Raw genomic sequence first — 115,343 nt, 5'->3', positions numbered from 1 at the left:
AATAGCACACGGTAGTTCTTTAAACGATATTGCGACGCTTAAAGGGAGCCTCCAAGAAGAGGACATTGCCACTCATAGGAAGAGGGTGATTCTAGATGTAAATGGTAAGCCATTGCTTGCTTTGAACATTAAGCACCATCACCAAACACTGCCAGTTTTATTTGATCACTATTTAAAGCTTATTCTGTTTATGTTTTTTGCAATGTCATTATTAGGTTTTTATATTGTAAATCGTTATTTTATTGAACCGCTTATTAGTGGTGCGTCCGCTATTAATTCAATGTTGGTTAAAAACGATTTACAGCCTTTGAGGTTCACTAATCAATTTTTAGAAATGCGCGTTTTAATTAGCGGTTTTAATGCGTTAATTAAACAAGTAAAAGAGCAAAATTCTAAGCTCGAAAAGATAAGCAAAATTGATGGGTTAACCCAAATTTACAACAGGCGTGCCTTTGATGAAATTATAGCGGCTCAGTGGAAGCAGGCTCAACAGCAACAAAATGCCTTTGGAGTAATATTACTTGACGTAGATCACTTTAAAAATTATAACGATTTTTATGGTCACCAAGGCGGAGACAATGCTTTACAGCTCTTAGCTTGTAAATTACAACAAATTGCAAAGCAAAACACAGGAACAGTTGCGCGCTATGGCGGCGAAGAGTTCATATTATTCTTTAAAGAGCTTTCTTATGAAGAGTTTGTAAATATATCTCAGCAATTGCTTTTGGCGGTTCGGGAGTTAAATTTACCTCATGAAGCGTCGCCTGTACGTAAATATTTAACAATTAGTGCTGGGTGTGTATTTGCTACAAAAGAAACCTTAAGTGGTAATAATGTGTCTATCCAATCACTAATTAAAGAAGCCGACATAATGCTCTACGAAGCGAAAAACTCAGGTAGAGATAAAACATCAATCAAATCTATATAATTTAAGTCAATTATTAAAGATGCATCAGCTGTTTTTTATTATAAAACGCTTAAACCTCTTTCCCGCCATGGCTCTGTGCTAGGTCGTCAAGTTCGGCGCAAGTGTAATCAAAACCACTTTCGTCGTATTCGTATGTCACTTTTACACTATCGCCGCCATTAAAAAGTCGTGTTTTTACATCGTTAACCGGCCAGTCTTTGAGCTCGTGTAAAAATCGGTTAGCAACTTGTGAAGATTCAAAACAATAGCGAATTTCTGTTTTCATAAATAATAAAGCTCTGGCTGTTTACCCCAGCTGCTAGCGCATTATTAATGGGGCGTTCATGATTCGGTTACAAAAAATAAAGAGTTAAATTGTAAATTTTGTGTTTCAATAAATGCATTAAACTCGGTACACACTAACGTACTTTAATTAACAAATGATGACGACTTTACATGCATTATAAATTTGCTCTTATCGCAAGCTCGGTTTTTATACTAAGCGCTTGCGGTGGTTCAGGCTCCGATGATACGCCAACCTTTAACGGAAATAAAATCCCCATTTTGTCAGTCGCTGATATTCCTAGTGAATTAAGTAAAGGCCAAACAATTGAGCTAACAGCAACAGCCAGTGATAAAGACGGCACTATTACATCTGTTGTGTGGCAACAAACGCAAGGGCCTGAACTAATTAGTGGGCCTTTAGAGGCAACAACTACTTCAGTAACACTGCTAAATGCGCAAAGTTATAAGCCTGTTGATTACGCTTTTTCGGTCACAGCAACCGACAACGAAGGGGCAAGCAGTGTAAAAACGCTAAGCTTTACTGCACGTAATAATATGGATGATATTAGCGCCGCACGGTTACTACACCAAGCAACAATGGGACCTAAGCTTAGTGAAATACAAAACGCACAAGGTTTAAGCGAGCAGCAATGGCTTGATAAGCAAGTAGCGCTACCTATTAATTATCACCGTGATTATTTAGTAAAGTTAAATGACGATGACGACTTTAAATACATAAGCCGCATAGACGCATGGTGGAAGGCAGTAATGCAAAGTGACGATCAACTCCGTCAACGTGTTGCATTTGCGTTAAGTGAAATATTAGTAGTGTCGGATGAAAACAGTGCCTTAAGAGGCCAACCTGAGGGCATGATCACTTATTACGATTTGCTACTAAAGCATGCCTTTGGTAATTATCGTGACTTACTCGAAGATGTCACGCTTTCGCCTATTATGGGAACTTACTTAAGCCATTTGGGTAACGAAAAAGCAGACGATGCACTTAATATTCGCCCAGATGAAAATTACGCACGTGAAGTAATGCAGTTATTTACTATTGGCCTTGAAGAGCTAAACCTAGATGGCAGCGCTAAGCTTGATGCACAAGGTAATACTATTGCCACTTACGGACAGGTCGAAATAGAGGGTTTTGCACGCGTATTTACTGGTTGGACGTTTGCCGATAGTGAAACATTTAAGCGTAAAAGTCGTGACTATATTAAACCAATGGAAGCATTTGACGAGTACCATTCTAGTAAACAAAAAACCTTACTAAATGGCGAAGTTATACCACAAGGTTATGCAGCAGAAGAGTCATTGCAAATAGCGCTCGATAACTTATTTAGCCATCAAAATGTTGCGCCATTTATTAGCAAACAACTTATTCAGCGATTAATTACCTCAAACCCAACCCCCCAATATGTTGAGCGAGTAGCTAATGTATTTATTGACAATGGCGCCGGTGTACGCGGCGATTTAGCGGCTGTAGTAAAGGCTATTTATTTAGATGATGAAGCGCGGCATTTTGGTTCAGTGCTTAATTACCAAGGGAAAATTAAAGAGCCTATTTTAAAAACTGTACAGTTTTGGCGAAATCTCGATGCTAAATCTTTGGCTGGTTATTATAAAACGTGGAATTTAATAAATAGCTATGGGCAAGGGCCAATGCAGTCGGCTTCGGTATTTAACTTTTTTAGGCCTGATTATCAAACCGCAGCTTTACGAAATGAAGGTATTGTTGCGCCAGAATTACAAATAGCAAACGATACAACACTAATTGGCACCATGAACGCGCTTTACGCAAGTTTAGTGTGGAGTACCGCAGAAGCGCACAGTGATTTAAATTCAAATGGTATTTATGTTTATATTCAAGACGACATGAATGTTTTAGAGAAAAAAGGTGTTAGCGCGCTATTAACTCAGTACAACACGCTATATTTTGCAGGCGCAATGAGCAGTGACATACGCCAAGCATTACTTGATTTAGATGCCTACTTTAATGAAGAGCAATACCGTGAACGGGTTTCGTATTTATTATATATGATTGCTATTTCACCTGAATTCAACGTGCAGTATTAGGAGCGCATAATGAGCATTAATAGAAGAGAGTTTCTGTCGTTATGTGTAAAAGGCAGCGTATCGGCTGCCGCGTTAACGAGCCTGCAATTACAAGCATTAACTGGAGCGACTAATGCCGTTGAGCTAGGTGATTACAAAGCATTAGTGTGTGTGTATTTATACGGGGGGAATGATTCGTTAAATATGCTCGTTCCGCTTGAAGGCGAGCAACGGAGTTTGTACGAGCAAAGCAGGCAAAACCTAGCGGTACAGAGCCCTATTGAGCTAAGCATTAAAAGCCAGTTTGCAGGTGGCGTCGGTATTCACCCTTCACTTGAACCGATACAAAATGTGTTTGAATCTCAAAATTTAGCATTTATAGGCGGGGTAGGTACTTTACTCGCTCCCACAACATTGAGTGACTATAAAAATAAAACAATAGGTTTGCCTAAGCATTTGTTTTCGCATAACGATCAGCAAGCTGCATGGATGTATGGCCGAGAAAAACAATCGCTTAACAGTGGCTGGGGTGCACGACTTTTAGAACGCTTAGAATTACAGGATGAATTTGCGGCTAACATATCACTCGACGGTACTAATTTATGGCAAACGGGAAGTGCTACTAATGCATTTGCGCTTAACAAAAGCGGCATTAGTAATATTAACGCGTTTGGCGGGTACCAACCTCGTAGCGAGCACGTAACTTCTATTATGAACCGCTTACTAGGCAATACGAATCATCCGTTAAGTACAGCTTATGCCAATGGCTTAACAAGTGCGATAAATAACACTCAAGCAATGAACCGCGCGTTAGAAAGCGCGCCTGCACTTATTACCCCATTTAGCGATAATAGCCTCAGTGAGCAATTTGCAGCAGTCGCTAAAACAATTAGCGTACAGGCAAAGTTGAGTACTCAACGCCAAGTGTTTTTTGTTTCTATGGGGGGGTATGATACCCACGACAACCAATTAACAACGCACCCTGCTTTATTAAATACGTTAGCTCAAGGGTTAAGTGAATTTGATAGTGCGATGAAAGAGCTTGATATGGCTGATAAAGTGACTACGTTTACTATGTCTGATTTTGGTCGCACGTTGACCTCAAATGGCGATGGCACTGACCATGGTTGGGCAGGGAACCAAATAGTAATGGGCGGCGCAGTAAAAGGCGGCAATATATATGGCGAGCTATTAACTCAACATTTGGATGGCGCACAAGATACCGGTGGCGGGCGTTTAATTCCAAGTGTTGCTAATGAGCAGTACTTTGCCACACTGGCTCATTGGTTTGGTGTGCCAAGCTCTGAGCTTGTTGATATTTTTCCAAACTTGAGTAACTTTGATCACACAACATTGGACTTTTTTGTGTAATTAGTCGCTAATAGTAATCTAAAAGCACTTGTTAGTAGTATAAGCTACCGGTTGATAGTGCTTATCTGTTTTAATAATAAAAATCACACAATATAGGAATCATAAAATGAAAGTTTTAGTGAGCTTAGTTAGTCTAATCGCCTTTTTACTCGTCATACTGCCAGGGCCTTTGTATAAATATGGTATTGTAGAGCTAAAGGTTGCGTTTACGGGATTTAGATTTGGCGTTTACGCTGGTGGCGCTGCATTGGTGCTACTTATAATACAAGCGTTATTTATGCGTAAAACGTTAACGCTAAGCAGTGGTGTTATTGCGCTTGTGTTTTCGGTTGTGGCTATTGCTATGCCACTTAATATGATGAACAAAGCTAAAAGCGTACCGGCAATTCATGATATTTCAACAGATTTAGTTAACCCACCAAAATTTGTAGCAATTGCGTCACTGCGTGCTGAAGCACCAAACCCAGTAGAGTACGCGGGTGAAAAAACGGCAGTACAGCAACGCAAAGCATACCCAGAACTGGCAACGTTAAGCTTTGCACAGTCTAAAGCCGATTTGATGGCAGCAAGCGAACAAGCAGTAAAAAATCTTGGTTTTGCAGTAGTAAGTGCAAACACGGCTACAGGTATTGTAGAAGCTACTGATACAACCACATGGTTTGGTTTTAAAGACGATGTGGTAATTCGTATTAAAGATGAAGGCAGCCAGCGTTTTGTTGATATTCGTAGTAAATCGCGAGTAGGGCGTAGTGATTTAGGAAAAAATGCAGAGCGCATTCATTCAATTATTAATGAACTAAACAGCTTACTTGCAAAATAATTAAATTTAGCGCCCTAGTACTAACGATTGAGCCCAAACACTGTTTGGGCTTTTTTGTGCCTATTTTATATTGTCAGGTTCTATTCACGGGCTATGGACTATGCTGTTGATGATTTAAATTTTTAACCACTATGGAGTTATTATGAAAACAGTAGGATATGCAGCAAAAAGCCAAGGTTCTGAATTGACAGAGTTTTCTTTTGAGCGCCGCGATTTACGAAATAACGATGTAGAAATTGAAATTTTATACTGTGGTGTGTGCCATTCAGATTTACACGCCGTACGAAATGATTGGGGTGGCAGTGACTACCCATTAGTACCTGGGCACGAAATTGTTGGTAAAGTTGTTTCGGTAGGCAGCGACGTTAAAAAATATAAGCAAGGTGATACTGTTGGCGTGGGCTGCATGGTTGATTCATGCAAAAGTTGCGATCAATGTGATAACGACGAAGAACAATTTTGTCGAGAGGGTATGGTTGGCACTTATGCAGGTAAAGATAGAGAAACCGGCGAAATGACCCAAGGTGGGTATTCTAAACATGTTGTTGTACGAGAAGAGTTCGTACTTTCAATACCAGAGAGTTTAGAGCTTTCACGCGTTGCACCTCTATTATGTGCAGGTATTACTACGTATTCTCCACTTCATAAATGGGGCGTTAAAAAAGGCAGCCGTGTTGCAGTTGTTGGCCTCGGTGGGCTTGGCCACATGGCAGTTAAAAATGCCGTAGCGATGGGTGCAATTGTTACTGTTGTTGGGCGTAGTGAGTCGAAAAAAGAAGACGCCGTTAAATTGGGTGCCCAGCATTACTTAGTGTCATCTAATGATGACGAAATGAAAGACTCGCAGTCGGCTTTTGATGTAATTATTGATACAGTGCCTGTTAAGCATGACCTTTCAATCTACACGCCTTTATTAGACATAGACGGCGCACTAATCATCGTTGGACAGGTTGGCCCTGTAGAAGAGCTAAGCACGGTGCCGCTGTTAATGGGTCGCCGTCGTATTGCAGGGTCACTCATTGGTGGTATTGCAGAAACACAGCAAATGCTCGATTTTTGTGGTGAAAATAACGTGCTACCAGAGTGCGAAATGATCAACATTGACGAAATTAACACGGCATACGAGCGTATGGAAAAATCTGACGTACGATACCGCTTTGTTATTGATATGGCATCGTTAAACGCTTAATTTACTAGGTAAATTAAAAATAAAAGAGCCGCTAATTAGCGGCTCTTTTTATGTTTTAAATTAACCAGGACTCAGTTAATTAGTAGCTTGCGCTGTTGGTTGCTGTTTGTTTAGTTGTAAGTAACTTAATAGCCACATACCCAAACCACCTAAAAACAATGCAGCTGCTACGTAACCTGTTTGATTAGGTGCAGCACCTTGCGCTATTGCAATTCCGCCAACCCAAGGACCTATAGCATTGGCAGTATTAAATGCGCACTGTACTAAGGCACCAATCATAGCGTGGCCTTCGGGCGCAACGTCCATTAAAAGCGTTTGAATCAGCGTAGCCAAGCCCACACTGCAACCAATAAAGAAGATCACCGCGTAAAGAGCCCAAATATTATGGCTTGCCGTTACATATGCAAAGGCAAATACAATAGTACATACAAGCGCAAGGCCAGTCGTTTTAATTGCTGATTTATCGGCAGCTTTACCCAGTACATAGTTACCGAGTGTACAACCGATACCAAACATTACCATTGCGATAGAAATAGTATACGGAGCTGTTTTTGTTACCACTAATATGGTGTCGGCAATATAAGTATAAATACAAAACACTCCGCCAAAGCCAATAATTACAATACCCAAAATGGACCAAACCAGTTTATTTTTAAGTACGCCAAACTCGTTTAGTAAGTTAGAAGGCTTAGCGTTATCGATACTAGGCACTACTTTATAAACAAAAACAAAAGCAATAAAGGCCAGTACTGCAGCGCCAGCTAAACAATAACGCCAACTTAAATTTTGACCTACAAGTGTAACTATAGGCACGCCAACAATAGTAGCCACAGTTAAACCCATAAACACCTTAGACATAAAGCTTGCACGCTTACCTTTTGGGGCAATATCTGATGCTAATAAAATAGCAGCACCAAAATATGCACCATGAGGTAAGCCACTTAAAAATCTAAATATTACAAGCTGCTCAAGCGACGTTGCCATCGCGCTTAACCCGTTTGAGATAAACATTAAGCTTATAAAAATGAGCAATGCTTTGCGCTTTCTCATATTAGCAGTGGTAAGCATTAAAATAGGCGCACCCACTACAACACCAATGGCGTAAGCACTAATTGCGTAACCACTTTGTGAGGGCGTTGAGCCAAATGTTTCGCTAATTAGTGGCAGCATAGGCATCATCGAAAACTCAGATAATCCTAAAATAAATGTGCCAAGTGCTAATACGAGTAAAATAGCGGTTCTGTTAAGTTGACTAGATGCCGACGTTACATCTGATGTCATAGATGATCCCTTAAGATTTAATTTTAAAAGTGAAACAGCACAATAAATTCTGAATAGAAAATATTATATGTATGCTTAAATTTTGGTGTGAGAGGGTAGTCTGTGAAAGTGCTATTTTAAGTTAAAAAAAGTACAGAGTCATGCATAAATTAGTGTTTTTGTTAGGTTTTTAAAATGTTAATTAGAAGAAAATACTACTTAAAATTCATAAAATAAAAAAACTATTTATAAAGCATGCATCTATAAGGTGTTAAATATTCGCCGAAAGGTTATTTAGAGCTTATATTTACAGTACAGTTACATGTTGATATCACATTAATTTGCTAATGTTTTTACTAATTTACTCCTTAAGGTTTTTATATGTTTGGTATTTCTAAAAGAAACGCAAAAATTGAAGAAATGGAGCTTCAATTAATTCAAAAACAGTCTATCTTGTCGGCAATTAACAAGCATGTGGCTTATATAGAGTTTACACCTGAAGGAATAATATTAGACGCAAATCAGTTATTTCTAGCTACTGTAGGCTACAGCAAAGAGCAAATAATTGGCAAACATCATCGCATGTTTTGCGAACCTGAATATGCAAAGTCAGACGAATATAGCCAATTTTGGCAAGCATTAAAAACCGGAGATTCTAAATCAGGATCGTTTTTAAGATACAAAGCTAATGGCGATAAGCTTTGGCTTGAGGCAACTTACTTTCCTGTAGAAGAGCATGGCGTAGTCACTAAAGTGATTAAAATAGCCTCTGATATTACGACTAGTTATATACAACGAAAGGCACAAGAAGCGATAGCTACTGCACTCGATAAAGCATTGGCTACAATAGAGTTTACCCCACAAGGTAATATTTTAAGCGCAAATCAAAACTTTTTAGCAACAGTAGGCTACAGCTTAAAAGATATTGTAGGTAAACATCATAAAATGTTTTGTACTGAAGTGTTTTATGAGAAAAACCCACACTTTTGGAATGAATTAGCGCAGGGGCAGTTTAAGTCAGGAAAATTTAAACGTATTGCCGCCGACGGTTCAGAAATTTGGCTAGAAGCTACTTATAACCCAATATTAGATAGCAAAGGTAATGTAATTAAAATAATTAAGTTTGCATCAAATATTACTGATCGTATACACAATAATAATGCAGTGACTGAAGCCGCTGCAATCGCGTATGAATCGGCGGTAGCTACAGCGCAAACCGCTAAAAAAGGTTCTGAGATACTACAAAGTTCTGTTGCAAACTCAGATGCCATTGTAAGCCAAGTTCTTAAGTCAGTTGATTTAATTAAAAATCTTAATGAACAATCAGCTGTAATAGGCTCCATTGTTTCTACAATTAGCAGCATTGCTGATCAAACTAATTTACTTGCACTCAATGCTGCTATTGAAGCTGCACGTGCTGGTGAATACGGTCGAGGTTTTGCTGTAGTAGCTGACGAAGTAAGGCAACTTGCAGCCAGTACGAGTAGTTCAACTAATGAAATAGCGACCGTTGTTAAAAATAACCAAGAGCTCACTAATGATATATCAAGGCAAATTACGTCGGTTTCAGACTCTTCAGAGCAAGGCCGAGAGCTTATTGCGAATGTATCTGAAGTTATTAAAGAGATTGAGCGAGGGGCTGATATTGTTTCTCAAACAGTCGCTGAGTTAAATACTTAATTTATTATATGACCTTTTAGATTAAACACGCCTAACAACATTCAAAATTGATAAAGTGCGACAATATGTCGCGCTTTTGCTTTTGCAGTTCACACTATAATTACGCCAATTATTACAGTGGCATAAATTAACAATGGTTTATAAAAGCAAAACTCAAAAAACTTACTTACTTTCCCCTGTCGCACTTTTTATTAGCTGTGTGCTATCTACTTTTGCATTTGCCGACGATACGTCTTTAGAAGTAATTGAAGTACACGGACATGCTCAAAATAAGCATTTAGCACTTGGTTCGTCAGAATCGTTATTAAGTGATTTAGGTGTCGACTTTTCAGCTGCGGGCGGCGTATCTGACCTCCCTATTTTAAATGGTTTAATGGGCGACAGAGTTAAAGTGTTAATTGATGGCGCAGATGTAACCGCTGCATGCGCTAATCATATGAACCCGCCACTTTCGTATATCTCGGCTAATCAAATTACGTCTTATAATGTGGTTGCAGGCGTGTCGCCAGTGAGTGCGGGCGGCGATAATATTGCTGGCGTAATAAACGTTAATTCTATTTCACCACAGTATAGCGATAGCAATGAATTAGGTTGGCACTCAGGTTATGTGTCAGCAAAGTACAGTAGCGTTGATAACGGACGTAAACTTGGCGTTGGTGCACGTTTAGCAAGTGACACGCTTAGCCTTAATTATCAGGGTTCGTTTAGTGACGCAGATAGTTATGAAGACGGTAACGGCGATGTAGTATTAGATACATTGTATCGAGCACAAAATCATAGTTTAACCGCAGCTATGCGCGATGATAAACAGCAATTAGTTATAAAGCTAACGCATCAAAAAATCCCATATCAGGGATTTGCAAATCAGTATATGGATATGACCGATAACACCAGCTACGGTGCAATAGCTCAATACAAACGCTCCTTTGAAAACAGCGAGCTTGAAGGGCAAGTTAACTGGCATAGCGTAAAGCACGAAATGGGTTTTTTTAGCCAAGAAAAAACAGGCATGATGCCAATGAAAACCGATGCACAAGATATAACTACGCAGCTTAAATGGCGTATTGCGCTTAATAAAAACAGCAGTATTTTACTCGCTCAAGAATATTACAATTACAGCATTGATGATTGGTGGCCAGGTATTGAAGGCTCAACCATGATGGGACCAGACGATTACGTAAATATAAATAACGGTAAACGAGAGCGCATAGCGGCATTTGCTGAATTTGAGAGCCAAATAAATACCAAGTTATGGTTAAATGCAGGCGTACGTATTGAAAGTGTTAATACCCAAGTAGGTGAGGTTCAGCCTTACCACGACGGTATGAGCATGATGGATATGGGCGATATGAGCGACATGGGGGGTATGGAAATTATGACCATGAGCGATACGTCTACAGATAATAGCATTGCTGCACAGAACTTTAATGCTGGCGACAGAGATAAAACCGACACTGTAGTTGATGCTAACTTTTTAATTAACTACCAAATAACAAATTATGATGAGCTGCAATTTGGTCTTGCCCGTAAAAACCGCGCACCTAATTTATACGAGCGATACAGCTGGGGTATAAGTACCATGGCAACCACCATGATTGGTTGGTATGGCGATGGTAATGGCTATATTGGTAACCCTGATTTAGACGTTGAAACAGCGCATACTTTAAGTGCTACTTATATTAAGCAGGCTAAAGATGACCGTTGGCGATTAAGCACCAATGTTTGGTATACAGATGTGAATGATTATATTGATGCTGATATTGTAAGAAGCTTCAATAGTTATGACTTGGACAACACAGCGCGTAACATTTTGCAGTTTACTAATGTAGATGCCATTTTATATGGTGCAAAAATAGATTTAACAGCCAACATTTATGAATCTAAGCAATTAGGTAACTGGCAGTTACACGCTAATGTTACAAATACCAGAGGTAAGCGAGACGATACTAACCAACCGCTTTATCAAATTAAACCACTGCAAACCCAGCTAGGTATTAGCCAGCAAATGGGTCGATTTGAAAATGCGTTATCTTGGCAGTGGGTAGATACTAAAACCCGTGTAGATAATAATCGTTTTGAAAACCAAACAGACAGCTACAGCTTGGTTAATTTAAGCTCTAAAGCCACATGGGATTCATTAACGCTAAGCGCAGAAGTGAGTAACGTGTTTGATGAATATTACCAACTCCCACTAGGCGGCGTAAGTATTGCAGCACTTAAACAAGATAGCAGCAACGGGTTTGAACAACTTGCTGGGCAGGGTCGTTCATTTAATGTAAGCATTAGTTACGCGTTTTAACTAAATTAAATTTTAAAATAAAGTAAAAGCCATAACTGTGTTATGGCTTTTTTCATACGCTTTAATATGTAAGCCGTAAACTTATTTTTATGAAATATTTGTACGCAAAAAGCGTTCTATTAAGCACGCTTGTACTAATTTTACAGCGTTATTTTAAGGCAATGCAGTAAAAAGCAGTAACTTGTTCATCACCCAATGATTAGGAAATACAGTGTTTAAGCAATTTAAAAATAAAGTGATGGGTGCGCCAACAGCTATGGCTGGTTTAGCTTTGGGTATTGCCTGTATGGGGTGGACATGGGAAAACGTTTTTAATTTAAACTCCCAAGGGCAATTTTTGGGAGCTGTATTAGCTGGCGTATTAGTTTTACTTTTGGCTGCTAAGTTTTTACTACACCCTCATTTATTAAAAGCCGATTTAGCACACCCAGTTGCAGGAAGTGTGATCCCTACATTTGCAATGGCTAATCTTGTTATTTCAAACTCAATTGGGCAATTTCACTCATTAGCTGGCGACATTATGTGGGTTTTAGCTTTTGTGTTGCATCTCACATTTTTGGTGAGCTTTTTATACCAGCGAGTAAAAAAGTTTAACTTTGAGGATATGGCGCCCAGCTGGTTTGTGCCACCTGTGGGGATAATTATTGCAGATGTTACTTTTTCGGGAAATTCGACATTAGCGTGGTTAGCTCATAGTGCGTTAGTTATTGGTATATCAACGTACGCTATAATGCTGCCAATTATGTTTTATCGTTTTTTATTAGCATTAAAAAGTGACTACGAAATACAGCCAACACTCGCCATTTTAGCAGCGCCTGCCAGTTTAACATTAGCGGGGTATTTTCATATTGTAGCTAATCTGTCACTTATTATAGTGGGGGCATTATTTATATTATCGATAATAAAAACACTGATTGTTTACGTGTTATTTATAAAGTTATTAAGCAGACCTTTTACACCGAGCTACGCTGCTTTTACATTTCCAATGGTTATTGGGGCAACTGCATTATTTAAAATGGCTGATTGGATGCAAAGTATAAACCTCGCAATGCCATATGTAGATACAGTTAATTACTTAGCTACGTTTGAACTTATAGTTGCCACGGCAGTGGTATGTTATGTAAGTGGTCGGTACTTTTGCCACTTTAAATTATCAAAGCAACAGGTAACATAAAACTACTCTTGGATTACCTGTGGCTCATTACTTTCTTGTTCAGCTAGTTTTTCGCGCTCAGCTTTTGATACATAAGACGGTTTGTTGCTTTTATGCAATTTAGCGTTAGTGCGTTTATCTTTCTTTTGAAATTTAGTGACGATTTTTTTACGACGGTTCACAATTAAATACTCTCTTAATTTTAAGTCGCGCATTATACAGTCATCCTCATAAAAGCTGCTATATAAATATTTAACATGAACTCTGGGCAAGAGATTTACTTGGCCTATTGCAAGTAAGTTCAACGCAGTTAGCGCTGAAAATAGCTGCTTGAGATAGATTTATTATCCAGAGTTTCGGTTATTTACCTTAAGTTACCTATGTGCTGGCGTAAAGAGCTATAAGTAGGCACTTCATAGCGTTATAATTACCGCTCTTAGTTATTAATTAAATGGGAATTGTTTTGAAAAAGTTAGCTTTAGCCAGTATTGCTTTATTTGCATTTAGCGCACATGCGCAGTTAAATAAAAATATTGATAGCGTTGCCGATTACGCAGTAAATACCTACCAAAATGCTCAAATACACACACTAACTAACTTAGTGGCTTTTCCGACGGTTAATAAAAGCGACATTAGCACTCCTCAAAATCCCGATTTTATTGGCTTTAAAGCACTTTTAAAAATGAAAGCCGCAGAGCTTGGTTTTGACTATCAAGATTTAGGGTACACCGTATTAATTGGTATGGGCGAGCAAAGCGAAAAAGTAACGGTAGTAACCCACGGCGACGTGCAACCTGCTAATGCTAGCAAATGGAAACAAAGTCCTTTTATTATTGATACATCTGAACCGGGTAAATTAGTTGGTCGTGGTACGGAAGACGATAAAGGTGCAATAGCAACAGCGCTTTACGCCATGAAAGCAATTAAAGATAAAGGCATAGAGCTTGATAACCGCATAGAGCTTATGATTTACCTTGCAGAGGAGTCTGATTGGGGTCCGCTTACTCAATTTATGAAAACGTATGAGCAACCCAAATATGCAGTAACGATTGATGCATCATACCCTGTAGTGGTTGCCGAGAAAGGCTGGAGCTTAATTGCACCTACTTTTAATGCAACATCACCACAAACGGGTTTATATGTAAAGGATGTAACTGGCGGTGCGTTTAGAAGCCAAATTCCAGAAGATGCAAGCTTAGTTTTGCACAATGCAGACGCGGCACTTATTAATACATTAAAAGCAAAAGCTAAAACATTAAATAAAGTTGAATTTAACTTTAGTGAAAAAAGTAATGGCTTAGCAATAAGCGTTAAAGGTATGTCGGCGCATTCATCTGAGCCGGAGTCGGGTATAAATGCTATTGCTTATTTAGCTGAGTTATTTAAAGGTGTGGAGCTTGAAAATAACAGTGACGGCGAGCTAATCGACTTTGTGAATCAGTTAATTGGTTTAGACATTCACGGTAAACAATTTGGCGAAATAGCTTACAAGCACGACTTTATGGGCCCAATGACAGTGGCACCAACAGTTATTGAGCGCGATGGTAATGCGCTAACACTTGCTGTAAATGCACGTCGTCCAATGGGTAAAGACGAAGCCGTATTACAAAAGCAAATTGATGATGCACTCGCTAATTGGCAAGCTACTAACAATGTAACACTTGCTAACATAGAAACAATTATTGGCACACCTATGCTACTTGATGGCGCGCCACACGCGCAAAAGCTGCTTGATATTTTCAAGCATTTTACGGGCGACGAAAAAGCTGACTTTGTATCAATAGGTGGTGGCACTAACGCAAAGCTGTTTGATAATGCGGTATCGTTTGGCCCTTCAATGCCAGGTAAGCGCTATACAGGTCACTCCGAGCATGAATTTATGACCATTGAGCAACTTGAACTGAATTTACGTATGTACACAGCAATGATGATAGAGCTAGGTAATATGTAGTTTAAGCCTTACTTAAATTCAATAAGGTTTAATAATAGGTGTTGAGTACTAATCAGCACCTATGTCCTTAAAATTTACCTCAGGCAAGTTTTCAAAGCTTGGTTTGGCAAATAAATACCCTTGCATAAGCTCAACACCTGCGTTTTTAAGCCACTTATATTCTTCTACTGTTTCAATGCCTTCAGCTAGTGCGGTTATGTTTAAATCGCGAAACATATTTAAGCAATGAGTTACTATTAGTTGGCGTTTTTTGTCGTTGTTAATATCGCGTATGAGCGCCATATCAAGCTTGATAATATCTGTTTGAAAGTCAGCCAATAGATTTAAACCAGAATAACCTGCACCAAAGTCATCAGTGGCGGTTTTAAATCCAAGAGACTGATAGTAATCAACAATGCGTTTAATGTGTGCGGTGTCTTCAATTTTTTCAACTTCAGTAAATTCAAACATAATATTTTGAATTGGGAAGTTATACTTTTTTGCAGCTTCTAGTGTGGTGCGTATACATCGCTCTGGTTTATAAATAGCATTAGGTAAAAAGTTAATGCTTAGCATTGATGTTATGCCCAGCTTTGCGGCTAGTTGAATGGCTTTAATACGACAAAGCTGATCAAATGCATAGCGGTTGTCTTCATTCACTTTTGAAATAATTGAATAAGCAGACTCGCCATTTAAACCTCTAACCAATGCTTCATAGCCATAAATTAGGCGAGTTTTACAGTTTATAATCGGTTGAAAAGCCATAGAAAAATCAAATTCAAGATCGTTGGCGTCAGCACAATTACTACATGTCACTTTTTCACAATCTTTTGATTTTTCGATCACTTAGTTCATCCTCTTATGTTTATTTTTAAAGTTAGTTGAGGGTAGATCCTAACACAAGCAGATTAAAGTATTAGTTTATATTTTTTTTAACGTAATAAGTAATTATTTATATGTGAGTAGTATGATGACTAATGTCATGCTATTTAATGACATTTGGCAGGGGTTTGTATTTCTTTTTTATATAAAAATAGATTTATACATTAACAGGAGGATAAACATGAATACATCAACAACAATATTTCAAAGTTTTAAACAGTATGCAGTTGCTTTAGTGTTTTTAGGATTAATTAATTTAATTACATCACCAAACACCTTATGGGTGATTTGGCCCGCGCTTGGCATGGGGATCGCTTTATTATCTGAAGTCTTAGGTATAAGCAGCTCTAAAAAGGTATCTTGATGATTAGTAAGCCAAGTAATAATTTACTTGGCTTTAATTTAATGTGCTTTATTTACAGTAATCTAAACCTAAATATTTAAAATGCTGATTGAAGCGTCGCATCTAGTGATATTTCGGTATTTAAGAGTTTTGAAATAGGGCAGCTCTTTTTGGTTTGCTCACATAAGGCTTGAAACTGCTCGTTTTGAATATCATCAATACGCGCTTTTACCTCAAGGGCAATATGCGTCACCGAAAAACCGTCATCTACTTCATCAAGGCTTACAGTGGCTTTAGTATCAATTTTATCTGCGGTAAAGCCTGCATCACCTAATGCAAGTGAAAGCGCCATACTAAAACATGCACTGTGCGCTGCACCTACTAATTCTTCAGGGTTTGAGCCTGCCTTATCTTCAAAGCGGGTATTAAAACCATAAGGTTGTTTATTAAGCGCGCCACTTTGAGTTGATATGCTACCTTTGCCTGTTTTAATGTCGCCAGACCATGTTGAACTTGCCGTTTTTTTAATCGTCATCATCTTCTCCTTGCTAGAGTGTAAGCTTTTCAGGCTAGCTAAGCGTTATTTACAAAATAAACTTATATAAAGCCTCAAAAGCACTAATTACAGATGATGCTGCAAAATAGGCGCCAGTTAATTGTTATCCCTGTTTATTTCGCTTACAGCGCTCTGAGCAGTAAATAACGTTATCCCAGTCGCGCTGCCATTTTTTACGCCACGTAAAAGGTTTATTACAAATAGGACACATTTTTTGAGGTAAGTTTAGTTTTTTGTGCGCCATGCTTACTTAGCCTTACTGTTATTTTTAGTATCCGTTTTACTTTTTGTTCGAGTAACTTTTTGAGTACCCCCAACGTGTTTTTTAAGAATCCTCCCTATGGCGCGTTTAACATCAGCTCGCTCACGGTATTGCCATAAGCGCTCGCGTGCTTCTTTTGAGGCGGCTGTTAAATCAAGCATGGGTTCAGGGTAATCATCCCCTAACTTAAAGTCGTTAAAGAGAGCTTCCATTGGAGTTTGCTCCCAAGGCTGATGTAAATATTCAATAGGGAGTTTTTCAAGCTCGGGGCACCACTTTTTAATAAACGAACCTGTTGGGTCTTGATCCTCCGATTGTTTAATTGGGTTGTAGTGCCTAATGGTGTTAATGCCTGTTACCGAGGCTTGCATTTGAATTTGCGGATAATGAATCCCGGGCTCAAAATCTAAAAAGTAATTAGCGAGAGGAAAGCTTGCTTGCTGCCAGCTTATATTTAAATGATGCGTTACAAAGCTTACAAGCATGGCGCGCATTCTAAAGTTTATATAACCGGTGGCTTTTAAGCAGCGCATGCAAGCGTCAATAATTGGAATACCAGTTTGACCTTGCGCCCAGCGTTCAATATCGTTTTTCACACGTTCATCATCACGATACGGAAATACGTGGTAACCCGGATTTAGGGCTAAAAACTCCATGGAGCACTCGCTTTCAAACTTTTGCATAAAGTGGCAGTGCCAATGCAAGCGCGATACAAACGCTGCTAGTGGGCGTTTCCAACCTCTTTTGTCAGGGTGTTTTGAATGATATTCATCAATGGCCATTTGATACACTTGCCTAAGGCTAATGTTCCCCCATGCTAGGTAGGGCGAAAGCCGAGAGCAGTGGGTTTGGCTTAAACTTGGGCTCGATATTCCCTTTTGATAACCTTTACCGCGTTCGGCAAAAAAGCTCTGCATTACAGTTCGCGCATGCAGTGGGCCACCTTTTTGAAAGCTGTCATGATCTTGAGTGTAAGCGCTTGGCAGCTCAGGTGCTTGATAGTTATTGAGGGTAATTGTTTTTATGCTCTTCCAATTAGGAACAGCAATAGGTGCTTGCATTGTTTGCTGCCAGCGTTCGTTCCAATTATTACGATTTTTTTTGCCGCGAATTACCGCGCCTGTTTGCGACTCTTGCCAATTAATGTGGTTATGCTGGCACCATGCTTTTATTGCCTTATCGCGCTCAAAAGTGTTGTTTAAGCCGATTTCTTGATGGCTAAAAATATTAACTATTTCAAACTGCATCTTTAACGATTCAAGTAAGTCGTTCATATTTAAATTAAATATATAAACACAGGCGTTAAAACGCGCTAGCTGATTATTTAACTCAACTATTGATTGATACACAAAGCGCCAGTGCCGCTCATTGTAGTGTGCATCTTCGAGCAGTAATGGCTCAAAGTTATAAAGTAACAGGGTCGGTAAGCCATTACTAAATGCATTTTTTAATGGTTGATGATCGCTTAGACGTAAATCACGTTTAAACCACACGATGTTTATTTTTTCTTTCATACTGGCAATATTAAAACCGTGGCATTATAAATAATAAGACAAAACCAATACGTATTAAATGTAAAAGAAGACTAGTGTAAAAACGATTTTGATATAGGCAACTCATGTTAAGGTGATACTAAAATGAGTCGCCAATAAAAGAAGTATTATAAATAGGGAGAATTACCGTGATACTTAAGCAATTTTGGCACTTGCAGTCATGTGAGAGTACACCTATTAAAGCTTCACCAATTGCAACTACTTCCATTGTCTTTTCCTAAAACTTGCGGGGGTATCGCTTTGTATGACGATACCCTCAGTTAGGGTGAAATTAAAAACGCTTACCAATAGTAAAGCTAAAGACACGAGATAAGACAACGCGCGCATTAAATATAGTTGATTGATCTGCTACCGTTTCACCTGAGTGAAACTTCCCTCTGATAAGTTTCCTGAGTTATTTAGGTTTTTAACATCGACACGAAGATTTAAGGGTACTCGCCGAGATATCATGGAATGTAGGTAGGGCATCAAAGGCTCCAAACGTTGCTACTGTTTTGGCTCCGCACTTAGTAGCAAAGTCGATAGCCTTTGAAACGTTAGTAAAGTTACTTGCCCAGTCAGTAAATTCTGTTTTATTACTCACTAGCGAAGATATTTGATATAAAAAACCACCTACAAACGCATCGCCTGCAGCTGTGGTATCCACAACATATGCCTGAGGGCAAGGATAAGTACCACTAAATGAGCTAGATGAAAAAGTAATAGGCTCGCCACCATCGGTCATTAAAACTAAAGCTACGCCACTATCTACCCAACTTCTAATGGTGGTATCAATATGCTCTATTCCATAAAGCGAGATCAGCTCATCTTTACTCGCTTTAATAACATCAACTGTTTTAGCAACATCCTCAATAACAGATTTAGCTGTGAGTGGTTCATCCCAGAAGGCTGAACGAAAGTTAATGTCAAAGCATGTAACCGAGCCTGATTCTTTAAAGTGTTTTAGCGCATGTAAGGTTGTATTTAATACTAAAGGTTTTGCAAAAGAGCCTGAACAAAAACTCACAATTTTAGGTGTTGAAAATAAAGAGGGCTCTAAATCGGTTATTTGTAAATCGTAATGTGCAGCATCTTTATCGTAAAATTCAAATGTACGTTCACCGTTTTCATCAAACGATACGAACGCGAGTGCCGTCTTCCCTTTTTTTGAAAAGCCAACATAAGATGTGTTTACATTATACATTTTGAGTGCATTTATTAAAAAGCGACCAAATTTATCATTGCCTACTTTACCAAGCAAATAACTTGAACCACCAAGCTTTGCTACGGCTACAGCAACATTAGCGGGTGCGCCTCCGGCAAACTGTGTGAAGTCTAGTTCGCTATTTGATGCCTTATTGTGCATGCAGTCATGTGAGAGTATATCTATTAAAGCTTCACCAATTGCAACTACTTCCATTATATTTTCCTAAAAATTGCGAGGGTATCGCTTTGCATGACGATACCCTAGATTAGAGTAAAATTAAAAACGCTTACCAATAGTAAGGCTAAAGGTACGAGGTAAGACAACGCGCGCATTAAATGTAGTTGCTTGACCTGCTACCGTTTCACCTGCGCGAGGATCTCCCTCTGATAAGCCTTCTGAGTTATTAAGGTTTTTAACATCGGCACGAAGGTAATAACCGTCTTCGTTTTCAAGGGATAAACCAAGGTTTAACATGCCATACATAGGCAGTTCTGCTGTGTTGGCGTCGTCGGCATAACGTTTACCGCTCCAAGAGTAGCTACCATGAATAGCTGCCATACCCCACGAAAAATCTTCAAACTGATAGCTACTAGTTAATTGGCCAAAGTGCTTAGGCACACGTACAGGTAAGTTGCCGTTTATATCAATAGAGGCAGAGCTTCCATTAGCATCTAAGTATTGCGCCGCTGGTGTGTTTACAAATTCGGGTGATTGGTACGTTGCAGATACACCAATGCGCCAGTCTTGAGTGATTTGCAGGTTAAATTCGGCTTCTACACCTAAGGTTTCTGTGTTTCTAAAGGCTTGACGTTGCACTACTTGACCATTTTCAACAGTAGGTACATTAAAGAATAAATCATCCGCAGCGGCGAAGTAACCGGTTACAAATGCTGCGACATCACCTTCGTTATATTTAATGCCCACTTCGGCCATTACCGTTGAAGCTGGTTGTGTTTCGCGCCTCTCAGAGTTATTAAATTGATTAATTTCCTCTTGACTAGTTAGGTTGGTAATCGCCATGTATTTATCTACATCAGGCATACGAAAACCATCTGCATATCGAGTGAATACCGCTAAGTCGTCGTTAAATTTGTAGTTAGCTGCAACTGTCCATGCCATTTCGTTGTATTCAACATCAAAGTTTCGGTAAGTCCCATCACCAAAGGGCAGGGTAATATTCCCATTGACGGTATCAGTATCGCTGGCAAAACTGTCAATTGTGTAATTAGCTTGGTTTTGCGCTTCCCCATCTGCTTTGAGGGTTTCGTACCTTAGGCCCAGATTAAACGACACATCTTCAAGCTCGTATTCAAAGTCAGCAAAGGGCGCCAGGGTATTTTCACTATAAACAATATCGGCAAAACCATGTGATCCAGACTGAATACCTTTGTAAGTACCGCTGGCAATGTCAAGACCTTGTGCATCTGTAAATACAACATCTAAGCGCTGCGGCAGGGGCTCTACTGATTGCAGTGTATTAATTCGATAGTCGGTAACATGGCCATTAATATTAGAGAAGAATAAGCCAAAATTAGCATAAAGAGTCCCTTCGCCTACATCATCAAAGGTGTAGTTGAATCTGGTTTCGTTTTGAAAGTTATCGCCTTCAAAACGTCTATGCCAAAAGCCTGCGTTTATTCCGTATCCATTGGTGTTGTAGGTATTTACGTTGCTTGAATCAGCCAATACAAAGCCGCTTCCTGCATCGCGTATATCGTAACTTAGGTTACCATCAACCATGGCACCTGCAAGGACATCAGTATTTGCAGCATATATAGCTTGTGCTTTACTAGCTAACGATTCGGCGTTACCTACGTTAATGATGCCGGTAAAGGTTGTTAGCATATCGGTATAACGCATTTGATTTGAAAAGACTAAGTTTTCGTTGATTTCAATTTCGGTTGTATTGCCAAAGTAGGTCACATTAGCGTAGTTACCATCTGCAATATCCAAATCAATGTCGCCGCTTGGGGTGTTATTAAGAGTTAATAAACGCGCACCTGCTGAGTTACCGGTGGTGCCATCTCTGATATCCATCCCGCCTGGGATTGTTTTAGCATTGGTGGTTGAGCCTATTAATGGCTGAGGAATAAAAAAGAATGATCTATCGTTTTGTTTATTAAACTCAAAGCGGGTAAAGCCGCTGCCATCTTTAAAAAAGTGCTTAATATTGCCATTAAGCTCACCACCTTGGTTAGCTGTATACCCCGGATCGCGTGCGGAGTCATCCTTGCGATACCAAGCGCCAACAGCATAGGTTGTCTGATCGTCTATTGATCCGCTAACCCAACCTTGTCCACCTAGGCGGTTGTTGCTGTTGGTTTCAAAAAACACATCACCTTGGGTATCATCGGAGCCTTCACGAGAAATAAAATTAATAAACCCAGCTGGCGCGCTACCAACAAAGATTGACGAGGCACCACCACGAATAGCTTCAACGTTGCCAACAAAATTAGACAAACGGGTAAAGCGATCATTTTGAGTAAATAAAATATCTTGATTATAAAACACGGTCATACCATCACGAAGTAGTGCTGTAAACTCTGTTTGCGTTGATAACGGAAAGCCTCGTGGGGCTACGTTGTTACCGGTTTCTCCACCGGTGTCTTCGGCATGAAAACCAGGAATACTTCGCACTAATTCAGCAACACTGTGCGGAGCCAATTGCTCTAACTTTGCTTCGTTAAAGGTAGTTATTGCATTAGTTGATTCGATTTTCTCTTTTGGCCGAGATGTTCCCGTTACAATGATGCGCTCAAACCCTAAATCACTTTTTGCTTCTTGTTGCTCTTGTGACAAGACGCTAGGGGATATGGATAGACCTACAGCGACTGCAATTAGAGTCATTTTTGCTGATACTTTCATTTTTCTGTTCTCTCTTTGTTGTGTGTGTATACAAATTTGCGGTTTTATTAATCAAACATGTCAGTGTTATCAAATTTGTAAATAGAATGTAGAGAACTTAAAATAATAAATCAACTATTATTATTTATTATTTTTTGTACAGCTTTTTGATTGTTTAAGTGAATTTTTTACCTCTGATAAAAAATGAATAAGCAGCCAACGTTACCGATGGCTGCTTTTTAACTTTAAAGTATATTAGTGGTGTGAAAGGCTTGCGTGATCTTGAGAAAAGTTGATAAGTAACGGAAGGTTAGCGCAGCCTACTGATTGAGCCTTGGCGCCAATAGAGCCACTTTGTACTTCACAGCGATTAATACCGCGATGATCAGCCTGGCTCAATTTTAACTTTGTTGCCAAAACTATTTTTTCTCTGACATTGATAGGAATGGCGCCATCAATGACAATCGCCTCAAAATCAAAAATAGCTAAAGAACACAATGCCGCGTAGGCGAGACCATCTGCAACTTGGTCTATCCACTTATCGAGTACGGGGCCTAAGTCTCCCCAATACTCTTTTGAACTCCACAGTATGTCAGTATTGTAGCCATCACCTTTGAGCATTTTTTCGAGAATATACAGTGATGATTGCATAATAAGTTGTTGGGAGGTTAGTTGACCTTCACTATTAAGCATAGGCCTAGGTAATGAGCCTATAGCGCCGGCATTACCTTTTTTACCGGTAAATAAGGTTTCGTTTATAACAACTCCACCACCAATAAAAGTACCAATAAAAATATATAAAAAATCGCTAAAACGAGCAGGATTACCAAAGCTTAATTCAGCTGAACAAGCCGCGGTATCATCATTACATACATACACGGGAAGGTGTACAATTTGATTTATTTTTTCTTTAAAATCAAAAGACTTCCATTCATTCAATACTGCTTTTGGAGCGCCGGCTTCTTCTGTCCAGTTCCAAATTTCGTAAGGGGTTGCAACACCCACACCTAAGATACGCTTGGCTAATTCGTCACTTAAGCTCATTTTAAGTACGCTGATCCCTTTCTCTAAAAAGGTTAGCAAGCTCTGTACTGTGGGGTAAGCGCAGTTTTCGTGCAAAGTTGCGCGTATATTTCCTACTAAGTCAATCAAGGTTAAATCAAAACTGCGACGACCTACTTTTAAGCCAATTCCAAATGCACCATCTGGATTTAACGCAAATGGGATGGTTGGTTGGCCAACCTTGCCACGCTGAGGGTCTTTCCGTATTAATAACGATTCGGCTTCTAAACTATTGATAATTACTGTGACGGCCTGTGCTGAAAGCCCTGTTTTTTGTGCTATTTCAGCTTTTGGAGCACTACCGTGTTGGCGAATTAATGACATAATTCGGCGTTCATTATGAGCACGCAGGCCAGATTGGCTTCGGCCTTCTTGTAAAGAGAGTCGAGGGTTTTTAGATTTGATAATTATTCCTACCTAGTTGTTATTATCTTGAATAACCTGATTAATTGTACACCGAGTGTGTGTAATTGGCGACTATATTAGCTTTATTGCCGGGTTCATTTCTTATTATTAAATTTACGACAGAGTATAAATAAGTCACAGGAGGTTAATAAATAACTATAGTTGATTTATTGACGGAATGATATTTAACTGGTTAAATGCTTTACTTAACATTAACAACTGAGACACGGCAATGACCACACACACACACACACAAACACCTCTTGTCTCCAAGGAGATGGTGGTTCCCTTTATTTTACTTGTTCTGTGCTTTGCTGCATGGGGAGCTGCGGCAAACATGACTGATCCGCTAGTAAAAGTGTTTAGTAAAATTTTTACTATGTCGTCAGTGCAGTCTGCATTGGTACAATTTAGCTACTATGGAGCTTACTTTTGCTTAGCTATTCCGGCGGCATATATCAATAAACGCTTTTCGTATAAAACAGGTGTGTTAACCGGTTTAGGGATGGCTGCAATCGGAGCATTTTTGTTTTATCCCGCCAGCCAAGCAATGACTTATGGTTTTTTTTTAGTGGCTTTGTTTGTGTTAGCTGGAGGCTTATCTATTTTAGAGACATCAGCAAACCCTTATGTAATGGGAATGGGCACCCAACAAGGTGCAACTCGCAGGTTGAATTTGGCGCAATCATTTAACCCTGTCGGTACTAACATTGGTGTTTTTTTAGCCGCTACCCTTATTTTACCAAAGCTCAATACTGCAACCTCTGGTGAGCGCACAAATATGAATAGTGAGCAATTAACTAGCATTATAAGCGCAGAACTTGATGCAGTTATGGTGCCTTATGTTGGTATGGCTTGTGTGTTGGTTTTTATTTGGTTGGCAATTGCGTTTACTAAAACACCTAATTTTTGTAAGCAAAAAAAAGTCTCTAAGCATGTAGAATTTAGTGCAACGTTTAAGCGCTTGTTTAAAAATACCCATTACCGCTTTGGTGTTATCGCCCAGTTTTTTAATGTTGCGGCGCAAACTTGTGTATGGACATTTACCATCCAGTACGTAATGGAGGCACTCGATACAAATGAAGTTACCGGGGGAAGTATTTTACAATACAGTATGATCACCTTTTTAGTTTCTCGATTTGTAATGACCTGGCTTATGGGATTTATTCGTCCTGCCAAACTGTTAATGGCAACCTCTATTATTGCAATGCTGCTGTGTTTTTATATGGTGAAAATGCCAAATATAAGTGGCGTATGGGCGCTGGTAAGTATATCGGCTTGCTTATCATTAATGTTTCCAACTATTTACGCGATTTCACTACATGGGTTAGGCGATGATGCAAAACTAGGTGCTGCTGGTTTAGTAATGGCTATTTTAGGTGGAGCGATAGTTCCTGTATTCCAAGCTGTGTTTATTGATACATACAGTGTCGCGTTTTCTTATGTTGTGCCTGCGGGGTGTTTTATTATTGTTGCAGCTTATGCTGCATTTGATTTAAAAACAAAAGTCAGAGTATTCAATAATGTAGCGCCTTGCTAAATGGATTGAAAACCGAGCCTGAAGGCTCGGTTTTACTTTTTAACTTTTCTCATTTGTAAATCTTCTTTAACCCCAACCTTCATCGGATTAAGATATTAGGCATGTTGATATTCTTATTTAGTTGAAAAAATATGTTTTTAGATCTCACCGAAAATACCAACCAAAATGTTTACTCTTACTTAGTAGGCAGTATCAGCCCAAGGCCTATCGCATGGATAAGTACATTAAATAGCGAAGGTATTGCAAATATTGCGCCTTATTCATTTTTTACTGTGGCTAGTTGCAAGCCAGCTGTTTTAAGTGTTACGCAAGTAAACCCTAGTGATAAAACGAATAAAGATACGCTCAGTAATCTAATGGCAACTAAAGAATGTGTGGTTAACATTGTCAGCCAAGAGTTAGTTGAAAAAATGAACCAAAGTTGTGCAAATTATCCTAGTGATATAAGCGAGTTTGATGCAGCTAACATTGCCCAAGCTCCAAGTAAGTTAGTTAACGCGCCAAGCGTTGCCGATTCAAAAGTACGGTTTGAATGTAAGTTACGCGAAGTTATTAGTATTTCAAATGAGCCTGGCGGTGGAAAAATGATGTTGCTGGATGTAGTGGGTATTTGTATAGACGATGAAGTGATGAGTGGTGGCTATATTGACCCTGAATTATTAAATGCAGTGGGCAAAATGGGCGGCGATTACTTTAGTACAACCAAAGATAAGTTTTTGCTTAAAAGGCCACAGTTGTAATTTTAATATAGATTCTTCCTTTGTTTGTGCACATTGTTTGCACTTTTACTTGTTAACTTTGTTTTATTAAACGTTAAAGTAAAGGTTCAAGCATTGAAAACACTTCTTAAAACAAAAGCCGTTAATGCCACTAAGTTATTTGCGTTAAGCGCGCTTTGCATCGCTTTAAGTGCATGTAATAGCGATTCAACAAGTACTGCAACAGACGGCGATACAGTCAGTAATAGTGCTCCAACGGTTGATGCTGGTATTGACCAAACTGTTAATGCGGGCGATACCGTTTATTTAAGTTCAGCGGTTGAAGATGACGGTGAAGTATCGGTTAGTTGGTCGCAAACATCAGGCACTACCGTTAGTTTATCTTCAAGTACTGCGGCGTCTACTGAGTTTGTTGCACCTGAAGTTTTAACCGATGAAGCACTTGTATTTGAAATCAGTGCAGATGATGGCACAAACGATGTCGTTGTAGATACAGTTATAGTTAATGTGATTGCTTCATCAGACTCAGATACAGTTGATAATAGTGCAAAACTTACCAGCTGGTTAATTAACAACGATACAACTTCTACATACATACAAAATAATGGTGCAGTGGTTGAAGATGTTCAATCGGTTGAGGTTGTTAGCGTTACTGAAGAAGATGCTGACGTTGAATACATGTACGTGCAAACTACTGACATTCCTAAATATGATGTAACGCTTACACAAGACCAAGTAGACGCGTTAAATAACCGCCCGCGTGCAGCTACCGATTTTTATAACGGTGTAACTTCTGCAGCAGTAGGCCAAACCATTTCTTTTGGTGAAGATATTGGCTATAACAGCAGCACTGAAAACTGTGATGACACAGGCGGTGCAGGCTATTGGCCTCCTGGACCAGGTTGCCCGACAGAACAAACAGTTGAAGCGTATTTACCGATAACACCTACCGATTTATCTGACACTGGAACTTGCGAAACAGGTTTAGGTACAGTTGGCTTAATGGTTAATGGCACCAGTATATTTAACTGGGGCGATGGTATGAGCTACGGTAATAATATTTGGTATACATTAGCGCCCATTGCTGAGCAATACGATGTTGATGTGTGCGGCGGACATGCTGCTAACGGTGAATATCATCACCATTTTTATACTAGTTGCTTAGCTGATTTACTTGAAGATGATGGCGATGCGCATTCACCTATTTATGGGTTTGCAGCTGATGGCTATCCGCTTTACGGTCCTTATGAAAGTAACGGACAACTAGCATTAAGCGGCTGGGAAATGCGAGATTACGGTGCACCTACAAGTGAAGGGGGTTGTGGTACTGAGGGTGAGCGAAGCTGTACCTTAGTTGATCAATACGATGTTAGCCAAGGTACACAAACAAGTGATGCAGGTCCTGCTATTGGTGCACAAGTAGCGACGCTCTCTGGTAATACATTAAATGCCGACGATGGTTACTACTTTGAAGATTATTACTACGCACAAAAAACAGTAACCGGTGCTCAATTAGATGAGCATAACGGCCACGATACTAACGATGGCAAGGGTTATCACTACCATATAACACTAACGTTAGGCAGCGATGGTAAATTACAGCCTTCTTTTCCTTATCAAATAGGGCCTCGTTTTAAAGGTCAATTAGCCGATAATTCAATTGGTCGCTGTGATACGGGCGAAACAATGGGTCCACCACCGGGAATGTAGGAGTAACTATGCGTTATTTTAAATACGCATTGATCCTAACTACTGCTGTGCTATTGAGTTTTAAGCTCTTTGCGCAGCAGGAAATGATGGATCATAGCCATATGCCTATAGCTGTGCCAAATGACACGCCAATCCCGGCATTAAGCCTTAAGTTATTAAAAGATAGTATGTCGGGTTATAATTTAATTTTAGATACACAGCGTTATGATTTGTCTGTGCCGCCAGAGGGCACGATGAACATGCAACAAATGATGGGCGTGACAACAAACCAAGACACCGGTTTTTTACAAGGTCATGCTCATTTATACATTAATGGGGTTAAAATACAGCGAATTTACGGACAAGCGTTGCATATACCTGCTAACTTATTTAAAACTGGTATAAATACCGTATCGGTTACTTTAAATAATCATGGTCATATGTATTGGACCGCTCAAGGTAAAAAAATAGTTGCTACGCTGTATGTTAACGACCAAACCAAAGAGTTTATAACATACCGATTTGAAAGCTTTCCTAGCAAGGTTGAAAACACGCATTAATGAAAATTCATAATAAACTTTTTTTAATACTATTTAGTTTTACCTTTAGTGTTATTGCAGGGCTGGTGGTTCTTATACAGTGGAGCATAGGGCAGGGCGTAATTGATTTTGTTAATGCAAAAGAAGTAAAAGCGCTTGAACCACTTGTTGTGCAACTTGCAAAGCAATACGAACAAAACCCCTCATGGGAACGTGTTGTCGGCAATGGCGAAAATTTTAGAAAACTTATTGAATCGCAGCTAGAAAATAGCCAGTTTTTACCTAGGCCACCAGAAGGTCCAGGCCCCAGAGGGGGAATGATGCGACGGCCGCCACCCGATCATATTCGTTTAGGGGGAGAGCGCCGCCTACCACCTGAAAATATTGCTCACTACGCTTTGCTTGACGAAAATAAGCAGCGAGTAGTGGGTAAATACCTTAGCGATTTAAAATATATAACAACCCCAATTATTGTTATCGATAAAGTAGTGGGCTACTTAGCTGTTTCCAAAAGAGATAGCTTGGTTGATGGCTATGAGCTTGATTTTTTACAGCAGCAAACTAACTACTTATGGTTTATTGCTTTAGCTGCGGTATTGCTAACATTAATGGTTACTTTTTTATTGTCTCGTCACCTAGTAAGCCCTGTAAAGCAAATTGCTAATGGTATGCATCGCTTAACGCAAGGTAATTACGAGACCAAACTCACGCTTGAGCGAAAAGACGAGCTAGGACAGTTGAGCGAAGATTTTAATACGCTTGCATTTACACTCGCTAAAGATGAGCAAGTACGTAAGCGTTGGCTTGCTAATATTTCTCATGAGCTTAGGACGCCAATGAGTATTTTACTCGGTGAACTTGAAGCTATGTTACTTGGTATACGAGAACCGAACGCAAAAAATATAAGTTCGGCTAACGATGAAGCTTTGCATTTAAAACGCTTAATAGACGACTTGCATATGCTCAATAGCGCAGAGTTAGGAGGTATGCACTACACTATGCAACCTACTGATATGGCGTTATTATTAAATACTATTGAGCAAAAGTATCAGGTTTTGCTTGAACAACATAATATAAAAATATACCTACTAAATAGCGCTAAACACATAACTGTACAAGCAGATAAAACACGCCTTTTGCAGCTACTCGATAATATTCTAATGAACGCAGTACACTATGCACAATGTACAACTATTTCTTTAACGGCTAATAATATAAGCATTAAAGGGCAAACTTATTTAGAGCTTATAATCGAAGATAATGGCGTCGGTGTAGAGCAGTCGCATTTATCGCATTTATTTGAATATTTATACCGAATAGATAGTTCGCGTAATCGCCAAGAGGGCGGTTCTGGCTTAGGTTTATCTATTTGCCAGCATATAGTTAAAGGTCATAAAGGTGAAATAGCTGCAGAAAAAGCCAGCTTAGGCGGTCTTGCTATTATTATTAGATTGCCAACTATTTAGTTTATAAAAATAAAGTTAAGGTTACTTACAGAGATGCCTATGAGTGAACAAATACTAATTGTGGAAGATGAAGTAAAGCTAGCTAACTTAATGAGTGACTTTTTAAGCAGCCATCACTTTATTACTCATCAAATACATCAGGGGAATGAAGTATTACCTTGGCTTGAAATTAACAGGCCGAGTGTAATCTTGCTAGACATAATGTTACCAGGGCAAAGTGGTATTGAACTGTGTAAAGCAATCAGGCGCTTTTCAAACGTGCCTATTATTATGGTATCGGCAAAAGTAGAAGAAATAGATAGGCTGCTTGGGCTGGAATTAGGTGCAGATGATTATATTTGTAAGCCGTTTAGTTATGCTGAGCTGGTGGCACGCGTAAAAGCTATTTTAAGGCGATTAAATAACGCAAGTGACGTTACAGAGTCAACAATGAAGCTTGAGGAAAGCAGCTATAGCGTAAAATATAAATCAAGCAGTATAGAATTGACGAACTTTGAATTTCAGCTATTTAAACCTTTGTTTAACAACCCAAATCGTATTTATTCGCGCGATAGCTTAATGGACACTATGTACGCCGATCAGCGTATTGTGAGCCACCGTACAATTGATAGCCATATTAAAAAGTTGCGTAAAAAACTAGATGAAGTGACACAAACTGAAAGTGTTATCCAGTCTGTTTATGGGGTTGGCTACCGGTTTGTGCATCCACAGTAAGGTGGAATGAGCTATGACGATGAGTTACTCATCGTCGTCAGCATTTTTAATTCGCTCTAAACGGTCAAACTCTTCGTATTCGGCAGCTTGGATTTCATCAAGAATAGAATCTACATCAGCAAGTTCGTCGCTGTCTTCAAATTCACCTGTAAGCGTTGAATTAGGCGTTAAATTGGCCTCTTCAAATAGTGCCCACATTTCTTTAGCGTATTGAGTTTTTAGTATGCTTGGCGCAAATTCACCATAGTAGCGGCGTATGTTATTTACATCGCGTGCAAACATAGCTTGTGCACTGTTATTTGCTGATGCGTTAACGGCTTGCGGTAAATCTATAATGACAGGGCCGTTATTATCTACAAGTACATTAAATTCAGATAAATCGCCGTGTATTATACCTGCGCAAAGCATAAGCTTAATGTAATGTATCATGAGTTTATACTGCTCAATCGCTTGCTCTTCACTAAAAACGACATGTCCAAGTTGAGGGGCAACGTTACCGTCCTCACCCGCCACTAACTCCATAAGCAACACGCCATCAATACAAAAATAAGTGTCAGGTACACGTACACCAACACTCGCTAAGCGAGATAACGCGTCAACTTCAGCGTTTTGCCAAATTTCTTCTTCTAATTGGCGGCCATAGCTAGAGCGTTTACCCATTGCACGCGCTTGGCGTCCACCACGTACTTTTCGGCCTTCTTGATATTGTGCCGCTTTTTTAAAACTACGTTTAACCGCATCTTTATACACTTTCGCACAGCGAATATGTTCACCACAACGCACAATAAATACATCGGCTTCTTTACCGCTCATTAGTCGGCTTATTACTTCGTCAATAAGGCCATCATCAACAAGAGGTTGTAGGCGTTTAGGTATTTTCACAGATTGCCTGCTAAGTAGGGTTGGTTATTAATCATTATTTATGAAAGTGCTCTGTATTTGTTTGTTTAATTGGCTCAAGCAGTATATCAGCTTTGAGAATTAAGGGCAGTAACACTACTGCCAGAGAGTAATTAATCGTATTATTTTATTAGCTTATATATTGATTGCAAAGCAATCAACCAGAACTTTTTTTGAATCATCAGTTTTTATTAAAAATAATTTATTACTTCCTCATTATTTGCACATTGTTTGCGTTTTTAAAGCGTAAGCTTAGTTTAATTCTTAAATACGAGGTTATTACTATGAAGCATTTTTCAACTCTTGCCACTGTGGCAATATTATCTATTGCTTTTTCAGCTAATGTAGTTGCTCGAGGCGGTGACAATCCTCCTGAAAAACCTGACTTTTCAACTATTGATACTGATGGTGATGGCGTAATTAGCTTTGAAGAGTTTAGTGCTAAAAAACCACCGCACGGTGATGCACAAACAATTTTTGATTCTATAGATGCCGATGGTAATGGCGAAATTAGTGAACAAGAGCTTAGCGATCATAAACCACCTCGTCGTGAACGTTGAAAGGATACTAAAATGATTAATAATATTGGCAGCAGCTCTGCGAGTTTTGTGCCGCAACAAAGTAGTCAAGCTGCAAAATTAACAACAGAGCAAAGTGATTTTGTTAAAGAAACGCTTGCACAGTTTGATGCAGGAAACTTAACTAGCGACGATGCGCAAAGTATTCAAGCGGCATTTAAAGAACAAGGTATTGAACCAACAAAAGAGCTTGCTGATTTAATGGGCGAACTCGAGTTTGATGCTAAAAGCATTGGTGATGCAGGAAGAGCAGAGGGTCAAAGACCGCCGCCACCGCCACAAAACTCATTAGAATCAGTCGATACAGACGAGGTAGTGAGCTACTTAGATGAGCTCTTAACTGAGTATTCAAACCAGTTGTCTGATGAAGATAAAGAATCAATCCTTGCATCAGTGCAAGAGAAGTTTGGTTTAAGTGAAGGCGATTCACTGCTAAATGTAACTGCTTAGGTGTTATAACTTAGAGTAAAGCTGACTGTTACTCGAAAGTCTTAAGTCCAAAGCCCAACGGTTAATTCTGTTGGGCTTTTTTGTTGGCTTAATTTAACCGTGTTTCTATTTTACTGGTGCCATCTTCTTCGGTAAATTTAAATACAAAATCTTTTTTACCGTCTTGGTTTATATCTACTAGAAGAATATCTTTATTATTTTTAGGCAGCGTTAGCTTTAATTTTTTGCGTTTATCATTTAGCAGTGAGTCTTGCTCTCCATAATAAATATACAGCGTTTTTTTACTGTATTTGTATACCGCATCAATATAGCTATCGCCGTTAATGTCACCTAAATAGAGAGCCGGTTCTGATTCATCGCCATTCATCCCCACTTCCATTTCTAAATCAAGCTTAATACTCGATTTATTGGCAAATGAGCCGTCGGGTTGCTGCTTATAAAGATTCATTTCTACATCTACATCAGTACTGCCACCGCCTAATGCCATAGATGCGATAGTACCTAAGCCAATATCTAAGTCCATTTTTTGTAAATCAATTAAGCCATCATTATTAAAATCAGTTTTGAGCAATAACTCACTAGGGCCCTGTGTTTCAAATAAGGTAATGGGCGTATTACTAAAGCCTTTAGCACTCCCTAGGTACAAAGTATGTGCTATTTTTATATCTAACGAGTCCATACCTTGCGTAGGTTTAAACTGTCTAGTTGTAAAATCTAGGAATCCGTCGTTATTAATATCAATAATTTGCTTTATTTTACGAGTCTCGCCATTGCTTAGCTCGCCTAGCTCAATGTTAAAATCAATTGAGGTGAGCTTTTGCTCAAAGCCCTCTGAATTAGCAAGTAGTACATCTGCTCCAAAGTCATTTGAAAAAACCAGGTCGTTTAATCCGTCGTGGTTAAAATCGATAACCACAGGTTTATTGTTAATATTAACTTCTAGAGAAAGCCCTTTTCCTGAAAAGCGGCCTTCATACTTAGGCGTTTGTTTAAATTTGTTAGGCTTAAAGCTGCCATCTTTATTTTGAATGTATAAAGTACTGCTTGCTAACCCAGGGATAAAAATATCGCTTAGACCGTCATTGTTAGCATCGAAAACAAAGTCTACTTTTTTAAATTTATCTATTTTTAATTGATTAAGAACCGACTCATAATTAAACAACAATGTTGGTTTACCTGTTTGGGCTTTATATACGCCATCACTTGTTAGTACGAGTGCTTGTTTATCGGTGATGTTAGCAAGTGTTGCCACATCAAACCCGATGGCGTTTTTTGGTAAAGCAAGTTCACTACTAAGTGATGTAAGTAAATTGATGGCTTCTAATTGTTTTGATTCTTTATTATATGCAAATAAAATCTCTGAATCGGTTGATACTAATTCATCCGTTGTTTTTATTGCCATTGTTTGAGCTATAACGCTTATGGGGGTAAGTAAAGTGATGAGTGAATAGCAAAGTGGTTTTATCATGCAAATTCCTTTTTTATATTTAGTTGTATCGTTAAAGCTTTTATTATTTAAGCAGCGTCAGCGCATAATTATCCAGCGCTGGGGCTTTTTCGTTTAAACGTAATATACATATGTAAGTTGGATTATATTTAGCCTACGCTAATTACTATTTACTGGGTGTAAGCAATTGTAAGATTATGTTTTAGGAAGGGGCTGTTGACCTTTAAGGATTGAAACTTGTTCAATCTAAGGACGATTTAATCGCGGCGCGAGGTTTGTAACCTAGTAACAAAGAGTCAATCACCTGCAAAGATAAGCAAGCCCTAATAAAAAAGGTAGCGCAAAACTAGTATGGTAGCTAAGCGCTTTTAGAAGGAGGGGGTTAACTACACAGCTTATTTTGCCCGTGCAGATAAGCGTCTACAGAATCTACTTCCATCGGTTTTGAAAAGTAATAACCTTGTAGGTGAGATACACCAATTTTAGTGAGTGTGTTTGCTTGCTCAATAGTTTCAACGCCTTCTGCAACAACAGTAAAATCTAAAGTAGAGGCCATTTGTACAATTGCATGAATAATACTTAACCCTCTTTTATCCATATTTTGAATAAAGCTTCTGTCTATTTTTACTATATCTACACCAATATCAAGCATGCTTGATAGTGATGAGTAGCCTGTACCAAAATCATCAATTGAAATACAAAAGCCTTGTTTTTGTAGTGCTTTAACGGCTGTCAAAAATGTGAGTTTATCCTCGGCAAATACTGACTCAGTAATTTCTATGTGTAGGTTTTTAGGTTCTACCTGGTGGCGATTTACTATTTTTAATACCTTAGATACAAAATCAGGATCTTGTAGCTGAATAACGGATACGTTTACGCTTATAGCAATTTGTGGTTGTAAGTGACTTAATTTTGTTGCTTGTATACATGCCTGTTCTATTACCCAAATACCTAACTCGGTTATTAAACCGTATTGCTCGGCAATAGCTATAAATTCATCAGGGAAAATATTTTCACCATCTAGTTGCCAGCGTAATAATGATTCAAAAGAGGTTACTTTTGAGGTTTTGCTATCAACAATTGGTTGAAATACTAGCCTTAAACTATTTTCTTCTATGGCACTGGCTAAGCGTTGACTCAAAAGATACTCTCTTTCTTGTATTAATTTGAGTGAATCGTTATAAATATTGATATTACCTTTCGCGATGCGTTTTTGGTGATACATTGCAGTATCAGCAGAGCGAATTAAAGTATTAAAATCACTCCCGTGCTCAGGATACATGGCAATACCAATAGTTGCAGATACCCATTTTTGATATTTATATGTTTCATGCTCGGCACCAATGCTTTGAAGTACTTTATCTGCAAACTCGATAAGCTCAGCTTGTTTTTGATACGTTGCTAAAATTAAAAACTCATCCCCGCCCCATCGGCATTTAAATAGCTGTTGATTGCATACATTACTAATTCTTCGTGCTATTTCTTTTAATACTTTATCGCCTACTTTATGACCCAACGAATCATTTATTTGTTTAAACCCATCTAAATCTACGAATAATAAAGCAAAGGGTTCTTGAGGGTTGTCTGCTAGTTGTCTGTTTGCATTTTTTAAAAATGCGGTTCGGTTTAATAGATTTGTAAGTGGATCGGTATTCGATAAACGGTAAATTTCTTCTGTGCGTTGCTCAACCTTGTTTTCCATTTCATTAAGCAGCTCTCTGTTTTGGTTTTTGAGCTTGATTGCGCTGTGTGTAAATGTGGCTGATTTGTACGATGAAGCCACCATAATAGCAGTAAATGCTAGGCCTAAAATACCGAGGACAGAGTTGTAGTTTTCGTTAGAAAAGGTTAATAAAAAAGAGTAGGGCGCCAGTAAAATAATGCTATAGAGTACAGCGGTTACTCGACTTCCTGAAAGCAGATTTGCAGAGCCTCCTGCAAAGGCAGATAAAATAGCAATCGTGGTTGTCGTCTCTATTGCTGATGAGGTGCTATGAAACCAAAGTGCATACCCACACCACGATAGCGCAGTTAAAATACACCCCGTTGAAAATCTTTTTGAGTATGTGTCAGCATTAAATAGCGGGCTATCCTTTTTGGTTTTATAAAACCATATTACATCAATAGCGCGAGCTGCTAATAAGACAACCATAATGCTTAGCCAAATACTTTTTTCGTAGGATATTTTCTGGTTATTTAAATCAAAAGCAAACACTAATATAAAACTGACTACAGTCGAAATGGCAATGCCAGAGATGGCATTAGAGTATAAAATTTTAATGGATTCTCTGCGTTCTTCACTATTTAGATTTTTATATGGCACTAAGTAAAACCTTATACAAAAGTCACTCCAACTAGCGATGGAGAAACGTTCAAGAAATACTGCAAATATTCCAGATGAACAAAAGCGTATTAAACATCGATTAGTTAGGCTCTAATCCTGAGTATAAGAATAAATATAGTTTATGAAAGCAAAAAAAAAAGTTAGCACAGTAAAAAGGCTCATAATAAATAATTATTATGAGCCTTAAAATTATTAAGCAGGTTAAAGTGTTAACGACTTTACTTGCTGTTTAGTAGATTTAACCTTCGAAATCACTATCGTTATGGCGCTCTGCCATTTGATCTTCTTCAGGGCCCCATGTGCGATTTACGCGGCGGCCGCGCTTTACAGCAGGGCGATCAGCAACTTGTTTTGCCCAACGAACAACATGAGTGTATGAGGCAACATCTAAAAATTCAGCTGCGTCATATAAGTCGCCTAAAACAAGCGAGCCATACCAAGGCCAAATTGCAATATCGGCAATTGAGTATTCATCACCCGCCATGTATTCATTTTCGCTTAAATGACGATTTAACACGTCAAGTTGGCGTTTAGTTTCCATGGTAAAACGATCAATAGGGTATTGCATTTTACTTGGTGCGTAACTATAAAAGTGACCAAACCCACCACCTAAGTATGGCGCTGATCCCATTTGCCAAAATAGCCAGTTACGACACTCTGTTTTAGCTTTTAAATCCTTAGGGATGAGTACATCAAATTTTTCAGCCAAATATTGTAAAATAGAACCCGATTCAAAAACGCGAGTAGGTGGGGTGGTTGAATGATCCATTAGCGCTGGGATTTTTGAGTTTGGATTAATATCAACAAAGTCAGATCCAAACTGATCGCCATCACCTATGTTTATTAAATATGCGTCATAGTCTGCATCGGTGCAACCAAGCTGTAAAAGCTCTTCAAACATGATTGTAGCTTTTTGGCCATTTGGTGTAGCAAGAGAATAAAGCTGAAATGCGTGCTCACCAATAGGTAGGGTTTTGTCATGAGTCGCGCCTGCAATTGGGCGGTTAATGCTGGCAAATTTACCGCCACTTTCACTTTCCCACGTCCATACTTTTGGTGGCGTGTATTCGTTTTGATCACTCATAAATAACCTCAATGTTAAATGGAAATGTTTAATACTTACTCATAAATGTGGCCATAAAAAATTAATTAAAGGCCCTAAATATTTAATTTACCGACCTTTTAATTTATCGGCTTTTGCTAATCTATAACCTAAAAACAATCCGCTTAGCGCTCCAAATAAATGGCTTTCAAACGATACATGATAGCGCTGAGGTAAAACACCCCATATAAAACCGCTATAAAGTATAGCCACTACAACTGCAATTATAATTGATTTTAATGAGCGTCTTACTAAGCCGTAGCATAGAATAAAGCCCCATAAACCATATATAACACCGCTTAAACCAACATGTATGTTACTGCGCCCAAATGCCCAAACTAAAAGTCCACCGATTAGAGCGGTAAAAATAAATACGTTATAAAAACGTTTTACGCTGTACTGGCAAATTAGCCAACTTAATACTACAAATGGGATCATATTACTGGCAAAGTGCCACCAGCTACCATGTAAAAAAGGTGCGCATAGTATGCCAATTAATCCTTGGATACTGCGTGGATATATGCCTAAACCATTAAGATTTATGCCAGGTAGACTATTGATCACCTGTAGTACGAAGCAAATAACAACAATACTAAATATTGCGAAACGGGTACTAGTTAGTAATGACAGTGTGGTTGGCTTGGTTGCCATATAATCGCCCTAATTGACTTTAAGAGTTGCCAGTATAGGAATTGTATTTGCTAATGAAAAGCAATTAAAAAAGCACAGCATAAAATGCTGTGCTTAATTTTAATTATTACTCACTATTAACCTAATTTAGTTAATAGTTTTTTTGCAGCTAGTTCAGAGCTTGCTGGGTTTTGCCCGGTAATTACTAAACCGTCTTCTAGTGCTAATACACCCCAGTCGTCAGTTTTTTGATAATCGCCACCTTTTTTAATTAGCTCGTCTTCAACTAAAAATGGCACGATATCGGTAAGTTGGACTGCAGCTTCTTCAGAGTTAGTAAAACCAGTTACTTTTTTACCCGCTACTAGTGCATTGCCATCGGCATCTTTAACATTTAAAAATGCAGCACTTGCATGGCATACCGCAGCAACAGGTTTTTGCTCTTTTACAAAGCTTTCGATAAGAGAGATTGAATCTGTGTTATCAACTAAGTCCCATAATGGACCGTGACCGCCTGGGTAAAATACAGCGTCAAAATCGCTAGATTTTACTTCACTCAACACTTTAGTGTTTGCCATTAATGTTTGTGCTGCGCTATCGGCGTCGTAACGTTTAGTTGCATCTGTTTGAAAATCAGAAAGTGTACTTGTCGGATCAATGGGTGGTTGGCCGCCAGCTGGAGACGCTAATGTTACTTCAACGCCTGCATCAACGAAGGCGTAATAAGGGGCTGCAAATTCTTCTACCCAAAAACCTGTTTTTTCGCCAGTGTTACCAAGTTCTGCGTGAGATGTAAGAACCATAAGTATTTTTTTAGACATTGAATATATTCCTTCTGATGATTTGAATTAGTTTATCTTGCTTACCAATTACTATATGCACTAACACTGCTTTAAACAACGATGATAAATTTAACTTTATTGGTTTAATTATTGATACAATAAAACGGTTGAATTTAAAACACACTACGGAGCATTTATGAAAGTGTCGTTTGAGCAGTTAAAGAGCATGGTTGTATTTGCACAAATTGTAGAGCAGGGCAGCTTAACCGCTGCTGCTAAACAGCTAGGGCTTACGCGAGCAGTTGCAAGTTATCATTTAAAAAAATTAGAAACGCAGCTTGAAGTTACTTTACTAAATCGCTCAACCCGTACCATGGCGCTCACTGAAGCGGGCATTGCTTATTATGAGCGTTGTAGAATAATTACCGAACAAGCTAATGCGGCTAATCAGCAAATAGAAAATATAAAGAGCGAGCCACAAGGTTTACTTAAAATTAGTTGCCCAGTAAATGTGGGAATGCAGTTAATTGTGCCTGCTATAAATACGTTTAAGCGCCAATATCCTAAAATTCAAATAGACATACAGCTTACTGACGATGTGGTTGATATTATTAAAAATGGGTTTGATTTTGCAATTAGGGGCGTGGCACTGAGTGACTCCAACTTGCAGGCAACCAAGCTGACTACAATGAGCACTTGTATTTGTGGCGCGCCTGAATACTTTGCACATTTTGGTAAACCTAAAACGCCTTTAGAGTTAGCAGAGCACCAATGGGTCGTTTATCAATTGGGCAGTAAAACATTAACACTTCAAAAAGATGGCAAAAAACACGATATTACAATGCAAGGCGCCTTAAGCACCAATAATGCCGCTGCTCGTACTGCTTTTGTTGAAGCAGGGCATGGCATTGGGCGTATTCCGCTTTACGATGCGTGGCCAAAAGTGCAAGCTGGACTGCTTGAAATAATATTAGATGATTATAAAAGCAAAGATATTGAGCTTTACGGGGTATTTCCGCCAGGGGCTGCAAGCTCTAAAAAGCTACGATTGTTTATTGATTACTTAAAAGCATACTTTGTAAAACAGCATACCGCTTTAGGTATGCTGAAAAGTGCTTAATGAGTAGTTTTTACAGCATTTATAAAGTTCGGCTAAATAATGCCACCGCTTGTTGATACATATTTATCGCAAGGGCTGCATCGTATCGCTCACCTTCATCACGCATAAAGGCATGCTGTGCGTTAACTTCCTGCCACTGGTAATTTATGCCCGTGCTTACACATTGTTGGTATATTTTAGCGCGGCCTTCCTGTGGCACATGCGGGTCTTGTTTACCCCATATAAAGTGAATTTCGCCTTGTATATCAGCCATACGCTCGAATGAGTTATTTCCAGGTTGCGCAGGTAATGTATTGCTGTGAATATCAGTTGCGTATAAACAAAAAGCCGCATTAATTTCAGGATTTAGTGCCGCTCTGTAAGCTAAGTGACCGCCAATACATACGCCCATTGCGCCGACGGTGCCTGTGCAATAGCTTTGTAATCTAATGAAGTCGATCATAGTTTGTGTGTCACTGTCGTGGTGCTCAAGTGGCTTTGCCCATTTGTCGGCATTGCCTTTGTCTTTACCTGTATCATCATAAGCAAGCACAGTGCCTATAGGGTTTAACTCATGAAACACTTCAGGCACTAACACTGCAAAGCCATGGCTTGCTAAAATAGCTGCGCTGCGTGCGATGGGGGCAGTTTGCTGAAATATTTCAGAATAAAAAATGATAGCAGGAAACTGTCCTTGCGCTTGAGGGCGATATACAGTTGTTCGCATTAAACCTGTCGGTGTTGGCAAGTCAGCATTATGTTGTTGGATTATCATAAAAAGCGCTCAGTAAAATAAAATTATATATGCTGATATGGTAACTGAGCGCGATAAAATAAACGACTTTTGTAGTCTGTTTTTAAATACTTGCAGGCATTTTATTACAACTGGCGTAGTAACTTACCGTAGCCGGCCAATCTGAAAAAATACCCATTACCCCCACGTCCTTTGCGAGTACGTCGACTACTGTCATCATGTCGCCATCGTTATCTATAACATCAGCAATTGATTGATAGTAATAACCTCCACCTTCATTAAGCGGGCCCGAGCGCTCAAGGCTCCATGCAATAAGCTTTAAACCTGCTGCTTTTGCGTCAATAGCGTATTGCGATGGCACAATATTGCTTTCGTTATCTATTGTTAGCATCATCCAAATTGGAGGAGCTAAAATTTTCACCCCGTCAGCCACTAACTCATCCATACCCGGTTGCCATGTTAGTGGGTTACTTGGATCGAATCCGGCTTCACTGTCGCGACCATCTAGGTAAACGCTTTTATCTGCAAAGTCAGGGTTATTGTTAATCCAGTATTTTACGTCTTCAAGGTTAAATGATTGCGGATAAACTTTTGAGGCTGGCACACCCATTTGCGTGTACTCGTCTAGCATTTTTTGCGCATATTGTTCTTGTGTCATTCCATCAAATGGCATACTTACTTGTGGCGATTTTAGCTCTGGTGTCATTTTTACACCTAGCTCATTAAACAGTGCAATGCTTTGTTTATGGGTCATCAATGTGCCGTTGGTGGCATATAAATCAGTGCGCCAACTTGGTGTGCCATCCATGTAATCGGCAACGGTCGTTGCATTAGTGTTTGCACCATCCATTTTACCTTCAAGGGTTAAAAACTCCGCTAAGCTTATATCGCTGGTACAACATTTTGCAGAAGCGGCAATGCCATTAGCAGGGTCGGCTGGTGTAAATGGCACACTGCATTTAGCTGCAAGTTCAGGAATGGCTAAAATATTAGTTGTGGTATGTAAATCGCATTGAGAGTGGCGACAAACAAGCTCTTTGTCGTTTGTAAATGTAACATCGCATTCAACAATGCCAGCGCCCATTCTCGCTGCCGCAATGTAGGCTTCTTTAGTGTGTTCTGGGTATTGCATTGATGCACCGCGATGACCAATAGAAAAATCGGTGCGGTAAAAAGGACCTTCGCTGCATGACTCTAATTTTGTTTTTAGTGTGCTTTGCGCCATATCGTTAATTAAATAGTCAGGGCGAGTCCCTAGCTGAATATTTACTCCTTCAGCAACCTCTACAACAATGGGCGTAGGTACTTCAACAATTTCCACTTCGGTGTTGGTAACAACCACTTCTTTTTCTACTATTTCTACATCGTCATCGCAGCCAGCAAGTGTGGCTAACAATATACAGCTTGTCAGTAGGGTAATACGTTTCATTGTTTATCCTTAAAAGTAAAATTTGTACTACCTTAATGATTATTAGTGACAATTTTGCTACAAGCTTATTAATTTACTTTTTTATTAAGCATTTGATTGACCAATAATGCACCTAACATTATAGCAGCCCCAATACTTAACCGAACTATATCGGCATCTCGGTTCCAGATCAGCACGTTAATTATAATCCCAGCTGGGATAAGCAAGTTATTCATAACTGCCAAAGCACCTACGTTGACAAGGGTTGCGCCTTTATTCCACATAAAGTAACCAAGTCCTGATGCAACCAACCCTAAATAAATTAGTATGCCCCACTGTGTGATAGTGGTTGGTAATTTGTTTGAGTTACCAAATAATGCATAGCAAATTGTGGCAATAATAAGTGCGCCTATAAAAAACCATCCAAATACGGCTTTGTCATCAAGCTGATTGTTATTCATTAAGCGTTTGTAGGTAACTTGGCCTACAGCAAAACTTATATTCGCCCCTTGAACGATTAATAAGCCGATTATGAAGTCGCTATTTAGGTTTTCGTAACGAATAGTAATTGCACCGATTACAGCAATAAGTGCGACTAAAAAAAAGCGTGGGTTAAAGCATCTGTTCAATCCATCATTTAGCAGGGTAATGTACAAAGGAGTCATTACAGTAAATAGCAGAACTTCGGGAACGGTTAAAAATAAAAATGAGTGGTAGTAAAAGCTATACATAACACCAAGTTGTATAGCGCCAATCAGCATAAGCTTTAAGGCTAAAGGTTTAGGCGTTTGTTTGAGCTTTAAAAAAGGTAAAAAAATCAGTGTTGCCAGTGCTATGCGTATTAATACGCTAAACCAAGCGTCAACTTGGCCTGCTAAATACACACCAATTAAACTAAACGAAAACGCCCAAAGCAAAGTGACTGCAAATAAGTACTGCATAACCATCATCTTTTAATAAATATTGAGCTAAGTTTATCTGTTATATGTGAGGGTATAAACAATAAAAGCCCGCAAGCGGGCTTTTATAAAAGTGAGCTCAATAAATTAAGTTATTTACTCAACTAAACCACGGCGCTTAAGTAATGCGTCGGTAGTTGGTTTTTGACCCCTAAACTCAATGTAACTTTGCATTAAGTCGCGGCTGTTACCTCTAGATAGGATTTCTTTACGGAACTTATCACCATTTTTACGTGTTAAGCCGCCGTTGTTTTCCATGTGTGCAAAGGCATCGGCTGCAAATACTTCAGTCCAAAGGTATGCGTAGTAACCCGCAGAGTAACCACCGGCAAATGTATGGCTAAAGTAGTTTGATTTATAACGCGGTGGTACAGGGTAGTAATCAATACCGTGTGCTTTTAGTGCATCGCTTTCAAACTTTTGAACATCAGTAATTTTTTTATCTGAGCCAAACGAGTGCCATTCCATATCAAGTAAAGCAGCTGCTAAATATTCAGTGGTACCAAAACCTTGGTTGAATTTTTGCGATGCAAGTACTTTATCAAGTAAAGCTTGTGGAATTGGCTCACCTGTTTTGTAGTGTTTGGCGTAGTTAGCAAGTACCGTAGGTTCAATCATCCAATCTTCATTCGCTTGCGACGGAAACTCAACAAAGTCACGCGCTGTAGCAGTACCTGCTAAGCTTGGGTATTTAACGTCAGAGAATAAACCGTGCGCCGCATGACCAAACTCATGGAACATAGTTGACACTTCGTCAAACGTCATTAACGTTGGCTCGCCTGCAGCAGGTTTTGGAATGTTTTGGGCATTGTAAATTACAGGTTTAGTGCCTTTTAAGCCGCTTTGACTTACGTAAGCGCTCATCCATGCACCGCCACGCTTACCTTCACGTGCGTATGGGTCTAGGTAAAATAAACCGATGGCGCTGCCGTCAGCGTTGAATACTTCGTAGGCTGTAACATCTTCATGATAAACCGGTAAATCTTTACGCTCTTTAAATGTAATACCGTATAGCTTGTTCATTGCAAAGAATAAACCATCGTGAATTACAGAATCCATTTCAAAGTAAGGCTTAACAAGGGCAGGATCTAAGTCGTACTTTTCAGCACGCACTTTTTCTGCGTAAAAAGCCCAATCCCATGGTTTAAGCTCAAAGCTTTCACCTGAATCGTTAATTACTTTTTGAATAGCAGCTGCTTCAATTTTAGCTTTTTCAACTGCTTTTGGTGCTAAGTCATCTAAAATGCCATACACGTTGTCAGTTGTTTGTGCCATACGCGAAGTCATTACATACGATGCCCAATCTTTAAACCCTAGTAGCTCTGCTTTTTGAGCGCGTAGGTTTGTTTCTTCAATAATAATTGGGCCGTTAGTTTTTGCTGCACGGTTAGCAGAGGCTTTAAATATTTGCTCACGAAGGTCGCGGTTTTCAAGGCTTGATAAAATTGGCTGTTGAGTCGTATTTACTAGCGTGATCATGTAGCCGTCTTTACCTGCTTTTTTAGCAGCGGCCGCAAGGCCTGCAATTTCACCTTCAGAAAGGCCAGCAAGTTTAGATTTATCGGTAACTACAATGACATCTTCTTTAAACGATTTTAAAATGTTTTGAGAAAACGCAGTAGAAAGCTCTGCAAGTTGTGAGTTGATTTCACGCATTTTTGCTTTTTCAGCGTCATTTAATTTAGCGCCTGCTTTTACAAATTGCTTATAGTAAAAATCCACAAGGCGTTGATCTTCAGCATTAAGCGAGTCTTTGTTGTCGTAAATAGTTTGTACGCGCTTGAATAATGCACCATTTAAGTAAATGTCGTCAGAGTGAGCAGATAATACCGGCGCCATTTTTTTACTTATACGTTGGTATTCGTCATCAGAAATCAAACCTGAAAGGTTATAAAAAGCAGCTGATACACGGTTTAGTAGCTCGCCAGACATTTCCATTTCAACTAATGTATTTTTAAAAGTTGCAGGAGCTGGGTTGTTAGCAATAGCTTGTATTTGCGCAGTATGCTGAGCAATACCAGCATCAAAGCCGGCTTCGTAGTCTTTTGTACCAAACTTATCAAACTCAGGTGCCATGTATTGTAATGGGCTTGGTTTGAATAAAACATTGTTTGCGTTCATGTCTTGCACTTGTGCTGCGCTCTCTTTTGCCATGTCTTGAGGTTCGTTAGAAGAACAAGCCGATAGGATTAGGGCACTAGCAATAGTAGTGGCGATCAGGGTTTTACGCATAATAACTCCATAAAAAGATTAGCCGAAATAGGCTTTGCGAGTCGAAAAACCTAGTTAACTTATCAAATTTGTGGGTTTATACAATAAAGTTTATCGGTATTAAGGGGGATTTGAACGCAAATTAGCTAATAATTAGTTTTAAGGTGGGTAAAAGTAGCTCTAAAATTAAACGTTAAAGCTACTTAATTATACGATTGTGTGCTTGAGAGGGGGTTAGTTATAACCTAAAACAAATTTTTTCTCTGAGCCAAAGCTATTAGATTGCTGCCCAAACTCTTTATTAATAGTTGCTAGAGTTTGCTCTTGTTCGGCCAGCAAGCACAAAACTTTATTTCGGTAATCTAGGCTGCTTTCAAACAATTTTAAATCTACCTGCGGCTGCAAAGTAGCGAGTCTTTGATTTAGAGTAAGTTGTGTCATATGTGATCTCCAGTGCTTGTACACTATTTATATAGCACTCGGTGCAATAAAGAGTTAATAAATTGTTTATAAAATTCATATTGAACTTATTAACTTGGCGTTTTAGTTATATTATGACGTGCTAAGCTTAGCGAAAACTGAACCACACTTATTTTTAGTGAACAAATAATAATCAAAAAAAGATATTGGGAACACTTATGACCCTCGAACAAATAAATCAATACTTAGCCTTTGTAATATTCACTTATAACGATGTGAATATTACGGTAGCAAAAGTAATTCAAGTGCCACTTATATTGTTTGCTATGTGGTTTGTAGTCACACGTATTGGCAAGCTTATTAAAAAAACATTACTCGCTAAAAAAATAAGCCAAGATGCAGTGCATTTGTTTACTCGAATTTACTTTATTTTAAGTATCGCAATTTTAATTTTTACATCGCTTGAAGTGCTCAGCATCCCGCTTACGGCATTTGCTTTCGTATCCGGTGCAATAGCCATTGGTGTAGGTTTTGGTGCGCAAAATATTATTAATAACTTTATCAGCGGTTGGATATTGATGTGGGAGCGCCCAATTCGCATTGGTGACTTTTTAGAGGTAGGTAACGCAAAGGGCGTAGTTGAAACTATTAATACGCGTTCTACACGTATTCGCCGAAATGACGGCGTACATATGCTTATACCTAATTCTCAATTGCTCGAAAATACAGTAACAAACTGGACGCTGATAGATGGTAATGCACGCTCATCGGTCAGTGTCGGCGTTGCGTATGGTTCAGACGTTATACTGGTTAAAAAGCTTATCCAGCAAGTGCTTGATGATCATGATGCAATATTGGTTAATCCAAAGTCATCAGTGTTATTTGATGACTTTGCAGATAGCTCGCTTGTATTTAATGCTATTTTTTGGGTATGCGCCGAGTCTGAAACCATGCTTAGAAAAGTGCGCAGTGATATTCGTTTTAGTATTTATGCTGTATTTGAAGAGCATGATGTAGTGATTGCGTTTCCACAGCGCGATATTCATATAGATGGTGAAATTGCTTTTAAAAGGTCGTAGTTTTAATAAAAAAGTCGCTTGCGGGTGACTTTTTTTATGAGTAATCACAACGTTTCTATTTTGGGTTAATATGGAAGGTAATCCATTTTTCTTACTTTACTTCGCGATCTTCAATAAAGGACATATGTCCTCATTATTAGGTTTTTGCATCTAAATATTGATAAAAACACGTAATCTTGTAGTTAAATGTTGCAAAAAAGTTTCCATTTATGTTCATATTTATGCAGTAAAATTATTACACAATGGTATAATCTTAATCGTTCGTTCAGCCTTGTTACTCCGTTTTGTACTCTCGGTGATGAGGTCCGCGCGCCATATAGCAAGTCGCGAAAAATTGTACGAGCCCGCAATGAATACATTGCGCAACACAAAAAACCGTTGAACAAGAGTGCATACTAAAGGTTAATACCCGACATGAAATCATTAAAGAAATCTGCAATAGCGACAATTATTAACGCTGCACTACTATCTGCTGCTGGCACATCTATTTCAGCATTCGCCGCTGAAGAAGAAACGGCTAAAAAAAGCAATCAACTAGAAGTTATTCAAGTTACCGCCCGTAAACGCGTAGAAAATGCACAAGAAGTACCTGTAGCTGTATCTGCATTACAAGGTGATAACCTTGATGCATATAGCTCTGCAGGTATGGATATTCGCTTTTTAAATGCGAAAATTCCAAGTTTATCTATTGAGTCTTCATTTGGTCGTTCATTCCCACGCTTTTACGTTCGTGGTTTAGGTAATACCGATTTCGATTTGAATGCATCACAGCCAGTATCACTTGTTGTTGATGAAGTAGTTCAAGAAAATGCAATTTTAAAAGGTTTCCCAGTATTTGATGTTGAACGCGTAGAAGTATTACGTGGTCCTCAAGGAACGCTATTTGGACGTAACACGCCAGCTGGCCTTGTTAAGTTTGATACTGTTAAACCAAGCCAAGAATTTGATGGTTATGGCTCTGTTTCATACGGTAGCCGTGGCGCTGTAGACACAAGTGGTGCTGTAGGTGGTGCTTTAACTGACCGTTTATCTGCTCGTGTTTCATTATTATGGCAAGATAAAGACGATTACATTGATAACCAAGCGCCAGGCTTTGAAGCTAAAGACGAGCAAGGTGGTTACACTGAAAAAGCGGCACGTGTTCAGTTTTTATATGAAGGCGATGATTTTACTGCTTTATTAAACTATCACACACGTGACTTAGATGGCTCACCAATTGCATTTCGTGCAAATGTAATTAAAGCGGGTACTAATGAGCTAGTAGATAACTACGAAAATGATGTTGTTTATCAAGATGCGGCATCTCGCTCTACTCAACAAGTAGAATCGGAAGGTGCAAGCTTAAAGCTTGAGTGGGAACTTGAAAACCACACAATCACTTCTATTTCTGCATGGGAAAGTGCTGAAATATACTCGCGTGCTGATATTGACGGCGGTTACGGCGCAGCATTTATTGATGACGGTAACTTTCAAGGTCCTGGTATAATCCCATTTGCTTCAGAAAGTGCTGATGGTATTCCAGATCACGACCAGTTAACGCAAGAGCTACGTTTATCTAGTAACTTTGATGGTGATTTAAATTATCAAGTGGGTGTTTTTTACTTTGATGAAGAGCTTACAATTGAAAACTACAGCTACAATACATTTTCGTCACCTGCTGGTGAGTTAGATGGTTTTGTGCGTCAACAACAAGACACAACTGCTTGGGCTGTATTTGGCTCAGTAGATTATACTTTTTCAGATGATTTAAAAGTAACAGCGGGACTTCGTTACTCTGATGATGATAAAGATTTTGTAGCAAACCGTACTCTTAGCCCAATTGGTGGTGGCGCATTACTTGTAGAGCGTGATGTTAGTGACGACCATGTTAGCTGGGATTTATCTGCAAATTATAAAGTAAACGATGATGTTAACTGGTACGGCCGTGTAGCAAACAGTTTCCGCGCACCTAGTTTACAAGGTCGTATTTTGTTTGGTGATGATGTAACAACAGCTGAATCAGAAACGGTAACATCGTACGAAACGGGTATTAAATCAGACGTGTTAGATGGCCAAGGTCGTGTTAACGCGACTGTGTTTTATTACACAATGGACGACCAGCAACTTACCGCTGTAGGCGGTGGTGCTAACTTTAACCGTTTAGTTAATGCTGATAAAACGACTGGCTATGGTTTTGAGTTAGATACGCAGTGGGTATTAAGCGATGAATTTAATGCGACGTTTAACTTAAGCTACAATAAAACTGAAATCAAAGATAGTAATCTAAGTATTGCAGCTCCTGACCGTTCAACGTTAAATATTACAGACCCAGTAGTAGACGGTAAAGTATTCCTTGATGGTAATAGCTTACCGCATGCTCCTGAGTGGATCTCTAACTTTACGCTTCGCTACACTAAAGAACTTGCCGATGGTAACTTCTTCGCAAGCGGTGATATTTCTTATCGTAGTAAAATCAATATGTTCCTTTACGAATCAGTAGAGTTTGAAGGTAAAGAGCTTATTGAAACAGGTCTTCGTACAGGTTACACATGGTCTGAAGGCGATTACGAATACGAAGTTGCTGCTTTTGTCCGTAACTTATTTGACGAGCAACAAGTTATTGGCGCTGTAGACTTTAATAACAACACAGGTATTGTTAACGAAGAGCGTTATGTTGGTGCTGAATTTAAAGTTAACTTTTTCTAAAGATAACCTTAAATTATATTAATTTTTAAAAGCCTGCCTTGTGCAGGCTTTTATGTTTTTATAAAGCTGGTAAAGTAGCGTTAATTAATTTAAAGAGATAAAAAAATGGCTGGATTTTGGAATTACCGTGTAATTTTTTGTGAAGCAACGAAAGACGAAGCAGCGCAATATCAAATACACGAAGTAGAATATAACCTAAATGGTAAAGTAACTAACTGGTCAGAAACTGGCGCAGCCCCTTTTGGAACAACCTTAGATGAGTTAAAAGATGACTCGGAGCGCTTAAAAACAGCATTTGATAAGCCAGTACTTAAAGTTGTACGTAAAACGCGTGGCTACGCGCTTGTTGATGTTGAAACGGGTGAGGAAGCAACGGGTGAGCCGCCAGCAGGCTTAACGCAATAACTGTATTTATATAAAAGGTGCTTAAGGCGCCTTTTTTATTGTATAAATTTAGCACAAGTTAAATAAGGAATGAGGATGACTTTAAAAGCAATATTATTTGATATGGATGGCACATTAGTTGATTCAGAAAGCATGCACTTTGTATGCTGGAGTAAATTACTTAAACCCTACGGTGTTAGTTATTTAGAAAATGATTTTTGTCAGCGTTTTTCGGGACGACCCACTTTAGAAGCTGCAATCGAAATTAAGCAAGAGCATAACTTATCAGTAAGCGCACAGTTTTTAGCGGATGAAAAATACCGTTTATTTGGCGAATATGTAATAACACATTTACCACCACTAATGCCATTTACAGAGCAAACGTTGAAAGCTGTAAAAGCGAGTGGCTTAAAAATGGCGCTAGTAACGGGCAGTGCTAAAAGTGAAGCCATGCCAATACTTAAAGGTTTAGGATTTTATGAGTTGTTTGACACAGTTGTTACAAAAGACGACGTAACTAATCCTAAACCTGCAGGAGATCCATATTTACTGGCACTTGAGCAGATAAATATACAGGCAGGCAATGCAATTGCTGTTGAGGATACATTTACCGGCGTTACTGCGGCCAACAATGCTTTGTTACGTGTTGTAGCCATTGCCAATAGCCATACTAAAGATCACGACTTTAGCCAAGCTACCTATCAAATGAGCAACTTAGATGAGTTTTGGCAATGGGCGCAATCTCAACTATAGTTTAAGCCAACTTTTACGTGCTTGGATGCGCCAATGTTTACTATTAAACACCTGCTTTTAATTGTTATTGTACTTTTTACGCAATGCATAAGTGCAGCACAACCGTCTGTTTTACTGGCTAAAGTATATGATGAAACGAAGCATTATGATGTAAGTAAATATTTAGTCAGTGAAAAATATGATGGCGTAAGAGCTATCTGGACCGGCACGCAGTTTGTCACTCGTAAGGGTAATATTATCAATGCGCCAAGTTGGTTTACAGTGCCATTGCCAAATGTTTGGCTTGATGGTGAGCTGTGGACTAAACGTGAGCACTTTTCTGCGCTTAGTGGCATAGTCAGAACTAAAAAACCTAATAATCATGATTGGCAAACTATTACTTATAAAGTATTTGATATGCCAGATAAAAATCTGCCTTTTAGCACTCGCTATAAAAACTATAATGAGCTTATTACTAGCCTAAACTCGCCGCACATTAGTGCTGTAGTTCAATATAGCTTTACAAATAATGAGCAGCTTACAGAGTATTTTGAGAACATAACTAAGCAGGGCGGCGAGGGCGTAATGCTTCATTTGGCCAGCGCTAAGCACAGCAATGGAAGGAGTAATGCATTACTAAAATTAAAACCTTATTTAGATGCAGAAGCGGTTGTAATTGCACACTTACCAGGCAAAGGTAAATATCAAGGTATGTTAGGGGCATTAAGGGTAAAAACAGCGCAGGGGCAGGTATTTTCTATTGGTACTGGGTTTAATGATGCACAGCGCTCCATCCCACCGGAGATTGGTAGTACTGTAACGTACCGATTTCATGGCTTAACAAAAAATGGGTTACCGCGTTTTGCCAGTTTTTTACGGGTCAGAGATAGTTTATAACATTTATAAATTTTACAAAGTGTGCTAAATTGCGCGGCCTTTTTGGTAATGTGTGGTGAAGTATGTTTGTAGGTTTTGATTACGGTAGTTCTAATTGTGCTATGGGTGTAATGAGCGAGGGTAATGTTCAATTAGTACCGCTAGAGCAAGGAAAACATTACTTACCATCTACACTTTACACTCATCACAGCGCGTTGGTTGTTGATTTTGTTGCTAAGCATTTACATGGCACAGCCCATGAGCATGACTTTTTAACGCAGCGCCAAGCATTATTAAATACCTTACCTCGTATTAAGTCAGACCTTGATTTACAACCTTCAGATGAAACCCTATTTATTGGTCGTGAAGCGATTCGCGAGTACGTGCAGTTTCCTGAAGAAGGCTATTTTGTTAAGTCTCCTAAATCATTTTTTGGTGCAACAGGTTTAAAGCAAGGTCAAATTAACTTTTTTGAAGATATCGCAACCGCGATGATCTTAAAAATTAAGCAACGCGCTGAGCTCTCTTTAGGTAAAACACTTACACAAACAGTAATTGGTCGCCCAGTAAACTTTCAAGCTGTGGGTGGTGAGCAATCAAATCAACAAGCGGTCGGTATTTTAGAGCGTGCTGCTAAACGTGCTGGTTTTAAAGACGTAGAGTTTTTATATGAGCCACTTGCTGCGGGTATCGACTACGAGAGTGATTTAACTCAGGATCAAAAAGTACTCGTTATTGATATTGGTGGTGGTACAAGTGACTGCTCATTTGTACAAATGGGCCCAAGCTTTAGAGGAAATAGTCAGCGCGATAGCGATTTTTTATCTCACAGTGGTAAACGTGTTGGCGGAAACGATTTAGATATTGCTTTGAGCTTTCATGGTTTAATGCCGTTATTGGGTTTAGGTAGTACGTTTAAATCGGGTTTGCCTTTGCCTAATCAAGCGTTTTGGCAAGCGTGTAAAATTAACGATGTAAACTTACAAAGCCAATTTTATAGTGAAAGCCATACCCGAGAGCTAAATGCACAATTACGTGATGTAAGTGCACCTGAGCTTTATAAGCGTTTAATACATTTACAGCAAAACAAGCAAGGCCATCAATTAGTGCAACAAGGTGAAGCGGCTAAAATAGCACTTTCGTCAGCTAGTGCGTTTGATTGTGATTTAAGCTTTTTAGATAGTGGGCTGTATAAAAATGTATCGGTAAGCGATTTAGCTGTTGCCGTTGAGAGTAGTATTAGCCAAATAGTTACTTTAGCAAAACAAGCAATCAGTGACGCTGCGACCACGCCAGACATTATCTATTTAACAGGCGGAAGTGCACAATCACCATTGATTAAAGCGGCTTTAAGTGAGCACTTAGGCAATATAAAAATGGTTAACGGGGATCACTTTGGTAGTGTAACCGCTGGCCTGACTAAATGGGCCAGCATGCTTTATAAATAACCTAGATTACAATTGAGGTTTAAAGATCTATTTGTCGGGTTGCGAGGTATTTTTCGTAATCTGGCAATGTACGTTCAAGCTCTACGTCCATAAGCGGTGAGCTTAATAACATATCTGCACTCACTTCATTACACGCCACCGGAATATTCCAAACAGCGGCTAAACGCAGCAGCGCTTTAACATCAGGGTCATGAGGCTGTGATGCCAATGGGTCCCAAAAAAATATTAAAACATGTATCTCATGTTCTGCTATTTTTGCGCCAAGTTGTTGATCGCCGCCCATAGGACCACTTAAAAGCTGAACTACATCAAGCCCCGTGGTTTTTTGAATTAAATGCCCCGTAGTACCTGTGCCATATAAAGTGTGCTTACTTAGTATTTGTTTGTGCTTTTCACACCATAATTTTAGTGCTGCTTTTTTACCATCGTGTGCCACTAAAGCAATATTTTTTTGTGCGGGAAGAGATTGTGTTTTTTGTTCCATGCTAATTCTTTTTATTGGTGAACCTAAACTCGGAAGAATAAATCTCTTAACCAAAGTGCAGGTTAGTTAAAATAATAGATTGATAGCAAGGGCAATAAATACAATGCCAGTGATCCTATCAATCCAAAGTTGGCTATTTGGGTTACGTCTAAAAAACTGTGCAATTTTGTCGCCAAAATAAATATACGTGCAGTCAATCGGAAAAGCAAAAAGAGGGTAAAGTAAGCCAAAAAACGCGAGCTGAAAAGTAGCCGATGAAAGCGTTGGATCTACAAATTGTGGAATAAATGCAATAAAGAATAATGCTACTTTAGGGTTTAATACTTCAGTCATCATGGCCTGAAACATGACATTATTTTTTTTACTGGTACTTATATGCGGTTTATCGGTTTGATTGTCATCAGATGTCGGCTCTGGCTGCTTTAGCGTGCCTTTAATCATCATAAACCCTAAATAGCATAAGTATGCTGCGCCTGTATATTGCACTGCGGCATAGGCACTAGGGGAAGCTTTCAGTACTGCGCTTAGGCCTACAACAGCAAATAGCGTATGAACAACCCCACCTAATGCAAAACCAAAAGCACTTTGCATACCAGCACTTCGACCATTAGCAAATGTTTGCGCCATCAAAAATGCATTTGATGGCCCAGGCGCTACTGCCATTAAAAAGCTGGCTAATAAAAATGAGACTAGAAAGTCAGGATTGATCATTGAGTACTTTTAGCCGGGTGTAAAGTATGTGCTTTTTTGCTCATTAAAATAAGCCAAAGCGGAACTAGCAATAATAAGTGAAAAGCAATCAACCACGGTGTGCTTAGCCCTAAATATTGGGTTAAAACAACAAGTATACTCGCGCCACTCATTTGCATAGCACCGAGTAATGCAGAGGCTGTGCCTGCTTGTTTAGGAAAGCTAGACAGAGACATTCCTGCAGCAGAGCCTAAACTTAAAGCAAACCCTAATGCAGCAATTAAGATAGGTAGCATAAGCGCAAATGCTGTTTCTATATGACTCAAGGCTAGCATTAAAATACCTGAGAAAACCAGTACACTCACACCGACACGCAAAGCACGTTGGCTATTTCGTTTAATGTAGGTTGGTAAAATAAAACTTGCGACAATACTTATTATGGCATTTAACGTAAACCAAAAAGTAAAGTCGGCTACGGTGCCGCCTAAATGTGTAATAAGCCAGCCTGGTGCGAGCGTTACATACACTAATATGGCCGACATTGAGACCATACAAATTAGGCTATTAAACAAAAATACCGGTGTTTTAATAATCGGTGTAAAGCGACGTAAATCTAAAATATGCCCCTGATAATGACTATCAGCAGGACGAGTTTCTCTAAAAAAGAATAGGGTAACAATAAGGCCAAAAATAGCAAACGCGGTTAAAAACATAAAGTTCATACGCCAGCCAAACTGTACGGTAAGCCAAGCCCCTAAAATAGGTGCCATTGCCGGAATAAAGCACACAATCCCGTTAAGGTAGGTAATCATTTGTCCGCTTCGTTCACTACCATATTTATCACGCACTATCGCAAATGCGACAACAAATGTGGCACAGGCTCCAAATCCCTGAAAAGCACGTGCTATTAGTAATATCTCAAAAGAAGGCGAGTAGTATGCGAGTAATGCAGAGCTTGCATACAAACTAATGCCCACTACTGCCACTGGTTTTCGGCCAAATCTATCAGCCAAAGGGCCCGCAATTAATTGGCCTAAACCCACTGTAAGCATAAAAATAGCAACGGTTTGCTGTACTTGTTGTTCAGTAACTGCAAATTGTTCTGCAATAGTAGGGAAAGCAGGTAGGTAAATATCGATTGCCATAGGGCAAAATATAACGAGTAACGCTAAGATAAGTAACAAAGTCATATTAGGTTTAGCGGGCTGTGTTTGCATTGAGTCTCCTTTTGTCGAGTATTTTAGGTGGGCACTCATAAAAAAGAAAGGGCTTATGACCCCTGCATAGGTCGTCATTCTTACTTTTTGATTGGATTAAGCGAAAAAGCCAGCATAAATGCACTTTTTAAAACTGGTCTGATGTGTTAATTTTAAAAAAGTAACTGTTGATGGAAAATAATAATGAGTAATAAATCTGCACTTGTACAAACATGGCATAAATTTAAGCGCCTACCTTTTGGGAATTGGCTTTTTACTAAAGCTGTTTGCTTTAAAGCGCCATATTTTGGTTCGATGAAACCTTACGTACTCGATTTGAGAGAGGGCCATTGTAGTGCGGTGGTTAAAAACCGCCGAAGCGTTCATAATCATATTGGAACTATTCATGCTATTGCGCAGTGTAACTTAGCTGAATTGTGTGCAGGTGTAATGGTTGATGCAACAGTGCCAGTTAAAACGCATCGTTGGATCCCAAAAGGGATGACAGTTAGGTATTTGGCTAAAGTAGATACAGATGTACGAGCAGTCGCTGAAATTGATTTACCACATAAGTGGATTGATAAAGAAGACTTAGTAGTACCGGTTAAACTGTATAATACCCGCAATGAGCTTGTTTTCACTGCAGATATTACTATGTACATTACTGAGAAAAATTAATTTACGTAAAGCTAATTTGACTTAGCTTTTATCAGCGGCTTGTTTATTTACAAATGATAAGTCGCTGCCATCTTCTTTCAATAATGCTTTAACTTCTTTTGCGGGTTTTAGTTCTTTCGAAATTAGTTCCGGCTCTTCTTTTTCAAAGCGTTGCTTTAAACTGCCTTCAATTACTGCGCCTGCATCAATACTCAATGTATCGTGAAATACATCGCCATGAACATGAGCGCCACTTTGTACTTTTACTTCACTGGCATTAATTGACCCAATAACTTTACCTTTAACAATAACGCTTTTAGCTTCAACAATACCTTCAACAACTCCCGCTGAGCCAATAACTAAATGCTCCACTTTTATGTCACCATCAATACGGCCATCAAGCTGTACTTCACCTTGGCTAACTAAAGTGCCTGTAAGGCGTACGTCTTGTGAAATAATAGACGGTGTGTGATTCACTCTTTTTAAATTAGAGCTAACTGTTTTTTGTTTTTTTCTACCAAACACGAGAAAGCGCCTTTGTTATTTTTAGAGGATTGACTTGTTTACCATTAAGTAATACTTCGTAGTGTAAATGCGTGCCTGTGCTTCGGCCGGTGCTGCCCATTAGGCCGATTACATCATGTTTAGTGATTGATTGACCTTTCTTTACTTTAATTTTATTTAAGTGTCCAAATCGAGTCACTAAGCCATTTTTATGTTCAAGCTCAATAAAGTTACCATAACCACCATTACGACCGGCACGAAGCACTACAGCGTCTGCTGGAGCGAATATTTCGGTTTTATGCCAACCGGCTAAATCAATTCCTTTATGAAAGGCATGATTACTATTCATGGGATCTTTTCTAAGGCCAAAATTACTCGAAATATAGTATTTAGCTTTAGCTAAAGGCAGGGTATTTGGTAGCTCAGTTAAAAAGTTTTCTAAATTATTTAATATTAATAACTTATCAACGATGGCTAAAAAGTGGCTCGGAATTTTTGTTTCGTTAAATATATCAAGTGGCCCACCTTGCGCAGTTGTCTGGGCGCTTAATATTAGGTGTTGCTCAAGCGCAGACTCAATTCCTGCGCCTTTGACCATAGCTAAAATGGCTTGGTGACGTTCACTAATTTGGTTATCTAAATAGGTAAAGCTTTGCTCATACTGATTATTTAAGTTGGCCACTCTTGTTGCGAATGTGATTGGAGCGATTAACTGTGCTTGTTTACCTTTTTGATTTTCATCGACTAATGGCTCATGAAATTCATTGCCATTTTCATTAATTGGTACATCAAGTTCTGTATCAAGCTTAATAACATCTTTGCTAATTGAAGCAGGAAGGGATTCTATCATGCTTTGCAGTAGCGCCTGCTTTTGTTCAAGTATTGCAAGTTGCTCTAGCTGCGTTGCTTGAAGGGCTTGTTGCTCACTGACTTTTTGTTGCCACAGCGTTTGCTCGGTTATTTGATTTTGTTTTATGTCAGAGATTTTATTTGTTTGTGTATAAACACGAAAGCTTGAAATACTCAGCCAAGTAAAAGTGACTAAAATAAGCAACGCTACAAGAAGTTGAAACCAAGAGGCTAAAACAACATGCTTAACTTCGCCATTTTGACGAATAAGTAGCTGACGAGCAGGGAAAAATTTATGATAAAAAGACTTTATAAATACTGACATGGCATATAAACACTGGCTATTAACCGAATTAAGATAGCAATTTGAGTTAAAAAAGCTAGAAAAAAATTGTAACTGTTCAAAAATTAATAAAAAAGGGCTGCTTTTAGTAAGCAGCCCTTTTAATAAATTTTTTAATATGCGTATTATTTTGCCGGCAGTACAGTACTCTCTACAGAGCCAAAACCTATACGTGCATAGCCTTCTTTTTCACACCAGCCACGCATAATAACGTTATCGCCATCTTCTAAAAAGCTACGTTGTTCGCCATTACTTAGCGTGATTTTTTCTTTACCGCCACGAGAAAGCTCAAGTAATGAACCTGCTTCTTCATGCGTTGGACCCGACTGAGTGCCCGAACCTAGCATGTCACCTGGCATAAAGTTACAGCCATTTACTGTGTGATGAGTAACCATTTGTGCCACAGTCCAGTAAGAGTGCTTAAAGCTAGATGTTGATACGCGCGTTGGGTTATGGCCTTCGCTACGCATTTTTTGCGTTTGAATTTTAACATCCATTTGAATATCAAAAGCACCTTGGTCGCGATTTGCTTTTGATTCTAAATAGTCCATAGGCTGTGGATCGTTTTCATCACGTGTCCAGCTTGTTCTATAAGGCGCTAATGCTTCGGTTGTTACAATCCAAGGCGATACCGTTGAGGCAAAGTTTTTAGCTAAAAATGGACCAAGCGGTTGATATTCCCACGCTTGCAAGTCACGTGCTGACCAATCGTTAAATACACAAAAGCCAAATACGTGGTTTTCAGCATTTTCGATAGCGATTGCATCGCCCAGTGCATTGCCTTTACCTAAGTAAATACCGACTTCTAGTTCGTAATCAAGGCGCTTACACGGACCAAATGATGGTACTTCTGCATCTGGCGCTTTAGTTTGACCTTTAGGGCGATGAAATGTTTGACCCGATACGTCAATAGATGAAGATCGACCATGATAACCAATAGGTACCCATTTATAGTTAGGTAGTAATGGGTTATCAGGGCGAAATAAACTGCCCACAGCGGTAGCATGATAAATAGAAGTGTAAAAGTCGGTGTAATCACCGATACGACAAGGTAGTGAAAACTCTATATCAGACTGTGCAATTAATGTATCGCTAAGCGCTTGTTGGTGATCAGAGCCTGCTCGTAGTGCTTTTGAAAGGGCTAAACGAAGGGCTGACCAATACTGCTTCCCTAAACCCATAAATGTATTTAAGGTTGCTTCACTTGCTGCATCTGCGGCTGTTTTAGCGTCACCTGTTAAAACGTTTAATTTACTTAGTTTTGCTAAATCGATTACTTGGTCACCAATTGCAACACCACCACGAAAGGCCTCATCAGATCCTTTACGACGAAATTCTGCAAACGGTAAGTTTTGAATCGGGAAGTCGCAATTATCAACATTAGCTGATTCTACCCAGCTGGTTAAATTAATATCGTGGGTTTCGTTAATTAGGCTCATTACATTTCCTTTGGATTTTACTGTATGGCGACAAGGTATAGTTTATTTAATCACACTTGTACTTGGCGCCATACTTTTTAAATATTAAAACGACAAAAAGCAGCGAAGTTCGCTGCTTTTAATTTACTCAAATATTTTATAAAACGCCGCGACGCTCTTGGTCACGTTCGATTGATTCAAATAATGCTTGGAAGTTACCTTCACCAAAGCCACCATCATCAACGCGCTGGATCATTTCTATAAAGATTGGACCAAATAAGTTTTTAGAGAAAATTTGTAATAAATAACAATTTTCACTTTGGCTATCTACGAGTATTTGATGCTGACGAATTTTTTCTTTATCTTCAGCAACCCAAGGTACACGGTCAAAAATAGTATCGTAGTACTCTGGGATAATATCTAAAGTGGCAATTGTTGATTTATCAAGCTTATCAAGAGAGCTTACTAAGTCATCTGTTAAAAACGCTAAATGTTGAACGCCTGGGCCGTTGTACTCACCAAGGTATTCATCAATTTGGTTGTTATCGTTACCTTTACCTTCGTTTATTGGAATAGAGAAGGTGCCACAAGGTGATTTTAGTGCATACGAAATAAGCGCTGTTTTTTGACCTTTAATGTCAAAGTAGCGTACTTCAGTAAAACCAAATACGTCTTTATAAAAGTTAGCCCATTTTTCCATGGTGCCTTTATAAACGTTATTGGTTAAGTGATCGATTCGGATAAAGCCTTTATCTTCTACAACATTTTGCGTTTCTAAGTCTTCAAAATCACTTTCGTAAATAGTGCCTTTGTCGCCAAATTGTTCAATAAAGTAAATTAGGCTGTCGCCAATACCATAGATTGCAGGGTAAGGCATATTTTTATGCGTTGAGTCTGTCGCTGGTTTTGCACCACGTTCTACTGCAGTTTCAAATGCTTTTTGCGCATTCTCAACACGCCAACCCATTGAACAAATAGCAGGGCCATGGCTTTTAGCAAATTCTGCAGAAAAACCTTCACGCTCGTTATTCAGTAAAAAGTGAATATCGTTTTGGTTGTAATAAACAATGTCTTTACCTTTGAATTTTTTAAGCTTAGAGAAGCCAAAATCAGTAAATACTTTATCCATATAATCAGCATCAGGTGTTGCGTACTCGGTAAATTCAATACCGACTAAACCTAAATAGTTATTTACTTCACTCATTATTATTACTCCCGCAATTAAGCACTGCGATTATGTGTTGTTGTCATATTGCAGTAGATAATCAACCAGATTTTTGATTTGGGGAAGGGGGAGGCACTATTTAGTGTGTAGTGTATGTGTAAATTTTATAGGACGGTTATTATAAAGTTACGTGTTTGTAATACAGTTAAGTAAAATGAAGTTATATGTTATAAATTAAAGTGGGAGTGCTTGTTTTTAAGTTGTTGTATTTAAATACTAAAAAGGAGGTTTAACCTGCGTTAAACCTCCTTTTAGAATTAATAATCAAAAGCCTTTTTGTATGTAATTATTTACACTTTAAGAGCCGTTACCGAAGAACTTGTTTCGCTGCTCTATCCATAAATTAGTTTTTATTGCTGGAGCTGCTTTGTAGTGACGTTCAATCGTTTGATTTAACACACGCATCGGTTGTTCAAATGTCAATTTTTTTTGCGCAGCGCCCATGCTTTTAATTTCATCTCTGGTCATAGCGCGGCCCGCATAGAGTAAGGCATTTAAATAACCAGGTACTGTTTCGTAGCCATTATCAGTAAATAAGAGCACTGCTTTGTTTAGAGCCCAACGTTGGTCTATTTCTCCAAACTCTTTTACACCCGCTAACTCACCATCAATATATACTTCAAACACGCCATTTTTTGGTGCTGTGTAAAACACAAACGCTACACGATGCCATGCCTCTGGTTTAGTATCACCAAAATATCCACTTTTAAACGTTGCTTCACCATAACCGCCACTGGGATCAATAAATATATCTGCATCATCTTCTAAATAATCTACTGTTTCAGTTTGGATTATTGCACGATAAGAATCGCTATCTTCTGATGGCCAATATAAATCCATTATTAGAGTATAGTCAGATACCATACCGTCATCTTTAAAATCACCATTTGCAGCTGTGTTTAACGTAATTAATAGGCCTTCTGTTGGAGAGTGACGAGTAAAAGCCATTACACCAGAAGGGCCATCAGTTAAATCGGCAATATTAAGATCAGTGGTTGTCTCATAGCGTGTATCTTCTGGGCCCCAACCATCATTTTCTGGGTCAAAGTAGCTTAAAACCGATGGACCTGAGTCTGGAATTAGTGGGTTTGTTGGATCGTCAAAGTTCCAAGTTGTTATATTTGCAACATTTTGGCAAGCATTAAGCTGTGTGTCTGTATCAAGGTGAAGACATTGAGTTGTTCTAAAGCGTGCGTACTGATCAAGTAGCCACCATGCTTCGGCAATTGGCTTTACATCATTAAAAGTAACACTGCTAAAAAATAAATCTGGATTAAGTGCCGCACCTTTAAATAAAGCGACATTATAATTTGTCGTTACTTGAATATCTTCTGGCTTTAACACAAACCAATCGGGTTGGCTGGCAATCATCGTGTTTAAATCATTGCCTGTAACGGTTACTTGATACAGTGAATTAAAGCCAGGTGTGTTTGAAGGCTGTCTTTCAACATAAAATGCTTTGTGAAAATCTTCTTGTGTAACAGTTCCTGGCGTCCATCTTTTTTGTACAAGTTCAGGGTTAAGCAGCGCTGCGTTAATTGAGCTTGAATGTTTAGTTGCAAGTGCTGTTATTTCTGCAACTTCAAAGCTACTTGGGTAGTTTTCTGAAATGGCAATTTCTGTATCAGCATCGGGTGCATATCTGCCCATTATTTCATCGATAGCGAGCTTGGTTTCTTCGTCAGGTACTATAGATGTTCGCGTATCCACATGTTGATAATCGTAACGACTTAGTGTTTTATCGGCTGTATCAAATACTAAATTTAAGTCGGTGACTCCGCGTGCATAAAAGTCGGGCTGAATAACTAAAGCATTATTCTCAAGCTCTATAAAATCCTCACCACCATGAGTATGCCCGCCAAGTACTAAGTCTATGCCGGGTACATTGGTTGCTATCTCAACATCAGTTCCTTTGCCTAAATGGCTTAGCATAATCATGTAGTCAACTTCATCGCGGTATTGGCTTACAATACTTTGTGCGATTTGTTGCCATTGCCAACTCATTTTAAATTGTTTTATAAAGTCAGGAATAGGGTCATTTTCAATCGGCTCGTCAAGTTCATTCCATGGTACTGAAGTCATCCCAAACACACCCAATTTTATGCAGCCAACCTGTACTTTAGCAAAGTCGACACCGCCAAAGCTTTTATTTTGCTCTCCCTCAAAGCGGGTATTACTTGCAAGTACAATGGCATTATCGTCTTGTGAAAACTCAATTAGCCTTTCAGGGCCCCACGCATAGTCATGGTTCCCTAAAACACGTAAATCAAAAGCCATTAGCTTTACGGTTTCATCAGAGGCTAAGCCTTGTGATATTTGCTCTGCAACGGTCCCTTTTTCGTAATCATCGCCACCATCGGTGAATAATGTATGCGGTGATTCGCTTAGCGCTTTTTTATAATAGGCCTTAATGCGGCTAAAATATTGTTCTTGATACCCAAAGCGAGAATGCATGTCGGCAACGTGAACAAACCGCACAGATTGCTCTGTTGCATTAGCATCACAGGTTGGGCCAATATCAGAAAATGCAACAGTACGTTGCACTTCTATTGCATAGCTACCTAGTTGGTTTACTTGTGCGCTGACAAAGCCTTGAGATACCGTTGAATTAGTAATACTTGACCAAGAGTCTCCGCTTAAACGAGCAAGAGTTAATTGGCCGCCTAATACATAGTCGTCAGGTATTTTTATAGTAATTGTCATTGGACTAGAAAGTTGAACTGTACTTGGGGTAAGCGTATGTATATCTGAAATGATATTTTTTGCTTGATTACTCTCATCAAGGACTAATTTTTCGTAGGTTATGTCAGTATCGTTGGTCACGGCTTGCCCAGGGGCATTGATAGTAAAGTTACCTTCATCTAATGACGTTTGTAAGCCATTAGCGTTGGTAATAATTAAACCACTAGGCTCAGGCTCTACAGGATCATTTGGATTTACTGTTACTTCATCACCGCCACCACAGGCAGATAAAAAAATGAGGAGAAATGCTAGTCGAGCGGCACGTGATAACGTTAATAAATGCATATACTGCTATCCCTGAGTCTATTCAATAATCAATCAGGACATATTATCAGTTAACGAGAGTGGGGCAAAGTTGAATAAAAAAAATTCCCCCATAGGCGCTATGGAGGAATATATCGGTTATGTTGTTATATTTAAAATAAACAACAATTAAGAGACTCTCTCTTCTAACCCTTGTTTTTCCCATACTTTAGCTTTAAAGGTCATTAGTACTAAAACAACACCAACACCAATGCTAAATAATGCAATTTGTAAGTATAAGTTAGGGATTTCTTCAACATTATTCGGATCGAAATTACCAGCAAGTAAACCTGCGATAATGTTACCGATTGAGTAAGTTAATACAAACACACCCATCATTTGACCTGTATAACGTTTAGGCGATAACTTACTTACCGCACTTAATGCTACAGGGCTTAAACAAAGCTCACCTACAGTATGTAAAAAGTAGGTAGTAACAAGCCAGTAAGGCGCTACTTTTAAGCCTTCAGCTGCGTAATGAGCCGCCATAAACATAACTAAAAAGCCTGATGCCATGATAATTAAGCCAATTGCACACTTAACGCTATAGCTAGGTGATACTAAGCTTTTAGATAAGTTAATCCAAAGCGCTGCAAAAAATGGCGATAAAGCAATAATAAACAGTGAGTTTAATGATTGAAACCACGTTGTAGGGATTTCAAAAGTACCAATAAGGCGATCAGTATAGTCGCGAGCAAATAAGTTTAATGATGAACCAGCTTGTTCAAAGCCAGACCAAAAACATGCTGATGCAATACAGACTAAAAATAGTGCCCACATTCTTTGTTTTTCGGCATCGGTTAAATTACCTGTAAAGTAAATAACACCAAAATAAACAAAAAAGATAATAGTAAATACAATAGCTACGTACCCTGCAACCACTGTTGGATTAATAACAATAGCGCCGGTCATTGCAGCCGTAGTAACTGCAGCAGCTGCAATTATAAATACAGCAATACCACCCCAAGCGCGTGAAGTGCCTTTAGGACCTAATGGATTAGCAGGTAGTGCGCCGTGCTCTGGTAAGTTATTAAGTGTGAGTTTGTACTGCACTAAACCAATAGCCATACCTACAGCTGCTGCACCAAATGCCCAGTGCCAGCCTACGTTCTCCATAAAGTAACCACATACGTAGTAACCTATTAAAGAACCCATGTTAATACCCATGTAATAAATAGCGTAACCGCCATCACGACGCTCATCAGCATCGCTATATAATTGGCCTACCATTGCACTGATATTTGGTTTTAGTAAACCAGTACCTGTTGCTACAAATATTAAGCCAATAAAGAAAGAATAATCATGTGGAATAGCCAAAATAATATGGCCAATCATAATAATTATGCCGCCATACCAAACTGCTTTTTGACCACCAAACAATCTATCAGCTAGCCAACCACCTGGTAAGCCTAAAAAGTATACTGCGCCTGTGTACAAACCATAGATTGCAGCAGCTGATGCAACAGTAAAGGCAAGGCCTTCTTCTTGTAAGCTTGCTGTCATGAATAATACGAGCATAGCTCGCATACCGTAATAACTCATTCGTTCCCACATTTCAGTGAAGAACAATGTCGAAAGTCCTTTAGGGTGGCCAAACCAACCACTATCTGGAGCTGAACTCATATTTACTTCCTAACTTTAAGAATTGTTGTAATGGCCTTATAATTTTTTGCTTTAGCTATCTTAATATTTAGTCATACTAAAATGCTCGACCATCAGTTTATTATTTGTAGCTAAGATAATGATTTGCTATATGGTAGTAACACCAGAAGGTAAGAGACACACCCTTATCCTAGTTACAATTGGGCACAAGTATACATATACCTTAGTGCTAGGGGAAGTATTGCGCGGTGTATCACCTTATGCCAAGTTAGAACTCAGCATAAGGAACAATAGGGGTACCTGGGAACTCAAGTGTTCCGTACACAGGGTTAAAATAGTAACGTATGTAAAGTTGACCAAAGTTTGGTTCGTAAAAGTCAGAACGATCGATGGCTAAGTAGCCACCAAAAAACCAATTCGGCGTTATTCTATACTCAAAACTACCTTCAAGATTATATGAAACACCAGAACTTGTTTCACCTTCAAAAACAGGATCAACACCTGTTATTGACTCTCTATCATATGCAGCTATTTGCAAATCGCTATCGTTAGGGAAGAAATCAATAGATTGAGTTTTTGTTTGCGAGTAAGAAATACCTGTTTTTAATCGATAGACAAAATCATCGCCCCAACGCGCGTCATAAGTGAGTGGCACAGATAAGCCTACATAGTTTTGTGGACTGTAATAACCACCATGGCCCCATGTTTCTTCACTTAAATTATACTTGTATGCCCAATGTAATAAGCTAGCGCCTACGGTAAATTCACGCTCTTGATTGCTAATTACACGGTAATAAGTACCGCCCATCATACGGTAGCGTTGGTTGTCTTTTACATTTTGGCCTTTATAAAGGGTAAAGTCGGCGCTTGACCAAAAACCCCATTTTCCACCTAAGTCATGCGATACATTAGCAGTTAGACCTGTAGAGCGTACACCACCCCAAACTTCACCTGTATTTACATCTTTTAAGCCTGCATAAGAAAGTACTGAGCTCGTAACTGGGCGTTTTTCAAGTTCTAGGCTATATCCAAAGTCGCCAAAACTGTCTGCGTAATTTACGCCCCACACAAAGTCTTCAATTAAAAAGCCAAGTGGGGTAGTGCCTACATCTACACGCCAGTTTTCGTTTTGCCAACCAATACCTATATCTACACCATTTTCCTCTGGTGTCACTTCATCGACTGAACAAGTGAAAATACATAAAGCACCTTGTCCGTAGCGACTACCAGCGAACTGCTCATCAAAGCGAGTTGTTTGTGCGCTAATAGTAGTCGGGTCTACTTTAATAAACCCTTGGCCTTGCCAAAGCGGAAAGTAAGCTTCAATCGGGACTAAGCCTGCCCCAAGTGTTGCTTCACTTTCGGTACTTGTTTGCCCACTAAAGTTAACACCAATAGCAATGTAGGCTTGGTTTTTATTTTGCTCGTTTATTAGCTCACGTTTAGCACCGTTTACATACCATTCATCGCTTTCATTTATTTTTAAAAGCGCTCCGTAAAGCTCTTTTTCATTCAATGTACGATTAGGTGACAGGGTTTGTGCATACCAAAATTGTGCTTGTTCGGTTTCATTAAACTTACTGGCTACTTGAGCGCCTAAATAACGTAACTCTTGATCGTTTGGTGACTTTTCAATAAGTTGTTTAGCTAAATAAAGTGCATCCCCTGAGTAATTAAACTCATTAAGAGATGACATGATTTGGCGTTGTAAGTAACCATCTTGCGGCGTGGTTTGCGTAATCGCTTTTTGCGTAACTTCTTTTGCTTGAAAGTCGTCTCCAAGTTCTATGTATGCATTAGCAATAGCGAGAAGCGCTTGAGGCTCTATGGTTTGTTTGTTTTGAACTTTTTGTTGATACAAAATAACCGCTGCTTCGCGCTGTTCAAGTGCTAAGTTTGCATTAATAAGGGCAGTTGTTGTTGCTGGAGTATTTTTATATTTTTGATCCAGCTGGTTAAGCTTAGCGATTAAATCACTGCCATTATAATACTCGGTAATATAGCTATTTTGTAGCTGTACATATTGAGTTTTTTCGTTTTCAGTAGCGCTCTCTGGTAACGTGTAATTTTCAAACCATTGCTTCGTTTTATTTTCATCTCCTTGATCTAAAAGCCATTCACCATAAAGTGTATGCCAATAAGGAGAAAGCGAAGGCTCAGCTTTCAGTGCTTTGTTTATAAGTCTTATAGCGTGTTTTTTTTCGTCGATTCGATACCAGCTTCGCGATAACTCAGCCTGCATGGCAGGTGTTAAGCTTTGTGCTTCTAAGTTACTTAAATGATAGATTGCAGTGGCTTTATCTTTAGCGTCAAGGTGGCGCTCACTTTGTGTTAAAGACTCATTAAGTTGCAGCTGTTGTTCAAGCGCAATAATATCTTTATCTCTGGATTTAAATGGAATGTACTGCAATGTTTTAATAGCACCTTGATAATCATCAAGGGATCGTAAAAAAAGCGCGTGGCTATAACGAATTTGAGGATTTAGCGGAAACTGCCACAGCACATTATTAAATAAAGTACGGGCCTCTTCTGTGAGTCCTTTTTGTTGATATATAAAGGCTAAATCGTAATATAACCAAGGCTGCTCAGGCGCTATTTCAATTGCATCTTTTAATACTTTTTCGGCTAGCTCTAAGTCGCCTGACTGCGTTAATGCATCAGCTTTTGCGCGGTACTGACTGCTTAAAGAGACAGAATATGAATCTTTAACTAATTTTTTTTGATTAAACGATAAGCTGTTATAAAAAGAAGTTAAGGCTTGTTCATTTTGTTCTAATTCAGCTATTTCAAGCAGACCAATTAAAGCGCTCCTATTAAGTGGATCACTTTTTAAAACAATTTGATATGTAAGAGCAGCTTGTGAATATTGCCCTTGAGCAAATTGTAATAAACCTTTGTTATATATTACTGTATTAGTTTCTTGCCCTAAGGTAGCGGCTAAATCTAGCTTAAGTTTAGCAGTTTTAAACTCTTTATTATTAATAGCATTTTTAGCTTCGCGAATATAAAGCCAAAGCTTAGCTGTTTTTGCCAATTCTTGCAGTGTTTCACGCTCGGCGAACTCAGCTGTAAATTTTTGCGCACGAGTAAAATATTGATACGACTTTTGGTTTTCACCAAGCCGTAAATAGAGTGTGCCAAGGCTTCGCATTATAGCGCCGTCTTGCGGACGACCTCTTAAGGCTTTTAAAAGCAGAGGCTCTGCGGCGGCAAGTTTATTTTTCTCAAGTAATCTATCGCCCCTAACCCAAAGCTGATAGGCAGGATCGGCAAGCAGTGTTTGGCGTTTTTTATAATCTTTTAGAAAATCTTGATATTGTAATTCGCCCTTACTACTAAAAGGGTAAAGCGTGAAATAGCGTTGATACTGCTTAACTGTATCATCTGTTAAGGGCATTTCTAGCAAAGCACTAAGCCAAATATATTCTACTTCATTAATAAAAGTAGGGCCTGCGCCATATTTACTTAAAATATCAATCGCTTTTTTATCTGTCAGATTACGCCTAAGTAAGTGGCGTGCATAAGCGACTTCTATTTGCGCGATACTTGGGTAGTATTGAGCTAATTTTTCATAGCCTTTTTTAACGCTTTCCCATTGGCCGCTGTCTTGCCCATACCAACTTAAATGCTCAAGCTCGTAATCTAATGTAGGGTAAACGTTTTTAAAAATATTATTATAGATTTCGCGAGCTTGTTTATAACGACCCGCACGAGCCAGTAATTTAGCTTCTTGAATTGAAGATTTATCTTTACCTTCAGTACGAGAAAGTACTTTTAGTTTTTCAACGCACGGGGTTTGTTTGGTAAGCCCATTATCTATTTTATTTAATAACTGGTTGGCTTTCGCAGATTCGCCATTGGCAAAATCATAACGCGCTACTGCGCACTGTGTTTCTATCCGGGCAGGGGCAATGGCGACTAGCTTTCGTAAGCTATCTTCAACTAGTTTTTTATTTTGCTGTGCTTCACCAATACTTATTTGGCTTAATAACCAATCAACAGATTGCGTATCAATATCGTTGGCTGTGTTAGCGCTCAATCCAGAGCTAAGCGCTAATGTGCAAGCGAGGGCAAACCTTAACGGCATTCAGTGCTCCATACCGGTTGTAGCGTCCCATCTGCTGTAATTGAAAAACGCTTATTTAAAGCACTTGTACCAAACAAGTTAAGCACGCTGTCGTAATAACGAGTCTGGGTAAATGATTTATCAATCATTAGTTTTTGCTGAATCGCCATTACCGTAGAGTTATCGTTATTAGTCGCCAGTAAAGGTAACAAAGCTGAATTAAAGCCTAAAGGGCCTCTTTTTTCAGATTTTCCAGATTTAGCAAAGGTATTTAAAGGCACGTAACCACGTTTATTAATTGTTTCTATAAAAGGGTTGAATTGCGCTAATAGCTCTTTTTTATAAGGTGCGTTGTCTGCCATCATACTTGCCCATAAATACACTCTAATAGCGTTATAACTGCCCAAGTCGCTCGTTTTTTTATCGTAGTAAAAGCCATTATTCGCATCAAACATTACCCAGTCAGGGCTAACACCTTGCTTTGCTGTATCTAAAATTAGCTTTGCTGAGCCTTCGTGTAATTGATGCCAAGGCGAGTGTGGGTAGAGCTTTTTAAACTGCTGGTAAATAAATAATGGTGAGTAGCTCGGGTTTAACTTAAAACGTTTATTATCAAATTCAAAACCTGTAGGAGCGGGTAGTAATGATAAACCTAGGCCCGAGATATAAGCGGTTTCTTCACGCATTATTCGCTGTGCAAGTACAGCTGCTAATATGCTGTAGCGGCGCTCATCCCAAAGAATAGCAGCTTGCGATAAGCTGTATGCTATCCATAAGTCTGAATCAGACGCAGGGTTTGAATCTAAAATTCCGCCAACATTTTGATTATTAACACCCCATTGCCATGCCGGTAAACGAGTGCTTAAATCACCTTCTGATAAATGTTCTTGCGTCCAATCAAGCACTAAGTCAAACATTGCTTTGTCATTTGCTACAACAGCAAAAAATAAGGCATAAGATTGGCCTTCAGAGGTTGTGACTTTTTGCTCACTCCCCAAATCAATAACGCGACCATCTTGGCTTATAAAGTTACTTTTAAACGTTTGCCATGCATCCCATGGTTGGCATTGCTCTATTTGTGCATTGGCATTAAAGGTAAATAATGCAATCACGGTAAAAAATACATTAATGAGTGACTTCATTACTTATCTCCTTCAGCTAATCGCTTGTATGTTAATGCTTGCAGTAATCGCCATATTATAAATGAGATCAACAGTAGTGTTAAAATAGACAATAGTGCCAGTACAAATGGGTGATCCGATAAATGGAACCAAATTAGGGTATGCACAGGAATGTGACCAACAAAATATTGCTCATCAGTTTTAATTGTTTTAATGCCTTGAGAATTTATGACCGCAGCACTGCCTTTAATTTGCGCAAGAGCTTCTGAACTCATTAACGCATCATCAAGTAGAGTAAAGGCTTTTTGTGATGTTGCACTAAGCGATACAATTGAACGCTCTGAATCAAACGGTGATTGAAAGCCAGTAATAACGGCCATATCACCACTACTTTTTATACTTACTTGGACTTTATCTGTTGTCTGCTCATCGTAAGCACCATTGTATATGGCTTGTTTTATAGCGCGCTGATTATTATCAAGCAGGATATTGGTTTGCGCATCTTCATCTAAGTTATTAGCAATGCTATTAGGTTTTGCGATTACTAAGATGTCTTTATCATCTAAGTTGGCATCTTCGTTTAAATGAGCAACACTTATTCTATGAGCGGGGTAGCCTGTAATAGCACCAAAGTGGCCTGTTAAATTAAACAATACAGATAGTGCTTTAGGTGATGGAACTTCATCTATCAATACTAAAGTTTGTTGTAAGTCTGCGTATTTTGTAAATGGGAATCCGCTGTTTGCAAATACATTTAAATCAGGTAAAGCCATGTAATGATCAAACCCACTTACATCAATGTTAGAGTTTCCATCAATTACCCCGTACTCGCCACCAGGTGGAGCAACGGCACATTCGCCTTTTTTAAGTACTGCAAATCTAAAGTCAAAATTTAACTCATTTCGGCTGGCAAGATTAATACCGTCTAATGAAAAGTCTTCAGCGCTTTGCGTTGTGTCTGTATTAGCAATTAAAGGCAGCAACGTTTTAGCGGTAGTTAACGATGTGTCTTTTTTATCAAGTAAAAAACCACTTATAAATTCTTGGTTTATTAGCATGTTCAAACGTGAATTTAATGTTTCGCTCTCTGGGGTATTACGGTATTGCAAAGTAATAGGAATCCCTTTTTCACGCCAAGTAAATAAATCCGGTGCAAAACGAACATTTAATTTTATAGGGCCGTTGTTAAGACCCTCAGCTTGTAACTGAGTCGGGTAGTCAATAAGCTCGTCAAAGTGCACGGGACGATCGTTTCTGAGCCATCTCGGCGCATCATAAGCTTTACGCAGTGGGAGTTTGTTAATTGCTTCGATGCTTGCACTTCGGCCAGTCATAATTTTATGACCAAATACAAGACCAGTAACCGCTGTTTTTAAGTCTTTTTCGTCACGCCCCAAAATTAGCAGCATTTTATTGTATCTGTGAATCGGACTTGAAATTAGCTCGACGGTTGGCTTTTCAACATCTGGATAATCTTTTAAAAAATCAGGTTTTGAGTCATTAGTAATAAACACCACACTGTGCTGCTCTGGTGCTTTATTTAAAACTACGGGAAAGTTAGCGCCACGCCAGTCTGCTTGCGCGCCAAACCAACTAGATAAAGTGGCAGCAGCTTCTATAGCTTGTGTATTAGGTGTGCTTGCAAATACAAAAGGTAAGTTTAATTTGTTGTAATCTTTAGCATCAAAAAATGGTTCTGGTAAATATTCAAGGCGGCTATCAATCGCTAACTGTTTTTGATCAAGCGTGATGTGGCTTGATTTGTTTATTTCAGTCCAAATTGAGCGGCTAAAGTAATCTTGGCATCGTAAGTCGTAGTAGCCAACTAGTTCAAAGCGAATTTGGTTGTAGTCTTGAATGTATTTAGCATTTAGGTCTAGGCTATGACTTACCGTATTTTTTACAATACTTAATTGCTCATTAATAGGTAAAACAGTAACTAAGTTATCGTTAAAATAAACTTTTAAATGCGATACATTAGCCAGCAATGAAGGTGAGTTGGTGTACGAAAAGTTAAGCTTTAGATTAGTGCTTAATTTATCAATTCTATTTGTGAAATCGACTCGAGAATTATTATTCACGCCGTCGAGTTTATAGTCGTTGAACCCTAACTTTTCAAAGCTAAGACGTAAACTAGAAACCTGAGCGCTCTCAGGGTAGCCATTTACAAACATAGTTTTGTCGTGCATAGGCTCGATAGCGAGCACTTGATATGCGCTACTAATAAGTAACAATGTTAGAAATGTATTAAGTAACTTTTTAATCATAATTATTATGCACTATCGGTTTTTTTGGAGTAAATGAATTTATGTAAATGACAGTATTAGTCATAAACTTAATTATAGGTTGTAACGCTCTTGGGGCATGAAACAATAAATTACTAAAGCCCCGTAAACTGGTTTTTTGTACTTCTTTGAAGCTATACGATGGACGGTCATGTCTAAAGTTATTTTGCCAATCTAGCCAAGCATCTGCTCTTGAGAAGGTACATTGTATAAAAGCTCTCTGTTTTTCGAGAGATAAATCCTTAAGTGTAAGGCCAATTTGTTTTTTGCGGGTATTACATACATACGTTGTAAACGAAAACTGCTTATTACCGCGACTCATTAATAATTCAATTTTATCGTTAACACGGCATAAATGCGCGTGATCTGTCTCTATGCCCACGCCGTTATCTGAATAATCCGTTATTTTTACTTTCAAAGTATGACCATTTGCTAAACGAACGCCGGCAGGAAAGTTTGCCTTTATACGATGCGAGTGCCTCACTTGACGAGCTTCAGCTGCAACAGCAACCGCAGCACCTAAAATTATAATATTATAAAAAGCCCAACCCATACTTATTATAAGTACGCCAATCTGGCTTGGGTCACCTAAAAATAGACGTAATACACCCACTAATATACCAAGTAAATTAATAAGTAAGAGAATTAAATACGGTTTAGAAATACCCCAATCGTAATGCTCTTTATCATTTAAACCACCTTTTTCGGTTACGTTAAACTTACCCTTATTAGGATTAAATAAAGCAACGGTGGTTGGTTTTAATATGTACCAAGCAAGTACTGACTCATACACTTCACCCCAAAAGGAGTAACGGTATTTACCTTGAATACGTGAGTTAGTCGCTTTTATTTGAATTAATGTCGGCACTACATAAATAAAAATAGCTAAAAATGGGGCATAAATTATGTATGCATTAAAATATATTAGCGCTAAAGGGGCTGTTAAAAATACAATACGAGGAATACCCGATAAAAAGTGCAGCATTGCGTTTATGTAGCATAATCGTTGAGGAATGCTTAAACCCTTACCCATTAATGGATTATCAAGTCTAAATATCTGCGCCATACCACGCGCCCAGCGAATGCGTTGACCTATATGCGCTGACAGGCTATCGGTTGCAAGACCTGCTGCCTGTGGAATATTTATATAAGCAGTTTTATAACCAGCGCGCTGCATACGAAGTGCCGTGTGAGCATCCTCCGTTACTGTTTCAAATGCAAAACCGCCAATATCATCAAGCGCAGCTCGTTTTAATACGGCGCAAGAGCCACAAAAGAAGGTCGCATCCCACATGTCGTTTCCGTCTTGAATAAGCCCATAAAACAACATGTTTTCGTTAGGAATTTGACTATGGTTGTTAAGGTTGCGCTCAAACGGATCTGCAGAGAAAAAGTGATGCGGTGTTTGCACTAAACACACTTTACTATCTTTTAAAAACTGTCCCATCGTCATTTGCAAAAATGAGCGAGCAGGGACATGGTCACAATCAAAAATTGCGATATATTCGCCATCGGTATAACGCATAGCGCTATTCATATTGCCGGCTTTAGCATGATTGTTATCCGAACGAGCTAAATAGCCTACTCCAATTTCCTCTGCAAATTCCTTAAACTCTGGGCGCTTACCATCATCTAATATATAAACATTTAGTTTATCTGCAGGCCAATCGATACTTAAAGCAGCCAGAGTAGTGGGCCTTACAACGCTTAATGGCTCATTATAAGTTGGAATATATACATCTACTGTTGGCCATAAGTCAGTGTTTTTTGGTAAAGGCACTGGTTTTCGCTCAAGCGGGTTAATTGTTTGGAAAAAACCTAAAATCAGTACAAGCCAGGCATACGTTTCAGCAAGTAATAAGCCACCACCTAGTGCAAGTGCAAGTGGATCATCCCAATTTAAAGTCTCAGTGTAACGCCACCACAAGTAACGAGAAGACGTAGTTACTGACAGAGTAATCATGACAATGGTTGCCATTTGGCCTTTTACTCGTTTAAGCGCATACGCAACTAGTAAAATAAAGCTTATAAAAACGGCTTGAGCTTCCAAGCTAAAAGGAATTGTAATAAATATTGCTAATAAAAATAGAATAAACGCGATAATAACGTATTTGACTAGTTTATTTTGCCATACACGCGCATCCGCCATGGTTTTAAACGCACTTTTTTTAGGGCCTTTTTTGTTTTTTGATAGTAAGCGCTTTAACAATCTACCTAGCTTTAAATCAAACCAACGTAATTGCCTTAAAAGGTAGCTAACACCATCATAAAAATAATTAACAGCATCATCTTTTACAGAACTAGATTTAAGCTGGTTTTTAAAAAACACTAAAAAAACACTTTGTATAATAAAGCGTAATATATTTGAGTAAATGTAGGTTCGGTAAGGCAACCTTAAATGAGGGTAGTAGTCATAAAGGGTATATTCAAAGCTGATTTTGTGCTTTTTAATATTTATAAACAGTGAGCTTAAAAGCGTAATAAAAGGCATTAAAAAAGCTTCAATAACATTTACTTTATGTTGATTAAAGTAGCTATGAAACTTAAATAAAATGTACCGGACTAACTTATCAGTAAATAAAATGCTCAGCAGCAAGTATAAAGTGCTGTGAATAGGGCGCTGATAAAATAATGTAATGCTCATTTTATAAGGTCGCTTTACTAACTAGCCAACCAGCTAGTGTTTCAAAGTCATCGTTTGCGACACTATATGGCGCACAATTAAGCGCTACATTTCTGTATGCGGTTGACTCTTTAATAACTTCGTCACTGTTGATAAAAAACGGAGCCATAAGGGGGAGCGTAGATTGCCAAAGAGAAAACAAGTCAAATTCTAGCGTAGATGCAGAATTATAGCGGTTAACTAAAAAGTAATGCTTCCAATCAGTATCTGAATTTTTGAGTGTTTGTAGGCGTCTATAAATTAAGCTGTGACAAATAGCGTCGCAATTAACCAGTTCAATTACAATATCGTTTTTCTCTAACGGATAGTGGGGAAGGTTAATATGTGCAGGGCAGTCAAAAATTACCCACGCTTCTTGGCTATAATTTAGGTTTTTGCATCTATTTACCATTTTAGTGATGTTATCGATGCTAGTATCAGTGCTGTCACCATATGGTAAAAATATAATGCCATCGTCATCTTGATGAAAATGCACAAGTGCATCTTCAAAGCTCGCTTCATTACTCCAGCCTTTGGTATATTTCCATGGCAAGCCAAAATGTAAACCTAGGTCACTTTTTGCATCTAGATCGATTGCAATAACGTCAACATCAGACTTTTTTAGCACGCACGCTAAATTTGCAACCACAGAGGTAGTGCCTAAACCGCCTTTGATACCTTTAACGAAAACTCTTTGCAACGGATGTTTTACCTATCTTTAATTGAACTAACTTATATGTTTAGTTCGTTGTTTATTTCTTTAAGTAATGCGTACTTATTAATTGTATTATTATTTTGCTGCTTGTTTACAATTTCTATGTAGTCATCACTCTTTCCACCAAAACGTAGTGCAAGGTTTTCTATGTCACTTGATGTTAACGTTTGTGAGTTTTTAGGCGTCAAGTTATTCATTATTACCTTTACAGTTACTTTAATTATTTTGATTAAAAGTGGACAATATTTGGCTATTATATATAGAATAACGGTTAAAACTAGTAAAAAAGTATTTTTTATAGGGCGTTTTAAGTGCATAACTTTAACATAACGGGATTAGAGCCTGCTGCAAAAGAGTTAAAATCGGCTTCAAGTTATGCTGTTTTAGCCCCTTTAGACAATTTTGTAATCGAATTGGCGTTACATTCAATTAACCAAAGCTTGGTTAATGATATATATATAGTTTCCCAAGAGGTTGAATCATTTTTTGATTCTTCTTTTTCTGCATCGTTAAATTATGCTTATAAGCATAATAGAGTACACCCTTTTTCGTTGGCCTCAGAAACGCAGAATCATTCTATAGAGAAAATTAATTCAGGTATTATAAAAGAAATAAGTGCTTATAAACGCCTAAACAAAGCGCTTATTTTTGTTCATTTTAATACAGCACAGTTAAGCAGTACTGACGAGAAAAGCTTAGAGCTGATGATGAGGCAGTACAACGATTTTGTTCGTAGTACGGGAGCTACATTATTATTTTTAATTTCGGGACCTGATATTGCAAATTATCGCTTTTTATTTAGACGATTAAACAATGTATTTGATGGGCTGGTATTTGTTGATAACGACTCTGCGGTTCGAGTACTTGAATATGATTATTGGCGTCACAGTAGGGGGGTTATTGCTGGTGAACATTACCAATTATTATTAAGTGGTAATCAGTTTGTTGTTCAAACTGGAACGCCAAGCGAAAGTAAAACACTTAAACACTCAGACTTTTCCGATGAAGACGATGTCTGGCTCGTGCAAAGTGCTGTGCCCGAAGGTACTAAGTTACCGATGCATTATAAAAGCGTAAAAGATAATAATGATTTATTTAATAAAGGCCCAAAAGTAGAAGCAGCCACCTTAATTTTTGCAGTTACGCGTTACACCGATTTGGCGCTATTGGGTAAGCAGTGTTTTGAACTTAGAAAAAACTGCGGACGATGGTTAAAGCTTGTTATTCAAAATGTTGATGGTGTTATTCGCCATCAAGATGAGTGCTTATTTTTAACCTTGGGTGTAAATCTGATTTTGTATAGCTTTTCAGAGCCTTCGCGTTTGCTTTCACAAGTGCAATCTATTCAAGGTTTTAAGTTTTCAAGGCCTTTACCTTCCTCAGTTGAGGATGTTTTAAAATACACTGAAAATACCTTTTCGAAAGGATATTTACCTTTCATCGAGTTTACGAAACAAGTAGAAATTCATAGTGACTCAGCCGTTAATTTAGGTGTTAGTGGTGTGCTAGTGAAACTTGAGCTACTACCAAGAATTGACCCTATTCATCCTTTGCATTTATTTCATATTAAGCGCGAAGGTGATGTATTTAGCATTGCAGATAATACAGTTTATTTATATTTGCATGCTTGTAGAGAAAATGACGTTGATAATGCAATTAAGCATTTGTTTAAATTAAAAACGAGTGATTTTTTTGTACAGCAAAATATAATTTCTGACCACTTTTACATTCAACAAGAATGTAAACAGCTAAGGCGATTTTATAAAAGTAAGAGTGTTGTAGATTTCTCGCAAAAACTTGCTGAGAATGATAGCTATAAATTTGCACCTGATATAGCAAATAGCGTTACTGAAAATATTAACACCCCAGAATTTTCTAGTAAAAGCCGCCCAGATGCTAAGCCTTTTATAATGAAACTAAGAGATAGCTTATGAGTATGAATCAGCTTTTAATTACCGTGTTTCTTGCAATGGTGCTTGGCGCGGTGCTTTGTATGCTAGGCAAATACATTTTATCTCAAATAACAAAATATTATTATAAGCTTACTTTTAAACATGAAGTACTAGAGCCTTATACACCAAATACAGTAAAAAAGGATAAGCAGTGAAATTATCAGGTTTAGGGGTTTGGAACCTTTATTTTTTAGTTAAGTTTGCTCTGTTTTATTACGGTGCAATTGATTTTAACGTACTAACTAATGCCGCTTTTGCTGCATTGCTTGCGATTAAATTTAAACAGCCAATAATAGAGAAGGCAAAACATATACTAGGTGCTGTGTTTGCTGTGGTATTACTTTATCAAGACTCATGGTTGCCACCAATAAATAGGTTGACTAAACAAGCAGGTAACGTTCAAGAGTTTAGTTTTGGTTATTTTATCGAGCTATTAACCCGAGTTATTAGCGTTGATATGTTGTTGGCTCTGTTCGTAATTAGTGTGTGTTTTTGGTATACATCGCAATGGATACGCTTTACCACCGTGACTATTGTTGGGCTGTTAGTTGTAGGGTGGCAAGGAAATAACTCTCAATCACAGTTCGTTAATAATGTGGCTAACCCTGAACCGGTTACTCAAAATCAAAGTAATCCTCAAACGCAAGTGATCACTCAGGCAGCGCAATCTCCTGATCAAAAATTAGCTGATTTTTACCAACAACAAAGCTTACTAATGAGCCACTTTCCAAACCAAGTGAATGGTGAGCTGTTTGATGTAATTATTTTGAACATATGCTCAATGGCTGTTGCTGATTTAAATGCTATTGGTGTAAGTGTTACTGATATGTATAAAGACTTTGATGTGGTGTTTTCAGACTTTAACTCGGCTACGTCATACAGTGGGCCCGCTGCGGTAAGACTGCTGCGCGCTAGTTGTGGGCAAACGAGTCAAACAGCATTATTTAAAGAGGCACCTGAACAATGTCACTTGTTTAAAAACCTAGAAAAACTAGGTTATCAAAACAATGTTGTGATGAATCATGACGGACATTTTGATGAGTTTAAAGGTTTAATAAATAAGTACGGTGGTCTAGATAGCACGCCATTTAATATAGATTCAATGCCAGTGGCGCTACGAGGTTTTGATAATAGTCCTATTTACTCAGATGAAGCTGTGCTGGATGGTTGGTTAGAGCAAGCTGAAGATTGTAAGCCGTGTGCGATGTACTACAACACCACAAGTTTACATGATGGTAATCAGCTAGAGAACCAACCAAGGGTTAATAGTAAAGAGACATACCCAATCAGACATAAAAACTTGTTTGCTGATATTAACCAATTTGTAAAAAAATTAGAAAAACGCGGTCGCAACGTTATGTTAATGATAGTGCCTGAACACGGCGCTAATTTAAAAGGTGACAAAGTACAGTTTGCAGGTTTACGTGAAATCCCAAGCCCAGCAATTGTGTCGGTACCTGTAGCAATTAAATTTATAGGCCCAGACGTACAAAACTACTCGCAAATTGTGGTTGATGATTCAACAAGTTACTTTGCGCTTTCAGAGCTGGTAAGTAAGGCGCTGCAAACTGATGTATTTGGTGGGAATAATAGTGTTGCTAATTTGCTTGAAAACCTACCTACAGCACCTAAGGTTGCTGAAAACGAAGGCACAATAATGATGTATGTTAACCAAAGACCATTTATACAATTAGATGGTGGTGATTGGTCTGCTTACCCACAAGGTAAGTAGTCACATAATAAGATTTAACAAATAGCACTGGTATAGTTAAATATCAGTGCTACTTTTCTTCATTTAATTACACTTCAACTTATCGCTTTCGCAGTCTGTTTCGTCCAAAAATGTTTACAATAAGCTACCTTCTCAAAGCGACTTAGCGTATTATTCAGCTAATATAGTTTTTCCTTCTTTGAGGATGTATGCGTCTAGATATTCACTGTGCTGATCGAATTGGTATTGCTCAAGAAATCCTTAATATATTAGTTAACTACAGCGTTGATCTAAAAGGAATTGAAGTTGATTCTGTAAATTGTCGTATGTACGTTAGTTTTCCCGAAATAGAATTTGAACAATTTCAAAAAATTATGCCATCGATACGTTTAATCGACGGCGTACATGACGTGCGTACCACTGCGTTTTTACCATCTGAGCGTGAACACAACGAATTAAATACTTTGCTACGCGCATTGCCTGATGGCGTTATCTCTATTGATGCTAAAGGTTGGGTACGCTTATGCAACGATGCAGCATGTAAGGACTTACAGTTAATTGAAAAAGAAGTTATTGGTGCAAATATTAATAATTTACTTAAAGGGTTTAACTTTACACGTTGGCTAGAAGGTAAAGAAGTGCTCGGGCAAACCACGCGCGTTGAAGTGGCGGGTGAGGATTTTATTGCAGACATTTTACCAATTGCAGTCCCCCAAGGTAGTGAGGGGGATGTGCTTGCGGGTGCGGTTATTAACATTAAATCGCAAAGCCGCTTAGGGCAGCAGGTCAGTGCATTTAGACGCTACGGGCAAGAAAGCTTTGCTACTATTCATAACTTTAGTACGGCAATGCGCCGAGTTGTGCGCGAAGCACGCAAAATGGCGCAACTAGAGGCCCCTATTTTGATTACTGGTGAAACTGGTACAGGTAAAGAGTTATTAGCTAGGGCGTGCCATTACGCATCTAATCGCTCTGTTAAGCCTTTTATTGCGCTATCGTGTGCTTCACTTCCTGATGATGTTGCTGAGTCTGAATTATTTGGTTATGCCGGGTACGAAGAAAACGCAGCGCCAAAGCGTGGTGTATTAGAGCAAGCTGATGGTGGAACTGTATTTTTAGATGAAGTTGGCGAAATGTCGACTCAACTACAAACTAAGTTACTGCGTTTTTTACAAGATGGTACGTTTAGAAAAGTAGGCGATGAGAACGAAGTTAAAGTAAATGTACGTATTGTTGCCGCTACTCAAAAAGACTTACCTGCAATGGTACAAGAAGGGGTTTTTAGAGAAGACTTATATTACCGTATAAACGTGCTTACTTTAGAAATAGCGCCACTAAGAGATAGAAAAGCAGATGTAGGGCCACTTGCAGAGCATTTTATTCAAAAATACGCACAACAAAATGGTCATGCAATTCCTGTTTTATCACAAGAATGTTTAAGCTTTTTACAAGAGTACCCGTGGCCTGGAAATGTACGTCAGCTGGAAAATGCAATTTACCGTGCAGTGTCGTTACTAGATGATAGCGAGCTTCGCGTAGAGCATTTGCAGTTACCAACTTTTACTCATGATTTAGGGTATTTAGAGTCTGATTTTGAAGGCTCACTAGATCAAGCTGTTAAACGTTTTGAGGCGACTTTACTTCGCAAACTCTACCCCGCTTACCCAAGCTCACGTCAGTTAGCTAAGCGATTGGGCCTAAGTCACACCGCTGTAGCTAATAAGTTACGTGATTACGGGATTAATCGAAAAACAGTAAAAGTGTAATTGACTTAAAGAAATTAAAATATGGGGACTAATTTTTAGTGCCCATATTTTTTGTTACCCCATCAATTGCAATCGTCTCAATACCTTCTTCGTTAAAGTTCATTACGATACTGGCGTTATTACGAGTGAAAAAATAGCTACGGCCATTTAGCTCAATAACATAGTCACCTTTCACCGGATCGCTAAACTGCTGCTTTTTTAGAGTGACTGTATGTTCGCCAATTTGCCATTCAAACTCCTCAATAAACCCATTATTAAATTCTTGAACCCATACTTGGCTGTCATCTTTTGAAAGCGTGATGGCGACAGAATAAGAGCTAGGAATTTGCTCCATATTGTAACTTTTAGATCCAATAGTGAATTTCTCAGCTTTTTGCTGCCATTCAAAACCAAATTTAAATTCTTTAACTACACCGGTAGGGTAAGTTACTGAGCCTTTACCTGGTAACGAGAAATCGGCAAAAGCATTGTAGCTAGGGGCTAATAGGGCCAGTGCAGCGATAATTTTTAGTTTTGATTTCATTAGCTATCTTTTTTATTGTAATAATGATTTAAGATTAAAGTAGAATATTCGTCTTCGCAAGGGGCTATGCTACACTCGAATAAATTTAACTGGTAAGACCTTTTTTGTGAACTTATATATTCGACTTTTATTATTATTTTTCAAAATTAAACGCAATAAGCAATATCAAAATCTACTTGATACAGTAGATATTGATTACAAAGCTTTGCCGACTGATTGTGATATTAATTTACATTTAACAAACTCACGTTATCTTGCGATGATGGATTTATCTCGCACGTGGATGACGGAGCGTGTTGGCTTACTAAAGCAAATAATGAAGCGTCGTTGGTTTCCGATTGTTAACGCAACTGCTATTACTTATATCCGCGATATTAAACCTATGCAGCGATATACAATAAGTACTAAGTTAGTTGGCTGGGATCATAAATACTTTTATATTGAGCAAAAGTTTCACTCAGAGCGAGGCTTACATGCTATTGCTTATGTACGCGGTGTATTTAAAAGTAAAAAGGGTATTATAAGCATTGAAGAAATGCTTGAAGTTGCTGGTTTTGATGGGCAAACACCTATATTGCCAAGTGAAGTAATGCACTGGAAAGAAATGTTAGAGCAGAAAAAGTTAAGTAACCTGCCCTAATCTCTACAAATGAAAAAAAAGGCCTTTCGGCCTTTTAACACACATTGTAATTGGGCAACTATGTACTACTTTATATATGCTTTAAAAGCTGTACCTAACACCAAACATAGCCACAACAGGATCAAGCTCAACAGTTGATGTAAGCGCTTTTGCACCATTAGCATGAACAGTGGCATCGGTATCAATATCCATAATTGATACCATGGCGTGTAAACCCCAGTTTTTATCAATTTTATAGTTAGCACCTACCTGAGCCATAAAGCCAAACGAATCATCTAACTTTACTTCTACATCGTCTGTTCCTAGTGTTGCTTTAAGTGCTTGAGAGGGTTGCTCATCAAAAAATGCAGTGTAGTTTATGCCTACGCCTATAAAAGGTCTTAGCGCATAGCTTGTATCTAAAAAGTGGTATTGTGCAACCAATGACGGTGGAAGTTGTTTTATATCTGCAATTTTATTGCCTGCTAAGCCGCCTGCGCCATTTACATCGTGTGAAAACGGTGTTGCTGCTATCAGTTCTAACACCCATTGATCGTTAAATGCATAATCTACGGTGATACCTAGTTGAGTATCTGAATCACCTTTAAGGCCTAGCGTAGGTGCTTCATTAATCGCTGAGCTACTGTTATCAGGGTTTACGTTAATAGCGCCAACATTTACGCTAAAGTTAGCGTGTGCAGCTGGAGAGAGTGCTAATAAAGAGGTTAATAATGCGATGCTAATTTGAGTTTTCATGTTGTTCTCCAAGAACTACTATTTAATTAGCGCTATTATTACCGAGCAATAAATATGAAAACCTGTTCTAGATCAAAGTTTAAAAAGCATTTGAAGCTTATAAAATGTTTTATTGATTTAGATTAATTTTAGTGTCGTTATGCTTTTGTAAAGATTGACATATTTATTTAATTAACAGTCACATGAATATATTAAGGCAGGCACTGCCTTGCCATAATCTCGTGTTTAATCAGGGCCTTAATAAACAAGAAAATATATTTTTAGCAGGGCTCAAAAATAATTAAAACACCCGACACTTAAAAAAGTATTGGAAGACTTAAATGCGATTGAGTCGGTATTTATAATTAAATATAAACCGAGTACTTTATAAGGCATAAAATACTCGGTTCACTGACTTTACTTATCAATAGTTATTCTAAATAACGTTTAGCTTTGTTTTCTTTAACACTTTTAAGATCGACTAATACCAATCCATCAATACAATTATTAAAATCGGGATCAATGCTAAAGCTTAAAAATTGTACGCCGCCAGGGTTGCAAAGCTCAGTGTATTGTTTAAATAAAGTAGGGACTTGAGCGCCCATATTAGCTAACACATGTTTTAACTCTACAAAATCTTCTTTAACATCGTTTCCATTAAAAAGAATATTGCATTGCGTTAGCTGTTGCTCAGTTAATTTGAGCTCATTATTGGGCGTAGCTAGTTCTATGCTGCTTTTATAATAATGTTGATAGTAATAAACGAGCATGGCTTTGGCTTGCTCAGGTAGGGCGTTGGACACGCTTACAGCCCCAAATAAATACCTATACTGTGGGTAGTTTTTTATAAAAGCACCAATACCGTACCATAAATAGTCGAGACTCTTACGTCCCCAATACTTAGGCTGTACAAAACTTCGACCAAGCTCAATTCCTTGTTTTAGATAGGGCGTCATAGCGTCGGTATAAGAAAATAAGCTATCAGTATACAAACCTTCGCGACCATGTTTTTGTATTATCTGTTGTGCGCAGGCTAATCGATAAGCACCTACTAGCTCTAGTTGCATAGGGTCCCACAGTACAAGGTGTTGGTAATCCATATCGTATTTATCTATATCACGACGCTTACCGCTTCCTTCACCTACTGCTCTAAATGCTATTTCTCTGAGGCGTCCTAGCTCTCTAAAAATAGGTGAACTACCTACATATTGATATAGATGAATGTGCATGCCATCGTGTGTTTTACCCAGAAGCTGACATTGCTCAATTGCTCTTTTTAGTTCTTTTCTACACTCAGGCACAGCAATAGGTGTTTGTGTTTTTAGCGGCAGTGTTTTTTTAGTTGTAAGCCTATAAAGCTGTTTACGTATGAGGTTTACAATTTCTTTATCTTTAAGGTTTTCTATTAAGTAGGACTCAGGAGGGATAGAAGCACCAATCTCAAACTCTAAAGATTTTTTGCGCTGCTTAAACATTTCTGTCACTAATAGTAAACTTGCCAGAGGCTTATAAATCATTGATGTGCCGTAAAAAAGTGGACTATTTTTGGCTTTAATAAAAATAGGTAAAATGGGGCAGTTGGCTTTTTTTGCCATACGTAAAAAACCGCTATTCCATTTGCAATCCTTAATACCGGTTGGTCCTAGACGCGACACTTCCCCTGCAGGAAATACAAGTAAGGCACCTCCACCTTTTAAATGGTTTTGTATATTACTAAGCTCTTGCTTTTTACTCATACCAGATAAGTTATCAACAGGGAGTAAAAGAGAATGCATTGCGCTGACCGACATTAACATGCGGTTTGCGACTACTTTTAAATCTTGCCTTACTGTAGAGAGTACTTTGATAAGTGCTAAAGCATCTAGTGAACCAATAGGGTGGTTAGCAACAATAACAAGTTTACCCTCGTTAGGAATATGTTCTATCTGCTTAGGTTTATAGCGTGTATCAAAATTGAGTTCATCAAGTACTTGCTCAACAAATTCTAACCCTTGTAGGTGAGGGTAGGTATTACCAAAGGTGATAAACTCTTGCTCATGCAATAAGTAACCTAAGCCCTTTTTTACTAAACCTTTTACTTTTGGAGAGTTCTCTAGTTGTGGTAAGTTTGCTGCAATTACTTTATCAACACTTATCATATTAACCTCATATTCCGTTTGGTCTATTCGCTATACATGTAAGATTAAAAAAAGGGTGTGACAGTTACTTTGCAGTAGTGTGACTTTTTAAAGTACTAAATTATAAACTGTGAATTGCTAGGAGAATTTATGTCGGTATTGGTGGCTATAACGGGGCGCAACAACGAAAAGCTAATAACGAAGTTACAAGAGCGATTACCAAATACATTGATAGAGCAATGGCCTGATTGCAAAAACGCAAATAATGTGGATTTTGTACTTGCGTGGAATGCTCCTGAGTCTCTGTGGCCGCAGCTGCCTAACTTAAAAGCTGTGTCGTCATTTGGTGCAGGCGTAGACAGTATCGATTTAACATTATTACCTGAACATGTCGAAGTAGTACGTATTGTTGACATGCAACTAGCTGAAGATATGGCGGAATATGTACTTACACATGTCTTAGCTCAAAAATTACGCTTAAAAGAGTATTACACTAAACAAACACAGCAAGCATGGAAGCCAAAACGAGCTTTTAGTAATAAACATGTTGGTATACTTGGATTTGGCGAATTAGGTAAAGCATGTGCGCAAAAACTTGTAACTAATGGTTTTAAAGTAAGTGCCTGGGCGCAAAGTAATAAAAACACGACTAATGTCGAGGTTTATTATGGCGATGAAGGACTTAGCGATATGCTTTCTGACGTTGACTACCTTGTATGTCTATTACCCCTTACGCAAGCAACTACAGGCATTATTGATCACTCAATGCTCGCTAAGCTACCTTCACATGCTGTTGTTATTAATGTGGCACGTGGCGCTCATGTGGTTGAGCAAGATTTATTAAATGCATTAAATAGCGATAGCTTACGCGCTGCTACCTTGGATGTTTTTGACCAAGAACCTTTAACGCAGAACCATCCTTACTGGGGAAACCCCAAAATAACACTTACACCACATTGTGCAGCGCTATCTGATTTAAGTAGCGTTATAGACCAAATAGCCGATAATATTGAACGTTCGAATATGGGCTTAGCACTCAATAATTCAGTGGATAGAACTAAAGGTTATTAGCTGATAGCTAATTAGTTTAAAAAACAGCTTGTTAACATTTGTAATTTTCATTAGTGTAAAAGATATTCTCACTAATAAAAATATAAAGAGGGTGTTATGAAATCCAGTCAAAGTGGGGCTAAATTAAGCCTCGTTGTTATTTCAATTATTGTGCTAGGTGTTTCAGCTTGGTTTAATCAGGCTAACGCTGAAGATAGTCCATCTAAAACACAAACCCAAAGTGAATTAACAATAGCAGATTAACCTAGCTTATTAGGTATTTTCGGTTTTCGTCTTTCTTCTCGTTTCTCTCAACAGTACATGCTCAGCACCATTATTGTAGTGGTGCTTTAGTGGCGTTTAATATTGTCCTGATCCAACGTGTTTCTAATATTTTAAAAATTCGCAATAAAAAAGCCCAGCAATGCTGGGCTATTAAATATTCTAAGGAAAAGTTGTTAACTTTGAGTTACATTAAATTGCCCGAATGTATAAACTTTAAACAAGTAAAAAGTGTTGATCAACACTAAACTCATATTTGAAATAACGCTCGACGACATAAGATCTAGGCTAAATGATAAGAACAATAAACCACATGCACTAATGGCGGCAACGCGCAGCAGTGTTATCTGGTTAATAAAGAATGCACCTAAACCTAGTGCAAGTAGTGTAGTATTTAAAAGCCAATCTAGCTCGTTTAGCATGGTCGTTTCAATAGTTCAGTTGTTGAAAAAAGGAGCGCCATTATGTTGATCTTTTGCACACCTTTCAACCAAGTAATTTTAAATTTTCAGATTAGTTTTTTTAATGCTAAAAGTAACTGCCAATTGCTGAAAACAAACCATTGTCAGCAATTACTTGATACTTTTGACAGCTCTGTGGTTTTTGTAAATCACTGCATAAATAAAGGGATTCACGGCTAGAGTCATAGTTGGGGTGCAAGTTGGAATCAATTAAAGTAGCTCCGTAACCTAAAAGTCCAGGCCAGTAAACACTCTCACTTACCATCCCTAATTTTTTATAGGTGAGCAAGGTTGGTTTTGGAAAAGCTAAAATTATTACAATAACAATGGCCAGAGATATAAATAGCCCCTTTTTTGACTTTGTTTTTTGGCTAGTGCCATTGTTTGTGTTTGTTTTTTCCTCTGCGGGTATAGAGCGCTGAGTAGGGCGTTGCGGCTTTCTTTTTTGCGCTGTTTTTTTTCTTGTTGGTGTTTTACCTAGCAACGACTGTTTATTTGGGGTTTTAGACATAAAGCAAATCTGGCCTTTTTTCCGTAGGTCTCTATAATTAAATGAGCAAATTTATATACTAAGCTAATTATTATGATAACTTAAAGTTAGCTTATAGCCTACGAGGAATAAAGATGAATACGCAGCTATCAATTTTAATTGTAGATGACGTTAGCACAGTGCGTAGTTTTTTGAGCCAAACGCTCATGCACTTAGGGATAGATAACGTAAAGGAAGCATCTACTGCCTCACAATGTATTAGTGAGTGCCAGGCTGCAAATTATAATATCATTTTTTTAGACATAGAACTGCCGGACGGCGATGGCAAAGATTTGATTGCACAAATCAATGAATTAAGCCCTGAGACAAATGTTGTAATGGTATCTGCGCATTCAGGTATTGAAAATGTTAAGGATGCAATTGATAAAGGCGCTAAAGGATTTGTAGTGAAGCCGTTTACACCTAAAAAAATAGCGGCAATGCTTAAGAAGTTTTATCCAGACTTGGAAAATGTATGACACTAATCTGTTTAAATATTTATGTCGACTGTTATTAAAGTACGAGATTAAATCTTAGATAAAAAAAAACCGGCAAAAGCCGGTTTTTTATATTCTGTCAAAAACAAATTATAGAGCTTTAATCTTAGCTGCTATACGGCTCTTATGACGAGCTGCTTTGTTTTTGTGAATTAGACCCTTAGTTGCGTAACGGTCTAGGATAGGTGTAGCAACAGAAAAAGCTTGCTGTGCAGCTTCTTTATCGCCCGCTTCAATAGCAACAATTACTTTTTTGAAGTAAGTGCGCATCATTGAACGACGGCTTGCGTTGTGCTGACGGTTTTTTTCGCTTGTGATAGCGCGTTTTTTTGCAGACTTGATGTTAGCCAAGGTTTGCTCCTAACAATCTTAAAATAAAGCTTAAATTAAAGGCCGTGGAATATGCCTGTTTCTATCATGGATGTCAATTTAAATTTAACAATCCAAGAAAAACTGCACCATATAACGAGCATCAATTTGCCGCTTTAGCAGTTAATATAGACATTGTAACAAAGCACAGACCCCCAGCCTAGTGCTTTAAAGCGATTTATAAAAAAGACTGTGGCATAATCGCCTATCTTGAGGATTTTTGAGTAGGTTTAAGGTGTCAAAAGGTTTATTTCGCTCTGGTATGATTGTTAGTTGTATGACTATGATATCGCGTATTTTAGGGCTCGTTCGAGATGCTGTCGTTGCCAATTTATTAGGCGCAAGTGCAGCGGCTGATGTTTTTTTATTTGCTAACCGTATTCCTAATTTTTTACGCCGTTTATTTGCAGAAGGTGCCTTCGCACAAGCATTCGTACCTGTGCTAAGTGAAATTAAAGAACAGCAAGGCGACGACAAGGTCAGACTTTTTGTTGCACAAGCAGCAGGCACATTAGGAACCATTTTACTAATTGTCACTATTATAGGTGTTGTTGCTTCCCCTGTTATTGCAGCACTATTTGGTACCGGTTGGTTTATAGATTGGTGGCAAGGCGGACCTAATGCCGAAAAATTTGAACTTGCAAGTTCACTACTTAAACTTACATTCCCTTATTTATTTTTTGTAAGCTTAGTTGCACTTAGTGGTGCGGTTATGAATGTGTATAACCGTTTCGCTGTTGCTGCATTTACACCAGTTTTGCTTAATGTTTCTATTATTACGTGTGCAATTTTTTTACATGATAAATTTTCAGTAGGTGCTTATGCACTTGCCATAGGTGTATTTTTCGGTGGTGTAGTGCAGCTACTATTTCAACTACCGTTCTTGTATCGCGCTAAAATGTTGGCGCGTCCGCGCTGGGCATGGCAAGACGAAAACGTAAAAAAAGTACGAAAACTTATGCTACCGGCTTTGTTTGGTGTCTCTATTAGTCAAATTAATTTGTTGCTAGATACCATGATTGCGTCATTACTGATGACGGGTTCAATTGCGTGGCTTTATTATTCAGACCGCTTAATTGAATTTCCGCTGGGATTATTTGGTATTGGTATTGCGACAGTTATTTTACCGGCGCTTTCTAAACTACATAGCAGTAAAAAAAGTAGCGATTTTCAGCATACTCTCGATTGGGGAGTTCGTTTTGTTATATTTTTAGGCCTACCAGCAATGATAGGTTTAATGATCATCAGTCCACTTATTATTACCGTATTGTTCGACCACGGTGCATTTAAAGAAGACAGTATTGATCATGTCAAAGCTGTAAGCTTAGGCGTAGTCGCATATTCGGTCGGACTTGTAAGCTTTATGCTAATAAAAGTACTCGCTCCTGGTTTTTATGCTCGTCAAGATACAAAAACACCGGTGCGTATTGGTATTATTACCTTAGTACTTAATATGGTGTTTAACATTATGCTGGCTCCTTTCATTGGTTATTTAGGGTTGGCACTTGCTACTTCGTTATCGGCTAGCTGCAATGCATTTTTATTATACAGACAGCTTAAAAAAGAAAATGTATACCAGTTCTCATCAATGAGTATGCTTTTTACACTTAAATGTGTTGTTGCAAGTATTGTTATGGGAGCTGTCACATGGTTTGTGAGCAGTTACTATTATTGGGCTACATGGGCCTTTACGCAGCAAGTAATATTATTAGTAGCGCTAGTGGCTTTGGCTGGTATTAGCTACTTTGCAATGCTATTTGTGATGGGCGTTAGACTAAATACGATAAAAAGTGTAGCAATTACTGAATCAAACTAAAAAAAAGATTATAATCGGCAACTCTGCGGCTTTAATCATTTTTTAGCCGTAATTAATAGCTCGCTAAACAAGGCATTAGGTGGCATGGAGTTAATTAGAGGTATACACAATATTCGCCCACACCATTTTGGTTGTGTGTTAACTATTGGTAATTTTGACGGCGTTCATTTAGGCCACGCAGAAGTGTTAAAAGGTTTACTTAGCGATGCTAAAGCGCATAGTTTGCCTAGCACTGTAATGCTGTTTGAACCCCAGCCACAAGAATTTTTTGCTAAAAACAATGCCCCTGCACGGTTAACGCGCTTACGAGATAAGTTACGTTTATTGAGTGATTTAGGTATTGAGCGAGTTATTTGCATTAGCTTTAATCAGCAATTTGCAAACATGCATGCTGAGCAATTCGTTAATGAGATTTTGATTAAAAAGTTAGGTGTTAAAGCACTTACTGTTGGTGATGATTTTAAGTTTGGAAAGCAACGCCAAGGTAACTTTAACTTACTTGCTAGCATGGGCAACCAAGCGGGCATGGATGTAAAAAGCACCGCGAGCTTTCGTCAATTAAATGCTAGAGTAAGCAGCACTTTAATACGAGATGCTTTAGCATCCGGTGACTTAGCGAGTGCTAAAATAATGCTTGGTCACGATTATGCTATTTCTGGGCGTGTTATACATGGCTGGAAAAGAGGACGTGAACTCGGTTTTAGAACGGCAAATATAGCCCTAAAACGCCAAGTGTGTCCTGTCAACGGAGTGTTTGCAGTGCAAGCAACGATTGCAGGAAAACAGATTTTTGGAGTTGCAAATGTAGGTAATAAGCCGACATTTAATGGAACTCGTGCATTATTAGAAGTTCACCTTTTTGATTTTGCACAGGATATTTACGGACAATTTATGCATGTGGAGTTAATAAAAAAACTTCGCGATGAGAAAAAATTCGAGACATTAACACAATTAACGGCGCAAATAGCAACTGATGTTGCTGCCGCTAAGCAGTGTTTTGGTTTAAATCAGGTAGCCGATAGAGACGGAATGTAGGATAAATGAGCGACTATAAACATACTTTGAACTTACCGGAAACACCGTTTCCAATGCGTGGCAATTTGGCACAACGTGAACCAAAAATGCTTAAAGCATGGTATGAGGACGACCTTTATGGTCAAATTCGCAGCGCTAAGAAAGGTAAAAAAACCTTTATTTTGCATGACGGCCCTCCGTATGCAAATGGCGATATCCATTTAGGCCACTCAGTTAATAAGATATTAAAAGATATTATTGTTAAGTCTAAAACATTATCTGACTTTGATTCACCATTAGTTCCAGGTTGGGATTGTCATGGTTTACCAATCGAGTTAATGGTTGAGAAAAAAGTAGGCAAGCCGGGTGTAAAAGTTACTGCGAGTGAGTTTCGTGAAAAATGCCGTGCATACGCTAAAAAACAAGTTGAAGGTCAAAAAGTTGATTTTAAACGTTTAGGCGTATTTGCAGATTGGGATAAGCCATATTTAACAATGAACTTTGACTTTGAAGCGAATGCAATTCGTGTGCTTGGTCGAATTATTGAAAAAGGTCATTTGCATAAAGGCGCCAAGCCTGTGCATTGGTGTACAGACTGTGGCTCTGCATTAGCAGAAGCAGAAGTTGAATACCAAGATAAGCAGTCACCAGCAATCGATGTGCGTTTTACATTTGTTGATCAAGATGCTGTTGTTAGTGCCTTTGATCTAGCTGATGGTCATAAAGGTGAAGGCAGTGTTGGTACTGTTATTTGGACAACAACACCGTGGACGCTTCCTGCAAACCGCGCTGTGGCTGTGCATGCCGATTTAGAGTATGCGTTAGTACAGGTTGAAGATGAAGGCGTACAACAACGCCTAATTTTAGGTTCTGAGCTTGTTAAAGATGCTATGGACCGTTTTGGTTTTAATCACTTTCACGTACTAGGGTATGTAAAAGGTGCAGCGCTTGAAAACTTGCAAGTAGCCCATCCTTTTTATGATTTTAATGTACCAGTGATTGTTGCAGAACACGTAACTACTGATTCAGGTACTGGTGTTGTACATACCGCCCCAGGCCATGGTCAAGAAGATTTCGTGGCAGGCTTAAATTACAACCTTGAAGTGGCTAACCCTGTTGGTGCAAATGGTGTTTATTTACCAGATACCGAACTTTTTGCAGGTCAGCACGTATTTAAGGCGAATGCGAGCGTAATTGAAGTGTTAAAAGAGCGTGGTGCGCTTATGCATCACCATGCGCTTACGCATAGTTACCCACATTGCTGGCGTCATAAAACACCAATCATTTTCCGTGCTACACCACAATGGTTTGTAAGTATGGATCAGGCTAACTTACGTCAAGATTCTCTTGCTGAGATTAAAAACACGCAATGGTTACCAGAGTGGGGCGAAAGCCGTATTTCTAACATGGTTGAAAGCCGCCCAGATTGGTGTATTTCTCGCCAGCGTACTTGGGGCGTTCCTATTGCATTGTTCGTTGATAAAGACACCGGTGCACTTCACCCAAATACACAAGAGCTAATTGCTCAAGCAGCAGAGCTTGTTGAAAAGTCTGGTATACAAGCATGGTACGATTTAGAACCAGCTACTTTACTTGGTGAAGAAGACGCCAAGCAATACATGAAAGTGCAAGATACGCTAGATGTATGGTTTGACTCAGGTGTGTCACACGCTTGTGTAGTAGATGCACGTGAAGACTTGGTTGGTCCGGCTGACTTATACCTTGAAGGTTCTGATCAGCACCGTGGTTGGTTTATGTCATCAATGATGACATCTGTGGCTATTAATGGTCATGCGCCATACCGCCAAGTATTGACTCATGGTTTTACTGTTGATGAAAACGGCCGCAAAATGTCTAAGTCATTAGGTAATGTTATTTCACCACAAAATGTGATGAATAAACTAGGTGCTGACATTCTACGTTTGTGGGTGGCTTCTACCGATTACACGGCAGAAATGACTGTGTCGGATGAAATATTTAAACGCTCAGCCGATCGTTACCGCCGTATTCGTAACACCAGCCGTTACTTGCTTGCTAACCTAAATGGTTTTAACCCAGAAACAGATCAAGTAGCTGTTGATGATATGGTTGAGCTTGATAAGTGGATTGTTGGCCGCGCAGCTCAGTTGCAAGACGAGATTTTAGCCGCATACGACAGCTACCAAATGCTATTAGTAACTCAAAAGCTAATGAACTTCTGTACGGGTGAGCTTGGCTCGTTCTATTTAGATGTTATTAAAGATCGTCAATATACAGCTAAGAGTGATAGCCATGCACGTCGTTCATGTCAAACTGCGCTTTATCATATCGCAGAAGCAATGACGCGTTGGATGGCACCTATTATGAGCTTTACCGCACAAGAAATTTGGGAAGCGTTACCGGGTGAGCGTAGTGACTACGTATTTACATCAGTTTGGTACGATGGCTTACAAGCGCCAACAAATAGCCAATTTAGTAACGATGATTGGTTAGAGATTTTAACTGTACGTGACGAAGTAAACCGCTTATTAGAAGCTGCACGTAAAGAAGAAGTAATTGGTGCAACACTTCAAGCAACGGTGAATTTATTTACGGGTAAAGAGCTTGCCGCTAAATTAAACGCGCTTGGTGATGAACTGCGTTTTGTATTGTTAACATCAGCGGTGAATGTTACTGAAGTTGATAGCCAGCCTGCAGATACACAAGCTACCGAAATTGAAGGTTTGTTCATTAGCGTTGCTGCAACAGATGCTGCTAAATGTGAGCGTTGTTGGCATTATAGCGAAGATGTAGGTGTTGAGCCTGCTCATCCTGAAATTTGTGGTCGTTGTGTAAGTAATGTTGACGGCGAAGGTGAAAAGCGTCAATTCGCTTAGGAGTTATTCTTAGTGAGCAAACTAGCCCAAAAAAGTGGTTTAGTGTGGCTTTGGTTGAGTCTATTACTTTTAGTAATAGACTTTGCCAGTAAAACACTTGTTGTAGGGACTATGGCTTATCAAGAGTCTATAAACTTACTCCCTGTTTTTAGTATTACTTATGTACATAACTATGGTGCGGCTTATAGCTTTTTAAGTGAAGCGGGTGGTTGGCAGCGTTGGTTTTTAAGTGCAATTGCCGTTGCTATTAGTACTTTGCTTGTATGGTGGCTAAAACGCTTACCTGCTACAAATAAAGTACTATGCGGTGCTTATGCAATGGTACTTGCTGGCGCTATTGGTAATTTATACGATCGTATTGCGTATGGTTATGTAATCGACTTTATTCACGTTTTTTATAAAGACTCACATTTTCCTGTATTCAATATTGCCGATTGCGCTATTTGTATTGGCGCAGCATTATTGTTATTTGACGCCTTCACCGGCGAGAGTCCAAAGGAGCATAAAGCATGAGCCAAGCTGTAATTGGTGAAAACTCGCAAGTTATTTTCCATTTTTCTATTAAATTAGAAGATGGCTCTGCCGCTGATTCTACCAAGGTGCACAACAAACCTGCTAAATTAACAATGGGTGATGGCAGCTTAACGGCAAACTTCGAAAAGTGTTTATTAGGGCTAACTGCAGGCGAAAGTAAAACGTTTGAATTAGAACCTGAAGATGCTTTTGGTCAGCCAAACCCAGATAATATTTACTACGTTGACCGTAGTAAGTTTGGTCCAGAAACACCAGCTAAGGTAGGTGCAATTATTGCGTTTACTCAACCTGATGGCACTGAGCTTCCTGGTTTAGTCCGCGAAGTGCAAGGTGAGTCGGTAACGATTGATTTTAATCACCCTTTATCTGGCCAGCGTTTAACGTTTGAAGTTGATATTATTGAGGTGGAAGGTTAATGGAAATATTACTAGCTAATCCTCGCGGCTTTTGCGCTGGTGTTGACCGTGCTATTAGTATTGTTGAGCGCGCTTTAGATATTTTTGAAAAGCCAATTTATGTTCGCCACGAAGTAGTACATAACCGCTATGTGGTTGATGGACTAAAAAGCCGTGGTGCGGTATTTGTTGAAGAGCTTGATCAAGTACCTGACGACAGTATTGTTATTTTTAGCGCACATGGCGTATCGCAAGCGGTTCGCAGCGAGGCTAAACGTCGTGATTTAAAAGTATTTGATGCAACGTGTCCGCTTGTAACTAAAGTGCATATGGAAGTTACACGTGCGAGTCGCAAAGGTATTGAGTGTATTTTAATTGGACATCATGGTCACCCTGAAGTAGAGGGAACAATGGGACAATATGATAACTCAGACGGTGGTATTTATCTTGTTGAAACTGTTGATGATGTTGTTGCGCTTAATGTAAAAAATGCTGAAAATCTTTTTTACTGTAGTCAAACGACTTTATCAGTTGATGATACTGCTGATGTTATTGATGCACTACGCAATAAGTTTCCATCAATTGACGGACCTCGTAAAGATGATATTTGTTATGCAACGCAAAATCGTCAGGATGCTGTTCGTGACTTAGCTGACAAAGTTGATGTGCTATTAGTTGTTGGCGCTAAAAACAGCTCTAACTCTAATCGCTTACGTGAACTTGCAGATAAAATGGGCACTGTTGCTTATTTAATTGATGATGCAACTGATGTGCAAGAGCAGTGGGTTTTAGGTTCTAAATCAGTGGGTGTAACTGCGGGTGCATCTGCGCCAGAAGTACTTGTACAACAAGTTATAAGCCGATTAAAAGATCTTGGTGGTACGCAGGTTGTTGAAAACCCAGGCGAAGAAGAGAATATCGTATTTGCTGTTCCTGTAGAGCTACGTTAATTTAAAATTTAGATTATAGGAGAGTCGTTATGAGCAAGTCACTAAAAGATGATGGTTTGCTTTTTTCGGCTCTTTTTAATGAGCGAGGCGTACTAGCTTCGCTTATTGTTTCTCAAGTTATTGCTATTGTTTTAGCCTTTGCACCCAATGTAGAAGGCGATATTTGGCTTCGACTTGGGATCATTAGTTTGTTTATGCATTTAATTGTTTTAGTCGGTACCTCTTCTTTATACTTTTGTCGTTTTTTTTTACAAAACCGTACTCAAGCTTTTCAGTTAGGTTTGTTTTTTATCTTTTTTTTATTATCTACGTGCATTTTTAGTATTTTATTTTCCCATTTTGCTTTTGATATAGATGATACAGATAACTTAATTTATTTCACACTTCGCAATTGCATTATAGTGGCTTTGCTGGCGGCTTTATTCGTCCAATTTTTATTAATTCATTTTGAAAAAGAGCAGCAAACTAAAGCGCTTTCTCGAGCTGAGCTTGATGCCTTGCAAGCTAGAATACGTCCTCATTTTTTATATAATAGTTTAAACACTGCTGCAGAGCTTACTCATCATGATGCCGATGCGGCAGAGCAGGCTATTTTAGCATTAGCCGCCTTATCGCAGGCTGCAATGCACTCAGGAAAAAATGTATCTCTTGACGATGAAATAACGCTGAGTAAGCAATATATAGCACTTGAAACATGGCGTTTCGGTAATCGCTTAAGAGTTAATTGGCAAATACCTAATGAACTACCTGCATTGAGTATTCCTTGTTTAACCCTGCAGCCATTAATTGAAAATGCAGTATGCCACGGTGTTGAAACAAGTGAGCATGGTGCAGAAATAAAAGTAGAGCTACATATAACTACCGGCTATATAACCATGATTGTTTCTAACCCTGTAACAATTTCTAATGCTCAAACTAGGCCTAATAACGGCATGGCGCTTGAAAATATTCGCCAGCGATTAAATATTTATTATAAAAATAAAGCGCAGCTAACAATTACTAATAAAAATGATGTGTTTAGGGTCAAGGTTGTGATCCCTAAGCTAATTGAGGGCAGTGTATGAACGTACTCATTGTAGATGATGAACCTCTTGCGAGATCGCGCTTAATTCGTTTGTTGGCTCATGATAAAAGTATAGTTGTACAAGGCGAGGCAAGTAATGGTAATGAAGCTCTAGTACTTGCTAAAAAGCAAACGCCAGATTTGATTTTTTTAGATGTTGATATGCCTGGTATGAATGGTTTGCAAGTTGCTAATGAGCTCAATAGTTTAACTCTACCTCCTGCTATTGTTTTTATAACTGCTCACCCTGAGCATGCCTTCGATGCTTTACAATTAAGCGCTGCAGGCTATTTAGTTAAACCTATTTCAGAGCAATCATTGCAAAAGGTGCTTAAGCAAGTTGGGCGCTTAAATAAAGTACATATTCAAAAACAACAAAATGCAAAAATCTCTTATCAGCTCGCTGGTACTCTACGCAGTGTTGATATAAATGATGTTTTGTATTTTAGTGCCGAAGAAAAGTATACCAAAATGATATTCTGTGGTGGAGAAGCTTTACTTGAACAAAGTCTAAAACAATTAGAGTTACAATATCCTACACATATTTTGCGAATTCATCGCAATACATTGGTTAATAAACAAAAAGTAATTGCTTTGCATTCAAAAGCGAATGGCAATCATATGATTGAGCTACAAGGGGGCCGTGAGCTATTGCCAGTGAGCCGCCGTGAGCTTAAATTAGTTAAAAATTCGCTTTAGGCTTACCTTGCAATTAACTCCCCCCTGATTTAAATACATTTGAGCTTTAATTATCAACGGTGTTATTGAATAAACAGATTTAATTAACCGTTTATCAACAAATATAACCGCTTGTCTTAGTCCTCATTGATTCCTCAAATAAATAACATAAACTTATAATCAGATAATTTTTATTTGGTTTTATTATGCAATCACCTCACATAAAAGTGCAAAGAGGCTTCACTCTGATTGAAGTGCTAATTGCATTTATTATTCTTAGTTTTGGCCTTCTAGGCGCAGTTGCTTTGCAAGCAAAAGCAAAGCAAGCAAGTTTTGATTCTATGCAGCGTGCTGCTGCAGTTGCACTTGGTAATGATATTGTGCAGCGTATCCGTGCTAACGATACCCCGCAAATAGCCGGACTGTACACACAGACATTTGATAGTGAAACTGCTACTACAACCTCGCAGGCGTGCTTTACAAACACTTGTAGCGCAGCGCAAGTTGCGGCGTTAGATCTTGAGCAGTGGAAAAGAGCTATAAGAGCTCGAGAAAATACGGGAACTTTAGATGGTGCTACCGTATGTATTGCACCTACCGCAGTTGCTGGTTCGGGTGGTAAAGCATTTAATTTAGAAGTAATTGTTTCGTGGCAAGGTCGACAAGAGTTCAATGCAAATGATGCTACTGGCGCTATAAAGTGTGGAACGGCTGACAAAAAGCGCCGCTTAGTTGTTTTAACTAGTTATATTTACCTTAGGAGCTAACATGAAGCAAAAAGGTTTTACACTTGTAGAAATGATGATTTCATTATTTATTGGTGGATTAATACTAGGTGGCGTTATGTTTACCTATATAGGAATGAAAGTAACCACTAAAGATACGATGACTATTGGTGAGCTTCAAGAATCAGGGCGCCTTGCAATTAACATTATGCAACGTGATATTGAACAAATTGGCTTTTGGGGAACTTATTATGACGATTCGTTCATCGCAATAAACACAGATACACTAGCAAACCCTGGAACAGACTGCTTTGAAGGATTAAATAATGGGAGTTTCCCTGATTTTGCTACAGCTAGTAATTTTAGAACTATTTACGCAAAGGTTGCAGGCGAATCAAAAGAGCTTAACTGTCTAAATAATCCGATTAAAAGCACTGACATTATTCAATTAAAATTTTTACAAGGCAAGAGTTTAACAGTTAATGCAGTAACTAATGAGACTCAGGCCGATGAAAACTACTTTGTAGCTGAGCAAGAGAAAGCTCAATTTTTCCGTGGAACGGTTAACGCTGCTTCTCTTAATGTTAATGCAACTGTTTGGCCTTATAGCCATCATGTTTATTATCTATCAGAACAAACTTATAAAGTTAATAATAAGAATTTAACTGTACCTGCATTAATGAGAAAGCGCCTTGTTGGTGGAAATATCAACACAGAAACTATTATGGAAGGTGTTGAGAATATGCGGTTTGTTTTTGGTCTTGATACTAACAGTGATAATCGCGTAGATACCTACCGAAGTATTCAAGATATGAAGCATACAGATTGGGAAAATCGTAAAGGTATTTTAACTGTTCAGGTTTTTTTATTAATACGCGCATTGCAGCCAGACCCAGGAGTTAAAATTAAAAACCAAACTTACACATTAGGTGAAGATGAAGACAAGCGTGAATTGAAATTTACCGATAGTTTCAGACGCACAGTGTTTACCACGACTATTCGATTAAATAATGTTGGATCAAATTTATGGCGTATTTAAAACAATTACAAAAAAAACAGCAAGGTGTAGTTCTAATTACAGCTTTAATAATGGTTATTGCAGTGACCGGTATTGCTGTGACACTTATGAGCAGTAGTAGTATTGATATTAAAATTACCAATGCAGCACAAGAGCGCGAAGTAGCCGAAAATGAACTCATTGGTGAAGTGCAACGCATGATCTCTGATGAGGCAAATCAAGGCGCTGATAATCATTTCTTCCTGACTCCCGATGAAGTAACTGCAATCGCGGATGGTGATGACAAAGGTATGGTGATTGCAAATCATGCAGATATGCAAAGCAAAATGACTAACCTGAACAAGGGGGAGCTAGATTTAGAATGCCCTCGACGCTTTAATTTTACAGCAGGTATATCGTGCAATATGTTACAGGTCGCCACTACGATAGAATATGGTTCTAAAAGTAAGCATGAACTAACTATTGTTACAGGTATAGCACAAGAAATGGCCAGCGTAAGCAAGGGGATTTAAGATGAAATTTAAATTAAACAAAGTGTTAGCCTCTTTGCTTGGCTTAACAATAAGTATGTCGGTATTTGCAGAGGATATTGAGCTTTATGTAAATCATGATGTAGAGACAGACGAAAATCCAAGAGTGTTAATGATATTTGATACTTCAGGAAGTATGGCTTGGGATGTTGTAGATGGAGGCAGGTGTTATCGTCGTTATCAAAATGGACAGTTCTATGAATCTGATTGTTTTAAAAGTCAGACTTACTTTAATTACACACAGCAGTGTTACAAGTCTGTAAATGGATATGCACAAGCTATTTGTGAAGATAGCCGATTATTAGTAGCAAAAAACGCCGTTAGCCAACTAGTTACTGATAATGATGATATTGATTTTGGTTTAATGAGATTTAGAGAAAGTTCAGGTGGCTATGTATTAGCAAGGCTTGGTTCTAACAAAAATACCTTACTTAATGAAATTGATGATTTGCCTGCAAGTGGAGCAACTCCCTTAACAGAAACCTTATGGGAGGCGTATAGATATATTACTGGGCAAAGTCTTTACTATGGTTATGGTATTAACAATAGAGATAAAGCAGCTGATGCTAATGGAACTTATAAGTCACCATTTAAAAAGGAGTCAGGAGATCCTCTCAGGTGCGATAACTCAATTAATATTATTTTGATGACTGATGGAGATCCCACTAACGATGATGGTCGTGATGATCAGATTAAAAGTGTACATAATAATTTATTTAATGATTCAATCCCTTTTGTGAGTGGTGATTATTCTAATAGCTATTTAGTTGCTCTATCAAAAATAATACATGGAACAAATAATACAAAAGTAGATTTATACTCTGAGACAAGCGATGTGCTAGATACGGGTAGAGTTTTTACCATTGGCTTTGGCACAGGAATGAGTGATGGCGGTATTGATTTACTAGAGAAAGCGGCATCGGTTGGTGGAGGGCAGTACTTAGAGGCGCGAACTTCAGAGGCTTTATCAGAGGCATTAAAAAATACGATTTCAAGAATCAGAGAAGTAAATGATAGTTTTTCATCACCTTCAGTTGCAAGTAATAATGTAGATCAAACTCGTAGTCGAGATGCTGTTTATTTTGCCATGTTTTACCCAGAAACAGGTGCTCGTTGGCGTGGAAACCTAAAAAAGCTGAAAGTATCAGGGAGTCAAATTGTTGACTCAAAAGGATTATCGGCACTTGATGAAAATGGCTTGATTGACGAAAATGCAGAAACATTTTGGTTGCCAAGCGGGGAGCCAGCTGATGGTAACTTAGTTGCACAAGGTGGTGTAAATCTTCATTTAACTACATTAGATTCAGATAGCCGTAATTTATACACTGACAATCAAGGAGCAATAGTAAATTTTAATACCTCAGTTGTCAGTGATATTCTTAATTTAGTCGATAATAATCCTCTGAGCTTATCGAGCGATGATATTAAATGGGCGATGGGTGTTGATGTTGATGATGATGATGCTGATGGGTCTAACGTTGACCAGCGTCAAGATATTTTTGGTGATCCTCTGCATTCTAAACCTGTCGCAATCGATTATGGTAATGATGATATTCGAGTTTTAATAGGAACTAATGCAGGCTTTTTGCATATGTTCAAGGATTCTGATGATAGCGTAAGTGAAAGTTGGGCATTTATACCGTCTGCTTTATACGACATTATTGAACCTCTACGTAAAAATCAGGCCGATACGAAAGTATATGGTATGGATGGCCCTATTAGTATTTATTTTGATAATAAAAACTTAAATAGTGATGGTTTAAACGACGGTATTATTGATGCGAGTGGCGACGATAGAGTGTGGGCTTTTGCAGGAATGCGTCGCGGTGGTAAAAATTATTACGGACTTGATATAACAAACCCAAACATACCAAAAAAATTATGGGACGCACCAATAGAGGGCGGAAAAGGCGATTTTAAAGAGCTTGCGCAAACATGGTCAAAGCCACAAATAGCCTATATTAAAGCATTTGGTGATAAGCCTTTATTAATTTTTGGTGCTGGATACGATACAAATAAAGATGCAGCTATTCGTAGTGAGGATAATATAGGGCGAGGTATTTATATTGTTGAAGCCGAAACAGGTAAAAGAGTATGGGCATTAACACCCGATATTAATGGCTTTAAAGGTAAGCATAGCATTGCTGCAGATGTTACCACGCTTGACTCGGATTATGATGGGTATATAGACCGAATTTATGCGGCAGATACTGGTGGAGATATTTGGCGTATAGATATGCCAGGCACTAGTACTAGCGAATTTAGTCACTTTAAATTAGCTGAACTTGGCAGTAGTAAAGCAACTGAAGACCGACGCTTTTTTTACAAACCACTCGTTGCACGAACTATTTATAGTAAAGTAAGCGAGACAACAATTGATGGTAGTACCGTTATAACACGCTTAGATACGCCGTATGATGCAATAGTTATTGGTAGTGGTAACCGCTCAAAACCAACCGGTACCAATGAGAAAGATCAACTGTTTATGATCAGAGATGAAAATACAGTTACTAAATCGTATAAAACGAATGCACCAGATACTATTGTACCTGCCGATTTGATGCAAATGAATTCAGACCCATTTGGTAATGCTCTAGATGACGTTGATGATTTTGTTGACTTAGAAGTCGACTTGGCTAAATTTAATGGCTGGAGATATGAGTTAGGAACGGGTGAAAAATCACTAGCTGCTGCTACAGTTGTTGGAGGTGTTGCTTATTTTACAAGTTTCACACCTGCATCAGATACATCGACTGAAAACCAATGTTCACTAAGTGGTGGTGGTGGTTCTTTATACGCATTTCACTTACATTACGGTACTAAAGTGTATGACGACCTTAAATTTACAACCAGCTATGATGTACCAGATACACCTCAGTTATACTTTGGCGAAGGCCTTTCATGCGTAGATGGTAATGGCGATGGTAAGTGTGATGACAACCCAACAGTTGACGTAACACAAGAAAGTCAGTTTTATCTAATTGGGCCGGGTATCAAAGGTGAAAATGCTGAAAACCCAATGAAGCCTGTAGAAATAAAAGGTCCTGGTTTAACAATTGTTGATGGTAAAGTTGTATTGGTTAATGACAATGCTGTAGGGTTTGGCTTTAAAACTCAACAAACATATATCTATAAACGTGAAGAAAATGACGAAGTTAATAATTAAGGAAATTAAATGAAGAAACAACATGGGTTTACCTTAATTGAGCTGATGATAGCGGTTGCAATTGTAGGCATACTTGCTTCAATTGCATTGCCCAATTATACAGAATATGTAAAGCGTGCTTCGCGCGCTGAAGCTGCTGCAGCATTGCTAGATGCTGCAAATAAGGAGGAGCAGTATTTTGTCGATAATAGGGAATATACAGAGACATTTACTGATTTAGGATTGCAAAGTAAGACCGAAAATGGTCACTTTGAGCTATCTATAAAGGTAGTCGATAGCAATACCTTCACTATTACAGCTAAGCCTATAGATGGTCCTGTAAAGGGGGATAATGACTGTAAAGAGCTTACAATTACTGACACAGGTCTTAAAGGTGCAAAAGGAAGTAAAGGTAACTCTGATATTGATTATTGTTGGGGTCGATAATAGCCTAGATTACTTCTTTTGACACTTATCAGTTGATTTGATGCGAATTCTACCCGTTTGACTTACAGATAAAGCCAATCCTTCGAGATTGGCTTTATTGCTATTGGGACAATATATAAAAGTCCCATTTTGAAAGCCATTTAAAGAACCATCTGGACGAAACGTAATGGCGTTGCGCGGATACTCTAAAGTATCAGCGTCATGAACATCCTCGAAAGTGCTTAAGAGTAACTCATCATCATCTAGAGTCGTTGATTTATCTTTGTCGATAAAGAGTGACATTTGACCATCCCACTCGTCCTTTGTACATTGACTGCCTTTTAGTGCGCAAAGTGTGACGTAAGTCCCATTTTCAATTGCGTAAAGGCGGCCATAATTTATATTTCGGTGTAGCAGATTCACATGGTTATCTAATCGGTTTTTAGCCAAGAAATCTGGATAAAACCACATCGACAATTGACTGATAATACTGACAACAGCCATCGATACCATTAATTCAAGAAGTGTCACTCCCTTGTTTTTTGATATTGATAATCTCATCCTTGAAGACCTGAGTTAATAAATGATTAACTGAGTCTAGTAAATGATACAAATATGACAAGATGAATTTGTATGTTTTTTAACCGCAAGTCTGAGCTGTATCACCAGTATAAAAAGAAGTACCAGATTGAGATACTGTTAAAGCTTTATTATTTTCACTGCCATTATTAGGACAAAATACAAAATCACCGGGTTTCGTTGTTATTCGACCACTGGTATTAAATCGTAATCTCCTATCATTACCAGTATATTTTATTTTGTCATTAAGGCTTATTTTTTCCATGACACGTAGTAAAGAGTCTGTAGAGCTGTTGTATTGACCACTATTATCACCATCAATGAATACAATGATAATTTTATTTCTGTCCCATCGATTACGACATTGCATTGTATCATTTTGATTTTTTACTTCACCATGCTGCGCGGCGCATATAACGACTATTTCATCTGTACTTGCTGCTTGAGAGCGTGCGTAGCTAATATTTCTTTTTAATTCCAACAAAAAGTTCTCAGCTCTATTTTCTTCTAGCATATCGCTGCTATTCCAAATCGCAATTGATGCAATAATGCCAACGATAGCAACGGTTACCATGAGTTCTAAAAGGGTGAACCCGTTTTGTTTGTTTTTCATATTAATCTCATTTACTGCTAGTCATTTAAGTATAGCTATTTTTATATAATAAATTATACCATGATCGGTTGTTTTATCACCGTAATTCAATTGCTTTGTTTGCTATGAACACCATGATTGTCTAAAATCGAGGCAACTGGAGCTTTCAAAAGTAATCAATATGAAAAAAATAGAAGCAATTATTAAACCTTTTAAGTTAGATGATGTGCGTGAAGCGTTGTCTGATGTAGGTATTACGGGGATGACGGTAAGCGAAGTTAAAGGCTTTGGGCGTCAAAAAGGTCACACTGAGCTATATCGTGGCGCAGAGTATATGGTAGATTTTTTACCTAAAGTAAAACTTGATATTGTATTGACTGATGAAGATGTAGACCGTGCAATTGAAGTTATTGTAAAAACGGCGCAAACAGGAAAAATCGGTGATGGTAAAATATTTATCACAGATGTTGAGCGTGTAATACGTATTCGTACTGCAGAGGAAGATGAAGAAGCGATTTAAGCTTGTTTTTCTATGTAGTAAAAAGGCGCTTAGTAAGCGCCTTTTTTATTTAGTGCTTTTATTTAGTTCTTTTATTTAGTTTTCGTGTTTGCTTTGCGTGTTCACTAAGCTCAGTTAAACCTAATTGGTCGTAACTTTTCTCCATCATTTCAAGCGCGGGATCTAAGTAACTGCTTTGTGAATAATGCTCAACAACAAACTTACCTCTATTAGCAGCAGCTAAATAAGCTTCACGTTCGTAATAGTAAGTTGCTACTTTTAATTCATAACGTGCCATGCGGTTTAAAAGCCACACTAGACGACGTTTAGCTTCAGGCGCGTAATCACTTTTAGGAAAACGTTTTACTAATGTCGATAAATCAGTAAATGCAACACGTGTACGGTTAGCATCACGGTCGGCTCTATCTACACCAAAGTACTCTTGGAACGCATTTTTATCAGCTTTAATATTTACTAAACCACGCATGTAATACATGTAGTCTAAATCTTTATGATTTGGGTTTAAGCGAATAAAGCGGTCAATGGTTGCAAGTGCTTGTTCAGTATTACCTGATTGATAATGTGCATAGACTAAGTCCATTTGTACTTGCTTAGAGAATGGGCCAAACGGGTAGCGAGAGTCTATTGCACTCAAAAGTTCAATTGCACGAGCATATAAACCTGAATCTAGCGTTTCTTTTGCATCTTCATATAAAGCGTGTGCAGATTTATTCGGTACACGTTGAATGTCTTCTTGGTCTGGAGCAGACGAACAAGCGCCTAAACTAAGTACAGAAACTGAAAAAACAATGGCAAATGCACGTTTCCCTATTTTATTTATCATTTTATTTGTTACCTTCGATGTCTTCGGCTAGGCCAAGTCGGTAAAACCGAGTAAACTATGCGTATTATATTATGCTTTTATTAAAAGCGATTCTAACCCAGTCGAGCAAAGCTTGCACTGGTAAATTGGGTAAAGTTACTAATGTCAGAGCAAATTTCTCTTCAAGCCGACGTTCCAACCGAATTAGGTGGTAAACGTCTAGACCAAGTATTAGCACAATTGTTCCCTGATTATTCACGTTCTCGTATAAAAACGTGGATTTTGGATGATAAAATCACTGTAGACGGTGAAATTTTCAACACTCCACGCGAAAAACTACTAGGTGGTGAAGTTGTAAGTGTTGAAACAACAATTGAAGCACCACGCGAATACGAAGCACAAGATATCAAATTAAACATTGTTTATGAAGACGATGATATTTTGGTAATTAATAAACCAATGGGCCTAGTGGTTCATCCTGGTGCGGGAAACCCTAATGGAACAGTGCTAAACGCATTGCTACATTACTACCCTGAAATAATTAACGTACCACGCGCAGGTATTGTGCATCGTTTAGATAAAGACACGACCGGTTTAATGGTTGTAGCTAAAACGATTCAGGCCCAAACGCATTTGGTAAAAGCACTACAAAAGCGCGAAAATTTCACTCGTGAATATGAAGCACTGTGTAATGGCACCATGACTGCTGGTGGTATGGTTGAAAAAGCAATTGGCCGCCATCCTACGCAGCGTACGCATATGGCCGTACATGAAATGGGTAAGCCGGCAATTACACATTACCGTGTTGCTGAAAAATTTCGTGCTCACACTCGTTTACGTTTGCGTTTAGAAACAGGTCGTACTCACCAAATTCGTGTGCATATGGCACATTTAAATCATCCGCTAATTGGCGATCAATCTTATGGCGGCCGTCCGCGTCCACCTAAAGGTGCAACACCTGAGTTATTTGAGTTACTTCGTAGCTTTAGACGCCAAGCACTACATGCCGTAAAATTAAGTATTGCGCATCCAATCACCGGTGAGATGATGACATGGCAAGCTCCTATCCCTGACGATATGGTTGCTATGACACATGCACTACGTGAAGATACTAAAGCTAATCCTGATATCGATAGATAATGCACTTATTGTCAGCGACATGGCAAAACCTTCATAAAGTAGGAACGTTAAGTACTACTTGTGGAGGTGGTGTTTCAAAAATCCCATTTGAAAGTTTCAATTTGGGATACCATGTTGGTGATAATAAAAGTGATGTATCAAAAAACCGCTCACTATTAACCAAACACTTACCTAAACCTGCGGTGTGGCTAAATCAAGTTCATAGCTCTGATGTTGTTATTGTTGATGAACATTTTGACTCTAAGAAGTTACACAATGCTGATGCGCTTTATACTCAGTTACTAAATCAGCCTTTGGCTATAATGACCGCCGATTGCTTACCTATTTTATTAGTGAGTGATGATGAGAAAGAAGTTGCAGCTATACATGGCGGCTGGCGAGGGCTTGAGCAGGGAATTATTAAAAATACTTTAGAATGTTTTAACTCGAGGTATGAAAATATAAATGCTTGGCTAGGGCCTGCAATTGGGCCAACTCGATTTGAGGTTGGGGCTGAAGTGTTTGAGTTATTTCAAAAAAGGTCCCCTTTATTTATTCAAGCATTTACACTACAAACTAATGGTAAATATCTTGCTGATATCTATGGTATTGCGCGTACTTTACTTACCCAGCAAGGCGTTAAAAATATTACGGGTGGCGACTACTGCACAGTCTCTCAAAGTGACTTATTTTTTTCTTATCGACGAGATGGACAAACGGGACGTATGGCTAGTTTGATCTGGCGCAAGTAATTCACATCTTTAATCATTATATTTCCCCCTACACCTTGAACAAACACCTAAACATACCCATTAATTAAGCAATTAGATTATTTAATAGGTAACACCATGCGTTTAGATAGATTTACAAGTAAATTTCAATCTGCGCTTTCTGATGCGCAATCGCTAGCCCTTGGCCGCGATCATCAATTTATTGAACCCGTACATTTAATGTATTCATTACTGCAGCAAAGCGGCTCCAGTGTGCGCGCGTTATTTGCACAAACGGGGGTTAGCGCAGATGAACTTAACACCAAGCTTTCTCAAGAAATAGAAAAACTATTTAAAGTAGAAGGCGTAGGTGGCGACGTACAGCTATCAAATAATATGGCTTCACTTATTAACCTATGTGACAAGTATGCACAAAAACGCAAAGACAAATACATTTCAAGTGAATTGTTTGTACTGGCGGCATGCGATGATAAAGGTCCACTTGGCGATATATTCAGATCGTTAAATATTACCTCGACTAAAATTGAAACTGCAATTAAAGCGATTCGCGGCGGTCAAAAAGTTGATGATCCAAACGCCGAAGAAACACGTCAAGCGCTTGAAAAGTACACCATTGATCTAACTGAGCGAGCAGAGCAAGGTAAGCTTGATCCTGTAATAGGTCGAGATGACGAAATTCGCCGCACGATTCAAGTACTACAACGGCGCACTAAAAATAACCCTGTATTAATCGGTGAACCAGGTGTTGGTAAAACAGCAATAGCAGAAGGTTTAGCACAGCGTATTATTAATGGTGAAGTACCCGAAGGATTAAAAAACAAACGTGTTTTATCGCTTGATTTAGGAGCACTAGTTGCGGGCGCTAAATATCGCGGTGAATTTGAAGAGCGTTTAAAATCAGTGTTAAACGAATTGGCTAAAGAAGAAGGCCAAGTCATTTTATTTATTGATGAAATACACACTATTGTGGGTGCAGGCAAAAGTGATGGCGCAATGGATGCGGGTAATATGCTCAAACCTGCTTTAGCACGCGGTGAGTTACACTGTGTTGGCGCAACCACGCTTGATGAATACCGTAAATATATAGAGAAAGACGCAGCACTTGAGCGTCGATTCCAAAAGGTACTCATTGAAGAGCCGTCGGTTGAAGATACCATTGCAATATTGCGTGGCTTAAAAGAGCGATATGAGCTACATCATTCAGTAGAAATTACTGATCCCGCGATTGTTGCTGCGGCGCAGTTATCTCACCGCTACATTAGCGATCGTCAGTTACCAGATAAAGCAATTGATTTAATAGACGAAGCTGGATCTTCAATTCGATTACAAATTGATTCAAAACCAGAGTCGTTAGATAAGCTTGAGCGTCGTATTATTCAATTAAAATTAGAAGATAATGCACTTGCTAAAGAAAAAGATGAGGCGAGTCAAAAACGTCGCACCGAAATGCAAGAGTTGATCACCGACCTTGATGGGCAATATCGTGAGCTAGACGAAATTTGGAATGCTGAAAAAGCATCGCTTCAAGGTACACAAGTAATTAAAGCCGAGCTTGAACAAGCAAGATTAGATTTAGATGTAGCGCGAAGAGCAAGTGATTTACAGCGTATGTCAGAGCTGCAATATGGGCGAATTCCAGAGCTTGAACGAAAACTTGATTTAGCCTCACAAGCCGAAATGCAAGAAATGACCCTGCTTAAAAACCAAGTAGGTGAGGATGAAATTGCTGAAATTTTATCTCGCTGGACAGGTATTCCTGTTGCAAGAATGCTACAAGGTGAGCGTGAAAAGCTGCTGCAAATGGAAGATAAGTTACACAGTAAAGTAATAGGGCAAGATGAAGCGGTCGTTGCTGTTGCTAACGCAATAAGACGCTCACGTGCAGGACTTGCAGATCCTAATCGCCCAATTGGTTCTTTCTTGTTTTTAGGTCCAACAGGTGTGGGTAAAACCGAGCTTACAAAAGCACTGGCTGGTTTTATGTTTGATACCGAAGATGCCATGGTGCGTATCGATATGTCTGAGTTTATGGAAAAGCACTCAGTTGCCCGCCTAGTGGGCGCACCTCCAGGTTATGTGGGTTATGAAGAGGGCGGTTATTTAACAGAAGCTGTTCGTCGTAAACCTTACTCAGTTATATTGCTTGATGAAATAGAAAAAGCACACCCAGATGTGTTTAACATTTTACTGCAAGTGTTAGATGATGGCCGATTAACTGACGGACAAGGTAGAACTGTTGATTTTAAAAATACTGTTATTATCATGACATCAAATTTAGGCTCAGATATTATCCAAGAACAAGCGGGTAATAATGACTATACGACCCTTAAAGCTAAAGTAATGGAAGTATTGATTAATGAGTTTAGACCTGAATTTATTAACCGTATTGACGAGACTGTTGTATTCCACCCGTTAGCAAACGAGCATATAAAAGAAATAGCTGATATTCAGTTAATGAAATTACGTGAGCGTTTAACAGAGATGGGGTATCTGCTTGAAATAAGCGATGCTGCACTTGAGCGAATTGCAGCAAGTGGGTTTGATCCTGTGTACGGTGCACGCCCGCTTAAGCGTGCTATTCAGCAAACGATTGAAAATCCGCTAGCACAAAAGCTACTTAATGGGGACTACATACCAGGTAGCGTGATTGTTATTGATGCAAATGACGACTCTTTGGTATTTACCAAACGCTGATTGTAAATAATTAAACTCTAAAGCCGCTAAAATAGCGGCTTTTTTATATTTGTTAAACTTTAAAAGTTAGTAATAAATCGTTCACTCTACGTGAGCCTTCAACAAGCTCAGCTGCACCTTTTGCCACATTAAAGCTTAAACTTAAGTTGTTATCGCCAAAGTCTTTAATTTGCGAAACATTATTACTAATGTCGTTGCTAACCATTTGTTGCTCTTCTGCAGCGGATGATATTTGTATTGCCAAGTGAGATATTTCACTGATTTGGATAAAAATACCCTCTAATTCAACTTGGGTTTTATCGGTTGTCAAAACACAGTTATCGGCTTGTGCTTTAGTACTTTGCATTACTTTGGACCAGCTAAATAAAGTGTCTTGTATTTCTTTAATAGAACTATGGATTTGCGTCGTAGCATTTTGAGTGCGTGACGAAAGAGTCCTTACCTCATCGGCGACTACTGCAAAGCCTCGACCATGTTCTCCTGCTCTAGCTGCTTCAATCGCTGCATTAAGAGCAAGTAAGTTAGTTTGATCGGCAATTCCCTCTATTTCACTCATTACCTTACCAATTTTATCTGCTTCAGAGGCTAAGCTGGTGGCTGTATTTGCTGCTTGTTCTACTTGAGAAGCTAAGTCAGATACCATTTTACTATTATCTGCAATGTGGTCTTTTATCTCTGAGCAACTTTGATGGGTGTTATTCACTTTATCAGCTGTTTGAGCTGTATTTACTGATATTTCACCAATGGTAGAGCTCATTTGGGTCATCGCTGATGCAATTTGCTCTAAACGCTCCCCTTGTGAAGAAATGCCTTCTTCGGTGAGTGTTGATTGTTTGTCTAAATCAGTCGCGATGCCATTAAAGCTTAATGTTGAGTCTTTCATACGACCAAGAACCGTGCGTAGTTTTGCGCTTAGCATTTGCTCTCTATAATCACTTACACTGTGCGGTGTGTAGCCGCTGTAAATATAGCGAGAGACTGAATCGGCTTTTGCTTTTTGTTCGCGTAATATTTTAGGGGTAACAATGAGTTCGTCATAATTTAGCACAATAACTAAGGCACAAATAAATAGGCTAATTGCAGCAATGGTGATTGATGCCGCAACAGCAATAAAAATCAGCCAAAATAACAAGCATATAAAAGTAATGCTTTGCCTTATTGCGGTGTGTTCTCGCAGTTTAAATAATGATTTGTTGGTATTTAATTTGTTGTAAAGTGTTTTTGCACGTTGCTTAAGTTGAGAGCTTGCTTTGGTTCGTACAGATTGATAACCAACAAGTCGGCCATTTTCAAAAATTGGGGTTACAAAGGCATCTACCCAGTAATAGCGGCCATCTTTACAGCGGTTTTTAACCATACCGCGCCATGAGTGTTCTTGTTTTAATGTTGCCCACATTTCTTTAAAGGCTGTTTTTGGCATATCAGGGTGACGAACAATATTATGATGCTGACCAATAAGCTCTTGTGCGCTATATCCTGCAACAGCACAAAACGCTTGATTGACGTATGTTATTACACCTTTAAGGTCAGTAGTAGAAACCAGCTCTTGTGATTCATCAAAGTATACTTCTTCATTTTTTAAGCTTTTATCATTGTGCATTGTGTTTATTATCATCCTTTATTGTTGCAGTCATTATATTGCTTACACACTACAAAGCAAAAAATAGCGTCTTTCCGTCTATGCTCATAAGACAAATGATTGTATTTATTGATCTAGATCAAGTTTAAATACCAGGCAGCTAAATTGAACTGATTTTGTATAAGTTCCGGTCTATTCCTATAGGCTGATATTTTACTTATTTGATTTATAATTAAATACGTATTTAAAGCATTTGTATAATGCACATAGCAATGGCAATATTACGACTTAATATAATGATGTTGGTCATATTAAGCGCATGTATAAAGTGGGCAAATAATTATTAGATTTGAAAAGTTATATTGTTCTTAGCAATTTATTCCAGTTGCATTAAATGAATGATCTATTATAGCGCTAAGAAAATAGCACAATAACAAGGCGAAAATTATGACATATAGTTGTTCTATATGAATAATTTTTAACGCAGTGAGGGCGTTATTTAACGCGATATAATGATCATATTTTCAATAAAATTGGTATTCATCTTGAGTCTAAGTAATTAGCCCCCATAACCTTATGATTAAGCCACGTGGCCCGAGGAAAGATTTTTTGACAACACATGATTTAGCTAACGCACTTGAAGCGTTATCAGTAAATGAGCACCAACATGCAGTTAAAGGCATTGAACGTGGCATAGAGCGAGAGTCACTAAGAATACAAGAGAATGGTGCTATATCACCTAAAGGCCATCCAAAAGGGGTGGGCAGTGCGTTAACTAATGGCCATATCACAACTGATTTTTCTGAATCTTTACTTGAATTTATTACCCCAGTTAGTGAGTCGTCAACGCAAACTCTTAAACAATTAAAAGACCTTCAAAAGTTCACTCTAGAAAAGATGGGCGATGAACTGCTTTGGCCTATCAGTATGCCGTGCTTTATTGAGCATCAAGATGATATTGTTTTAGCTCAATTTGGTAGTTCTAATACAGGCAAAATGAAAACACTATACCGTGAAGGATTAAAAAATCGCTACGGTAGTATGATGCAAGCAATTGCAGGCGTTCACTTTAATATTTCATTTCCAGATACGCTTTGGCAGTCGCTTCACTCGTTACAACAAAGTAATGCAAGCCTTCAAGATTTTATTTCAGAGGGTTATTTAGCGCTTATTCGTAACTTTAAACGCGAACTATGGCTAATAAGTTACATGTTTGGTGCATCACCAGCATTATGTAACTCATTTTTACAAGGTCGAAAAACCGATTTACCATTTAAAAAACTAGGTAAAGGTACGCTTTACTTAGAAGTTGGTACGGCACTGCGTTTAGGCAATTTAGGTTATACAAATAGCGCCCAGTCGTCACTACGTGTAATGTATAACTCGTTAGATGAATATGTTGCAGGTCTTAAAAAAGCAATCAACACACCATCAGAAATTTATGGTGATCTTGATGACTATAAGAGTGAAAACCCTAAACAATTAAATAAAAATATTCTGCAGATTGAAAACGAATTTTACTCACCAATTCGTCCTAAGCGTAATGCTAAAAGTGGCGAAACGCCAACGGATGCATTGCTTCGAGCAGGCATTGAATATGTAGAAATTCGCGCTTTAGACGTTAACCCGTTTAGCGAAGTGGGTATTGATATTGAGCAAATTCACTTTTTAGATGTGTTTTTAACGTATTGTTTATTAAAAGATTCAGCTCCAATGGATTGGAAAGAACAAGCACGCAGTACTGAAAACCTCGACACAGTAGTCAATCAAGGTCGAGAAGAAGGGCTAATGCTTAACTTTAATAATACACAGCGTAGTCTTCAGTCGTGGGGTGATGAAATATTTGCCCAGCTCACTGATGTCGCTAAATGGATGGATAATGCTTATGGTGTTAATTATTACTCTGATACTATAAAGCGCATGGCAACGTGGGTGCATAATCCAGAGCTTACCTATTCTGGACGTTACGTGTCACAATTAAAAGAGTCTGGTTTAGACAACGGTCACTTTGCGCTAGCACTGGCTAATAAATACAAACAAAGCCACGCAGACACTGATTACAGTGAGTTTTTAAAGCCTTGGCTAGAACAACAAGTTGTAGAGTCTAACGAAGCACAAACTGTAATTGAGCAAGCAGATACGCAGTCATTTACTGCCTTTTTAGATGCGTATTTTGAGGGTAAATAATCTTAATACCTAGCAAAATTTAAGCAAAAAAAACGCAGCCTAAGTTGGCTGCGTAAATATATATTCAGGGATGAACTAATGCTGTACTGCTGCATTCATTGAGTCAGACCCACACTTTTTAAAAAAGTTCTGTGAGATCTTAAAAAAATGAAAAAAAATGCAATTATTTTATCTCTTGCCATTACTTTAGCTGGTTGTGCTACAGCGCCTCCAAAGCAACCTAATGATCTATGTAAAATCTTTGAAGAAAAACCTGATTGGTATTTTGACGCAAAAGATGCGCAAGAAAAATGGGGTTCTCCTAAGCATGTACTCATGAGTATGATGTATCAGGAAAGCTCCTTTAAGCATGATGCGGCTCCACCCATGGAGTACTTCTTATGGATAATTCCAACCGGTCGCGCAAGTGATGCTTATGGCTACTCACAGGCTAAAACACCAACATGGTCAGATTACATTCGTGAAACAGGCAACAATGGTGCTGATAGAGACGATTTTGACGATGCAATCGACTTTATGGCGTGGTTTGTTTATAAAACGCATAAAGTAAATAAAATCTCTAAGTGGGATGCTTATGCACAATACCTTAATTATCATGAAGGTTGGGGTGGCTATAAGCGTGGCACATATAAAAAGAAAAAGTGGTTAATGGGTGTCGCAAACAAAGTTAAACACAGAGCGAGCCGTTATGGCGCGCAATTAAAGCGCTGTGAAGACGAGCTTGATAAAGGTTGGTTTGAACGTCTTATATTTGGCTAGAGAGTTATTAATGGATATAAAAAAGGAGCCAATCGGCTAATGCCAGTCAGTTAAGCTGACTGGCATCTTTCTTTTTATGAGGATACTTAGATGGTTTTGGCTTAACCCATCGGGGATATCTTCTATCCTCTCGTCTAGCTGGAAGCTTAAATAAGAGCA

General features: G+C 38.6%; 98 protein-coding genes (1 of these 98 running past the window's edge). 52 read left to right on the top strand and 46 right to left on the bottom strand.

The window, feature by feature from the left end; translation table 11 throughout:
• Positions 1–928, top strand: the 3' portion of a protein-coding gene (locus tag H5122_RS11560) for a diguanylate cyclase domain-containing protein (protein WP_259395772.1). Its footprint begins 638 nt before the window's first position; only the last 928 of its 1,566 coding nucleotides appear in the window; its start codon lies off the left edge, out of view; it ends in the stop codon at positions 926–928.
• A gap of 49 nt (positions 929–977) precedes the next feature.
• On the opposite strand, the gene H5122_RS11555 is transcribed toward H5122_RS11560, so the two are convergent.
• Entirely contained in the window at positions 978–1,193 is a 216-nt protein-coding gene (locus H5122_RS11555) for a hypothetical protein (protein WP_002958138.1), read from the bottom strand.
• A gap of 170 nt (positions 1,194–1,363) precedes the next feature.
• Between H5122_RS11555 and H5122_RS11550 the strand changes: the two genes are divergently transcribed.
• From H5122_RS11550 to H5122_RS11535, 4 genes are all read left to right on the top strand, one after another.
• Positions 1,364–3,271: a DUF1800 family protein gene (locus tag H5122_RS11550; RefSeq protein ID WP_182682212.1), complete on the top strand. Its 1,908-nt coding sequence runs from the start codon at positions 1,364–1,366 to the stop codon at positions 3,269–3,271.
• A gap of 9 nt (positions 3,272–3,280) precedes the next feature.
• Positions 3,281–4,621: a DUF1501 domain-containing protein gene (locus H5122_RS11545; RefSeq protein WP_182682213.1), complete on the top strand. Its 1,341-nt coding sequence runs from the start codon at positions 3,281–3,283 to the stop codon at positions 4,619–4,621.
• A gap of 106 nt (positions 4,622–4,727) precedes the next feature.
• A complete protein-coding gene (locus H5122_RS11540; RefSeq protein ID WP_182682214.1) occupies positions 4,728–5,441 on the top strand; it encodes a DUF1499 domain-containing protein in 714 nt (237 codons plus the stop codon).
• A gap of 142 nt (positions 5,442–5,583) precedes the next feature.
• Complete coding sequence (locus tag H5122_RS11535) at positions 5,584–6,630, top strand: NAD(P)-dependent alcohol dehydrogenase (protein WP_182673754.1); 1,047 nt, start codon at positions 5,584–5,586, stop codon at positions 6,628–6,630.
• 75 nt (positions 6,631–6,705) lie between these two features.
• Here H5122_RS11535 and H5122_RS11530 read toward each other — a convergent pair whose 3' ends face one another.
• A complete protein-coding gene (locus H5122_RS11530) occupies positions 6,706–7,911 on the bottom strand; it encodes an MFS transporter (protein ID WP_024598262.1) in 1,206 nt (401 codons plus the stop codon).
• 360 nt (positions 7,912–8,271) lie between these two features.
• Here H5122_RS11530 and H5122_RS11525 point away from each other — a divergent pair, with 360 nt between their 5' ends.
• The 3 genes from H5122_RS11525 to H5122_RS11515 all read left to right on the top strand — a co-directional run bounded on the left by H5122_RS11525 (position 8,272) and on the right by H5122_RS11515 (position 13,043).
• Positions 8,272–9,570: a PAS domain-containing methyl-accepting chemotaxis protein gene (locus tag H5122_RS11525; RefSeq protein ID WP_182670848.1), complete on the top strand. Its 1,299-nt coding sequence runs from the start codon at positions 8,272–8,274 to the stop codon at positions 9,568–9,570.
• Between the two features lie 133 nt (positions 9,571–9,703).
• The gene (locus H5122_RS11520) at positions 9,704–11,869 is read left to right on the top strand and encodes a TonB-dependent receptor (RefSeq protein WP_182682215.1); all 2,166 of its coding nucleotides are present in this window, start codon (positions 9,704–9,706) and stop codon (positions 11,867–11,869) included.
• Positions 11,870–12,080: 211 nt separating this feature from the next.
• The gene (locus H5122_RS11515; RefSeq protein ID WP_182682216.1) at positions 12,081–13,043 is read left to right on the top strand and encodes a TDT family transporter; all 963 of its coding nucleotides are present in this window, start codon (positions 12,081–12,083) and stop codon (positions 13,041–13,043) included.
• A 2-nt stretch (positions 13,044–13,045) separates the two neighbouring features.
• Here H5122_RS11515 and H5122_RS11510 read toward each other — a convergent pair whose 3' ends face one another.
• Positions 13,046–13,237 carry a DUF2986 domain-containing protein gene (locus H5122_RS11510; RefSeq protein ID WP_039487197.1) on the bottom strand — a complete coding sequence of 64 codons (192 nt, stop codon included), beginning with the start codon at positions 13,235–13,237 and terminating at the stop codon, positions 13,046–13,048.
• A gap of 248 nt (positions 13,238–13,485) precedes the next feature.
• On the opposite strand from H5122_RS11510, the gene H5122_RS11505 reads away from it, so the two are divergent.
• Positions 13,486–14,973, top strand: coding sequence for a dipeptidase (locus H5122_RS11505; RefSeq protein WP_182682217.1), 1,488 nt, complete (start codon positions 13,486–13,488; stop codon positions 14,971–14,973).
• A gap of 48 nt (positions 14,974–15,021) precedes the next feature.
• Here H5122_RS11505 and H5122_RS11500 read toward each other — a convergent pair whose 3' ends face one another.
• Positions 15,022–15,798, bottom strand: coding sequence for an EAL domain-containing protein (locus H5122_RS11500; RefSeq protein WP_182673749.1), 777 nt, complete (start codon positions 15,796–15,798; stop codon positions 15,022–15,024).
• A 217-nt stretch (positions 15,799–16,015) separates the two neighbouring features.
• Here H5122_RS11500 and H5122_RS11495 point away from each other — a divergent pair, with 217 nt between their 5' ends.
• Complete coding sequence (locus H5122_RS11495) at positions 16,016–16,198, top strand: 2TM domain-containing protein (protein ID WP_002958152.1); 183 nt, start codon at positions 16,016–16,018, stop codon at positions 16,196–16,198.
• A gap of 76 nt (positions 16,199–16,274) precedes the next feature.
• Here the strand turns inward: H5122_RS11495 and H5122_RS11490 are convergent, their stop codons facing one another.
• The 6 genes from H5122_RS11490 to H5122_RS11465 form a co-directional block, all read right to left on the bottom strand.
• A complete protein-coding gene (locus H5122_RS11490; RefSeq protein ID WP_039487188.1) occupies positions 16,275–16,712 on the bottom strand; it encodes an OsmC family protein in 438 nt (145 codons plus the stop codon).
• Positions 16,713–16,836: 124 nt separating this feature from the next.
• Positions 16,837–16,977 carry a DUF2256 domain-containing protein gene (locus tag H5122_RS11485; protein WP_007376862.1) on the bottom strand — a complete coding sequence of 47 codons (141 nt, stop codon included), beginning with the start codon at positions 16,975–16,977 and terminating at the stop codon, positions 16,837–16,839.
• A gap of 2 nt (positions 16,978–16,979) precedes the next feature.
• The gene (locus H5122_RS11480; protein WP_182682218.1) at positions 16,980–18,509 is read right to left on the bottom strand and encodes a cryptochrome/deoxyribodipyrimidine photo-lyase family protein; all 1,530 of its coding nucleotides are present in this window, start codon (positions 18,507–18,509) and stop codon (positions 16,980–16,982) included.
• A 445-nt stretch (positions 18,510–18,954) separates the two neighbouring features.
• A complete protein-coding gene (locus H5122_RS11475) occupies positions 18,955–19,947 on the bottom strand; it encodes a carbohydrate kinase (RefSeq protein WP_182682219.1) in 993 nt (330 codons plus the stop codon).
• A 63-nt stretch (positions 19,948–20,010) separates the two neighbouring features.
• Positions 20,011–22,599, bottom strand: coding sequence for a TonB-dependent receptor (locus tag H5122_RS11470; RefSeq protein WP_182682220.1), 2,589 nt, complete (start codon positions 22,597–22,599; stop codon positions 20,011–20,013).
• Between the two features lie 234 nt (positions 22,600–22,833).
• Complete coding sequence (locus H5122_RS11465) at positions 22,834–23,991, bottom strand: ROK family transcriptional regulator (RefSeq protein WP_220487047.1); 1,158 nt, start codon at positions 23,989–23,991, stop codon at positions 22,834–22,836.
• Positions 23,992–24,277: 286 nt separating this feature from the next.
• Between H5122_RS11465 and fucP the strand changes: the two genes are divergently transcribed.
• From fucP to H5122_RS11435, 6 genes are all read left to right on the top strand, one after another.
• Entirely contained in the window at positions 24,278–25,585 is a 1,308-nt protein-coding gene (gene fucP, locus H5122_RS11460) for an L-fucose:H+ symporter permease (RefSeq protein ID WP_029753314.1), read from the top strand.
• A gap of 131 nt (positions 25,586–25,716) precedes the next feature.
• Positions 25,717–26,325 (top strand): flavin reductase family protein, encoded by a 609-nt coding sequence (locus tag H5122_RS11455; RefSeq protein ID WP_182682221.1) that lies wholly within the window; start codon positions 25,717–25,719, stop codon positions 26,323–26,325.
• A gap of 33 nt (positions 26,326–26,358) precedes the next feature.
• Entirely contained in the window at positions 26,359–28,014 is a 1,656-nt protein-coding gene (locus tag H5122_RS11450; protein WP_182682222.1) for a YHYH protein, read from the top strand.
• An 8-nt stretch (positions 28,015–28,022) separates the two neighbouring features.
• Positions 28,023–28,553 (top strand): hypothetical protein, encoded by a 531-nt coding sequence (locus H5122_RS11445; RefSeq protein ID WP_182682223.1) that lies wholly within the window; start codon positions 28,023–28,025, stop codon positions 28,551–28,553.
• Complete coding sequence (locus H5122_RS11440; protein ID WP_182682224.1) at positions 28,553–29,998, top strand: ATP-binding protein; 1,446 nt, start codon at positions 28,553–28,555, stop codon at positions 29,996–29,998. The genes H5122_RS11445 and H5122_RS11440 overlap by 1 nt, the downstream gene beginning before the upstream one ends.
• A gap of 39 nt (positions 29,999–30,037) precedes the next feature.
• Positions 30,038–30,712, top strand: coding sequence for a response regulator (locus H5122_RS11435; protein ID WP_182682225.1), 675 nt, complete (start codon positions 30,038–30,040; stop codon positions 30,710–30,712).
• Between the two features lie 24 nt (positions 30,713–30,736).
• Here the strand turns inward: H5122_RS11435 and H5122_RS11430 are convergent, their stop codons facing one another.
• Positions 30,737–31,594 (bottom strand): PA4780 family RIO1-like protein kinase, encoded by an 858-nt coding sequence (locus H5122_RS11430; protein WP_182682226.1) that lies wholly within the window; start codon positions 31,592–31,594, stop codon positions 30,737–30,739.
• 302 nt (positions 31,595–31,896) lie between these two features.
• Between H5122_RS11430 and H5122_RS11425 the strand changes: the two genes are divergently transcribed.
• Both H5122_RS11425 and H5122_RS11420 read left to right on the top strand, forming a co-directional pair.
• Positions 31,897–32,172, top strand: coding sequence for an EF-hand domain-containing protein (locus tag H5122_RS11425; RefSeq protein WP_182682227.1), 276 nt, complete (start codon positions 31,897–31,899; stop codon positions 32,170–32,172).
• Between the two features lie 12 nt (positions 32,173–32,184).
• Complete coding sequence (locus H5122_RS11420) at positions 32,185–32,640, top strand: hypothetical protein (protein ID WP_182682228.1); 456 nt, start codon at positions 32,185–32,187, stop codon at positions 32,638–32,640.
• 88 nt (positions 32,641–32,728) lie between these two features.
• On the opposite strand, the gene H5122_RS11415 is transcribed toward H5122_RS11420, so the two are convergent.
• The 5 genes from H5122_RS11415 to H5122_RS11395 form a co-directional block, all read right to left on the bottom strand.
• The gene (locus H5122_RS11415; RefSeq protein ID WP_182682229.1) at positions 32,729–34,108 is read right to left on the bottom strand and encodes a VCBS repeat-containing protein; all 1,380 of its coding nucleotides are present in this window, start codon (positions 34,106–34,108) and stop codon (positions 32,729–32,731) included.
• 361 nt (positions 34,109–34,469) lie between these two features.
• Complete coding sequence (locus H5122_RS11410; RefSeq protein ID WP_182682230.1) at positions 34,470–36,410, bottom strand: EAL domain-containing protein; 1,941 nt, start codon at positions 36,408–36,410, stop codon at positions 34,470–34,472.
• A gap of 259 nt (positions 36,411–36,669) precedes the next feature.
• Positions 36,670–37,515 (bottom strand): glutathione-dependent disulfide-bond oxidoreductase, encoded by an 846-nt coding sequence (gene yghU / locus H5122_RS11405; RefSeq protein WP_182682231.1) that lies wholly within the window; start codon positions 37,513–37,515, stop codon positions 36,670–36,672.
• A gap of 87 nt (positions 37,516–37,602) precedes the next feature.
• A complete protein-coding gene (locus H5122_RS11400) occupies positions 37,603–38,184 on the bottom strand; it encodes a rhomboid family intramembrane serine protease (protein ID WP_002958175.1) in 582 nt (193 codons plus the stop codon).
• A 116-nt stretch (positions 38,185–38,300) separates the two neighbouring features.
• The gene (locus tag H5122_RS11395; RefSeq protein ID WP_007581292.1) at positions 38,301–38,984 is read right to left on the bottom strand and encodes a type 1 glutamine amidotransferase domain-containing protein; all 684 of its coding nucleotides are present in this window, start codon (positions 38,982–38,984) and stop codon (positions 38,301–38,303) included.
• Between the two features lie 157 nt (positions 38,985–39,141).
• On the opposite strand from H5122_RS11395, the gene H5122_RS11390 reads away from it, so the two are divergent.
• Positions 39,142–40,065, top strand: coding sequence for a LysR family transcriptional regulator (locus H5122_RS11390; protein WP_182682232.1), 924 nt, complete (start codon positions 39,142–39,144; stop codon positions 40,063–40,065).
• Between the two features lie 19 nt (positions 40,066–40,084).
• On the opposite strand, the gene H5122_RS11385 is transcribed toward H5122_RS11390, so the two are convergent.
• From H5122_RS11385 to H5122_RS11365, 5 genes are all read right to left on the bottom strand, one after another.
• Complete coding sequence (locus H5122_RS11385) at positions 40,085–40,819, bottom strand: dienelactone hydrolase family protein (RefSeq protein ID WP_182682233.1); 735 nt, start codon at positions 40,817–40,819, stop codon at positions 40,085–40,087.
• 82 nt (positions 40,820–40,901) lie between these two features.
• Complete coding sequence (locus H5122_RS11380; protein ID WP_182682234.1) at positions 40,902–42,227, bottom strand: glycerophosphodiester phosphodiesterase family protein; 1,326 nt, start codon at positions 42,225–42,227, stop codon at positions 40,902–40,904.
• A 68-nt stretch (positions 42,228–42,295) separates the two neighbouring features.
• Complete coding sequence (locus H5122_RS11375) at positions 42,296–43,147, bottom strand: carboxylate/amino acid/amine transporter (RefSeq protein WP_182673732.1); 852 nt, start codon at positions 43,145–43,147, stop codon at positions 42,296–42,298.
• 114 nt (positions 43,148–43,261) lie between these two features.
• The gene (locus tag H5122_RS11370; protein WP_182682235.1) at positions 43,262–45,397 is read right to left on the bottom strand and encodes a M3 family metallopeptidase; all 2,136 of its coding nucleotides are present in this window, start codon (positions 45,395–45,397) and stop codon (positions 43,262–43,264) included.
• 213 nt (positions 45,398–45,610) lie between these two features.
• The gene (locus H5122_RS11365; RefSeq protein WP_002958182.1) at positions 45,611–45,817 is read right to left on the bottom strand and encodes a hypothetical protein; all 207 of its coding nucleotides are present in this window, start codon (positions 45,815–45,817) and stop codon (positions 45,611–45,613) included.
• Between the two features lie 197 nt (positions 45,818–46,014).
• Here H5122_RS11365 and H5122_RS11360 point away from each other — a divergent pair, with 197 nt between their 5' ends.
• The 6 genes from H5122_RS11360 to yegD all read left to right on the top strand — a co-directional run bounded on the left by H5122_RS11360 (position 46,015) and on the right by yegD (position 53,000).
• Positions 46,015–46,875, top strand: coding sequence for a mechanosensitive ion channel family protein (locus H5122_RS11360; RefSeq protein WP_002958183.1), 861 nt, complete (start codon positions 46,015–46,017; stop codon positions 46,873–46,875).
• Positions 46,876–47,289: 414 nt separating this feature from the next.
• Positions 47,290–49,560 (top strand): TonB-dependent receptor, encoded by a 2,271-nt coding sequence (locus H5122_RS11355; RefSeq protein ID WP_182682236.1) that lies wholly within the window; start codon positions 47,290–47,292, stop codon positions 49,558–49,560.
• Positions 49,561–49,665: 105 nt separating this feature from the next.
• Positions 49,666–49,965, top strand: a complete 300-nt coding sequence (locus tag H5122_RS11350) for a hypothetical protein (protein WP_182682237.1) — start codon at positions 49,666–49,668, stop codon at positions 49,963–49,965.
• Between the two features lie 75 nt (positions 49,966–50,040).
• The gene (locus H5122_RS11345) at positions 50,041–50,697 is read left to right on the top strand and encodes an HAD family phosphatase (protein WP_182670868.1); all 657 of its coding nucleotides are present in this window, start codon (positions 50,041–50,043) and stop codon (positions 50,695–50,697) included.
• Positions 50,698–50,730: 33 nt separating this feature from the next.
• Entirely contained in the window at positions 50,731–51,573 is an 843-nt protein-coding gene (locus H5122_RS11340) for a DNA ligase (protein ID WP_024595668.1), read from the top strand.
• A gap of 62 nt (positions 51,574–51,635) precedes the next feature.
• Positions 51,636–53,000, top strand: a complete 1,365-nt coding sequence (yegD, locus tag H5122_RS11335) for a molecular chaperone (protein ID WP_182682238.1) — start codon at positions 51,636–51,638, stop codon at positions 52,998–53,000.
• A 19-nt stretch (positions 53,001–53,019) separates the two neighbouring features.
• Here the strand turns inward: yegD and H5122_RS11330 are convergent, their stop codons facing one another.
• The 3 genes from H5122_RS11330 to H5122_RS11320 all read right to left on the bottom strand — a co-directional run bounded on the left by H5122_RS11330 (position 53,020) and on the right by H5122_RS11320 (position 55,391).
• Positions 53,020–53,484, bottom strand: a complete 465-nt coding sequence (locus H5122_RS11330) for a methylglyoxal synthase (RefSeq protein WP_182682239.1) — start codon at positions 53,482–53,484, stop codon at positions 53,020–53,022.
• Between the two features lie 66 nt (positions 53,485–53,550).
• Positions 53,551–54,195, bottom strand: coding sequence for a LysE family translocator (locus tag H5122_RS11325; protein WP_182682240.1), 645 nt, complete (start codon positions 54,193–54,195; stop codon positions 53,551–53,553).
• Positions 54,192–55,391 carry a multidrug effflux MFS transporter gene (locus H5122_RS11320; protein WP_182682241.1) on the bottom strand — a complete coding sequence of 400 codons (1,200 nt, stop codon included), beginning with the start codon at positions 55,389–55,391 and terminating at the stop codon, positions 54,192–54,194. Before H5122_RS11320 ends, H5122_RS11325 begins: the two co-directional genes overlap by 4 nt.
• Before the next feature lie 183 nt (positions 55,392–55,574).
• Here H5122_RS11320 and H5122_RS11315 point away from each other — a divergent pair, with 183 nt between their 5' ends.
• Complete coding sequence (locus H5122_RS11315; protein ID WP_024595671.1) at positions 55,575–56,048, top strand: hotdog fold domain-containing protein; 474 nt, start codon at positions 55,575–55,577, stop codon at positions 56,046–56,048.
• Between the two features lie 21 nt (positions 56,049–56,069).
• Here H5122_RS11315 and H5122_RS11310 read toward each other — a convergent pair whose 3' ends face one another.
• From H5122_RS11310 to bcsR, 12 genes are all read right to left on the bottom strand, one after another.
• Positions 56,070–56,552, bottom strand: coding sequence for a polymer-forming cytoskeletal protein (locus tag H5122_RS11310; protein ID WP_182682242.1), 483 nt, complete (start codon positions 56,550–56,552; stop codon positions 56,070–56,072).
• On the bottom strand, positions 56,542–57,705 hold the full coding sequence (locus H5122_RS11305) for a M23 family metallopeptidase (protein ID WP_024605844.1): 1,164 nt from the start codon (positions 57,703–57,705) through the stop codon (positions 56,542–56,544). Before H5122_RS11305 ends, H5122_RS11310 begins: the two co-directional genes overlap by 11 nt.
• Before the next feature lie 143 nt (positions 57,706–57,848).
• Complete coding sequence (fahA, locus tag H5122_RS11300) at positions 57,849–59,162, bottom strand: fumarylacetoacetase (RefSeq protein ID WP_182682243.1); 1,314 nt, start codon at positions 59,160–59,162, stop codon at positions 57,849–57,851.
• Positions 59,163–59,298: 136 nt separating this feature from the next.
• The gene (gene hppD / locus H5122_RS11295) at positions 59,299–60,345 is read right to left on the bottom strand and encodes a 4-hydroxyphenylpyruvate dioxygenase (protein WP_149594251.1); all 1,047 of its coding nucleotides are present in this window, start codon (positions 60,343–60,345) and stop codon (positions 59,299–59,301) included.
• A gap of 318 nt (positions 60,346–60,663) precedes the next feature.
• Entirely contained in the window at positions 60,664–63,393 is a 2,730-nt protein-coding gene (locus H5122_RS11290; RefSeq protein WP_182682244.1) for a metallophosphoesterase, read from the bottom strand.
• A 147-nt stretch (positions 63,394–63,540) separates the two neighbouring features.
• Positions 63,541–65,034 carry a peptide MFS transporter gene (locus tag H5122_RS11285; protein ID WP_182673726.1) on the bottom strand — a complete coding sequence of 498 codons (1,494 nt, stop codon included), beginning with the start codon at positions 65,032–65,034 and terminating at the stop codon, positions 63,541–63,543.
• Positions 65,035–65,281: 247 nt separating this feature from the next.
• On the bottom strand, positions 65,282–69,100 hold the full coding sequence (locus H5122_RS11280) for a cellulose synthase subunit BcsC-related outer membrane protein (protein ID WP_182670877.1): 3,819 nt from the start codon (positions 69,098–69,100) through the stop codon (positions 65,282–65,284).
• Entirely contained in the window at positions 69,091–70,221 is a 1,131-nt protein-coding gene (bcsZ, locus tag H5122_RS11275; protein WP_182670878.1) for a cellulose synthase complex periplasmic endoglucanase BcsZ, read from the bottom strand. The genes H5122_RS11280 and bcsZ overlap by 10 nt, the downstream gene beginning before the upstream one ends.
• Positions 70,221–72,467 carry a cellulose biosynthesis cyclic di-GMP-binding regulatory protein BcsB gene (bcsB, locus tag H5122_RS11270; RefSeq protein WP_182682245.1) on the bottom strand — a complete coding sequence of 749 codons (2,247 nt, stop codon included), beginning with the start codon at positions 72,465–72,467 and terminating at the stop codon, positions 70,221–70,223. Before bcsB ends, bcsZ begins: the two co-directional genes overlap by 1 nt.
• Positions 72,460–75,129 carry a UDP-forming cellulose synthase catalytic subunit gene (gene bcsA / locus H5122_RS11265; RefSeq protein WP_182682246.1) on the bottom strand — a complete coding sequence of 890 codons (2,670 nt, stop codon included), beginning with the start codon at positions 75,127–75,129 and terminating at the stop codon, positions 72,460–72,462. The genes bcsB and bcsA overlap by 8 nt, the downstream gene beginning before the upstream one ends.
• 1 nt (position 75,130) lies before the next feature.
• Positions 75,131–75,847, bottom strand: coding sequence for a cellulose biosynthesis protein BcsQ (gene bcsQ / locus H5122_RS11260; protein ID WP_182673722.1), 717 nt, complete (start codon positions 75,845–75,847; stop codon positions 75,131–75,133).
• A 32-nt stretch (positions 75,848–75,879) separates the two neighbouring features.
• Positions 75,880–76,059 (bottom strand): BcsR/BcsP family cellulose biosynthesis protein, encoded by a 180-nt coding sequence (gene bcsR / locus H5122_RS11255; RefSeq protein WP_182670882.1) that lies wholly within the window; start codon positions 76,057–76,059, stop codon positions 75,880–75,882.
• 114 nt (positions 76,060–76,173) lie between these two features.
• Between bcsR and bcsE the strand changes: the two genes are divergently transcribed.
• The 3 genes from bcsE (at position 76,174) to tyrR (ending at position 81,291) form a co-directional block, all read left to right on the top strand.
• The gene (bcsE, locus tag H5122_RS11250) at positions 76,174–77,796 is read left to right on the top strand and encodes a cellulose biosynthesis protein BcsE (RefSeq protein WP_182682247.1); all 1,623 of its coding nucleotides are present in this window, start codon (positions 76,174–76,176) and stop codon (positions 77,794–77,796) included.
• Positions 77,797–77,965: 169 nt separating this feature from the next.
• The gene (gene bcsG / locus H5122_RS11245; RefSeq protein WP_182682248.1) at positions 77,966–79,546 is read left to right on the top strand and encodes a cellulose biosynthesis protein BcsG; all 1,581 of its coding nucleotides are present in this window, start codon (positions 77,966–77,968) and stop codon (positions 79,544–79,546) included.
• 188 nt (positions 79,547–79,734) lie between these two features.
• Positions 79,735–81,291, top strand: coding sequence for a transcriptional regulator TyrR (gene tyrR, locus H5122_RS11240; protein ID WP_002958215.1), 1,557 nt, complete (start codon positions 79,735–79,737; stop codon positions 81,289–81,291).
• A 28-nt stretch (positions 81,292–81,319) separates the two neighbouring features.
• On the opposite strand, the gene H5122_RS11235 is transcribed toward tyrR, so the two are convergent.
• On the bottom strand, positions 81,320–81,814 hold the full coding sequence (locus H5122_RS11235) for a hypothetical protein (RefSeq protein ID WP_182673719.1): 495 nt from the start codon (positions 81,812–81,814) through the stop codon (positions 81,320–81,322).
• Between the two features lie 106 nt (positions 81,815–81,920).
• Between H5122_RS11235 and H5122_RS11230 the strand changes: the two genes are divergently transcribed.
• Positions 81,921–82,454 (top strand): thioesterase family protein, encoded by a 534-nt coding sequence (locus H5122_RS11230; RefSeq protein WP_002958217.1) that lies wholly within the window; start codon positions 81,921–81,923, stop codon positions 82,452–82,454.
• Positions 82,455–82,535: 81 nt separating this feature from the next.
• Here H5122_RS11230 and H5122_RS11225 read toward each other — a convergent pair whose 3' ends face one another.
• Together H5122_RS11225 and H5122_RS11220 are read right to left on the bottom strand one after the other, a co-directional pair.
• The gene (locus H5122_RS11225) at positions 82,536–83,189 is read right to left on the bottom strand and encodes an OmpW family protein (protein ID WP_182682249.1); all 654 of its coding nucleotides are present in this window, start codon (positions 83,187–83,189) and stop codon (positions 82,536–82,538) included.
• A gap of 410 nt (positions 83,190–83,599) precedes the next feature.
• The gene (locus H5122_RS11220) at positions 83,600–85,306 is read right to left on the bottom strand and encodes a lysophospholipid acyltransferase family protein (RefSeq protein WP_182682250.1); all 1,707 of its coding nucleotides are present in this window, start codon (positions 85,304–85,306) and stop codon (positions 83,600–83,602) included.
• Positions 85,307–85,435: 129 nt separating this feature from the next.
• On the opposite strand from H5122_RS11220, the gene H5122_RS11215 reads away from it, so the two are divergent.
• Positions 85,436–86,356 carry a glyoxylate/hydroxypyruvate reductase A gene (locus H5122_RS11215; RefSeq protein ID WP_182682251.1) on the top strand — a complete coding sequence of 307 codons (921 nt, stop codon included), beginning with the start codon at positions 85,436–85,438 and terminating at the stop codon, positions 86,354–86,356.
• Between the two features lie 96 nt (positions 86,357–86,452).
• Positions 86,453–86,599 carry a hypothetical protein gene (locus H5122_RS11210; protein ID WP_002958221.1) on the top strand — a complete coding sequence of 49 codons (147 nt, stop codon included), beginning with the start codon at positions 86,453–86,455 and terminating at the stop codon, positions 86,597–86,599.
• A gap of 194 nt (positions 86,600–86,793) precedes the next feature.
• Here H5122_RS11210 and H5122_RS11205 read toward each other — a convergent pair whose 3' ends face one another.
• Positions 86,794–87,039 carry a hypothetical protein gene (locus H5122_RS11205; protein WP_002958222.1) on the bottom strand — a complete coding sequence of 82 codons (246 nt, stop codon included), beginning with the start codon at positions 87,037–87,039 and terminating at the stop codon, positions 86,794–86,796.
• A 106-nt stretch (positions 87,040–87,145) separates the two neighbouring features.
• Positions 87,146–87,589 (bottom strand): hypothetical protein, encoded by a 444-nt coding sequence (locus H5122_RS11200; RefSeq protein ID WP_182670888.1) that lies wholly within the window; start codon positions 87,587–87,589, stop codon positions 87,146–87,148.
• 113 nt (positions 87,590–87,702) lie between these two features.
• Here H5122_RS11200 and H5122_RS11195 point away from each other — a divergent pair, with 113 nt between their 5' ends.
• Entirely contained in the window at positions 87,703–88,086 is a 384-nt protein-coding gene (locus H5122_RS11195) for a response regulator (protein ID WP_002958224.1), read from the top strand.
• Positions 88,087–88,194: 108 nt separating this feature from the next.
• Here H5122_RS11195 and rpsT read toward each other — a convergent pair whose 3' ends face one another.
• Positions 88,195–88,455: a 30S ribosomal protein S20 gene (rpsT, locus tag H5122_RS11190; protein WP_002958225.1), complete on the bottom strand. Its 261-nt coding sequence runs from the start codon at positions 88,453–88,455 to the stop codon at positions 88,195–88,197.
• 295 nt (positions 88,456–88,750) lie between these two features.
• Between rpsT and murJ the strand changes: the two genes are divergently transcribed.
• The 13 genes from murJ to H5122_RS11125 all read left to right on the top strand — a co-directional run bounded on the left by murJ (position 88,751) and on the right by H5122_RS11125 (position 103,643).
• Entirely contained in the window at positions 88,751–90,289 is a 1,539-nt protein-coding gene (gene murJ, locus H5122_RS11185; RefSeq protein WP_404936278.1) for a murein biosynthesis integral membrane protein MurJ, read from the top strand.
• An 84-nt stretch (positions 90,290–90,373) separates the two neighbouring features.
• Complete coding sequence (gene ribF, locus H5122_RS11180) at positions 90,374–91,324, top strand: bifunctional riboflavin kinase/FAD synthetase (protein WP_182682252.1); 951 nt, start codon at positions 90,374–90,376, stop codon at positions 91,322–91,324.
• Between the two features lie 5 nt (positions 91,325–91,329).
• On the top strand, positions 91,330–94,158 hold the full coding sequence (gene ileS / locus H5122_RS11175; RefSeq protein ID WP_182670890.1) for an isoleucine--tRNA ligase: 2,829 nt from the start codon (positions 91,330–91,332) through the stop codon (positions 94,156–94,158).
• 12 nt (positions 94,159–94,170) lie between these two features.
• Entirely contained in the window at positions 94,171–94,671 is a 501-nt protein-coding gene (gene lspA, locus H5122_RS11170) for a signal peptidase II (RefSeq protein WP_182682253.1), read from the top strand.
• Positions 94,668–95,108, top strand: coding sequence for an FKBP-type peptidyl-prolyl cis-trans isomerase (gene fkpB, locus H5122_RS11165; RefSeq protein ID WP_002958231.1), 441 nt, complete (start codon positions 94,668–94,670; stop codon positions 95,106–95,108). Before lspA ends, fkpB begins: the two co-directional genes overlap by 4 nt.
• Positions 95,108–96,037, top strand: a complete 930-nt coding sequence (ispH, locus tag H5122_RS11160; protein ID WP_182682254.1) for a 4-hydroxy-3-methylbut-2-enyl diphosphate reductase — start codon at positions 95,108–95,110, stop codon at positions 96,035–96,037. Before fkpB ends, ispH begins: the two co-directional genes overlap by 1 nt.
• A 29-nt stretch (positions 96,038–96,066) precedes the next feature.
• Positions 96,067–97,101: a sensor histidine kinase gene (locus tag H5122_RS11155; protein ID WP_182682255.1), complete on the top strand. Its 1,035-nt coding sequence runs from the start codon at positions 96,067–96,069 to the stop codon at positions 97,099–97,101.
• Positions 97,098–97,799: a LytTR family DNA-binding domain-containing protein gene (locus H5122_RS11150; RefSeq protein WP_182682256.1), complete on the top strand. Its 702-nt coding sequence runs from the start codon at positions 97,098–97,100 to the stop codon at positions 97,797–97,799. The genes H5122_RS11155 and H5122_RS11150 overlap by 4 nt, the downstream gene beginning before the upstream one ends.
• A 185-nt stretch (positions 97,800–97,984) precedes the next feature.
• Positions 97,985–98,545 (top strand): type IV pilus modification protein PilV, encoded by a 561-nt coding sequence (gene pilV, locus H5122_RS11145; protein ID WP_182670894.1) that lies wholly within the window; start codon positions 97,985–97,987, stop codon positions 98,543–98,545.
• 1 nt (position 98,546) lies between these two features.
• On the top strand, positions 98,547–99,542 hold the full coding sequence (locus H5122_RS11140; RefSeq protein ID WP_182682257.1) for a PilW family protein: 996 nt from the start codon (positions 98,547–98,549) through the stop codon (positions 99,540–99,542).
• On the top strand, positions 99,530–100,033 hold the full coding sequence (locus tag H5122_RS11135; RefSeq protein ID WP_182670896.1) for a pilus assembly protein PilX: 504 nt from the start codon (positions 99,530–99,532) through the stop codon (positions 100,031–100,033). Before H5122_RS11140 ends, H5122_RS11135 begins: the two co-directional genes overlap by 13 nt.
• 1 nt (position 100,034) lies before the next feature.
• Positions 100,035–103,217: a pilus assembly protein gene (locus tag H5122_RS11130; RefSeq protein WP_182682258.1), complete on the top strand. Its 3,183-nt coding sequence runs from the start codon at positions 100,035–100,037 to the stop codon at positions 103,215–103,217.
• Between the two features lie 9 nt (positions 103,218–103,226).
• The gene (locus H5122_RS11125; protein ID WP_182673709.1) at positions 103,227–103,643 is read left to right on the top strand and encodes a type IV pilin protein; all 417 of its coding nucleotides are present in this window, start codon (positions 103,227–103,229) and stop codon (positions 103,641–103,643) included.
• 9 nt (positions 103,644–103,652) lie between these two features.
• Here H5122_RS11125 and H5122_RS11120 read toward each other — a convergent pair whose 3' ends face one another.
• A complete protein-coding gene (locus tag H5122_RS11120) occupies positions 103,653–104,183 on the bottom strand; it encodes a GspH/FimT family pseudopilin (protein ID WP_182673708.1) in 531 nt (176 codons plus the stop codon).
• A 79-nt stretch (positions 104,184–104,262) separates the two neighbouring features.
• On the bottom strand, positions 104,263–104,814 hold the full coding sequence (locus tag H5122_RS11115) for a GspH/FimT family pseudopilin (RefSeq protein WP_182670900.1): 552 nt from the start codon (positions 104,812–104,814) through the stop codon (positions 104,263–104,265).
• 160 nt (positions 104,815–104,974) lie between these two features.
• Here H5122_RS11115 and glnB point away from each other — a divergent pair, with 160 nt between their 5' ends.
• Complete coding sequence (gene glnB, locus H5122_RS11110; RefSeq protein ID WP_182673707.1) at positions 104,975–105,313, top strand: nitrogen regulatory protein P-II; 339 nt, start codon at positions 104,975–104,977, stop codon at positions 105,311–105,313.
• Between the two features lie 58 nt (positions 105,314–105,371).
• Here glnB and H5122_RS11105 read toward each other — a convergent pair whose 3' ends face one another.
• A complete protein-coding gene (locus H5122_RS11105) occupies positions 105,372–106,136 on the bottom strand; it encodes an outer membrane protein assembly factor BamD (protein WP_002962210.1) in 765 nt (254 codons plus the stop codon).
• Between the two features lie 141 nt (positions 106,137–106,277).
• Between H5122_RS11105 and rluD the strand changes: the two genes are divergently transcribed.
• From rluD to clpB, 3 genes are all read left to right on the top strand, one after another.
• Positions 106,278–107,255: a 23S rRNA pseudouridine(1911/1915/1917) synthase RluD gene (rluD, locus tag H5122_RS11100; RefSeq protein WP_149594281.1), complete on the top strand. Its 978-nt coding sequence runs from the start codon at positions 106,278–106,280 to the stop codon at positions 107,253–107,255.
• Positions 107,255–107,986: a peptidoglycan editing factor PgeF gene (gene pgeF, locus H5122_RS11095; protein WP_182682259.1), complete on the top strand. Its 732-nt coding sequence runs from the start codon at positions 107,255–107,257 to the stop codon at positions 107,984–107,986. The genes rluD and pgeF overlap by 1 nt, the downstream gene beginning before the upstream one ends.
• Before the next feature lie 96 nt (positions 107,987–108,082).
• Positions 108,083–110,659: an ATP-dependent chaperone ClpB gene (clpB, locus tag H5122_RS11090; RefSeq protein ID WP_002962207.1), complete on the top strand. Its 2,577-nt coding sequence runs from the start codon at positions 108,083–108,085 to the stop codon at positions 110,657–110,659.
• A 52-nt stretch (positions 110,660–110,711) separates the two neighbouring features.
• On the opposite strand, the gene H5122_RS11085 is transcribed toward clpB, so the two are convergent.
• Positions 110,712–112,259: a PAS domain-containing methyl-accepting chemotaxis protein gene (locus H5122_RS11085; protein WP_182682260.1), complete on the bottom strand. Its 1,548-nt coding sequence runs from the start codon at positions 112,257–112,259 to the stop codon at positions 110,712–110,714.
• 588 nt (positions 112,260–112,847) lie between these two features.
• Between H5122_RS11085 and gshA the strand changes: the two genes are divergently transcribed.
• Both gshA and H5122_RS11075 read left to right on the top strand, forming a co-directional pair.
• Entirely contained in the window at positions 112,848–114,425 is a 1,578-nt protein-coding gene (gene gshA, locus H5122_RS11080) for a glutamate--cysteine ligase (RefSeq protein WP_182682261.1), read from the top strand.
• Positions 114,426–114,572: 147 nt separating this feature from the next.
• Positions 114,573–115,184 (top strand): transglycosylase SLT domain-containing protein, encoded by a 612-nt coding sequence (locus H5122_RS11075; RefSeq protein WP_002962200.1) that lies wholly within the window; start codon positions 114,573–114,575, stop codon positions 115,182–115,184.
• Positions 115,185–115,343: the final 159 nt, after the last annotated feature.

Source organism: Pseudoalteromonas sp. SG43-8 (assembly GCF_014164245.1).
GTDB lineage: Bacteria > Pseudomonadota > Gammaproteobacteria > Enterobacterales > Alteromonadaceae > Pseudoalteromonas > Pseudoalteromonas distincta.
The sequence above is the reverse complement of the archived record's forward strand: the minus strand, read 5'-3'. Positions and strand labels throughout refer to the sequence as shown.

What these genes read in the sequence shown, in the direction of transcription:
- H5122_RS11555 (WP_002958138.1), bottom strand. Translation starts at nt 1,193, where the DNA reads ATGAAAACAGAAATTCGCTATTGTTTTGAATCTTCACAAGTTGCTAAC.
- H5122_RS11550 (WP_182682212.1), top strand. Translation starts at nt 1,364, where the DNA reads ATGCATTATAAATTTGCTCTTATCGCAAGCTCGGTTTTTATACTAAGC.
- H5122_RS11545 (WP_182682213.1), top strand. Translation starts at nt 3,281, where the DNA reads ATGAGCATTAATAGAAGAGAGTTTCTGTCGTTATGTGTAAAAGGCAGC.
- H5122_RS11540 (WP_182682214.1), top strand. Translation starts at nt 4,728, where the DNA reads ATGAAAGTTTTAGTGAGCTTAGTTAGTCTAATCGCCTTTTTACTCGTC.
- H5122_RS11535 (WP_182673754.1), top strand. Translation starts at nt 5,584, where the DNA reads ATGAAAACAGTAGGATATGCAGCAAAAAGCCAAGGTTCTGAATTGACA.
- H5122_RS11530 (WP_024598262.1), bottom strand. Translation starts at nt 7,911, where the DNA reads ATGACATCAGATGTAACGTCGGCATCTAGTCAACTTAACAGAACCGCT.
- H5122_RS11525 (WP_182670848.1), top strand. Translation starts at nt 8,272, where the DNA reads ATGTTTGGTATTTCTAAAAGAAACGCAAAAATTGAAGAAATGGAGCTT.
- H5122_RS11520 (WP_182682215.1), top strand. Translation starts at nt 9,704, where the DNA reads ATGGTTTATAAAAGCAAAACTCAAAAAACTTACTTACTTTCCCCTGTC.
- H5122_RS11510 (WP_039487197.1), bottom strand. Translation starts at nt 13,237, where the DNA reads ATGCGCGACTTAAAATTAAGAGAGTATTTAATTGTGAACCGTCGTAAA.
- H5122_RS11495 (WP_002958152.1), top strand. Translation starts at nt 16,016, where the DNA reads ATGAATACATCAACAACAATATTTCAAAGTTTTAAACAGTATGCAGTT.
- H5122_RS11490 (WP_039487188.1), bottom strand. Translation starts at nt 16,712, where the DNA reads ATGACGATTAAAAAAACGGCAAGTTCAACATGGTCTGGCGACATTAAA.
- H5122_RS11485 (WP_007376862.1), bottom strand. Translation starts at nt 16,977, where the DNA reads ATGGCGCACAAAAAACTAAACTTACCTCAAAAAATGTGTCCTATTTGT.
- H5122_RS11480 (WP_182682218.1), bottom strand. Translation starts at nt 18,509, where the DNA reads ATGAAAGAAAAAATAAACATCGTGTGGTTTAAACGTGATTTACGTCTA.
- H5122_RS11475 (WP_182682219.1), bottom strand. Translation starts at nt 19,947, where the DNA reads ATGGAAGTAGTTGCAATTGGTGAAGCTTTAATAGATATACTCTCACAT.
- H5122_RS11470 (WP_182682220.1), bottom strand. Translation starts at nt 22,599, where the DNA reads ATGAAAGTATCAGCAAAAATGACTCTAATTGCAGTCGCTGTAGGTCTA.
- fucP (WP_029753314.1), top strand. Translation starts at nt 24,278, where the DNA reads ATGACCACACACACACACACACAAACACCTCTTGTCTCCAAGGAGATG.
- H5122_RS11455 (WP_182682221.1), top strand. Translation starts at nt 25,717, where the DNA reads ATGTTTTTAGATCTCACCGAAAATACCAACCAAAATGTTTACTCTTAC.
- H5122_RS11445 (WP_182682223.1), top strand. Translation starts at nt 28,023, where the DNA reads ATGCGTTATTTTAAATACGCATTGATCCTAACTACTGCTGTGCTATTG.
- H5122_RS11440 (WP_182682224.1), top strand. Translation starts at nt 28,553, where the DNA reads ATGAAAATTCATAATAAACTTTTTTTAATACTATTTAGTTTTACCTTT.
- H5122_RS11435 (WP_182682225.1), top strand. Translation starts at nt 30,038, where the DNA reads ATGAGTGAACAAATACTAATTGTGGAAGATGAAGTAAAGCTAGCTAAC.
- H5122_RS11425 (WP_182682227.1), top strand. Translation starts at nt 31,897, where the DNA reads ATGAAGCATTTTTCAACTCTTGCCACTGTGGCAATATTATCTATTGCT.
- H5122_RS11420 (WP_182682228.1), top strand. Translation starts at nt 32,185, where the DNA reads ATGATTAATAATATTGGCAGCAGCTCTGCGAGTTTTGTGCCGCAACAA.
- H5122_RS11415 (WP_182682229.1), bottom strand. Translation starts at nt 34,108, where the DNA reads ATGATAAAACCACTTTGCTATTCACTCATCACTTTACTTACCCCCATA.
- yghU (WP_182682231.1), bottom strand. Translation starts at nt 37,515, where the DNA reads ATGAGTGATCAAAACGAATACACGCCACCAAAAGTATGGACGTGGGAA.
- H5122_RS11400 (WP_002958175.1), bottom strand. Translation starts at nt 38,184, where the DNA reads ATGGCAACCAAGCCAACCACACTGTCATTACTAACTAGTACCCGTTTC.
- H5122_RS11395 (WP_007581292.1), bottom strand. Translation starts at nt 38,984, where the DNA reads ATGTCTAAAAAAATACTTATGGTTCTTACATCTCACGCAGAACTTGGT.
- H5122_RS11390 (WP_182682232.1), top strand. Translation starts at nt 39,142, where the DNA reads ATGAAAGTGTCGTTTGAGCAGTTAAAGAGCATGGTTGTATTTGCACAA.
- H5122_RS11385 (WP_182682233.1), bottom strand. Translation starts at nt 40,819, where the DNA reads ATGATAATCCAACAACATAATGCTGACTTGCCAACACCGACAGGTTTA.
- H5122_RS11380 (WP_182682234.1), bottom strand. Translation starts at nt 42,227, where the DNA reads ATGAAACGTATTACCCTACTGACAAGCTGTATATTGTTAGCCACACTT.
- H5122_RS11375 (WP_182673732.1), bottom strand. Translation starts at nt 43,147, where the DNA reads ATGCAGTACTTATTTGCAGTCACTTTGCTTTGGGCGTTTTCGTTTAGT.
- H5122_RS11370 (WP_182682235.1), bottom strand. Translation starts at nt 45,397, where the DNA reads ATGCGTAAAACCCTGATCGCCACTACTATTGCTAGTGCCCTAATCCTA.
- H5122_RS11365 (WP_002958182.1), bottom strand. Translation starts at nt 45,817, where the DNA reads ATGACACAACTTACTCTAAATCAAAGACTCGCTACTTTGCAGCCGCAG.
- H5122_RS11360 (WP_002958183.1), top strand. Translation starts at nt 46,015, where the DNA reads ATGACCCTCGAACAAATAAATCAATACTTAGCCTTTGTAATATTCACT.
- H5122_RS11355 (WP_182682236.1), top strand. Translation starts at nt 47,290, where the DNA reads ATGAAATCATTAAAGAAATCTGCAATAGCGACAATTATTAACGCTGCA.
- H5122_RS11350 (WP_182682237.1), top strand. Translation starts at nt 49,666, where the DNA reads ATGGCTGGATTTTGGAATTACCGTGTAATTTTTTGTGAAGCAACGAAA.
- H5122_RS11345 (WP_182670868.1), top strand. Translation starts at nt 50,041, where the DNA reads ATGACTTTAAAAGCAATATTATTTGATATGGATGGCACATTAGTTGAT.
- H5122_RS11340 (WP_024595668.1), top strand. Translation starts at nt 50,731, where the DNA reads ATGTTTACTATTAAACACCTGCTTTTAATTGTTATTGTACTTTTTACG.
- yegD (WP_182682238.1), top strand. Translation starts at nt 51,636, where the DNA reads ATGTTTGTAGGTTTTGATTACGGTAGTTCTAATTGTGCTATGGGTGTA.
- H5122_RS11330 (WP_182682239.1), bottom strand. Translation starts at nt 53,484, where the DNA reads ATGGAACAAAAAACACAATCTCTTCCCGCACAAAAAAATATTGCTTTA.
- H5122_RS11325 (WP_182682240.1), bottom strand. Translation starts at nt 54,195, where the DNA reads ATGATCAATCCTGACTTTCTAGTCTCATTTTTATTAGCCAGCTTTTTA.
- H5122_RS11320 (WP_182682241.1), bottom strand. Translation starts at nt 55,391, where the DNA reads ATGCAAACACAGCCCGCTAAACCTAATATGACTTTGTTACTTATCTTA.
- H5122_RS11315 (WP_024595671.1), top strand. Translation starts at nt 55,575, where the DNA reads ATGAGTAATAAATCTGCACTTGTACAAACATGGCATAAATTTAAGCGC.
- H5122_RS11305 (WP_024605844.1), bottom strand. Translation starts at nt 57,705, where the DNA reads ATGTCAGTATTTATAAAGTCTTTTTATCATAAATTTTTCCCTGCTCGT.
- fahA (WP_182682243.1), bottom strand. Translation starts at nt 59,162, where the DNA reads ATGAGCCTAATTAACGAAACCCACGATATTAATTTAACCAGCTGGGTA.
- hppD (WP_149594251.1), bottom strand. Translation starts at nt 60,345, where the DNA reads ATGAGTGAAGTAAATAACTATTTAGGTTTAGTCGGTATTGAATTTACC.
- H5122_RS11290 (WP_182682244.1), bottom strand. Translation starts at nt 63,393, where the DNA reads ATGCATTTATTAACGTTATCACGTGCCGCTCGACTAGCATTTCTCCTC.
- H5122_RS11285 (WP_182673726.1), bottom strand. Translation starts at nt 65,034, where the DNA reads ATGAGTTCAGCTCCAGATAGTGGTTGGTTTGGCCACCCTAAAGGACTT.
- H5122_RS11280 (WP_182670877.1), bottom strand. Translation starts at nt 69,100, where the DNA reads ATGCCGTTAAGGTTTGCCCTCGCTTGCACATTAGCGCTTAGCTCTGGA.
- bcsZ (WP_182670878.1), bottom strand. Translation starts at nt 70,221, where the DNA reads ATGAAGTCACTCATTAATGTATTTTTTACCGTGATTGCATTATTTACC.
- bcsB (WP_182682245.1), bottom strand. Translation starts at nt 72,467, where the DNA reads ATGATTAAAAAGTTACTTAATACATTTCTAACATTGTTACTTATTAGT.
- bcsA (WP_182682246.1), bottom strand. Translation starts at nt 75,129, where the DNA reads ATGAGCATTACATTATTTTATCAGCGCCCTATTCACAGCACTTTATAC.
- bcsR (WP_182670882.1), bottom strand. Translation starts at nt 76,059, where the DNA reads ATGAATAACTTGACGCCTAAAAACTCACAAACGTTAACATCAAGTGAC.
- tyrR (WP_002958215.1), top strand. Translation starts at nt 79,735, where the DNA reads ATGCGTCTAGATATTCACTGTGCTGATCGAATTGGTATTGCTCAAGAA.
- H5122_RS11235 (WP_182673719.1), bottom strand. Translation starts at nt 81,814, where the DNA reads ATGAAATCAAAACTAAAAATTATCGCTGCACTGGCCCTATTAGCCCCT.
- H5122_RS11225 (WP_182682249.1), bottom strand. Translation starts at nt 83,189, where the DNA reads ATGAAAACTCAAATTAGCATCGCATTATTAACCTCTTTATTAGCACTC.
- H5122_RS11220 (WP_182682250.1), bottom strand. Translation starts at nt 85,306, where the DNA reads ATGATAAGTGTTGATAAAGTAATTGCAGCAAACTTACCACAACTAGAG.
- H5122_RS11215 (WP_182682251.1), top strand. Translation starts at nt 85,436, where the DNA reads ATGTCGGTATTGGTGGCTATAACGGGGCGCAACAACGAAAAGCTAATA.
- H5122_RS11210 (WP_002958221.1), top strand. Translation starts at nt 86,453, where the DNA reads ATGAAATCCAGTCAAAGTGGGGCTAAATTAAGCCTCGTTGTTATTTCA.
- H5122_RS11205 (WP_002958222.1), bottom strand. Translation starts at nt 87,039, where the DNA reads ATGCTAAACGAGCTAGATTGGCTTTTAAATACTACACTACTTGCACTA.
- H5122_RS11200 (WP_182670888.1), bottom strand. Translation starts at nt 87,589, where the DNA reads ATGTCTAAAACCCCAAATAAACAGTCGTTGCTAGGTAAAACACCAACA.
- H5122_RS11195 (WP_002958224.1), top strand. Translation starts at nt 87,703, where the DNA reads ATGAATACGCAGCTATCAATTTTAATTGTAGATGACGTTAGCACAGTG.
- murJ (WP_404936278.1), top strand. Translation starts at nt 88,751, where the DNA reads ATGACTATGATATCGCGTATTTTAGGGCTCGTTCGAGATGCTGTCGTT.
- ribF (WP_182682252.1), top strand. Translation starts at nt 90,374, where the DNA reads ATGGAGTTAATTAGAGGTATACACAATATTCGCCCACACCATTTTGGT.
- ileS (WP_182670890.1), top strand. Translation starts at nt 91,330, where the DNA reads ATGAGCGACTATAAACATACTTTGAACTTACCGGAAACACCGTTTCCA.
- fkpB (WP_002958231.1), top strand. Translation starts at nt 94,668, where the DNA reads ATGAGCCAAGCTGTAATTGGTGAAAACTCGCAAGTTATTTTCCATTTT.
- ispH (WP_182682254.1), top strand. Translation starts at nt 95,108, where the DNA reads ATGGAAATATTACTAGCTAATCCTCGCGGCTTTTGCGCTGGTGTTGAC.
- H5122_RS11155 (WP_182682255.1), top strand. Translation starts at nt 96,067, where the DNA reads ATGAGCAAGTCACTAAAAGATGATGGTTTGCTTTTTTCGGCTCTTTTT.
- H5122_RS11150 (WP_182682256.1), top strand. Translation starts at nt 97,098, where the DNA reads ATGAACGTACTCATTGTAGATGATGAACCTCTTGCGAGATCGCGCTTA.
- pilV (WP_182670894.1), top strand. Translation starts at nt 97,985, where the DNA reads ATGCAATCACCTCACATAAAAGTGCAAAGAGGCTTCACTCTGATTGAA.
- H5122_RS11140 (WP_182682257.1), top strand. Translation starts at nt 98,547, where the DNA reads ATGAAGCAAAAAGGTTTTACACTTGTAGAAATGATGATTTCATTATTT.
- H5122_RS11135 (WP_182670896.1), top strand. Translation starts at nt 99,530, where the DNA reads ATGGCGTATTTAAAACAATTACAAAAAAAACAGCAAGGTGTAGTTCTA.
- H5122_RS11130 (WP_182682258.1), top strand. Translation starts at nt 100,035, where the DNA reads ATGAAATTTAAATTAAACAAAGTGTTAGCCTCTTTGCTTGGCTTAACA.
- H5122_RS11125 (WP_182673709.1), top strand. Translation starts at nt 103,227, where the DNA reads ATGAAGAAACAACATGGGTTTACCTTAATTGAGCTGATGATAGCGGTT.
- H5122_RS11120 (WP_182673708.1), bottom strand. Translation starts at nt 104,183, where the DNA reads ATGAGATTATCAATATCAAAAAACAAGGGAGTGACACTTCTTGAATTA.
- H5122_RS11115 (WP_182670900.1), bottom strand. Translation starts at nt 104,814, where the DNA reads ATGAAAAACAAACAAAACGGGTTCACCCTTTTAGAACTCATGGTAACC.
- glnB (WP_182673707.1), top strand. Translation starts at nt 104,975, where the DNA reads ATGAAAAAAATAGAAGCAATTATTAAACCTTTTAAGTTAGATGATGTG.
- H5122_RS11105 (WP_002962210.1), bottom strand. Translation starts at nt 106,136, where the DNA reads ATGATAAATAAAATAGGGAAACGTGCATTTGCCATTGTTTTTTCAGTT.
- rluD (WP_149594281.1), top strand. Translation starts at nt 106,278, where the DNA reads ATGTCAGAGCAAATTTCTCTTCAAGCCGACGTTCCAACCGAATTAGGT.
- pgeF (WP_182682259.1), top strand. Translation starts at nt 107,255, where the DNA reads ATGCACTTATTGTCAGCGACATGGCAAAACCTTCATAAAGTAGGAACG.
- clpB (WP_002962207.1), top strand. Translation starts at nt 108,083, where the DNA reads ATGCGTTTAGATAGATTTACAAGTAAATTTCAATCTGCGCTTTCTGAT.
- H5122_RS11085 (WP_182682260.1), bottom strand. Translation starts at nt 112,259, where the DNA reads ATGCACAATGATAAAAGCTTAAAAAATGAAGAAGTATACTTTGATGAA.
- H5122_RS11075 (WP_002962200.1), top strand. Translation starts at nt 114,573, where the DNA reads ATGAAAAAAAATGCAATTATTTTATCTCTTGCCATTACTTTAGCTGGT.